Annotated in this window: 72 protein-coding genes, 2 tRNA genes, 2 pseudogenes and 1 riboswitch (1 of these 77 only partly in view); of the genes and pseudogenes, 54 read left to right on the top strand and 22 right to left on the bottom strand. The window is 62.7% G+C overall.

Annotation, left to right across the window (positions count from 1 at the left end; all coding sequences use genetic code 11):
* Positions 1 to 134 precede the first annotated feature (134 nt).
* Positions 135 to 4088 (bottom strand): trifunctional transcriptional regulator/proline dehydrogenase/L-glutamate gamma-semialdehyde dehydrogenase, encoded by a 3954-nt coding sequence (gene putA / locus HU737_RS26050; RefSeq protein ID WP_186555647.1) that lies wholly within the window; start codon positions 4086 to 4088, stop codon positions 135 to 137.
* A 356-nt stretch (positions 4089 to 4444) separates the two neighbouring features.
* On the opposite strand from putA, the gene putP reads away from it, so the two are divergent.
* From putP to HU737_RS26010, 8 genes are all read left to right on the top strand, one after another.
* Entirely contained in the window at positions 4445 to 5920 is a 1476-nt protein-coding gene (putP, locus tag HU737_RS26045) for a sodium/proline symporter PutP (RefSeq protein WP_186555646.1), read from the top strand.
* Positions 5921 to 6117: 197 nt separating this feature from the next.
* Entirely contained in the window at positions 6118 to 6954 is an 837-nt protein-coding gene (locus tag HU737_RS26040) for a 23S rRNA (adenine(2030)-N(6))-methyltransferase RlmJ (protein ID WP_186555645.1), read from the top strand.
* 187 nt (positions 6955 to 7141) lie between these two features.
* Positions 7142 to 8899: a carbamoyltransferase family protein gene (locus HU737_RS26035; RefSeq protein WP_186555644.1), complete on the top strand. Its 1758-nt coding sequence runs from the start codon at positions 7142 to 7144 to the stop codon at positions 8897 to 8899.
* On the top strand, positions 8883 to 10013 hold the full coding sequence (locus HU737_RS26030) for a glycosyltransferase (protein WP_186555643.1): 1131 nt from the start codon (positions 8883 to 8885) through the stop codon (positions 10011 to 10013). The genes HU737_RS26035 and HU737_RS26030 overlap by 17 nt, the downstream gene beginning before the upstream one ends.
* The gene (locus HU737_RS26025) at positions 10013 to 10909 is read left to right on the top strand and encodes an antimicrobial resistance protein Mig-14 (RefSeq protein ID WP_186555642.1); all 897 of its coding nucleotides are present in this window, start codon (positions 10013 to 10015) and stop codon (positions 10907 to 10909) included. Before HU737_RS26030 ends, HU737_RS26025 begins: the two co-directional genes overlap by 1 nt.
* On the top strand, positions 10906 to 12309 hold the full coding sequence (locus tag HU737_RS26020) for a PIG-L deacetylase family protein (protein WP_186555641.1): 1404 nt from the start codon (positions 10906 to 10908) through the stop codon (positions 12307 to 12309). Before HU737_RS26025 ends, HU737_RS26020 begins: the two co-directional genes overlap by 4 nt.
* A 49-nt stretch (positions 12310 to 12358) precedes the next feature.
* Entirely contained in the window at positions 12359 to 13315 is a 957-nt protein-coding gene (locus HU737_RS26015) for a glycosyltransferase family protein (RefSeq protein WP_186555640.1), read from the top strand.
* A 118-nt stretch (positions 13316 to 13433) separates the two neighbouring features.
* Positions 13434 to 14537 carry a glycosyltransferase gene (locus HU737_RS26010; RefSeq protein ID WP_186555639.1) on the top strand — a complete coding sequence of 368 codons (1104 nt, stop codon included), beginning with the start codon at positions 13434 to 13436 and terminating at the stop codon, positions 14535 to 14537.
* Here the strand turns inward: HU737_RS26010 and HU737_RS26005 are convergent.
* On the bottom strand, positions 14526 to 15131 hold the full coding sequence (locus HU737_RS26005; protein WP_186555638.1) for a BUD32 family EKC/KEOPS complex subunit: 606 nt from the start codon (positions 15129 to 15131) through the stop codon (positions 14526 to 14528). The genes HU737_RS26010 and HU737_RS26005 overlap by 12 nt on opposite strands.
* 147 nt (positions 15132 to 15278) lie before the next feature.
* On the opposite strand from HU737_RS26005, the gene msbA reads away from it, so the two are divergent.
* Positions 15279 to 17087: a lipid A export permease/ATP-binding protein MsbA gene (gene msbA / locus HU737_RS26000; RefSeq protein ID WP_186555654.1), complete on the top strand. Its 1809-nt coding sequence runs from the start codon at positions 15279 to 15281 to the stop codon at positions 17085 to 17087.
* 128 nt (positions 17088 to 17215) lie between these two features.
* Positions 17216 to 18637: a bifunctional D-glycero-beta-D-manno-heptose-7-phosphate kinase/D-glycero-beta-D-manno-heptose 1-phosphate adenylyltransferase HldE gene (hldE, locus tag HU737_RS25995; protein ID WP_186555637.1), complete on the top strand. Its 1422-nt coding sequence runs from the start codon at positions 17216 to 17218 to the stop codon at positions 18635 to 18637.
* Between the two features lie 103 nt (positions 18638 to 18740).
* On the opposite strand, the gene HU737_RS25990 is transcribed toward hldE, so the two are convergent.
* The 4 genes from HU737_RS25990 to HU737_RS25975 all read right to left on the bottom strand — a co-directional run bounded on the left by HU737_RS25990 (position 18741) and on the right by HU737_RS25975 (position 22145).
* On the bottom strand, positions 18741 to 19703 hold the full coding sequence (locus HU737_RS25990) for a metal ABC transporter ATPase (RefSeq protein WP_186555636.1): 963 nt from the start codon (positions 19701 to 19703) through the stop codon (positions 18741 to 18743).
* A 37-nt stretch (positions 19704 to 19740) separates the two neighbouring features.
* A complete protein-coding gene (locus HU737_RS25985) occupies positions 19741 to 20553 on the bottom strand; it encodes an aldo/keto reductase (RefSeq protein ID WP_186555635.1) in 813 nt (270 codons plus the stop codon).
* Positions 20550 to 21725 carry an NAD(P)/FAD-dependent oxidoreductase gene (locus HU737_RS25980; protein WP_186555634.1) on the bottom strand — a complete coding sequence of 392 codons (1176 nt, stop codon included), beginning with the start codon at positions 21723 to 21725 and terminating at the stop codon, positions 20550 to 20552. The genes HU737_RS25985 and HU737_RS25980 overlap by 4 nt, the downstream gene beginning before the upstream one ends.
* Positions 21726 to 21812: 87 nt before the next feature.
* Positions 21813 to 22145, bottom strand: a complete 333-nt coding sequence (locus tag HU737_RS25975; RefSeq protein ID WP_010221561.1) for a DMT family transporter — start codon at positions 22143 to 22145, stop codon at positions 21813 to 21815.
* A gap of 86 nt (positions 22146 to 22231) precedes the next feature.
* Here HU737_RS25975 and HU737_RS25970 point away from each other — a divergent pair, with 86 nt between their 5' ends.
* Together HU737_RS25970 and waaA are read left to right on the top strand one after the other, a co-directional pair.
* Complete coding sequence (locus HU737_RS25970; protein WP_186555633.1) at positions 22232 to 23122, top strand: LysR family transcriptional regulator; 891 nt, start codon at positions 22232 to 22234, stop codon at positions 23120 to 23122.
* A 102-nt stretch (positions 23123 to 23224) separates the two neighbouring features.
* The gene (gene waaA / locus HU737_RS25965) at positions 23225 to 24496 is read left to right on the top strand and encodes a lipid IV(A) 3-deoxy-D-manno-octulosonic acid transferase (RefSeq protein WP_186555632.1); all 1272 of its coding nucleotides are present in this window, start codon (positions 23225 to 23227) and stop codon (positions 24494 to 24496) included.
* A 127-nt stretch (positions 24497 to 24623) separates the two neighbouring features.
* On the opposite strand, the gene HU737_RS25960 is transcribed toward waaA, so the two are convergent.
* Entirely contained in the window at positions 24624 to 26060 is a 1437-nt protein-coding gene (locus tag HU737_RS25960; protein WP_186555631.1) for a TolC family outer membrane protein, read from the bottom strand.
* A 161-nt stretch (positions 26061 to 26221) separates the two neighbouring features.
* A riboswitch (TPP riboswitch) is annotated at positions 26222 to 26328 on the top strand.
* Between the two features lie 156 nt (positions 26329 to 26484).
* On the opposite strand from HU737_RS25960, the gene thiC reads away from it, so the two are divergent.
* Both thiC and cytX read left to right on the top strand, forming a co-directional pair.
* Positions 26485 to 28371 (top strand): phosphomethylpyrimidine synthase ThiC, encoded by a 1887-nt coding sequence (gene thiC, locus HU737_RS25955; RefSeq protein WP_186555630.1) that lies wholly within the window; start codon positions 26485 to 26487, stop codon positions 28369 to 28371.
* A gap of 145 nt (positions 28372 to 28516) precedes the next feature.
* Positions 28517 to 29800, top strand: a complete 1284-nt coding sequence (gene cytX, locus HU737_RS25950; protein WP_186555629.1) for a putative hydroxymethylpyrimidine transporter CytX — start codon at positions 28517 to 28519, stop codon at positions 29798 to 29800.
* On the opposite strand, the gene HU737_RS25945 is transcribed toward cytX, so the two are convergent.
* Positions 29769 to 30515: an RsiV family protein gene (locus HU737_RS25945; RefSeq protein ID WP_186555628.1), complete on the bottom strand. Its 747-nt coding sequence runs from the start codon at positions 30513 to 30515 to the stop codon at positions 29769 to 29771. The two genes, cytX and HU737_RS25945, sit on opposite strands and share 32 nt — an antisense overlap.
* Before the next feature lie 184 nt (positions 30516 to 30699).
* Here HU737_RS25945 and HU737_RS25940 point away from each other — a divergent pair, with 184 nt between their 5' ends.
* The 9 genes from HU737_RS25940 (at position 30700) to HU737_RS25900 (ending at position 39997) form a co-directional block, all read left to right on the top strand.
* On the top strand, positions 30700 to 31317 hold the full coding sequence (locus tag HU737_RS25940) for an NUDIX domain-containing protein (RefSeq protein WP_186555627.1): 618 nt from the start codon (positions 30700 to 30702) through the stop codon (positions 31315 to 31317).
* Complete coding sequence (locus HU737_RS25935) at positions 31308 to 31760, top strand: DUF1249 domain-containing protein (protein WP_186555626.1); 453 nt, start codon at positions 31308 to 31310, stop codon at positions 31758 to 31760. Before HU737_RS25940 ends, HU737_RS25935 begins: the two co-directional genes overlap by 10 nt.
* An 86-nt stretch (positions 31761 to 31846) precedes the next feature.
* Positions 31847 to 32647, top strand: a complete 801-nt coding sequence (gene cpdA / locus HU737_RS25930; RefSeq protein WP_186555625.1) for a 3',5'-cyclic-AMP phosphodiesterase — start codon at positions 31847 to 31849, stop codon at positions 32645 to 32647.
* Positions 32648 to 32797: 150 nt separating this feature from the next.
* A complete protein-coding gene (locus HU737_RS25925; RefSeq protein ID WP_186555624.1) occupies positions 32798 to 33406 on the top strand; it encodes a YqiA/YcfP family alpha/beta fold hydrolase in 609 nt (202 codons plus the stop codon).
* A 35-nt stretch (positions 33407 to 33441) separates the two neighbouring features.
* Positions 33442 to 35346 carry a DNA topoisomerase IV subunit B gene (gene parE / locus HU737_RS25920; RefSeq protein WP_186555623.1) on the top strand — a complete coding sequence of 635 codons (1905 nt, stop codon included), beginning with the start codon at positions 33442 to 33444 and terminating at the stop codon, positions 35344 to 35346.
* Positions 35343 to 36329 (top strand): esterase-like activity of phytase family protein, encoded by a 987-nt coding sequence (locus HU737_RS25915; protein ID WP_186555622.1) that lies wholly within the window; start codon positions 35343 to 35345, stop codon positions 36327 to 36329. Before parE ends, HU737_RS25915 begins: the two co-directional genes overlap by 4 nt.
* Positions 36326 to 36844 (top strand): retropepsin-like aspartic protease family protein, encoded by a 519-nt coding sequence (locus HU737_RS25910; protein ID WP_186555621.1) that lies wholly within the window; start codon positions 36326 to 36328, stop codon positions 36842 to 36844. Before HU737_RS25915 ends, HU737_RS25910 begins: the two co-directional genes overlap by 4 nt.
* A gap of 10 nt (positions 36845 to 36854) precedes the next feature.
* Positions 36855 to 39113 carry a DNA topoisomerase IV subunit A gene (gene parC, locus HU737_RS25905; RefSeq protein WP_186555620.1) on the top strand — a complete coding sequence of 753 codons (2259 nt, stop codon included), beginning with the start codon at positions 36855 to 36857 and terminating at the stop codon, positions 39111 to 39113.
* Positions 39114 to 39286: 173 nt separating this feature from the next.
* A complete protein-coding gene (locus HU737_RS25900) occupies positions 39287 to 39997 on the top strand; it encodes a PqiC family protein (RefSeq protein WP_186555619.1) in 711 nt (236 codons plus the stop codon).
* Between the two features lie 73 nt (positions 39998 to 40070).
* Here the strand turns inward: HU737_RS25900 and HU737_RS25895 are convergent, their stop codons facing one another.
* Entirely contained in the window at positions 40071 to 41534 is a 1464-nt protein-coding gene (locus HU737_RS25895; RefSeq protein ID WP_186555618.1) for a histidine kinase, read from the bottom strand.
* A 135-nt stretch (positions 41535 to 41669) separates the two neighbouring features.
* Here HU737_RS25895 and serB point away from each other — a divergent pair, with 135 nt between their 5' ends.
* Positions 41670 to 42884, top strand: coding sequence for a phosphoserine phosphatase SerB (serB, locus tag HU737_RS25890; protein ID WP_186555617.1), 1215 nt, complete (start codon positions 41670 to 41672; stop codon positions 42882 to 42884).
* Positions 42885 to 42976: 92 nt separating this feature from the next.
* Here the strand turns inward: serB and asd are convergent, their stop codons facing one another.
* The 3 genes from asd to HU737_RS25875 are packed head-to-tail and all read right to left on the bottom strand — an operon-like array spanning position 42977 to position 46242.
* Positions 42977 to 43840, bottom strand: coding sequence for an archaetidylserine decarboxylase (gene asd, locus HU737_RS25885; RefSeq protein WP_186555616.1), 864 nt, complete (start codon positions 43838 to 43840; stop codon positions 42977 to 42979).
* 9 nt (positions 43841 to 43849) lie between these two features.
* Complete coding sequence (gene rhdA, locus HU737_RS25880) at positions 43850 to 44659, bottom strand: thiosulfate sulfurtransferase (RefSeq protein WP_186555615.1); 810 nt, start codon at positions 44657 to 44659, stop codon at positions 43850 to 43852.
* 47 nt (positions 44660 to 44706) lie between these two features.
* Positions 44707 to 46242: an HDOD domain-containing protein gene (locus tag HU737_RS25875; RefSeq protein WP_186555614.1), complete on the bottom strand. Its 1536-nt coding sequence runs from the start codon at positions 46240 to 46242 to the stop codon at positions 44707 to 44709.
* A 130-nt stretch (positions 46243 to 46372) separates the two neighbouring features.
* Between HU737_RS25875 and motA the strand changes: the two genes are divergently transcribed.
* Together motA and motB are read left to right on the top strand one after the other, a co-directional pair.
* Positions 46373 to 47224 (top strand): flagellar motor stator protein MotA, encoded by an 852-nt coding sequence (motA, locus tag HU737_RS25870; RefSeq protein ID WP_186555613.1) that lies wholly within the window; start codon positions 46373 to 46375, stop codon positions 47222 to 47224.
* A gap of 3 nt (positions 47225 to 47227) precedes the next feature.
* A complete protein-coding gene (gene motB / locus HU737_RS25865) occupies positions 47228 to 48235 on the top strand; it encodes a flagellar motor protein MotB (protein WP_186555612.1) in 1008 nt (335 codons plus the stop codon).
* A 32-nt stretch (positions 48236 to 48267) separates the two neighbouring features.
* Here motB and HU737_RS25860 read toward each other — a convergent pair whose 3' ends face one another.
* The gene (locus HU737_RS25860) at positions 48268 to 48747 is read right to left on the bottom strand and encodes a molecular chaperone Tir (protein ID WP_186555611.1); all 480 of its coding nucleotides are present in this window, start codon (positions 48745 to 48747) and stop codon (positions 48268 to 48270) included.
* A 182-nt stretch (positions 48748 to 48929) separates the two neighbouring features.
* The gene (gene rsgA / locus HU737_RS25855) at positions 48930 to 49961 is read right to left on the bottom strand and encodes a small ribosomal subunit biogenesis GTPase RsgA (RefSeq protein ID WP_186555610.1); all 1032 of its coding nucleotides are present in this window, start codon (positions 49959 to 49961) and stop codon (positions 48930 to 48932) included.
* A gap of 145 nt (positions 49962 to 50106) precedes the next feature.
* Here rsgA and orn point away from each other — a divergent pair, with 145 nt between their 5' ends.
* Both orn and HU737_RS25845 read left to right on the top strand, forming a co-directional pair.
* A complete protein-coding gene (orn, locus tag HU737_RS25850; protein WP_186555609.1) occupies positions 50107 to 50649 on the top strand; it encodes an oligoribonuclease in 543 nt (180 codons plus the stop codon).
* Positions 50650 to 50741: 92 nt separating this feature from the next.
* On the top strand, positions 50742 to 51353 hold the full coding sequence (locus tag HU737_RS25845; RefSeq protein ID WP_186555608.1) for a trimeric intracellular cation channel family protein: 612 nt from the start codon (positions 50742 to 50744) through the stop codon (positions 51351 to 51353).
* 49 nt (positions 51354 to 51402) lie between these two features.
* Here the strand turns inward: HU737_RS25845 and queG are convergent, their stop codons facing one another.
* The gene (gene queG / locus HU737_RS25840; RefSeq protein ID WP_186555607.1) at positions 51403 to 52479 is read right to left on the bottom strand and encodes a tRNA epoxyqueuosine(34) reductase QueG; all 1077 of its coding nucleotides are present in this window, start codon (positions 52477 to 52479) and stop codon (positions 51403 to 51405) included.
* A gap of 63 nt (positions 52480 to 52542) precedes the next feature.
* On the opposite strand from queG, the gene HU737_RS25835 reads away from it, so the two are divergent.
* The 13 genes and pseudogenes from HU737_RS25835 to HU737_RS26740 form a co-directional block, all read left to right on the top strand.
* Positions 52543 to 53403 carry an NAD(P)H-hydrate dehydratase gene (locus HU737_RS25835; protein WP_186555606.1) on the top strand — a complete coding sequence of 287 codons (861 nt, stop codon included), beginning with the start codon at positions 52543 to 52545 and terminating at the stop codon, positions 53401 to 53403.
* On the top strand, positions 53391 to 53864 hold the full coding sequence (gene tsaE / locus HU737_RS25830) for a tRNA (adenosine(37)-N6)-threonylcarbamoyltransferase complex ATPase subunit type 1 TsaE (protein WP_186555605.1): 474 nt from the start codon (positions 53391 to 53393) through the stop codon (positions 53862 to 53864). The genes HU737_RS25835 and tsaE overlap by 13 nt, the downstream gene beginning before the upstream one ends.
* Complete coding sequence (locus HU737_RS25825) at positions 53865 to 55304, top strand: N-acetylmuramoyl-L-alanine amidase (protein WP_186555604.1); 1440 nt, start codon at positions 53865 to 53867, stop codon at positions 55302 to 55304.
* On the top strand, positions 55301 to 57193 hold the full coding sequence (gene mutL / locus HU737_RS25820; protein WP_186555603.1) for a DNA mismatch repair endonuclease MutL: 1893 nt from the start codon (positions 55301 to 55303) through the stop codon (positions 57191 to 57193). The genes HU737_RS25825 and mutL overlap by 4 nt, the downstream gene beginning before the upstream one ends.
* Position 57194: 1 nt before the next feature.
* Positions 57195 to 58166: a tRNA (adenosine(37)-N6)-dimethylallyltransferase MiaA gene (miaA, locus tag HU737_RS25815; protein ID WP_186555602.1), complete on the top strand. Its 972-nt coding sequence runs from the start codon at positions 57195 to 57197 to the stop codon at positions 58164 to 58166.
* 92 nt (positions 58167 to 58258) lie between these two features.
* Positions 58259 to 58519, top strand: coding sequence for an RNA chaperone Hfq (gene hfq, locus HU737_RS25810; RefSeq protein ID WP_028631835.1), 261 nt, complete (start codon positions 58259 to 58261; stop codon positions 58517 to 58519).
* Positions 58520 to 58531: 12 nt separating this feature from the next.
* Positions 58532 to 59833 (top strand): ribosome rescue GTPase HflX, encoded by a 1302-nt coding sequence (gene hflX, locus HU737_RS25805; RefSeq protein WP_186555601.1) that lies wholly within the window; start codon positions 58532 to 58534, stop codon positions 59831 to 59833.
* A 96-nt stretch (positions 59834 to 59929) separates the two neighbouring features.
* Positions 59930 to 61111 carry an FtsH protease activity modulator HflK gene (gene hflK, locus HU737_RS25800; protein WP_186555600.1) on the top strand — a complete coding sequence of 394 codons (1182 nt, stop codon included), beginning with the start codon at positions 59930 to 59932 and terminating at the stop codon, positions 61109 to 61111.
* Entirely contained in the window at positions 61111 to 61980 is an 870-nt protein-coding gene (gene hflC, locus HU737_RS25795; protein WP_186555599.1) for a protease modulator HflC, read from the top strand. The genes hflK and hflC overlap by 1 nt, the downstream gene beginning before the upstream one ends.
* Positions 61981 to 62252: 272 nt before the next feature.
* On the top strand, positions 62253 to 63440 hold the full coding sequence (locus HU737_RS25790) for an ATP phosphoribosyltransferase regulatory subunit (protein ID WP_186555598.1): 1188 nt from the start codon (positions 62253 to 62255) through the stop codon (positions 63438 to 63440).
* 57 nt (positions 63441 to 63497) lie between these two features.
* On the top strand, positions 63498 to 64790 hold the full coding sequence (locus tag HU737_RS25785) for an adenylosuccinate synthase (RefSeq protein ID WP_012316474.1): 1293 nt from the start codon (positions 63498 to 63500) through the stop codon (positions 64788 to 64790).
* 583 nt (positions 64791 to 65373) lie between these two features.
* A pseudogene (locus HU737_RS26745) lies at positions 65374 to 66066 on the top strand (methyl-accepting chemotaxis protein); the annotation flags it as partial.
* A gap of 390 nt (positions 66067 to 66456) precedes the next feature.
* Positions 66457 to 66972, top strand: a pseudogene (locus HU737_RS26740) (methyl-accepting chemotaxis protein); the annotation flags it as partial.
* Between the two features lie 54 nt (positions 66973 to 67026).
* On the opposite strand, the gene HU737_RS25775 reads toward HU737_RS26740, so the two are convergent.
* From HU737_RS25775 to HU737_RS25760, 4 genes are all read right to left on the bottom strand, one after another.
* The gene (locus HU737_RS25775) at positions 67027 to 68592 is read right to left on the bottom strand and encodes an ABC transporter permease (protein ID WP_186555596.1); all 1566 of its coding nucleotides are present in this window, start codon (positions 68590 to 68592) and stop codon (positions 67027 to 67029) included.
* Positions 68592 to 69605: an extracellular solute-binding protein gene (locus HU737_RS25770; protein WP_186555595.1), complete on the bottom strand. Its 1014-nt coding sequence runs from the start codon at positions 69603 to 69605 to the stop codon at positions 68592 to 68594. Before HU737_RS25770 ends, HU737_RS25775 begins: the two co-directional genes overlap by 1 nt.
* A 201-nt stretch (positions 69606 to 69806) precedes the next feature.
* Positions 69807 to 69893, bottom strand: a tRNA-Leu gene (locus HU737_RS25765).
* Positions 69894 to 69973: 80 nt separating this feature from the next.
* Positions 69974 to 70060, bottom strand: a tRNA-Leu gene (locus HU737_RS25760).
* A 271-nt stretch (positions 70061 to 70331) separates the two neighbouring features.
* Here HU737_RS25760 and rnr point away from each other — a divergent pair.
* The 8 genes from rnr to HU737_RS25720 all read left to right on the top strand — a co-directional run bounded on the left by rnr (position 70332) and on the right by HU737_RS25720 (position 79987).
* On the top strand, positions 70332 to 72929 hold the full coding sequence (rnr, locus tag HU737_RS25755) for a ribonuclease R (protein ID WP_186555594.1): 2598 nt from the start codon (positions 70332 to 70334) through the stop codon (positions 72927 to 72929).
* Positions 72926 to 73672, top strand: a complete 747-nt coding sequence (rlmB, locus tag HU737_RS25750) for a 23S rRNA (guanosine(2251)-2'-O)-methyltransferase RlmB (RefSeq protein WP_186555593.1) — start codon at positions 72926 to 72928, stop codon at positions 73670 to 73672. The genes rnr and rlmB overlap by 4 nt, the downstream gene beginning before the upstream one ends.
* A gap of 232 nt (positions 73673 to 73904) precedes the next feature.
* Positions 73905 to 74330 (top strand): 30S ribosomal protein S6, encoded by a 426-nt coding sequence (gene rpsF, locus HU737_RS25745; RefSeq protein WP_186555592.1) that lies wholly within the window; start codon positions 73905 to 73907, stop codon positions 74328 to 74330.
* Positions 74331 to 74358: 28 nt separating this feature from the next.
* Positions 74359 to 74589: a 30S ribosomal protein S18 gene (rpsR, locus tag HU737_RS25740; RefSeq protein WP_003249563.1), complete on the top strand. Its 231-nt coding sequence runs from the start codon at positions 74359 to 74361 to the stop codon at positions 74587 to 74589.
* A gap of 33 nt (positions 74590 to 74622) precedes the next feature.
* Positions 74623 to 75513: a YybS family protein gene (locus tag HU737_RS25735; protein ID WP_186555591.1), complete on the top strand. Its 891-nt coding sequence runs from the start codon at positions 74623 to 74625 to the stop codon at positions 75511 to 75513.
* Between the two features lie 20 nt (positions 75514 to 75533).
* Positions 75534 to 75980, top strand: coding sequence for a 50S ribosomal protein L9 (gene rplI / locus HU737_RS25730; RefSeq protein ID WP_186555590.1), 447 nt, complete (start codon positions 75534 to 75536; stop codon positions 75978 to 75980).
* Between the two features lie 112 nt (positions 75981 to 76092).
* Positions 76093 to 77490: a replicative DNA helicase gene (gene dnaB, locus HU737_RS25725; RefSeq protein WP_186555589.1), complete on the top strand. Its 1398-nt coding sequence runs from the start codon at positions 76093 to 76095 to the stop codon at positions 77488 to 77490.
* 199 nt (positions 77491 to 77689) lie between these two features.
* The gene (locus tag HU737_RS25720) at positions 77690 to 79987 is read left to right on the top strand and encodes a YgiQ family radical SAM protein (RefSeq protein ID WP_186555588.1); all 2298 of its coding nucleotides are present in this window, start codon (positions 77690 to 77692) and stop codon (positions 79985 to 79987) included.
* A gap of 108 nt (positions 79988 to 80095) precedes the next feature.
* Here HU737_RS25720 and HU737_RS25715 read toward each other — a convergent pair whose 3' ends face one another.
* Positions 80096 to 80683, bottom strand: coding sequence for a cytokinin riboside 5'-monophosphate phosphoribohydrolase (locus HU737_RS25715; protein ID WP_186555587.1), 588 nt, complete (start codon positions 80681 to 80683; stop codon positions 80096 to 80098).
* 348 nt (positions 80684 to 81031) lie between these two features.
* On the opposite strand from HU737_RS25715, the gene azu reads away from it, so the two are divergent.
* Positions 81032 to 81481, top strand: a complete 450-nt coding sequence (gene azu, locus HU737_RS25710; RefSeq protein WP_186555586.1) for an azurin — start codon at positions 81032 to 81034, stop codon at positions 81479 to 81481.
* 120 nt (positions 81482 to 81601) lie between these two features.
* Here the strand turns inward: azu and nadE are convergent, their stop codons facing one another.
* Positions 81602 to 82429, bottom strand: coding sequence for an NAD(+) synthase (gene nadE / locus HU737_RS25705; protein WP_186555585.1), 828 nt, complete (start codon positions 82427 to 82429; stop codon positions 81602 to 81604).
* Between the two features lie 3 nt (positions 82430 to 82432).
* The gene (gene pncB, locus HU737_RS25700; RefSeq protein ID WP_186555584.1) at positions 82433 to 83638 is read right to left on the bottom strand and encodes a nicotinate phosphoribosyltransferase; all 1206 of its coding nucleotides are present in this window, start codon (positions 83636 to 83638) and stop codon (positions 82433 to 82435) included.
* Positions 83639 to 84177: 539 nt separating this feature from the next.
* Between pncB and HU737_RS25695 the strand changes: the two genes are divergently transcribed.
* The 4 genes from HU737_RS25695 to HU737_RS25680 form a co-directional block, all read left to right on the top strand.
* Positions 84178 to 85314: a branched-chain amino acid ABC transporter substrate-binding protein gene (locus HU737_RS25695; protein ID WP_186555583.1), complete on the top strand. Its 1137-nt coding sequence runs from the start codon at positions 84178 to 84180 to the stop codon at positions 85312 to 85314.
* Between the two features lie 153 nt (positions 85315 to 85467).
* Positions 85468 to 86382 carry an ABC transporter permease subunit gene (locus tag HU737_RS25690; protein WP_186555582.1) on the top strand — a complete coding sequence of 305 codons (915 nt, stop codon included), beginning with the start codon at positions 85468 to 85470 and terminating at the stop codon, positions 86380 to 86382.
* A gap of 2 nt (positions 86383 to 86384) precedes the next feature.
* Positions 86385 to 87674, top strand: coding sequence for a high-affinity branched-chain amino acid ABC transporter permease LivM (livM, locus tag HU737_RS25685; protein ID WP_186555581.1), 1290 nt, complete (start codon positions 86385 to 86387; stop codon positions 87672 to 87674).
* Positions 87671 to 88537 carry the 5' portion of an ABC transporter ATP-binding protein gene (locus tag HU737_RS25680; RefSeq protein WP_186555580.1) on the top strand. The gene runs 9 nt beyond the window's last position, so the window shows 867 of its 876 coding nt (coding positions 1-867); it begins with the start codon at positions 87671 to 87673; the stop codon falls past the right edge of the window. The genes livM and HU737_RS25680 overlap by 4 nt, the downstream gene beginning before the upstream one ends.

Here is an 88537-nt window from a genome sequence, read left to right as displayed (position 1 = left end):
TGCTTCCCGATCAAAAGCAGACCGGTCTGATGCTGGCGTGGGAAATTTCTCGCAGAGCGGTAGGAGTTTGGGAGGGGTTTTTTTCTCAAAAAAAAGGAGAGCCGAAGCTCTCCTTTTCATTTACCTCAGCCCTATCAGCCGATGGTCATCAAGCTAGCGTTACCACCCGCCGCAGCGGTGTTGACGCTCACCGCGCGCTCGATCACCAAGCGCTCCAAGGCAATCTGATGATCGCCGCTGGACAGCCCGTGCACACCAACGATGGCGCCTGCGCGCTTGGCTACCTGCTCGCACACCGCGCGCAGTTGATCCGAGTCGCCATGGTGAATGACTGCATCGAACGCAACTTCGTCCTTGTTCCAATCGGCAACCAGCTTGACCTTGGCTTGCAGTTCCTTCGGTAGGCGAGCACGCAGGCTCTTCGCCGGCTCGACGTCCTGGAACACCGCCGAGCTACCCACGGCCAATACCGCGGCCAGCTGAGCGAGCAAGTCTGCCTCGTTGTCAGCCAGGCACAGCACGTGCTCGCGCGGCAGGATGGTGTAGCTGTTGCGCTCGCCGGTCGGGCCTGGCAGCAGGCGGCTGATACCACTCTGCGACTGGGCGGCGAACTGCTCGCACAGGCTCGATAGCTCAGCCAGTTGGTTGCTCTCGGCCCAGGCCTTGAGGGCGTGCAGTGGCTTGATCAGTTGATCGCGCAGGACGCTATCGACCTTGGCTTCGCCATCGGCACGCTGGAAATGACGGGCCACGGCGTCGGCCGGGCGGGTCGACAGCAGGCGGTACAGGTACAGCGGGCCGCCCGCTTTCGGGCCGGTGCCGGACAGCCCTTCACCACCGAATGGCTGCACGCCGACCACCGCGCCGACGATGTTGCGGTTGACGTACATGTTGCCGGCGTTGACGTTATCCACAACCTTGGCGATGGTCTCGTCGATGCGGGTGTGCACGCCGAGGGTCAGGCCGTAGCCGGAAGCGTTGATCTGCTCGATCAGCTGGTCGAGGTTGCGGCGGTTGTAGCGCACCACGTGCAGCACCGGGCCGAAGATCTCGCGCTTGAGCTCGTCGAAGCTTTCCAGCTCGATCAGGGTCGGCATGACGAAGGTGCCGCGCTTGCACTCGGCGGCATCGGCGATGGCCACCTGGTAAACGGTGCGGCCTTTTTCGCGCATGCCTTGGATGTGCTTCTCGATACCTGCCTTGGCTTCAGCATCGATCACCGGGCCGATGTCCACGGACAGGCGCTCTGGGTTGCCTTGGCGGCTCTGCGCCATGGCGCCCTTGAGCATTTCGATCACGCGGTCGGCGGAGTCTTCCTGCAGGCACAGTACGCGCAGCGCCGAGCAACGCTGGCCGGCGCTGTCGAAGGCCGAGGAAACCACGTCGATCACCACCTGTTCGGTCAGCGCCGAGGAGTCGACGATCATCGCGTTCTGGCCACCGGTTTCGGCGATCAGCGGGATCGGCCGACCTTGGGCATCCAGGCGACCGGCGATGTTGCGTTGCAGCAGGCGGGCCACTTCGGTGGAGCCGGTGAACATCACGCCTTTGACCCGCTCATCACCGACCAGGCGGGCACCGACGGTTTCGCCGCGGCCTGGCAGCAGTTGCAGGACGCCTTCCGGGATACCGGCTTCGAGCAGCAGGCGCACGGCCTGGGCGGCGACCAGTGGTGTTTGCTCGGCAGGCTTGGCCAGCACCGGGTTGCCTGCGGCCAGGGCTGCGGCGACTTGGCCACTGAAGATGGCCAGGGGGAAGTTCCACGGGCTGATGCACACCACGGGGCCCAGTGGGCGGTGGGCGTCGTTGCTGAAATCGTTGCGTGCCTGCACCGCGTAGTAGCGCAGGAAGTCGACGGCTTCGCGCACTTCGGCGATGGCGTTGGCGTAGGTCTTGCCCGCTTCGCGGACCAGCAGGCCCATCAGCGGCTGGATCTCGGCTTCCATCAGGTCGGCGCTGCGCTCAAGGATCGCGGCGCGCTCGGCTGGCGGCGTGGCCTGCCAGATCGGTGCGGCATTCAGTGCGCACTGGATGGCATTGTCGACATCAGCGACGGTCGCTTCCTGCACGTGGCCAACCACGTCACGGTGATCGGACGGGTTGAGTACCGGTGCCGCCGCTTCCTGGCTGCTGGCGCAACCCAGCAGAGGGGCCGCTTTCCAGTCGTTGTGAGCGGTCGCCAGCAGGGCGCAGGACAGCGATGCCAGGCGATGCTCGTTGGCCAGGTCGATGCCGGCCGAGTTGGCCCGCTCGCTGCCATACAGGTCACGCGGCAGCGGAATGCGTGGGTGTGGCAGGCCGATGCTACCTTCCTGAGTGGCCATCTGCTCGATGCTGGCGACCGGGTCGGCGACCAGCTCTTGAATCGAGATCGAGTGATCGGCGATGCGGTTGACGAACGACGTGTTGGCGCCGTTTTCCAGCAGGCGGCGGACCAGGTAGGCCAGCAGCGTCTCGTGGGTGCCGACCGGGGCGTAGACGCGGCACGGACGGTTGAGCTTGCCTTCGGAGACTTTGCCTACCACTTGCTCATACAGCGGCTCGCCCATGCCGTGCAGGCACTGGAACTCGTACTGGCCCGGGTAGTAGTTCTGCCCGGCGATATGGTAGATGGCCGACAGGGTGTGGGCGTTGTGGGTGGCGAACTGCGGGTAGATCGCTTCGGGTACCGACAGCAGCTTGCGGGCGCAGGCGATATAGGAGACGTCGGTGTACACCTTGCGGGTGTAAACGGGGTAGCCTTCCAGGCCTTCGACTTGGGCGCGCTTGATCTCGCTGTCCCAGTAGGCACCCTTGACCAGGCGGATCATCAGGCGGTGACGACTGCGCTTGGCCAGGTCGATGACCGAGTCGATGACATACGGGCAGCGCTTCTGGTAAGCCTGGATGACGAAGCCGATGCCGTTCCAGCCCGCCAGCGAAGGCTCGAAGCACAGGCGCTCGAGCAGGTCCAGCGACAGCTCCAGGCGATCGGCCTCTTCGGCGTCGATGTTCAGGCCGATGTCGTATTGCTTGGCCAGCAAGGTCAGCGACAGCAGGCGCGGGTACAGCTCGTCCATCACGCGCTCGTACTGGGCGCGGCTGTAGCGCGGGTGCAGGGCCGAGAGCTTGATCGAGATGCCCGGGCCTTCATAGATGCCGCGACCGTGCGAGGCTTTGCCGATCGAGTGGATCGCTTGCTCGTAGGAGGCCAGGTATTTCTGCGCGTCGTGCTCGGTCAGTGCGGCTTCGCCGAGCATGTCGTAGGAATAACGGAAGCCTTTCGATTCGAAGCGGCTGGCGTTGGCCAGGGCTTCGGCGATGGTCTCGCCGGTGACGAACTGCTCGCCCATCAGGCGCATGGCCATGTCGACGCCCTTGCGGATCATCGGCTCGCCGCTCTTGCCGATGATGCGGGTGAGCGAGGAGGTCAGGCCGGATTCGTTGTGGGTGGAGACCAGCTTGCCGGTCAGCAGCAGGCCCCAGGTGGCGGCGTTGACGAACAGCGACGGGCTGTTGCCCAGGTGCGGTTGCCAGTTGCCGGTGCTGATCTTGTCGCGGATCAGCGCATCACGGGTACCCTTGTCGGGGATGCGCAGCAGGGCTTCGGCCAGGCACATCAGTGCCACGCCTTCCTGGGACGACAGCGAGAACTCTTGCAGTAGGCCCTGGACGATACCGGCACGGCCGCTGGCGCTCTTCTGGTTACGCAGTTTTTCGGCGATGCCGGAGGCCAGTTTGTTGGTGGCTTCGGCTTGAGCGCTGGACAGGCGCGCCTGCTCCAGCAGCATTGGCACCATTTCTTGCTCAGGGCGGCGGTAGGCGGCGGTGATCGCCGAGCGCAGTACCGACTGCGGCAGAATGCTTTCGGCGAACTCGAGGAAGCACTGGTGGCTGTGCTCGGGCTGAACTTCGCCGGCGTCGTCGGAAAGGTTGCTGGCATGACCGTTGAGTTCGGTCAGGGTGGCACCACCCTCGAGCTTCTCCAGGTAATTGAAGATCGCTTGTTTGATCAACCAATGCGGCGTGCGGTCGATGGACTGCGCAGCTGCTTTAAGTCGCTCACGGGTAGGGTCGTCGAGTTTGACCCCCAGGGTGGTCGTCGCCATTTCTTATCCTCATTATTGCCACGGGCGTGGCCTAAGCTGGCGCCAAGATTAGCTGTAGGACAATCTGGGTGCAACCGGGTGCAACCCGATTTTTTGTAGGATCAGGTGCAACTCGTCCGACGACAATTCCTACACAGCAAGAATGGTCATTCGTGGTGCGTTTTCTTCTGAAAAGCGCTGTGTTTGCTCCAAAAAGGAGCAAAAAACACCCTTTAGGCGAAATTGCATTGCTGGGTGCAACTTGCAAATGAAAAATGGTTGCACCCGCTTCATGTTGTTGCATAGGATGCGCCGCCTGGGTGCAACCGCCTTATAGGGTGGTCGCAAGAGATAAAAACAAACGCCAGGGCACAACCATGGGCAATCCAATCACGATCACTTTCGTGATCTACATCGCGGCAATGGTGCTGATCGGCTTCGCGGCCTATCGCTCCACCAACAACCTCTCCGACTACATCCTCGGTGGACGTAGTCTTGGCAGCGTGGTGACCGCGCTCTCAGCTGGCGCTTCGGACATGAGCGGCTGGCTGCTGATGGGCCTGCCGGGCGCCATCTACATGTCGGGCCTTTCCGAGGCCTGGATCGCCATCGGCCTGACCGTCGGTGCCTACCTGAACTGGCTGTTCGTCGCTGGCCGTCTGCGTGTGCAGACCGAGCACAACGGTGACGCGCTGACCCTGCCGGACTACTTCGCCAGCCGCTTCGAAGACAACAGCGGGCTGCTGCGGATCATCTCGGCGATCGTCATCCTGGTGTTCTTCACCATCTATTGCGCCTCCGGCATCGTGGCCGGCGCACGCCTGTTCGAAAGCACCTTCGGCATGTCGTACGAAACCGCCCTGTGGGCCGGTGCTGCGGCAACCATCGCCTACACCTTCGTCGGTGGCTTCCTGGCGGTGAGCTGGACCGACACCGTGCAGGCCTCGCTGATGATCTTCGCGCTGATCCTTACGCCGATCATCGTGCTGATCTCCACCGGCGGCGTCGACACCACTTTCCTCGCCATCGAGGCGCAGAACCCGGCGAACTTCGACATGTTCAAGGGCGCGACCTTCATCGGCATCATCTCGCTGATGGGCTGGGGCCTGGGCTACTTCGGCCAGCCGCACATCCTGGCGCGCTTCATGGCGGCTGATTCGGTCAAGTCGATCGCCAACGCCCGCCGCATCTCCATGACCTGGATGATCCTGTGCCTGGCCGGTACCTGCGCCGTGGGCTTCTTCGGTATCGCGTACTTCTCGGCCAACCCTGAGCTGGCCGGTCCGGTCACCGAGAACCACGAGCGGGTATTCATCGAGCTGGCGAAGATTCTGTTCAACCCGTGGGTTGCCGGTGTGCTGCTGTCGGCCATCCTGGCGGCGGTGATGAGTACCTTGAGCTGCCAGCTGCTGGTGTGCTCCAGCGCCCTGACCGAAGACTTCTACAAGACCTTCCTGCGCAAGAACGCTTCGCAGGTCGAGCTGGTCTGGGTCGGTCGCCTGATGGTGCTGGCTGTGGCGCTGATCGCCATTGCCCTGGCTGCCAACCCGGATAACCGCGTACTTGGCCTGGTGGCTTATGCCTGGGCGGGCTTCGGTGCTGCGTTTGGTCCGGTGGTGCTGATCTCGGTAATGTGGAAAGGCATGACCCGCAACGGCGCCCTGGCCGGTATCGTCATCGGTGCGCTGACCGTGATCTTCTGGAAACAGCTGGATACCGGTCTGTACGAGATCATCCCAGGCTTCCTGTTCGCCACCATCGCAATCTTCGTGGTGAGCAAGCTGGGTAGCCCATCGAGCAGCATGGTTTCGCGCTTCGAGAAGGCCGACCAGGCTTACCATATCGGTAAGTGATGCGGGTTTGATCGCTGTCTGAAAGGCCCGCACCTGTTCCAGGTGCGGGTTTTTTATTGGCTTGGGTTTGGCCTCATCGCGGGGCAGGCCCGCTCCCTGGTAGTTGCTTCATGGCGGCAGCGGGCAGCCGCTGATCACCGTCAGGCCTGACTCCTCAGGCGCGACAAGGTAAACTTGCCGGCCTTGCAGGAGTTGCCATGAACTATCGTCACGCCTTCCACGCCGGCAACCACGCCGACGTCCTCAAACACATCGTGCTGACCCGCCTCATCGCCCTGATGTCGCGCAAGGAGCAGCCGTTCGCCTACATCGATACCCACGCCGGTCTCGGCCTGTACGACTTGCAGGGCGATCAGGCGACGCGCACCGGTGAATACCTGGAAGGTGTCGCGCGCTTGTGGAACCGCGATGATCTGCCGGCGAGCACGGCCGACTACCTGCGTGTCATCAAGCGTCTGAACCAGGATGGCGAGCTGCGCTACTACCCAGGCTCGCCAGAACTGGCTCGCCGGCTGATGCGTCAGCAGGATCGCGCGTTGCTCAATGAGAAGCACCCCGAAGACGGTCCGCTGCTCAAAGAGAACATGAAGAAAGACCCACGGGTCACGGTTCACCTGGGCGAAGGCTGGCATGTGCCGCGGGCGCTGCTGCCGGTCCAGGAAAAGCGCGCGATCATGCTGATCGACCCGCCGTTCGAGCAGGCTGATGAGCTCAAGCGCTGCACCGTGGCCATGAAAGAGGCGATTGGCCGCATGCGCCAGACGGTCGCGGCCATCTGGTACCCGATCAAGGATCAGCGTTCGCTGACCCGCTTCTATCAGGACCTGACCAGCACCGGCGCGCCGAAACTGCTGCGCGTCGAGCTCTATGTCCATCACCAGGACAGCCCGCAGGGCTTGAACGGCTCGGGCCTGGCCATCGCCAACCCGCCGTGGGGCCTGGAAGAAGAGCTCAACGAGCTGCTGCCGTGGCTGGCCAAGGAGCTGGCGCAGACTGCTGGCAGCTTCCGCATGGACTGGCTGATCGCCGAGTAAAGCGCTCTGCATATCCCGTGGGAGCGGGCTTGCCCCGCGATGGTGTCAGCAGATCCACCACCATCGCGGGGCAAGCCCGCTCCCACGCCATCGCGCCGGGCCATCTTTGCGTTATAATCCCGCCCTTTAGCCGTCCTCCGCCCACGAGGCCGATGGCGCATCTCTACCGAATGAAGAGGCTAGACCCTTGGCATTGACGATTCTTGGCCTGTCCGGCGCCCTTAGCCATGACCCTTCCGCGGCCCTGTACATCGACGGCAAGCTGATTGCCGCCGCCGAAGAAGAGCGCTTCGTGCGTGACAAACATGCGAAGAACCGCATGCCCTACGAATCGGCGAAGTTCTGCCTGGAGCAGGCCGGCATCAAGCCGTCGGACGTCGATGTGGTAGCCATTCCCTTCGCCCCGATCAGCCTGTTCGGCAAGGCTCGCTGGCACTACGCCAAGCGCTACTGGTACGCCCCGGACCGCGCCCTCGACGCGATCCTGATGGGCAACCGTCGCTACAAGCGCTACCGCAAGAAGATCGTCTGGTGCCTGGAGCAACTGGGCTTCGATCCGAAGAAGATCAAGATCGAGCCGGTCGAGCACCACCTGGCTCACGCCTCCAGTGCTTACCACTGCTCGGGCTTCAAGGAAAAAACCGCGATCCTCGGCATCGACGGCAAGGGTGAGTACGCCACCACCTTCTTTGGCTATGGCGAAAACGGCAAGATCCACAAGATCAAGGAGTTCTTCGATCCAGACTCGCTGGGCGGCCTGTACGGCGCGATCACCGAGTTCCTCGGTTTCGAAATGCTCGATGGCGAGTTCAAAGTCATGGGCATGGCGCCGTACGGCGATGCCAGCAAGTACGACTTCTCGCGCCTGGCCAGCTTCGAGAACGGCGAACTGGTGATCAACACCGAGTACGCCAACGTCATCGGCCTGCGCCGCTATAAAGAGAAGGGCAAGGGCTTTTACTTCTCGCCGAAACTGATCGAGTGGCTGGGGCCCAAGCGCGAAGGCGATATCGCCGACGAGCCGTACATCCACTACGCGGCCAGCATGCAGGCGCTGTTCGAGAAGCTCGCCCTGCAGATGATCGATCATTATCTGGGCGACACCCTCAAGGAAACCGGCAAGCTGGCCTTCGCGGGCGGCTGCGCGCTGAACGTCAAGCTCAACCAGAAGATCATCGCCCGTTCCGACGTCAAGGAGCTGTTCGTCCAGCCAGCCTCCGGTGACGCCGGTACTGCCGTGGGCGCTGCTGCCTACGTGTCGCATGCCCGTGGTGTGCCGGTCGAGAAGATGGAACACGTCTACCTCGGCCCTGCGTACTCCAACGAGGACGTGATCGCGGCCTGTGCCCGTCACCCGAGCCAGCCGAAATGGCGCAAGCTCGACAACATGCCGCAGCAAATCGCCAAGATCATGGTCGACGGCAACCCGGTGGCCTGGTTCCAGGGCCGTATGGAGTTTGGTCCGCGGGCGCTGGGTGGTCGTTCGATCATCGGCTGTCCGAGTGTGGAAGGCGTGGCCGACCGCATCAACCACCAGATCAAGTTCCGCGAGCGCTGGAGGCCTTTCTGCCCGTCGATGCTCGACACCGTCGCGCCGCAGATGATCAAGGTCGATCACCCGGCGCCGTTCATGACCTTCACCTTCGAAGTGGCTGAAGAGTGGAAAACCCGTGTGCCAGAAGTGGTCCACGAAGACGGCACCTCGCGCGCCCAGGTGCTCAAGCGCGAGTACAACCCGCGCTACTACGACATGATGAAGGCGCTTGAAGACCTGACCGGTAACGGCGTGTCGCTCAACACGTCGCTCAACCGTCGTGGCGAGCCGATGATCTGCTCGCCGACCGATGCCCTGAACATGTTCTTCGGCTCGGACCTGCAGTACCTGATCATGGAAGACATTCTGGTCGTCAAGGATGGCGCCGCGCCTTATGACCAGCCGCTCTGAACCGCGCGTCCTGCAGTTCTGCCATGGCTATGACGGGCCTTTCCTGGATTGTGCCCGTCAGTACGCCAGCCTGTTCCAGGGCAGCGGTTATCAGGTGACCACGGTGTTCCTCACCGGCAAGGCCGACCCGCAGGTGGCGGCCGGCTGTGCGTCGGATGAGGTGCTATTTTTGGAGTTCAGCTCCAAGGCCGTTCGCGGCCTGAAGCTGGGCGCCATTGCTGCTTTGCGCAAAATTGCCGCCGAGCGCAACTTCAGTTTCTGCATCGCCCATCGCTTCAAGCCGATCTACGTCGCCTTGCTCGGCACCAAGCTGCCGGTGATCGGCGTGCACCACGCCTTTGGCGACTACCAGCGCAAAGGCCGCCGACTGTTCGCCAATCTGTTCAGTAAGCGCCTGAGCCTGCTCGGGGTTTCCGATGCAGTGCGCGATGACATGCGCCGCTGCCTGCCGAACTGGCCGGCCGAGCGAATCCAGACCCTGTACAACCGCATCGATGTCGAAGGCCTGCGGGCCAGCCTGGTTGCTCGGGACGCCGCGCGCAGTGCGCTTGGTCTGGACCCGCAGGCGTGGATTGTCGCTAACGTCGGTCGCCTGCACCCGGACAAGGACCAAGCGACCCTGCTCAAAGGCTTCGCCCAGGCGCTACCGGAGCTGCCCGCTGGCGCACGCCTGGCGGTGCTCGGCAGCGGGCGCCTGGAAGATAAGCTCAAGGCCTTGGCCGCCGAGCTTGGCATTGCCGCTCAGGTCGATTTTCTGGGGCAGGTGCCGGACGCTCGGCGCTACTTCCAGGCATTCGACGTGTTTGCCCTGAGCTCCGACCATGAGCCGTTCGGCATGGTCCTGCTCGAAGCGATGGTCGCTGGTGTGCCGCTGCTGGCCACCGCCTGCGGCGGCGCGCGTGAAGTGGTCGAAGGCGTGGGGGTGTTGTTCGCGCTCGGCGATGCCGGGCAGTTGGCCCAGGGCCTGAAGCACATGGCCGGGCTGGATGCCGAGCAGCGCCAGGCGTGTGCCGCGCACATGCTGCAACGCCTGCACGAGCGCTTCAGCGACCAGGCGGTACGCGACACCTTCTGGCAACTGCCGCAGGTGCGGGCGTTGGCGGTGCAGCCGTGATGCTCAATCATATCCGCGCGCTGCGTGAACGCGGTTGGCAGGCCATCGACGCATCGGCCTACGCCGACGCCTGGCAACGCTTCGGCGGCAGCGTGGCGACTCACCCCTTGGTGATCGAACAACTGGCGGACCTGGCGCAGATCCCTGTGCGTTATCTGGGCTGGCAGCACAACGGTGAGCTCAAAGCGGCGATTCCTACCTGGGGGCGGCATCTGGCCTTGTCCAAGGACGTGCTCAAGCGTCAAGGCAAGAAAGGCCTGTTCGACCTGGGTAACGCCGAGCTGATCCTGCCGGCGGCCGCTGATGCCGGCGCGCCGTTGCGCCATGCTGGGCGCTATCTGTCTGAGCTGAACCAGGGCCGCTTTATCGGCCTCAAGGCTCAAGCCGAGCAGTTGGCGATGGCCCGCGCCCATGAAGACTTGTCGAAGAAGTTTCGCTACAACCAGCGCCGTGAGTTGCGTCTGCTGGAAGAGGCGGGCGGCGTGGTGCGGCCGATCAGCGACTTCAGCGCCACTGAAATCGCCGCCATGTACTGCGACCTGTTCCAGCGTCGCTGGGGTTTTCCGGCCACTGGCGCCGAGCGCATGGCCGAAGTGCTGGAGCGGCTGCGCGAGCTGCTGATCGGTTCGGTGCTGCTGCTCGACGGCGCACCGATTGCGATCCAGCTGGTGTACCGCGTCGAAGCGCCAGAATGGATCAGCGTCGAATACGTCAACGGTGGGGTAGACCCCGAAACCAAGGCGTTCAGCCCGGGTAGCGTGCTGAGCTTCCTCAATACCCAGGCCGCTTGGGAAGATGCCCGGGCGCGCAACAAGCCGCTGCGGTTCTCTTTCGGTCGTGCTGACCGCGAGTACAAGGACCGTTGGTGCACCTCTGTGCCGGTCTATCAGGTATGAGCCGCAAGCAGCAGTTGCTCAAACGCCACCGGCGCCTCAAGCGCCTAGGTCTGCTGGCAGGTTTGCTGCTGTTGCTGGTGTTGGGCGTTGTCAGCTGGTGGTGGTTGCCGCTGCTGCTGTTGCCGTTGATCTGGTCGGCCCATGAAGCCTGGTTTGCCGATCACCTGTTCTATTCGCCGGGTGAGGACTACCAGTATCGCTTTGGCGAGCAGACCCGCGAGGCCGCGACGAGCCTGAGCGATGGGCTGCTGGCGACGGATGCGCAATTGGCCGGCGATGAAACCCTGGTCCTGGAAATCCGGGTCAAGAGCGGCTGGCTCGGTCGCTTCGTCGATCCGCGGGTCGAGCTGCTCGATGGCGAGCAGGTCGATCAGCAAACCTTCGAACGTGGCGCCGATGGCCTGCGTTTTCTCAATCTGACCGGCCTGGGCGACGCCTTGAGCGCTGGTCGCCTGCGGCTGCGCGGCCGCTACTGCCGCTTGCTAGGCGCGCCGCGCCTGTGGATAACCCCGCACAGCGAGTTGCGCCGTCGCCGCATCATGGTCATCGCACCGCATGCCGACGATGCCGAGCTGGCCGCCTATGGGCTCTACAGCCAGGCCGATGAAGCCTGGGTGGTGACCCTGACCGCTGGCGAGATCGAAGCCGAACATTATCAGCAGATGGGCCTGGCCAAGGCCGAGGCCGCGCGCCTGAAAGGGCGCCTGCGTGCTTGGGACAGCATTGCCGTGCCGCGTTGGGCTGGGGTGCCGGAGTCGCGCTGCGTGCAGTTGGGTTACTTCTGCCTGCAGTTGCCGACCATGCAAGCCGCGCCAGATCAGCCTGCCGCCTCGCGTGAAGCCGACATGGCCGACATCCGCCCCTTCCGCTGCTTCAACCCTTTCCCGCTGCCGGCCGACGCCGACGGCGAGCCGACTTGGAACAATCTGTTGGCTGACCTGCGGGCGCTGCTGGAAATGGCCAAGCCAGAAATCCTGGTAATGCCGCATCCAACCCTCGACCCCCATCCCGATCACCTCTGCGCCCAGGCCGCGGTACTCGAGGCGTTGCAGGGCATAGCTTGGCAGCCCAGCACGTTGCTGTGCTACGCCAACCACCTGCATGACAACGACCGCTGGCCGATGGGCGACAGCGGCGATGGCGTGGCCTTGCCGCCGCAGTTGAGCGCTGAACAGGCGTGGGCGCCATGTAGCCTGCCGCTTGATCTGCCTACCCAGCGCGACAAGGCAATGGCCCTGGGCATGATGCACGACCTGCAGCCGCCAGCGCCGTTCAAGCGCCGCCTGCGTCGGTTGCTCCAGCGCTATCTGGCCGGGCGCCAGCCATCGCCCTATGGCGAGAACGAGTTTTTCCGTAAGGCGGTGCGCCGTCATGAGCTGTTCTGGCGCCGAGAACTGTAGACCCTGACCTATGATTGATCGCGATGGCGTAGAGAGCCCAAGGAACGCAATGAAAGTCCTATTTCTGGTGCAGAAGGAACAGCGGGCGATCCTTGACCGCCTCTACGACGGTGTTGCCGCCAACTGCGAGTGCGACCTGCGCTGGCTGAGCAGCGACGATCAACGCAACCTGCGCCGCTACTTCAAGCGCGAAGTGGACGTCGAGCGTTACGATCGCATCGTCTTCTTCCTGCGCTTCAAGCAGGAGATCCGCCAGGCCGCTTTCATTCGCACAGTGCCCAACCTGGTCATTCTTGAGCACGACGCCTACCAGAACTACATCCCCTGCAAGTACACCGGCAAGTTCAGCGAGCATTATCGCAAGCTGCCGTGGGCGCGGGTGATCAGTTCGGGCTTCATGGTCAGCGAGCGTCTGCGTCAGGAGGGCTTCGACGCGGTGTTCGTGCCCAAGGGCTATGACGAGCAGTTGCTGGTCGACCAAGGGCGAGCGCGCGATATCGAGTTGGCCTTCGTTGGTAGCACCAAAAGCGTCGCCTACAGTGGCCGCAAGGCGCTGCTCGATCAATTGGGCCAGGTCGAGAACCTGGTGGTCACTCGGACCAATTCGGGCGAGGACTACTGCAACACGCTCAACCGTATTCGTTTCTTCGTCAGTGCCGATGTCGGCATGGGCGAATACATGATCAAGAATTTCGAGGCGATGGCCTGTGGCTGCGTGTTGCTCGCCTTCGATCAAGGCGAAGCCGAGAACCGTGCTCTAGGCTTGCAGGACATGCACAACGTGGTGCTGTACGACAGCATCCCGACGTTGCAGGAAAAGCTCAAGGTGCTGCGTGCCGATCCGGCGCTGGCTGGGCAAATTGCCGTGAACGGACGTGAACTGGCCGTTTCACGCTTCAGTTTCGCCCAAGTTGGACGAGATATCGTCGAGCATATGCGCCCGCCGCTGCGCCCGCGCGCACCTGTGTCGGCCTGGCAGCGACTGCGCTTGAGCCTGGGGTTCTGAGTCGGCAGTGGGTTGTTCACTGGTCGCGCCTCAAGATGTGTTTGAAATGGGAAACACTGTTTTTGTTTATTGATTCCGCTGTAACGGCAGGCTTTCTCGCACGCGCGGAGTCATGCGCATGAATATCGTCAACATGATGTGGGCCGGCGGCTCGCCCTACATGTCGATCCACAAGGTTCACCATCAGGTGCTGAGCCAGGCTGGGGCGCACGCGCATATCAGTAACTGGTTGCTGCTTGGCGGCGAACTGAGCTGCGGTGTGGGTAGCACGCGCCAGTGGAACATGCCGCAGCGCGCGCTCAAGGGCCGTCATGCCTGGCGCTTGCTGGTGCCTTTTTTGCGCCGGCGGCTGCGCCGAGCATTGCTGGCTGCCCAGGCCGATGTGCTGTTGCTCGATGGGGTCGGGGTCGCCCGACTGGTGCTGCCGCTGCTGCAGCAATTGCCGGGCGTGCGGGCGGCGATCCTGTTTCATGGCGAAACTCGCCTGAGCCGCGCCGATGTTCAGCTGTTGCTGAGCGTCCCGCTCGATCGGCTGGATATTGCAGCGGTATCGCAGACCTTGGCCCAGTCGCTTGAGCAGGATCTTGGCCGCCCGGTGCGGACGTTGCGCATGGCCCTGGATCCTGCGGCATTCTCTGCCAGCTTGCTGACCCAGGATCAGGCCCGCCAGGCCCTGGGCTTGCCGCAACAAGGGCAGATTTTCGGCGCGGTGGGTCGCCTGGTAGCCAGCAAAGGCTTCGAGGTACTGCTCGAGGCGTTCGCCAAGGCCCATGCCGGCCAGCCCGATCTGCACCTGGCGATACTGGGCGAGGGCCCACTGCGGGCCAGTCTTCAGGCAAGAATCGAGGCGCTGGGGCTGTCAGCCAATGTTTGGCTGTGCGGCCACCGGGAAAGCCTGCATCAGCTGTATCGCGCCTTTGACTGGCTGCTGGTGCCCTCGCGCGCCGAGGGCTTGGGCCTGGTGGTGCAGGAAGCGGTGATGGCCGATGTGCCGGTAGTGTGCAGCGACCTTGCGGTGTTTCGCGAGCAGTTGGCTGAGGGGGGGTGCTACCTGCCGGTCGGGGATACCCAGGCCTGGGCCCAGGCAATCGCCCGCTGTGCACAGCTCGATGCTGCTGAGGTGGCGCTGCGCCAACGCCAGGCATTGGCGCCGGAGCAGGCCTGGCGGGCTTTCCAGCAAGGCTCGGCCGAGCTGCTGCGTGGCTCGGGCTCAGCCCGGTAGCAGGGCCGCCTCAAGCTCGGCGAGAGGGAAGCGGCTGGCGAGGTTTTCCCGTTCGATGTAACGCGCCATGTGCTGCACATTGCGCCGAACCATGCGTGACGACAGTGGGGCGCGCAGAAAACGCATGTCGGCCACATCGATCAGGCCAAGTTGCTGGTCAGGCGTTTCAACCACATTGCCCAGGTGCAGCGAGCGGAAGTAGATCCCCGAGCGGTGCAGCTGGCGAATCAGCTCGACCAGTCTTGGCAGGTAGCTGTCCCAGCTGAAGCCCGCTTCGCGTGACAACTGCAGCAAGGTGCGCCCTGGCAGCGGACGGTAGAGCACGGCGGTGCGCCCCGGCAGCTCGAGCTTGTGCTGGCTGATCACTTCGAGGGTGGGGATGCCCAATTGCGCCAGGCGCGCGGCATTGTCGACGAAGCGTTGCGAGTACGGCCGCAGCAGCGCAGATGAAATCAATCGCTTGCGACGAAAAACCTTGAGGATATTTCCATCCTCAAGCAGGTAGACTTTGGCGCCGTGGCTATCTGCCTCAAGCACCTGGGCGCCAAGTGTCAGCTGATCGAAGTCGACCTGGGAGAGCCGGGAGCATTGCATGGATAGGGCCTTGTCGTCTGGCAAGCAAAAATGACCGGCCATAATGCCGAAAAACAGGCAGCAGTACCATGATGGTGTTGCCCGATACTTTGGCAAGGAAACGCCTGTGTTAAAATTTGCGGTTCAACCTGAACAGTGAGCTCGATGATGGCCGAAACACCGCTACCTGCGGAGCACACCTCCAGCCTGAAAATCTATTTCCGGCTGTTGAGCTACGTGAAACCCTACATTGGCATTTTCATGCTGAGTATCGTTGGTTTCATAATCTTCGCCTCGACTCAGCCGATGCTGGCGGGGATTCTCAAGTATTTCGTCGATGGGTTGAGCAATCCGCAAGCGGTATTGTTCCCCAATGTCCCCTATCTGCGTGACCTGCAGCTGCTGCAGGCAGTGCCGCTGCTGATCATCCTGATCGCCGCGTGGCAAGGCCTGGGCTCGTTCCTGGGTAACTACTTCCTGGCCAAGGTCTCCTTGGGCCTGGTGCACGACTTGCGCGTTGAGTTGTTCAACAAGCTGCTGGTATTGCCCAACCGCTATTTCGACAACCACAACTCCGGTCACCTGATTTCCCGCATCACCTTCAACGTGACCATGGTCACCGGTGCCGCCACCGATGCGATCAAGGTGGTGATCCGCGAAGGTCTGACCGTGGTCTTCCTGTTCGCCTACTTGCTGTGGATGAACTGGAAACTGACCCTGGTAATGCTCGCCATCCTGCCGATCATCGCCGTGATGGTCAGCACCGCCAGCAAGAAATTCCGTAAGCAGAGCAAGAAGATCCAGGTGGCCATGGGTGACGTGACCCACGTTGCCTCCGAAACCATTCAGGGTTATCGCGTGGTGCGTAGCTTCGGCGGCGAGGCTTACGAGCAGCGCCGTTTTGGCGCCGCCAGCCAGAGCAACACCGACAAGCAGCTGCGCATGACCAAGACCGGCGCGCTGTACACGCCGATGCTGCAGTTGGTGATCTACAGCGCCATGGCTTCGCTGATGTTCCTGGTGCTGTTCCTGCGTGGCGATGCTTCGGCGGGTGACCTGGTCGCCTACATCACCGCCGCAGGCCTGCTGCCCAAGCCGATTCGCCAGCTGTCGGAAGTCAGCTCGACCATCCAGAAGGGCCTGGCCGGCGCCGAGAGCATCTTCGAGCAGTTGGACGAGAAGCCCGAGCAGGACACCGGCACCGTGGAAAAAGAGCGGGTCGACGGTCGTCTGGAAGTGCGCAACCTCAGCTTTACCTACCCAGGTACCGAGCGCGAGGTGCTCAGCGACATCAGCTTCACCGCAGAGCCTGGGCAGATGATTGCCCTGGTCGGTCGCTCCGGTAGCGGCAAGTCGACCCTGGCCGGGTTGATTCCGCGCTTCTACCACCACGACAAAGGGCAGATCCTGCTCGATGGCGTCGAGATCGAAGAGTACAAGCTGCGCAACCTGCGCCGGCACGTCGCCCAGGTGACCCAGCACGTCACCCTGTTCAACGACACCGTGGCCAACAACATCGCCTATGGCGACCTGGCTGGCGCACCGCGTGAGGCCATCGAAGCTGCCGCAGCCGATGCCTATGCCAAGGATTTCGTCGATCAGCTGCCCAAGGGCTTCGATACCCAGGTTGGCGAGAACGGCGTGCTGCTGTCCGGTGGCCAGCGCCAGCGCCTGGCGATCGCCAGGGCATTGCTGAAGAACGCACCTTTGTTGATTCTCGACGAGGCGACTTCGGCGCTTGATACCGAATCCGAGCGGCACATTCAGGCAGCCCTGGATCATGTGATGAAGGGCCGCACCACCCTGGTCATCGCCCACCGCCTGTCGACCATCGAGAAGGCCGACATGATCCTGGTAATGGACCAGGGCAAATTGGTCGAGCGCGGCACTCATGCCCAGTTGTTGCAGGCTAATGGCTATTATGCCCGCCTGCACGCCATGGGCCTGGACGAGCCAGAAAAGGTCGATATCACCTGAAACACTTCAATCGGGGCCATTAGCGGCCCCGATTGTCACTGCGATTGTCTGGTGCAGGTTGGCCGTAAAGCCATCGCCTACCCTGTGCTAATATCCTGCCCCTGTTAATTTTTCCATATGGGTTGCCCATGAAGTTGTCCATGCCGCGTTTCGATCAAGCCCCGGTATTGGTGGTCGGCGATGTCATGCTCGACCGCTACTGGCATGGCGGTACTTCACGTATTTCGCCGGAAGCGCCAGTGCCTGTGGTCAAGGTCGAACAGATCGAGGATCGCCCAGGCGGCGCGGCCAACGTCGCGCTGAACATCGCCGCGCTCGGCGCCCCGGCATCGCTGGTTGGCGTGACCGGCCAGGATGAAGCTGCCGATAGCCTGGCCAACAGCCTGCAAGCGGCGGGTGTGCGCTCGATCTTCCAGCGCATCGCCCACCAGCCGACCATCGTCAAGCTGCGGGTCATGAGCCGTCACCAGCAACTGCTGCGCATTGACTTCGAAGAACCGTTCGCCACCGACCCGCTGTCGCTGGGCGAAGAGGTCGATAACCTGCTCGACGGGGTCAAGGTGCTGGTCCTTTCCGACTACGGCAAAGGCGCCCTGAAGAACCACCAGAGCCTGGTCCAGGCCGCTCGTGCCAAGGGCATTCCGGTGTTGGCCGACCCCAAGGGCAAGGATTTCTCGATTTACCGTGGCGCCAGCTTGATCACGCCGAACCTGAGCGAGTTCGAGACCATCGTCGGCCGCTGCGTCGATGAGGCCGACCTGGTCGCCAAGGGCCTGCAACTGATGCAGGACTTGGAGCTGGGCGCGCTGCTGGTGACCCGTGGCGAGCATGGCATGACCCTCATACGCGCCGATCACCCGGCCCTGCACCTGCCTGCGCGAGCGCGTGAAGTGTTCGACGTTACCGGTGCCGGCGATACCGTCATCTCGACCCTGGCTGCTGCCATCGCCGCTGGCGAGGATCTGCCACATGCGGTGGCTCTGGCCAATCTGGCCGCCGGCATCGTGGTCGGCAAGCTGGGTACTGCGGCGATCAGTGCTCCGGAGCTGCGCCGTGCGATTCAGCGTGAGGAAGGCTCCGAGCGCGGCGTACTGAGTCTTGACCAGCTGTTGCTGGCGATTGACGACGCACGCGCGCACAACGAGAAGATCGTCTTCACCAACGGTTGCTTCGACATTCTCCATGCCGGTCACGTGACCTACCTGGAGCAGGCGCGGGCCCAGGGCGATCGTTTGATCGTGGCGGTCAACGATGATGCCTCGGTCAGCCGCCTGAAAGGGCCGGGTCGGCCGATCAACAGTGTCGACCGGCGCATGGCGGTACTGGCAGGCCTTGGCGCGGTGGACTGGGTGATCAGCTTCCCTGAGGGGACGCCTGAGAACCTGCTGAGCCAGGTCAAGCCGGATGTGCTGGTCAAGGGCGGCGACTATGGTATCGACCAGGTGGTCGGGGCCGATATCGTCAAAGGCTACGGCGGTACGGTGAAGGTGCTTGGCTTGGTGGAGAACAGCTCTACCACCGCCATCGTCGAGAAAATTCGCAAGAATTGAGTTGAGTCCATCGCGGGGCAAGCCCGCTCCCACGCCCCCACTCCACTGCCGAGAAAGACGTGGGGCGCGGGGTGGGAGCGGGCTTGCCCCGCGATGCATCTAGCTACTTTTGCAGGGTTGTCCTGGCTCGCTCCAGCAGCGCGCGCGCCTTACCGGTAAAGCGCTGCATCCGCGAATCCGGCTTGGGCTCCACCAGCCCCTGCTGCCTCACCCATTCCTTCCAGCGAATCCGCTCATCACGCACCACCCAGCCTTCCTGCTGGGCAAAGCTCTCCGCCAGGTACAGGCCACGGGTACTGGCAGGTATCAGCTCATCTTTCTTCAGGGTGTAAAGCTCGGCAGTCGGCTGCCCGTCCTTGAGCGGCATCAGGTACAGATCTGGGCGCTTGCGATTGAGGCGGGCGACCAATTGATCACCTTCGAGCCGTTCATCGACATGAAACAGACTCAGCGACTTGGCTTCCCTCGGCACCTGCAAACGCAGGTCATAGATCAGCTGCAATGACGCCGTCGGCAGGTGCACATAGGCTCGTGGCCGTTCCATCAAGACCAGGTTGGCACAGTGCACCGGTCGCGCTGCGCCCGACTGCGGGGTGAGCACAAAGGGCAGCGCTTCGCGGTAGTGCAGGGCCGCGGCATACGGGGCGGGCAGCCAGGTATCGTTGAAGCGCCCGCCGAGCCAGCCTTCGGGCGTCTCCAGCAGGCACTCTTCGGCAACTTCCTGGATCGCGGTGTGCAGCGGCAGGTTGAGCTCCTGCGCTGGCACGTAGCCGGAAATCAGCTTGAGCACCACATCGCCACGGTCCTGGCGGCGCTGGCGTACCAGCACCCAGTAATCGCGATTCTGCCAGTGCAGGGTCAGGCGTACCGAAACACCCAGGTTGGCCAACTCGACCACGAAACGTTCACTGTCGGCCAACTGCACGGCCTTGCGCCGTTGCAGGGTCTGGGCGAAGTTCAGCGGCATGCCGATGCTCTGGTAACTCAGGCCGTCCGGGGTAGCTTCGACGTGCAGCGGCAGGGTCTTGAAGTTGCTCGGGTTCTTGCGAATCAGCGTACGCGGCACGAGGCTCCTCCTTGCGCAGAACTGCCGACAGGTCGGCTCAATGCTGGCCCAGGATGCGGGCGACGGTGGCCACGTTATGGGCCAGGTGCAGCGGATTGATGGTGCCGACAATAGCACTGCTCACCCCTGGGTGGGCGAACAGCAGCTCAAAGCTGGCCTGCACCGGATCGACCCCGGGCGCCAGGCATACGTGACCGCTGGCCAGGGCCTTCTTCACCAGGATGGCCTTGCCGTGCTCGGCAGCGTAGTCCAGCACCGGGCGTTCGGCTTGCTCGTTGAGGTTGTAGGTGACCATCGCACAGTCGCCTTGCTCCAGCGCCTTGAGCCCGCCCGCAGCGGTCTTGCCGGAGAAGCCAAAGCCGAGGATCTTGCCTTCTTGCTTGAGGGCGGCGAGGGTTTGATAGACCTCTTGCTGCTCAAGGATCGCCAGGTCGTTGCCATCCGAATGCACCAGCACCAGTTCGATGTGGTCGGTCTCCAGGCGCTTGAGGCTGCGCTCAACGGAAAAACGCGTGTGCGCCGCGCTGAAATCGAAGCGCGACTGGCCGTCCTCGAACTCTTCGCCAACCTTGCTGACGATCACCCATTGATCACGCTGGCCGCGCAGCAGCGGGCCGAGGCGTTCTTCACTGCGACCATAGGCCGGGGCGGTGTCGATCAGGTTGATCCCCAGCTCCCGGGCCTGGGCCAGCAGCAGGCGCGCATCGTCGTCGCCAGGGATGGTGAAGCCGTTGGGGTATTTGACGCCCTGGTCGCGGCCGAGTTTGACCGTGCCCAGGCCCAGCGGGGAAACCTTGAGCCCGGTGCTACCCAAGGCGCGGTGCAGGTCATGCAGGGTTGGCAGGGTCATGGCAGCAGTTGCTCCCAGGCCGCAACGCCGAGCGCGGGGCGCGGCAGGTCGGCCAGATCAGGTTGGGCTGCCGGGCGGATGCCGTCACGCTCAAGGCTTGCCAGTACCCGGTCGGAGAAGTCCGGGGCCAAGGCCAGCTTGGTTGGCCAGCCAACCAGCAGGCGCTGTTGTTCGGCGAGGAAGGCGTTGTCCGGGCGGACCAGGCCCGATTGCGCAGGCTCGGCGCGATCGACGCGCAGGGTGGCCCAACGGACCTGGCTCTGGTCTACCCAGGGCAGCAGGTCGGCGACTTCTTTCTGTGCGGCGGCAATTTGTGCAGCCGGCTCGCGGGCCACACCATGGGCTTCGGCAAGATCGCCCCCGAGGTACCAGACCCACTGGCCATCTGCGGCCGGGTGGGTGGTCACGGTAATGCGTGGCTTTGGCCCGCCACCCAGGCAGTGGGCATACAGCGGCTTGAGGTTCGGCCCTTTGGCCAGGACCATGTGCAGTGGTCGGCGCTGCATGGCGGGTTGGCTCAAGCCCAGGGCGTGGAGCAGCTCTTCGGTACCGGCGCCGGCGCTGAGGACGATGCGCTGGGCGCGAATGTCGCGGCCGTCGACGCGCAGGCCGACCAGCTCGTCAGCGTCGTGCAGCGGTTCGATCCGCTCGCCGGCCAGCAGGCTGTCACCGGCCAGCTCGGCCAGGTTGGCCAGCAGGCTGGGCACGTCGATGACCAGTTCGGCCAGGCGATAGACCTTGCCCTTGAAGGCACGGTCTTGTAGGGCTGGCGGCAGTTGCTCGCCCTTGACCTGATCGACTCGGCCACGCATGGCCTTGCTGGCGAAGAAACTGGTGACATTGCCCAGCAGGCTGCCGGGCGACCACAGGTAGTGGGCGTCGGAGAGCAGGCGGACCTTATCCAGGTTCAGCTCACCGCTGCCGTTAAGCGCGTCGCGCCAGCGGCGCGGCATGTCGGCGATGGCTTCGGAAGCGCCGGTCAGGCTGCCGGTCAGGGCATATTTGATGCCGCCGTGAATGATGCCTTGCGATTTGATGGTCTGCTCGCCGCCGAGGCTGGCGCGTTCCACCAGCACGGTCGAGTAGCCCAGGCGCCGCAGGCGGGCATTGAGCCAGAGGCCTGCGACCCCGGCGCCGACGATCAACACGTCAGTGGAAATGGCAGATGGCATGCGGGCACCTCGAATACTGGGACAGTTGAGCAGTATACAGGGTGTTGCGATCGAGGCTGGCGTGAGGGCTTATCAGCGTGCGCTGGATCAGTGTCCAGCGGTCTTGCTGAACACCTGGATCACCACTACGCCACCGACGATCATGGCCATCCCAAGCATGGCCGGGACATCCAGTTTCTGCCCGTAGATCACCAGCGCGGCGATGCTGATCAGGACGATACCCAGGCCCGACCAGATGGCGTAGGCAATGCCCACCGGGATGCTGCGCACCACCAGGGTCAGCATCCAGAACGCGACGGCGTAGCCGCAGACCATCAGCAGCAGTGGCAGGGGAGTGCTCAGGCCCTTGACGGCTTTCATCGAAGCGGTGGCGATGACTTCGGCGCAGATGGCGATGGCCAGGTAGGTGTAGGCGTTCATGCGGTGATCCTCGGTTGCTAGGCAGGCATTTTAGGCGTTCCTGGGATGCGGTAAAGTCATTACCTATCATATAAGGAGATAGGTTGATGGCCGAGCAGTGGAACCTTGAACAGCTGCGTCTGTTCGTCCGGGTGGCTGAGCTGCGCTCGTTTTCTGCGGTTGCCCGCGAACAGCGTAAGGCGCAGTCCGCGGTGAGCAGCGCCATCGCTCTGCTGGAGGCCGACCTTGGCGTGACGCTGTTCGAGCGCAGCAGTGGGCGTCAGCCGCAATTGACCGAACGCGGCGCGGCCTTGCTCGAAGATACCCGCGAATTGCTGCGCCAGTGTGAGCGCCTGGAGGGGCGGGCGTTGGCATTGATGCGCGGCCAGGAGGCACTGCTGCGGGTGGCCCAGGATGAGGCAATGCCTTACCAGCCGGTAATCGACAGCCTGGATGAGCTGGCCAGCCGCTTTCCGTTCCTGGAGGTGCAGTTGGCCAGCGGCGCCCAGGGCGATGTGGCACGCAAGCTGGTCGAGCGCCACTCCGACCTGGGCCTGTTCTTTCACCACGAGCGCATTCCTGCCTCACTGGAGCGGCGCGCCCTGGGCAGCGTGGAAATGGTCACGGTGTGCGCCGTCGATCATCCGCTGGCCCGCGAGGGGCGGGTCAATCGTCAGCAGTTGGCCCGCCATCGGCAGCTGTTGATCACCCCGCAACAGAGTGGTTATCCCGGCGGCGAGGCGATCAGCCCGCAGATCTGGCGGGCCGACAGTTTCTATGCGATGGCCGAGCTGCTCATGCGTGGCCTGGGTTGGGCCTGGTTGCCGCGGCATGTGGTGCAGTACCCGACCTATCAGGCGCAGATGGTCGAGCTCGACAGTGAGTGGCGCCCGCCTGCGTTGGTGGTGGAGCTGGCCTGGCGTCGCGATCAGCCACTGGGGCCGGCAGCACAATGGCTTGCGGAACGTTTCGCCGTGCACCTGCGGGCAATTGGCTAGGGCTGTAGGAAAAGCGGCCGGGCAAGTGATTGTGTGGCGTTTTTTTACCGGACAGGCCTAAGCGCAGGCCTTTTCATACAGTTCCTAGTAAACTGCGCCGCCATGAACAGAACCCTCTATACCTTGCTGTTTCACCTGGGCCTGCCGCTGGTTGCGCTGCGCCTGTTCCTGCGGGCGCGCAAGGCGCCCGCGTATGGCCAACGCATCGGCGAGCGCTTCGCCCTGGGTCTGCCGGCCATGCAGCAGGGTGGCATCTGGGTGCATGCGGTTTCGGTCGGTGAAAGCATCGCTGCCGCGCCAATGGTGCGGGCCTTGCTCAAGGCCTATCCAGACCTGCCCATTACCTTGACCTGCATGACCCCGACCGGCTCGGAACGGATTCGCGCGATGTTCGCCGATGAGCCGCGCGTCCAGCACTGCTACTTGCCCTACGACTTGCCGTGGGCTGCAGGGCGCTTTCTTGATCATGTGCGGCCGCGGCTGGGCATCATCATGGAAACCGAGTTGTGGCCGAACCACATTCATCAGTGCGCCAAGCGCGGCATCCCGGTGGCCTTGGCCAACGCCCGGTTGTCTGAGCGTTCGGCCCGTGGTTATGGGCGCTTCGCCGGCCTGACCCGGCCCATGCTGGCCGAAATGAACCTGATTGCGGTGCAGACCGAGGTCGAAGCCGAGCGCTTTCGCAGCCTGGGCGCGCGGCCCGAATGCGTGCAGGTGACCGGCTCGATCAAGTTCGACCTCAAGCTCGACGCGCAGCTGTTGCCGCGCGCCCGGCAATTGCGTGAGCAGTGGCAGGCCGAGCAGCGTCCGGTATGGATCGCCGCCAGTACCCATGAGGGCGAGGATGCCCTGGTGCTCGAGGCCCATCGGCAGTTGCTGGAAGTGCACGGCGATGCGCTGTTGATCCTGGTGCCGCGCCACCCTGAGCGGTTCAACGCGGTGCATGAGCTGTGTCGTGAGCAGTTCGCCACGGTGCGGCGTTCGAGCGGCGATGCAGTCGATGGCCAGACGCGGGTGCTACTGGGCGACACCATGGGTGAGTTGCTGTTCTTGTATGCGCTGGCCGATATCGCCTTCGTTGGCGGCAGCCTGGTGGCCACTGGCGGGCATAACCCGCTGGAGCCGGCGGCGCTGGCGCTGCCGGTGATCATGGGGCCGCACGTGTTCAACTTCCTGGAGATCAGCGCGATGCTGCGCGATGCCGGGGCCTTGCAGGCGGTGGACGATGCCGAGGGGCTGGCTGCAGCTGTGCGCCGGCTGGTTGAGTTGCCGCAGGATGCGCGGCGCATGGGCGAGGCGGGGCGGGCGGTGATGCAGGCCAATCAAGGCGCGTTGCAGCGGTTGCTAGATGGGCTGGGCGCGCTGATTCGCTGAACGAGGCGGTCCTCTCGGGCCTCATCGCGGGGGGAGCCCGCGCCCACGTTGTGTTGCACGTTCATGAGGGTGCGTCGACAGCGTGGGAGCGGGCTTGCCCCGCGACGAGGCCGGTCTAGCCTGGCCTTCAGGGCCTGCGTTCGAAATTCTTCGCCGCTGCCGCCGCCAGGTCCGGCGGCAGGAAATCCCGGTCCGGATTGTAATCGGCCTTCAGGTAGCGCCCCAGATCCTGCAGATCTTGCGGGCTCAAGGTCCCGGCCGCCTGCTTCAGGCGCAGGTTGTCGAGGATGTAGTCATAGCGGCTGTTGTTGTAGTCGCGCACCGAGGTGTACAGCTGACGCTGCGCATCGAGCACATCGACGATGTTGCGCGTACCTACCTGATAGCCAATTTCGGTCGCTTCCAACGCACTCTGGTTGGAAATGATCGACTGCTTGCGCGCCTGTACCTGCTCGACATCGGTGTTCACTGCTCGGTGCAGGTTACGGGTGTTCTCCACCACCTGGCGGCGCAGGCTTTCGCGCTGTTGCTCGCTCTGGCTCAGGCGCTGATAGGCCTCGCGCACTTGCGAGCTGGTCAAGCCGCCGCTGTAGATCGGGATATTCAACTGCAAGCCAATGCTGGTCTGCTCGACATCGCCGCCATAACGCACCCCGGCTTGCGGCGCGGGGTTGGTGAAGCCAAGGCTGTCGTTGTCACCTTTCTGATAGCGGGCCACCGCATCCACGGTTGGCGCGTGGCCGGCCTTGCGCTGGCGCAGGGTTTCTTCGGCGGCGGTGACGGCGTGGTTGGTCGCCAGCAGGTTGAGGTTCTGCCGGGCTGCCGTTTCGACCCAGGCCTTGGCGTCGTTGGGGGTCGGCACCTGGATTGGCAGGCTGTGAACCACCCCTTGCAGCGAGCCATATTCGCGGTTGGTCAAGGTCACCAGGGCTTCGAAGGCGTCCTGCACCTGGCGCTCGGCGATGATCCGATTGGCCCTTGCAGTGTCGTAGCTGGCCTGCGATTGCAGCACGTCGGTCTTGTCGGAAAGGCCGACGTCGAAGCGTTCATTGGATTGGTCCAGCTGGCGCTTGAAGGCCGCTTCCTCGGCCTTGGTCGAGGCCAGGTTGTCCTGGGCGCGTAGCACGGCAAAGTAGTTTTCCGCGGTTTGCAGGATCAGGTTCTGCTCGGTGGCCGAGAGTTCCAGCGCGGCCTGCTCGTTGACCGCTTCGGCCGCCTGCAACTGGAACCAGCGGTCGGCGCGGAAGATCGGCTGCGACAGGGTCGCACTCCACGAGTTGCCACTGCGATTGGAGGTGATCGAGGGCTCGTCGAGCTTGGTCCGGGTATTCATCATCTCGGCGCCGGCCGAGAGATTCGGCAGCAGGCCTGCCCGGGCTTGCGGCACCACCTCGCGGCGGGCGCCGTAGTCGGCACGGGCGGCGGCGAGGTCGGCGTTGTTGCTGGCGGCCTCCTGATAGACGCTGACCAGGTCGGTCTTGATCGTCATGGGCACATCCGCTGCCCATACCGCTCCGTTGGACGCACAAGACACGGCAATCGCCAGTGAAAGTTTGCGCAGCATAGGGCAATCCTTGTACGAGTTTGAATTACTGAACTGTTGAGTTTCGAGCGATGGGCCAGTGTAGTGCCGCGCGCCGCCGGCAACAATCGGTCAGTTGCGCCTTTCATCATCCGTGTCACAAGCACTCTTGGCTTGAGCTGCCACTCCAGTCTAGACTGCGCATGTTCTTGTCGGGGTGCCTTGAAGCAAAGGCTGAGATCGCATAGGTGCGGATCCCGTTGAACCTGATCAGGTTAACGCCTGCGTAGGGAACAAGATTTCTCGCTTTCCCGGCGAGTCTCTTGTGCCAGGTCCGGGATTTGTCGAGCAGCTCACACGCTCAATGGCACTCCAGGTATCCGGCACTGCACCCCTCTAGGGCTGCGTCCGCGTCATTCAGGTTCTCCCCGACATTCCGCCGCTAGGAAGCCGTCTGGAGCCTGTGATGAGCAAACAAGAAAAAACGATCAACCTCAGCGAATCGGCGCAAGTCGATCAGCAGTCCGTGCAACCCTTCACCCGTTCCCGCAAGGTCTATGTCCAAGGCTCGCGCCCCGACATTCGCGTACCCATGCGTGAAATCAGCCTGGATGACACCCCCACCGATTTCGGCGGCGAAAGCAACGCGCCGGTGCTGGTGTATGACACCTCTGGCCCGTACACCGACCCTGAGGTCATCATCGATGTGCGCAAGGGCCTGGGCGATGTGCGCTCGGCCTGGATCGACGACCGCGGTGACACCGAGCGCCTCGAAGGCCTGAGCTCGAACTTCGGCCAGCAGCGCCTGAACGACGCCGAGCTGACCAAACTGCGCTTTGCCCACGTGCGCAATCCGCGCCGGGCCAAGGCCGGCGCCAACGTCACGCAGATGCACTACGCGCGCCAGGGCATCATCACCGCCGAGATGGAATACGTCGCCCTCCGCGAGAACATGAAACTGCAAGAGGCCCGCGCCGCCGGCCTGCTCAGCCAGCAGCATGCCGGCCACAGCTTCGGGGCCAGCATCCCGAAAGAAATCACCCCTGAGTTCGTCCGTGAAGAAATCGCCCGTGGCCGCGCGATCATTCCGGCCAACATCAACCACACCGAGCTCGAGCCGATGATCATCGGCCGTAACTTCCTGGTGAAGATCAACGGCAACATCGGCAACAGCGCCCTGGGTTCTTCGATCGAGGAAGAAGTCGCCAAGCTGACCTGGGGCATCCGTTGGGGTTCGGACACGGTGATGGACCTGTCCACCGGCAAGCACATTCACGAAACCCGCGAGTGGATCATCCGTAACTCGCCGGTGCCGATCGGTACCGTGCCGATCTACCAGGCCCTGGAAAAAGTCGGCGGGGTGGCCGAGGACCTGACCTGGGAGCTGTTCCGCGACACCCTGATCGAACAGGCCGAGCAGGGCGTGGACTACTTCACCATTCACGCCGGCGTGCTGCTGCGCTACGTGCCGCTGACTGCCAAGCGGGTGACCGGCATCGTCAGCCGCGGCGGCTCGATCATGGCCAAGTGGTGCCTGGCGCATCACCAGGAAAACTTCCTCTATACCCATTTCGATGAAATCTGCCAGATCATGAAGGCCTACGACGTCAGCTTCTCGCTGGGTGATGGCCTGCGTCCGGGTTCGATCGCCGATGCCAACGACGAGGCCCAATTCGGTGAGCTGGAGACGCTCGGCGAGTTGACCAAGATCGCCTGGAAGCACGACGTGCAGTGCATGATCGAAGGCCCAGGGCATGTGCCGATGCAACTGATCAAGGAAAACATGGACAAGCAGCTGGAGTGCTGCGATGAGGCGCCGTTCTATACCCTCGGCCCCCTGACCACCGACATTGCGCCGGGCTACGACCACATCACCTCCGGTATCGGTGCGGCGATGATCGGCTGGTTCGGTTGCGCCATGCTTTGCTACGTGACGCCCAAGGAACACCTGGGCTTGCCGAACAAGGATGACGTCAAGACCGGCATCATCACCTACAAGATCGCCGCGCATGCCGCCGACCTTGCCAAGGGCCATCCGGGCGCACAGATTCGCGACAACGCCTTGTCCAAGGCGCGGTTCGAGTTCCGCTGGGAAGACCAGTTCAACCTTGGCCTGGACCCAGACACCGCGCGCGCGTTCCACGACGAGACCCTGCCCAAGGAATCGGCCAAGGTCGCGCACTTCTGCTCGATGTGCGGGCCGAAGTTCTGCTCCATGAAGATCACCCAGGAAGTGCGCGAGTACGCTGCCAACCAGCGGATCGATGCCGTGGATGTGTCGGTTGAGCAGGGCATGCGCGAGCAGTCCGAGCGGTTCCGCCAGGCAGGTAGCCAGCTGTACCAGAAAGTCTAGAGGCTTTCAGGGCTCGATCAATCGTGGGGGCGGGCTTGCCTCGCGATAGCGTCAGCGCAGGCAACCAGGTTGCACCTGCTGATGCTATCGCGGGGCAAGTCCGCCCCCACGTTCCCCCACTCCAACCTTTGCGGCGAGTCAACGCATGAGCACCCCCAGCCACTTTTCCCCCGATCACCCGATCCCCGCCAGCCAACGCCTGTTCGGCGCTCGCGACCTGTTCGTCCTGTGGTTCTCCCTCGGCACCGGCTTGATGGTGCTGCAAGTCGGCGCCATGCTCGCCCCCGGCCTGGGCCTGGCTGGCGCGGTCCTGGCCATCGTCCTTGGCACGGCGGTAGGCGTGCTGCTGCTGGCGGCCGCCGGGGTGATCGGCAGCGACACCGGCCTGTCGGCGATGGGCACCCTGCGCTTGACGTTGGGTGGACATGGCGCGCGCTTGCCGGCAGTGCTCAACCTGCTGCAACTGATCGGCTGGGGCTCGTTCGAGATCATCGTCATGCGCGACGCCGCCAGCCTGCTTTCGGCACGCGCCTTCGGTGAAGGCAGCGCCTGGACCAGCCCGTTGCTGTGGACCCTGTGCTTCGGCGCCCTGGCCACATTGTTGGCGATCTGCGGACCGCTGACGTTCGTGCGCAAGATCCTGCGCAAGTGGGGCATCTGGCTGTTGCTCGGCGCCTGCCTGTGGCTGACCTGGAACCTGTTCGCCAAGGCCGATCTGGCCCAGATCTGGAACCGTGCCGGCGATGGCTCGATGTCGCTGGCAGTGGGTTTTGACATCGTGATCGCCATGCCGCTGTCGTGGTTGCCGCTGATTGCCGACTACTCGCGCTTCGCCCAGCGCGCCAGCCGGGTGTTCGCCGGCACCGCGCTGGGTTATTTGCTGGGTAACGCCTGGTTGATGAGCCTGGGCGTGGCCTACACCTTGGCGTTCGCCCCAAGTGGCGAAGCCAATGCGTTGTTGCTGGCACTGGCCGGTGCCGGTCTTGGTATCCCGCTGCTGCTGATTCTGCTCGACGAAACCGAAAACGCCTTCGCCGATATCCATTCCGGCGCGGTCTCGAGCGGGTTGCTGGTGCGCCTGAAGGTCGAGCACCTGGCATTGGCCATTGGTGTGCTGTGCACGCTGATCGCCTACCTGGCGCCACTGGCCCAGTACGAGAACTTCCTGCTGCTGATCGGCTCGGTGTTCGCGCCGCTGTTCGGCGTGGTGCTGATGGATCACTTCGTGATTCGCCGTCGGCAGATGCCGCTGCGGGTCGACGGTCTGCACTGGCAGGCGCTGCTGGCCTGGGTGGCGGGAGTGGCGGCCTATCACGTAATGGCCAGCCAGGCGCCAGAGGTGGGCGCGACCCTGCCAGCAGTGCTGTTGGCAGGGGTGCTATACGGGCTGCTAAACCTTAGCCGCGCCCGGGAAACAGCTCAGGCTTGAGCACGCCGTTCAGGCGTGGGTAAGGGATTTTCAGCTCGATGTGGCCCATGGAATAGGGCGCGATGGCATAGACCTCGTACTTCACCACGACCGCACCATAGGTCAGGGCGATGTGCGGGGACTTCTTGAACGGCCAGGTCTTGACGAATTCCGGGTCCTTGTCCATGCCGGTGCTGATCATCCAGGCACGGTGCGACTCTTCGACGGTTTTCCAGAACGTCTCTTCCTGGCCCGGCACCAGCATGTCTTGCAGGGTCAGGACTTTGTCCTGCTTGCGCGAATAGTTGATGAAACCGCGCCCAGGCATGCCATGGGCACCACCACTGTCCAGATAACTGGACAGCTCGATGATCACCAGCCCGTCATGCTGCTCGCGTACCTTGGCTTGCAAGTAGCTGCTGTTGCGCTTGTCGGCGCTGGCCAGGTATTGATCTTCATAGGCCTTGAGCGAGGTCGGCGCGCTGCTGCGCTGGTTGTCCTCGGTCAGTTGCAGCAGGCGGCGCTCGACGATGGCGTCGAGCTTGGGCAGGTCGGGGAAGTGAATGGTGTCGATGTTCACCAGCGGGCAGTCGCTTTCGCTGCAGCCCGGCTTGACGTGCTCCCAGGCGTCGCGCTTGACCTCGAGCGGGGCCCGATAGTTGGGCGTGAACAGGCTCTGGCAGGCGCTCAGCGCCACAGCCAGCACAGCCACGGAAGTCAGTTTGACAAGCGTCATGATGATCCTTGTAGAACAGCAATAGTCGGCCTTGGACCGTCGGCAAAGCCTTCGGTTCGCCACTAAGCTATCAGAGAGATTACTGCCTGTCCCGAACGCATGAACGGTCGCTTGAAAGGGATGAAACCCAGCCGGACGCAGAGTAGGATGGCGCGATGCGGTACACGAGGTCATGAGGATTCCAATGACAGATACGTCAAATTCGCTGCCCCAGGCGGTCGAGATCGTCAAGCGCGAGAACTGCTTCCAAGGCTTTTACCGGCTCGACAAGGTCCACCTGCGCCACGAGCTGTTCGCCGGTGGCATGGGACGCGAGATCAGCCGCGAGCTGTTCGTGCGCCATGATGCGGTCTGCGTGCTGCCCTACGATCCGCAGCACGATGAAGTGGTGCTGATCGAACAATTTCGTGCGGGCGCCATGGGCAAAGTCGCCAACCCTTGGCTGATCGAAATGGTCGCCGGGCTGATCGACAAGGATGAACAGCCGGAAGAGGTCGCCCACCGCGAGGCCGAAGAAGAAGCCGGGTTGACCTTCTCTGCCCTGTGGCCAATGACCAAGTACTTCCCCTCGCCCGGTGGCAGCGATGAGTACGTTCACCTGTTCCTGGGGCGCTGCGTCAGCGAGGGCGCGGGTGGCTTGCATGGGTTGGAAGAAGAGGGCGAGGATATCCGGGTAACGGTCTGGTCGTTCGAAGATGCCTTGCAGGCGGTGCGCGATGGCCGCATCTGTAACGCCGCAGCGATCATCGGCCTGCAATGGCTGGCGCTCAATCGTGACGAAGTACGAGGTATGTGGAAGTGAATCTGTTGCGCGAGCGTTATCGGGTCGATCTGGTCGGGCTGCAATCAGCCTGCGAGGCCAACTATGCCCGGCTGATGCGCTTGCTGCCCGATATGCGCAGCACGCAGAGCTCGCGCCGTATTGGCATGACCCAGGGCGACCAGATGCTTGGCGTGCTGGTGCTCGAAGTGGTGCTGACCTGTCCCTATACCACTACCCTGCGCGTGCGCCAGGAACACAGCCTGCCGTGGCTGCCAGTGCCGCAGCTGGAAGTGCAGGTCTACCACGATGCGCGCATGGCCGAGGTGGTCAGTGCCGAGCACGCGCGGCGTTTGCGCAGCATTTATCCGTACCCCAATACCGGCATGCACCAGCCGGACGAAAAGGCCCAGCTCAACCTGTTCCTCGGTGAATGGTTGAGTCACTGCCTGGCCTGCGGCCACGAGCTGGCAGTCGTACGCTGAAAATGTGAGCTGGGTCGGTTTCGAGTGTTTGCGCGAAACCCTGCACAGGCGATAATCGCGCTGAATCCGCTCGAGGAGACGGCCCGTTGCCGCAGCCCAACCATCCCCCCGCGCCCATCCATGTGGTGCAACTGACCGACGCTCACCTGTTCGCTGACCCGGCGGGCACCTTGCTGGGCCTCAATACGCGCGACAGCCTGAGTCATGTGATCGCCCAGGTGCGCCGGGAGCAGCCGCGTATCGACCTGCTGCTGTGTACGGGCGACCTGTCCCAGGATGGCAGCGTGGCGTCCTATGAGGCGTTCCGCGAACTGACCGCGGTGCTCGACGTGCCGACCCGCTGGTTGCCGGGTAACCACGACGAGGCGCGGGTAATGGCCGAAGTGGCGCCGGCTCTGGTGCGGGCGGTGACCGACATCGGCGCCTGGCGCATCGTCATGCTCGACTCGGCGGTGGCCGGGGCCACCCATGGCTTGCTCGAGCCTGCGCAACTGGCAGCGCTCGATGCCGCATTGGCGGGCGCGGGCGATCGGCATTGCCTGGTGTGCTGCCACCACCAGCCGGTGGACATCGGCTGCGCCTGGATCGCACCGATCGGCCTGCGCAACGCCGATGAGTTGTTCGCCCGCCTGCGCCAGCCTCGAGTGAAGGCCTTGCTCTGGGGGCATATCCATCAGCAATGGGATGAGCAGCGCGACGGCTTGCGCCTGCTGGCCACGCCGTCCACCTGCATCCAGTTCGCGCCGGGTAGCGAGGACTTCAAGGTCAGCGAAGAGCAGCCGGGGTATCGCTGGTTGCGCCTGCACGCCGACGGGCGGCTGGAGACGGGCGTGGAGCGGGCGCGGGATTTCGTCGTGACCCTGGATTTCGACAGCCCTGGCTACTGAACACCGCCGCACATTTGTAGGAGCGGGTGGCGCCCCATTTGAAGAATTTGTTGCGAAAATCCCGATGCTGCGCCAACGCCCGGCGAACGCGCTACACTGCGCGTCCTGCTCCCACACTGACGGGTGCATCGCAATCGCCACGGGGGCAGCATGTCGGGTTCTATCCTTTATATCCACGGTTTCAACAGCTCGCCGCTGTCGACCAAGGCGCGCCAGCTTGAGGCAGTGATGCAGCAGCTGGGCCTGGCCGAGCAACTGCGAGTGCCCGCGCTGCACCATCACCCGCGCCAGGCGATCGCTCAACTGCAAGCCGCTATCGCCGAGCTCGGCGCGCCCTTGCTGGTCGGCAGTTCGCTCGGCGGCTACTATGCCACCCATCTGGCCGAGCAGCATGGCCTCAAGGCCCTGCTGATCAACCCGGCGGTCGCCCCGCACCGGCTGTTCGACGGCTACCTGGGCACCCAGCGCAACCTGTACACCGATGAGGCCTGGGAACTGACCCTGGACCACGTGCAGGCGCTGGCCGAGCTGGAAGTGCCGGCGCCAACTGACGCCGAGCGCTATCAAGTGTGGTTGCAGACGGCCGATGAAACCCTGGACTATCGCCAGGCCGAGCGTTATTACCGGGCCTGCGCCTTGCGTATCGAAGCCGGCGGCGATCACAGCTTCCAGGGCTTCAGCCAGCGCCTGCCGGCCTTGCTGGCCTTCGCCGGTATTGCTCGCGGGCAGTACGCGGCGCTCGATTTTTCTGTATTTTGATTTTTTCGCATTCACCAGACTGACGACGAGAACCCATGGCCAATCCCAGCGCTAGCGCCTATAACGCAGACGCCATCGAAGTCCTCTCCGGCCTCGACCCGGTTCGCAAGCGGCCGGGCATGTACACCGACACCAGCCGGCCGAACCACTTGGCCCAGGAAGTCATCGACAACAGTGTCGACGAAGCCCTGGCCGGGCACGCCCGCTCGATCCAGGTGATCCTGCACGCCGACCACTCGCTGGAAGTCAGCGACGACGGTCGCGGCATGCCGGTGGACATTCACCCCGAAGAGGGCGTCTCTGGCGTCGAATTGATTCTCACCAAACTGCACGCCGGCGGTAAGTTCTCCAACAAGAACTACCAGTTCTCCGGCGGCCTGCACGGTGTCGGTATTTCGGTGGTCAACGCCTTGTCGACCGAGGTCCGCGTGCGGGTCAAGCGCGACGGCAACGAGTACCAGATGACCTTCGCCGATGGCTTCAAGGCCACGGAACTGCAAGTGGTTGGCAGCGTCGGCAAACGTAACACCGGCACCAGCGTCTATTTCAGCCCTGACCCCAAGTACTTCGACTCGCCGAAGTTCTCCATCAGCCGCCTCAAGCATGTGCTCAAGGCCAAGGCCGTGCTTTGCCCGGGCCTGTCGATCAGCTTCGAGGACAAGGCCAGCGGCGAGAAAGTCGAATGGCACTATGAAGACGGCCTGCGCTCCTACCTGGTCGATTCGGTCAGCGAGTTCCAGCGCCTGCCCGACGAGCCGTTCTGCGGCAGCCTGGCCGGCAACAAGGAAGCCGTCGACTGGGCCTTGCTGTGGCTGCCAGAAGGCGGCGACAGCGTTCAGGAAAGCTACGTCAACCTGATCCCCACTGCCCAGGGCGGTACTCACGTCAACGGCCTGCGCCAAGGCCTGCTCGATGCCATGCGTGAGTTCTGCGAATTTCGCAACCTGCTGCCGCGTGGGGTCAAGCTGGCTCCAGAAGATGTCTGGGAACGCATCAGCTTCGTGCTGTCGATGAAGATGCAGGAGGCGCAGTTCTCCGGCCAGACCAAAGAACGCCTGTCCTCGCGCGAGGCGGCTGCGTTCGTCTCCGGCGTGGTCAAGGACGCCTTCAGCCTGTGGCTCAATGCCCACCCAGAGCTGGGCATGCAATTGGCCGAACTGGCCATCAGCAACGCCGGCCGGCGCCTCAAGGCGAGCAAGAAGGTCGAGCGCAAGCGCATCACTCAAGGCCCGGCCCTGCCCGGCAAGCTGGCCGACTGCGCCGGGCAAGACCCGATGCGCTCCGAACTGTTCCTGGTCGAGGGTGACTCGGCCGGTGGCTCGGCCAAGCAGGCGCGGGATAAAGAGTTCCAGGCGATCCTGCCGCTGCGCGGCAAGATCCTCAACACCTGGGAAGTCGATGGCGGTGAAGTCCTGGCCAGCCAGGAAGTGCATAACATTGCCGTGGCCATTGGCGTCGATCCAGGTGCCACCGACCTGACCCAGCTGCGCTACGGCAAGATCTGCATTCTTGCCGACGCCGACTCCGACGGCCTGCACATCGCGACCCTGCTGTGCGCGCTGTTCGTCCAGCACTTCCGCCCGCTGGTCGAGGCCGGGCATGTCTACGTCGCGATGCCGCCGCTGTACCGCATCGACCTGGGCAAAGAGATCTACTACGCCCTCGACGAACCTGAGCGTGACGGCATCCTCGACCGCCTGGTGGCCGAGAAGAAGCGCGGCAAGCCACAGGTCACCCGCTTCAAAGGCCTGGGTGAGATGAACCCGCCGCAGCTGCGCGAGACCACCATGGACCCGAACACCCGCCGCCTGGTCCAGTTGACCCTGGATGACGTCGAAGCCACGTGCGAGCTGATGGACAAGCTACTGGCGAAAAAACGTGCAGGTGATCGCAAGAGCTGGCTGGAAACCAAAGGTAACCTGGCTGAGGTCATGGTTTGATCCGTCTGCTCCTGACAGCGGTGCTGGCGCTGGTTGCGCTTCCAAGCTTCGCGGGCAACTGGCCAGAGCTGAAATTGACTGCCGAGCATCCGATCGACGGCATGCGCGGCGGCAACTTGTCTGGCCTGGCCTGGTGCCGCGGCGCGCTGTGGGGCGTCTCGGATCGCGACGACGACCGCATTTATCGCATGGACCGGCACAACGGCGTCTGGCGTGCCCAGGCGCTGACCTTCACGCCGCCGCCAGTGCCGGAAAGTGGCTTGCCCTGGGGCTTGAAATCGCGCAACTGGGCGGTTTCCTACATTCGTGGCGGCGAGCTCGATTACGAGGGCATCACCTGCGATCAGGCGGGCAACTTCTATCTGGTCAGCGAAGCCCACGCGGCGGTGCTGCAAGTGCCGGTCGAGGGCGAACCTGACTGGTTGAAGATCGACCCGGCCATGGTCCGCCAGGCGCGGGCCAGCGGCATGCTGCTGCACTTCAATGCGCTGTTCGAGGGCCTGGCGATCAATCCGGCGGGCGACCGACTGTGGCTGGCTGCCGAGCGCGAGCGGCGTGGTCTGGTGGCGATCCAACGCCAGCAGTCGGTGTGGACCTGCGGGCGCAGTTGCGTGCTGCTCAGCGAGGCCGGGGTTGAAATGCAGCCGCCGCAGATGCCCAATCCCCGGGCGCTGTCACGTGACTTCGCCGATCTCGCCTGGTACGACGGCAAGCTGTTTACCCTGGAGCGTAACGCCTTCCGCGTCTGTCGCCGGGATGCCGATACGGGCAAGGTCGAGCGTTGTTGGTCGTTCGCGGTCGAGGCGCTGGAAGATTCGCGCCGCTACGATCAACCGTTCGGTCTCGCCGAAGCCCTGGTGATCGATGCCAAGGGCGCCTGGATCGGCTTGGACAACAACAACGGCGACCGCGCCGATGGTGAAACTCGCCCGATCGTCTGGCGCTTCGCGGCGCCTGAAGGCGGCTGGAGCGCCAAGCCATGAGCCAGCCGGCCGGCAAGCGCGCAGGCAAGGTGCTGATGGTGGTCGCCTGGGCGGCGGCCATGTTCCTGGCAACGCGCTTTTTCGGCCAGTGGGAAGACCACCAGCAAAACCCCAATGCCCAGCCGCAGTCCGAGCACGGCGAAGGTTTTATCGAAGTACGGCTGTTGAGCAACGGCCAGGGCCATTTCGTCGCCGATGGCGCGATCAACGGCAAGGGTGTGCGGTTCATGCTCGATACCGGCGCCACCGATGTGGCGATTCCCGAGTCGTTGGCCAAGGACTTGCAACTACAGCGCGGCGCGCCAGTGATCCTCAGTACCGCCAACGGCCGCACCGAAGGCTATCGGACCCGGCTGGACAGCCTGCAACTGGGCGATATCCGCCTGCAGGGCGTGCGCGCCCTGGTGGTCCCAGGCCTGGACGGCGAGACCGTGCTGCTGGGCATGAGCGCCCTCAAACAACTTGAATTTACCCAGCGCGGCGGCAGCATGCTGTTGCGCCAGAACCTGAAATGACGAGGCCCGCATGAGCGACTCACTGGAACTCAGTCTCGACGGCGTCGAACGCCGCTCCCTGGCTGACTTCACCGAACAGGCCTACCTCAACTACTCCATGTACGTGATCATGGACCGCGCCCTGCCGCACATCGGCGACGGCCTCAAGCCGGTCCAGCGGCGCATCGTCTATGCCATGAGCGAGTTGGGGCTGGATGCCGATTCCAAGCACAAGAAATCGGCGCGTACCGTCGGTGACGTGCTCGGTAAGTTCCACCCACACGGCGACTCGGCCTGCTATGAAGCCATGGTGCTGATGGCCCAGCCGTTCAGCTACCGCTATACCCTGGTCGATGGCCAGGGCAACTGGGGTGCGCCGGACGATCCGAAGTCGTTCGCAGCAATGCGTTACACCGAGGCACGGCTGTCACGTTATTCCGAAGTACTGCTCAGTGAAGTAGGCCAAGGCACCGTCGATTGGGTGCCGAACTTCGACGGCACCTTGCAGGAGCCGTCCGTGCTGCCTGCGCGCCTGCCGAACATTCTGCTCAACGGCACCACCGGCATCGCCGTGGGCATGGCCACCGACGTGCCGCCGCACAACCTGCGCGAAGTGGCCAGCGCCTGCGTACGTTTGCTCGATGAGCCCAAGGCCACTGTCGAGCAGCTGTGCGAGCACATCCAGGGTCCGGACTATCCGACTGAAGCCGAGATCATCACGCCGCGCGCCGATCTTCTCAAGATCTACGAGAGCGGCCGTGGTTCGATCCGCATGCGCGCCGTCTACCGCGTCGAGGATGGCGACATCGTCGTTACCGCGCTGCCGCACCAGGTCTCCGGGGCCAAGGTGCTGGAGCAGATCGCCGCGCAGATGCAGGCCAAGAAGCTGCCGATGGTCGCTGACCTGCGTGACGAGTCGGACCACGAGAACCCGTGCCGTATCGTCATCATCCCGCGTTCCAATCGGGTGGATGCCGACGAGCTGATGCAGCATCTGTTCGCCACCACAGACCTTGAGAGCAGCTACCGGGTCAACGTCAATATCATTGGCCTGGACGGCCGCCCGCAGTTGAAGAACCTGCGTGTGCTGCTGCAAGAATGGCTGCAGTTCCGTATTGGCACCGTGCGTCGCCGGCTGCAGCACCGCTTGGACAAGGTCGAGAAACGTCTGCACCTGTTGGACGGTTTGCTCACAGCGTTCCTCAACCTCGATGAAGTGATCCACATCATCCGCACCGAGGAGCACCCCAAGCAGTCGCTGATTGCCCGCTTCGACCTGACCGAAATCCAGGCCGACTACATCCTCGAGACTCGCCTGCGTCAGTTGGCACGTCTGGAAGAGATGAAGATCCGTGGCGAGCAGGACGAACTGCTCAAGGAGCAAGCCAAGTTGCAGGCCCTGCTGGGCAGCGACGCCAAACTGCGCAAACTGGTGCGCAGCGAGCTGATCAAGGACGCCGAAACCTATGGCGACGAGCGCCGTTCGCCGATTGTCGAGCGCGCCGAAGCCAAGGCGCTTTCGGAAAACGAGCTGATGCCGACCGAGCCGGTCACTGTGGTGCTGTCGGAAAAAGGCTGGGTGCGTTGCGCCAAGGGCCACGATATCGACGCCACCGGTCTCTCTTACAAGGCCGGCGATGGCTTCAAGGCCGCTGCCGCTGGGCGTTCCAACCAGTTTGCCGTGCTCATCGACTCGACCGGGCGCAGCTACTCGGTGGCGGCCCATACCCTGCCATCGGCACGGGGGCAGGGCGAGCCGCTGACTGGCCGGCTGACGCCACCGCCTGGGGCCACGTTCGAATGCGTATTGCTGCCCGAGGATGATGCACTGTACGTGGTCGCCTCCGACGCCGGTTACGGCTTCGTGGTCAAGGGCGAGGATTTGCAGGCCAAGAACAAGGCCGGCAAGGGCCTGCTCAGCCTACCCAATGGCGCCAAGGTGATGACCCCACGTCCGGTGGCTAACCGCGAGCAGGACTGGCTGGCAGCGGTGACCACCGAAGGCCGGCTGTTGGTGTTCAAGGTCGCCGACCTACCGCAACTGGGCAAGGGCAAGGGCAACAAGATCATTGGTGTGCCAGGCGATCGGGTGGCCAGTCGGGAAGAATACGTTACCGATCTGGCCGTGATCGCCGAGGGCTCGACCCTTGTATTGCAGGCTGGCAAGCGTACCCTGTCTCTGAAACCTGACGATCTGGAGCACTATAAAGGTGAGCGCGGTCGACGCGGCAGCAAGCTGCCACGCGGCTTCCAGCGGGTCGACGGGTTGCTGGTAGAAGCTTCGAGCTAGCCGTGCCAATTGTCTGAAATGGCAATTTCGGCGTTGTTACCGGCGGAAACACTGGAGTCGGACGGCTATTTCGCGGATGATAGTGCCCCTGTGGCGCCGGCGTGGCCGTGCGCCCAGAAGAATCTACATGTGTATCACTGCGGTGTGCCGAGGGCGGCCGCTTGGATGGGATGATGAAAGTTCTGCGCCTTCCATTTGCGCTGTTGATGACTGGCCTGTTGGGCCTGAGCGGGTGCAGCATGCACCAGCCGGTTGCCCTGTATCAGCTCGACAGCGGTGATCCTGGCCAGCCTTCGCAAAGCGCGGGCATGGCTGTGGTGCTCGGCCCGGTATCGGTTGCCGACTACCTGCAACGTGAAACCTTCTTGCAGCGTCAAGCTGATGGCAGCCTGACTTCTGCGACGGACGGTCGTTGGGCGGGCAGCCTTTCGTCGGATATCGACCAGCTGCTGGTGCGTCAGTTGGCCTGGCGTCTGGATAGCCAACGAGTCGTGCTGGCACCGGCGAGCACGGGCTTTGCGCCTGACGTGCAGGTATTGCTGTCGATTACCCGGCTTGATTCAGGCAAGAACCAGCCGGCGATCCTCGATGCCCAGTGGCGTCTGCTCGATCGCCGCGGCAACGTGCGTGACAACCGCATCGTCCACCTTGAGCAGCAGCATGAGGGCACGGAGTCTTCCCAGGTGCAGGCCCAGGGCCAGTTGCTGCAGAAGCTCGCCGAACAGCTGAGCAGCGCCGTCAAGCCGTTGGCCAACCAGCCGGCGATTGCTGAAGAGGCGCCGAGGAAGCCTGCCGCACCGGTTCAAGTGAAGAAAGAGCGGGAGAAGTCGAAGATTCCAATGGCTTCGCCAATTCGCACCGATATGGAAGTCTATCGGTTCTGATCTTCCAGCCACAAAAAAGCCCGCAGAGATGCGGGCTTTTTTGTGGCCGGCCGATTGGGATGTTTAGCTGGCCTCAGGCGCGCCGCTCGTGCATCCGCGCCAACTGCCGCTCCAGCATCGACGGATATGGCTCCATCAGGCGCTCCACGCAGCAAGCCCCTTCAGGGCTGGCAATCGGGCGGATACGCGCGCGCTGACGAACCAGGGCGTCATCACTGATCTGGCGCTCTACCAGCAGCAGGTTGCGGCTGTGCTGCGACAGCGCCAAGGCGTCCTGGGCTTTCTCCGCCATCAGCAAATCGACCTGCTCCAGGCCTTGCAGGTCATCGGCCAACACCAGGCCCAATTGCAGCTGCAGGGTAATCCCGCTGTCCGCCACTTCAATTTGCAGGGCATGGCCCAGGGCGCGCAGCAGCTCGCCGCAGCAGATAGCGTTGGTCAGGTAGTCCTCGCCGCTGTCGCGGCTGTGGAACAGCAGCAAGGTGCTGCCATCGTTGAGGGTGTGGGTTTCGCCCTCATACAGCGATGCCGCCTGTTCCAGGCAGTCGGTGTAGCGTTCCAGCAGCTCGGTCAGGCGGGTGCGTGGCAGGCGCCGCAGTTGCTCCTGCGAGCCCAGCTGCACGGCGAGCACGGCGGTGTATTGCGGCTCGTCAGACTCGACCGGCGCAGGTTTGGCGCGCGGCTCTTCGATGTCGATCAGGCCCGCAAAGGCTTCATCGTCTTCGTCGTCATCATGCGCTGCCACTTTTGCCCGTGGCGCAGCTTTGGCGACGACAGGGGTATCGTGCAAATCGTCGAACGCTTCGTCGTCGTCTTCCTCTTCCTCCTCCGGTTCTGGTGGAGGAGGAGGGGCAAGGCGGGCATGCAATTGACGGGCGATATCGCCGATTTCGTCCTGGCGATCGATCGCCGGGGTATAGGGGTGCGGATCACGTAGCCAGACCCGCAGTTGCAACAGCGGAGTGGAGATGAAGCGGCCCAGGCGCAGGCTCAAGGTCAGCGCCAGCGCCAGCAGGATTGCCGCCAGAATGCCCATGCTTTGCAGGCTGATCAGCATGGGCTGCTGGAATTGGCTCATGTCCAGGCTGATGCGCAGTTGCCCGGCAGTGACATCCTGGAAGGTGATCTTGGTCTGATAGAGGCCTTCGGCCTCACCCAGCAGGCTGTTTTTCGGCCGTTGGCCGGCCTCGGCGAGGATGCGGTTGTCGACGCTGTAGATCGCCGCGTGGGCCACCAGTGGGTTCTTCACCAGGTTGCCCAGCAGCACGTTGAGGCTGAGGATGTCGTTGGACACCAGCAGCTCGGTAGCCGAGGTAGCGGTCTGGATGGTCAGGCTCTGGCCGAGCGCATCGGCCTGCTCGTGCATGGCCTGCTTGAACTGCAGGCCCATCACGCAGGCATAGATCACCAGCGCCAGCGCCACCAGGAAAATGTTGGTGCTGGCGATACGCAGTGCCAGGGGAACGCGACGCTGGCGCAGGGCACGGAAGATCATCAGGAAGAAGTTATCGGGTTTAACTGGCGTGGGCCGGTTCACAGAGCGCGGCTCTTTATGGCGAGAAAGTGCTGCGCAGTATAGCGAGCCGGGATTTGTCGGCAAAGTATCAGCGGCGCCCGATAGTCATGGAAAATCGGTAGAATGCGCATTTTTCATCGAAGTCGGAGCCAGGTTGTGCGCGAAATCGTCCTGATCAACATCACCGGTGAGGACCGTCCCGGTCTCACTGCCGCCATCACCGGCGTCCTGCTCCAGGGCGGTGTGAACATCCTCGACATCGGCCTGGCGGTCATGCACGGCACCTTGTCGTTCGGCATTCTGGTCGACATTCCTGACAACGAAGTGGCCACTCAGCTGCTGCAGAGCGTGCAAGCCAAGGCCCACGAGCTCAACCTGCAAGCGCGTTACACGCCGATTTCCGAGGCCGATTACCAGCATTGGGCCGACAGCCAGGGCGAGGCCCGGCAGATTGTCACCCTGCTCAGCCGCAAGGTCACCCCCGAGCAACTGCAGCGGGTCAGTGCGGTGATCAGCCAGTATGGCCTGACCATCGAGCGGATCGAGCGCCTGTCCGCCCGGGTGGTGCTGGATGCGCCAACAGAGAAGGGCAAGGCTTGCCTGGAAATTTCCGTACGCGGTGAGCCGAGCGATGCCCAGGCCCTGCGTGCTGAGTTCTTCGCCCTGTCGCAAGAGCTGGCGGTGGATATCGCCTTCCAGAAGGACGACCTGTTCCGTCGCAACCGTCGCCTGGCAGTGTTCGACATGGACTCGACCCTGATCGAGGCCGAAGTGATCGACGAGTTGGCCAAGGCTGCCGGCGTCGGCGAGCAAGTGGCCGCGATCACCGAGCGGGCGATGCGCGGCGAGTTGGATTTCCGCGCCAGCTTCAAAGAGCGGATGGCGCTGCTCAAGGGCCTCGACGTGGGCGTGCTGGATGAGATCGGCGCCTCGCTGCGGCTGACTGAAGGTGCTGAGAACCTGTTCGCCGAGCTCAAGCGTCTGGGCTATAAGACAGCGATTCTGTCGGGCGGCTTCACCTATTTTGCCAAGCAAGTGCAGGCGCGCCTGGGTATCGACTATGTGTTTGCCAACGAGCTGGAAGTGGTCGATGGCAAGGTGACTGGCGTGGCCATCGAGCCGATCGTCGACGCGCAGCGCAAGGCTGATCTGCTGCAGGAGCTGGCGAGCAAGGAAGGCCTGCAACTGGCACAGACTATTGCCGTGGGCGACGGCGCCAATGATTTGCCGATGCTGTCGCTGGCGGGGCTGGGGGTTGCCTTCCGCGCCAAGCCGCTGGTGCGTCAGTCGGCCAAACAGGCGATTTCTACCCTCGGCTTGGATGGCGTGCTGTATCTGCTTGGCTTGCGCGATCGCGACGCTCGCGGCTGATCCGATACTGTAATGGGGCCGCTTTGCGGCCCTAAAAATGAAAAAGGCCCCGCATGACTGATGTCATGCGGGGCCTTTTCTTTGCGCTACGGTCAGGCTTGGCTAGGCACAGCCAATTGCTGGCCCATGCGCACTGCCGACCCAGCACCCAAGCTCTCGGCCCACTTCACCTGCTCTGGCCCGAACAGCACGATCGCCGTCGAACCCAGCTTGAAGCGGCCCAATTCAGCACCTTTCTCCAAATGAATCGGTGCCCGGCTGGCTTCGTCATAACGGAAGGTCTTCAGCTCACGCTTCGGTGGCGTGACCAGGCCCGCCCAGACGGTTTCGATCGAGGCCACGATCATCGCCCCTACCAGCACAACGGCCATTGGCCCGCGCTCGGTGTCGAACAGGCAGACCACACGCTCATTACGAGCGAACAACTCTGGAACGTTTTCCGCGGTGGTCTGGTTGACCGAGAACAGGCGACCCGGCACATAGACCATCTCGCGCAAGGTACCGGCCAGCGGCATGTGCACGCGGTGGTAGTCTTTGGGCGACAGGTAGATGGTGGCGAACTCACCGCCCATGAACGGCGCGGCCAGGGCCGGGTCACCGCCCAGCAGCTCCAGCGCGCTGTAGCCGTGGCCCTTGGCCTGGAAGATGCGGCCATGCTCAATCGGGCCGAGCTGGCTCACTGCACCGTCTGCCGGACACAGGATGGCGCCTGGCGTTTCATCCAACGGGCGGGCACCGGGCTTGAGGGCGCGGGTGAAGAAGGCGTTGAAGTGCTCGTAGGCGCTCAGGTCTTCGACCAGCGCTTCGGACATGTCGACCTGATAGCGCTTGGCGAACCAGGCGGTGAAGGCATTCTTGAACCAGCGCGCACGGCACTCGGCAATGCAACCGGCCAGCCGCGACAGCAAATGGTGCGGCAGCAGGTACTGGCTGATGATGAACAAGCGGGATTTCATTGAATTTCCTTAAACGTCTACAGGCGTGTCCGGATGGTTACCCCATTCGCCCCAGGAGCCGGCGTAGGCCTTGACCCGTGGGTAGCCGAGGGATTTAGCCACCAGGTAGGTAAAACCGGAGCGGTGATGGGTCTGGCAGTGGGTGATCACTTCCTTGTCCGGGGTGATGCCCAGGTTCTGGAGGATCTCGGCCATGTCCTTGCGAATGCGCAGATGGTCATTCATGTCCATGCCGGCGGTCCACTCGAAGTTGACCGCGCCAGGGATATGTCCGCCTTTGGCCGCCAAGACCTTCTCGCCGCGGTATTCGCTGGGCGCGCGGGCGTCCCAGATGGCCAGGTCGGCAGCGCCCAGGCGGCTTTGCAGGTATTCGCGGGTGGCGGTGGGTTCGGCATGCAAGGTCAGGCTCAGCGGGCCGCCAGCGCTGGCCGGCACGTCGGTGGACAACTTGTCAGCCGGCCATGCCTGGATACCACCATTGAGGTAGTGATACTTGCTATGGCCAATGACATCCAGCAGCCAGATGAAGCGCCCAGCCCAGCCGCCGCCCTCGTCGTCGTACACCACGTAAACGGCGTCATCGCGGTGGCCGAGTTCGCCGAACAGTTTTTCCAGGTCGGCACGTGCCGGCAGCAGGCCGGGGGCCGGCGGCTGGCCAAGCTGAGTGCGCTTGGGGTCGACGAAGCGAGCGCCGGGAATGTGCCCGCTGCCATAACGGTTGGCACTGGTCAGATCGACCAGGATCAGCTGTGGCGAATCCAGGCGCGACAGCAAGTCAGCCGGTTCGATCACCAGCGGCAAGCCGGAAAAGTCAGTCATCCACAGTCTCCAGGGTGGAACGTGAGGGGGCGATTGTAGCGTAAGGCTTAACGATTGGGCTTGCTGAAGGTGGCCAGGGCACGCTCTACGCACTGCGCGGTTTTGCCAAAGGCTTGCACACCGACATCAGCCAGCGGCTTACCGCCCTGGTCGGCAATCATCAGCATCAGTACCTGGCCATCGACGGCCAGCGAGCGCAGCAGTAGGTGCTCGCTGCGGAACAACGCGCGTAGTGCTGCGGGCAGCAGGGCAGAAAACTGCGCATGGTTGTCCGGGGTCAGGCGCAGCTGTCCGGCCTGACTGGTCAAGCGCTGTAACAGTTTGTTTTGGGCTACTGGCAAGTTCAGGGCTGCGGCTTCACTGGGCAAACCAGCCGCTTGTTGCACGAGCAAAGCGTCATTGGGCTTATCGTGCATCAGTAGCATGATCCGCTGCATGCCGCAGGCCAACAGCGCTTCGCAGGCCTGGCTAGCCAGGTGCACGGCGTTGCTGAAAGGGCTTGGCTGGGCCAACAGTTCACTGCACAGCTTACGCCAGCGGACCAGGTCTTCACTGGGCGGCGGCGGCGGGGTGAGCATGTCGGGGTGCGGCCGGCGTTGCTGCCACGGCCAGATCAGCGCTTCGGCTGGGTGGAACAGGGCGTGGCGCGCATGGTGGCGGGCGCTGGCCGCCGCTTGTTGGTGGACCTGCTGCTGCACGTCATCGAGGCTGGTTTGCAAATACAGCGCAGTCAGCAATTGCCAGCGCAGCAGGTGCGGGTTGTCCCAGCCAACCTGGGCGGCCAGGGCCAGGCCGTTGGCCAGTAGCACGGTGTTGGCCGGCTGGTTGAACCAGCGGCGCAGGCCGGGCTCTTCATCCAGCCGGTGTTGCTGGGTGAGGCTGTCGGGTTCGCGGGCGATGTTCAGTACTTGGGCGAGCAACTCGCGTTCGCTGGTCAGCAAGCGATAGCCCTGGGTCACCCACTCGGGCAGGCGCCAGTGACTGGCAACGGCTTGGCACAACTCCATGATGCGGACCCCGAACAGCTCCTGTTCGACTTCGGTGGCATCTTCACCCTTGTGGATCACCCGCAGCTCCCAGGCGTCCAGCAGCTTGGGGTGGCTCAGGGCCAATGGCCACAGCGGCGACAGGAACAACAGGCTACCCCAGTGGATTTCCTGCCACAGTCGAGCCAGGCGGCTGGCGAACAGGCCGCTGGCCTGCTGCGAGGCGTGTTGGCTGATCAGTAGAAATTGGCGCAGCACTGGTGGGATGTCGTCGCCCGGCAGCGCGGGCAGGCGCGTCAGCAACTGGGCGGTACGCTCCAGGCCCAGGCGGTTGACGGCCACCTCAAGGCTTTCGGCGGGCTCGGCCTGGCTGGCATTGGCTGGATGATTGGCCTCACGCATCACGCAAAGCACCAGGGCCGGGCTGTCCTGCATCAGTTCGGCGATTTCGCGCAGGGACCTACGGCTGTCATTGATTGCGGCTAAAACACGGTCGTGGCTTTCTTTCGGCACCGGCAGGCGGACGCTGTCGAGCAGCTTTATCCAGCCATCGAGGGTGCGCGGAATCTGACCTGGTACCTTGGCTTCAATTGGCATTTTGACATCAGTCCAAACTGGCTTTTCGCTTTGAGTGGCTATAGTCTGGCGCAGTTCTGCCGATAAGTAGAAGAAGAGTTTTAAAGCTCCCGTCCCCGACCCTGACCACGACAGCAAGTGCTTTGAACCTATGGCTAAAATTATCGGCATCATCGTCGTATTCGCGAGCGTGCTCGGCGGCTACGTACTCTCCCACGGCAAGATCGCGGCGCTGATCCAGCCGTTCGAAGTGCTGATCATCGGCGGTGCGGCCTTTGGCGCGTTCCTGCAGGCCAACCCTGGTTACATGACCATGCATGTGATCAAGAAGTCGATGAAGATGTTCGGCTCGCGCTTCTCCCACACCTTCTATCTGGAGGTGCTTGGCCTGGTTTACGAGATCCTCAACAAGAGCCGTCGTGAAGGCATGATGGCAATCGAGAGCGATATCGAAGACGCTGCGGCCAGCCCGATCTTCGCTAAATACCCTGCAGTGCTGGGTGATGAGCGCATGACCGCGTTCATCTGCGATTACCTGCGCATCATGTCCACCGGCAACATGGCCCCGCACGAGCTCGAAGGCTTGTTCGACATGGAGCTGCTGAGCATGAAGGAAGAACTCGATCACCCCTCCCATGCGGTGACCGGCATCGCCGACGGCATGCCTGGTTTCGGTATCGTCGCCGCGGTACTGGGTATCGTCGTGACCATGGCCTCGCTGGGTGAAGGCGACCAGGCCTCGATCGGCCTGCACGTGGGTGCGGCACTGGTCGGTACCTTCTTCGGTATTCTGGCTGCCTACGGCTTCTTCGGCCCCCTGGCCACCTGCCTGGCGCACGACGCCAAGGAAGAGGTCAACCTGTACGAGGCGATCAAGGCTTCGCTGGTTGCTTCGGCCTCTGGCATGCCGCCATCGCTGGCCGTCGAATTCGGGCGCAAGGTGCTCTATCCCAAGCACCGTCCGAGCTTCGCCGAGCTGGAACAAGCGGTTCGCGGTCGCTGAGTCATGGAAAACAATCAGCCGATAATCATCAAGCGCGTCAAGCGCTTTGGTGGCGGGCACCACGGCGGCGCCTGGAAGATCGCCTTCGCCGACTTCGCCACGGCGATGATGGCGTTCTTCCTGGTGCTGTGGTTGCTGTCGACCGCCACACCTGAGCAGAAGATCGCCATTGCCGGCTACTTCAAGGATCCGATTGGCTTCTCTGAAAGCGGCACGCCCTACGTCATCGACCTGGGCGGCTCGCCGCAGCTGGCGCCAGAAAAGACCATCAACCCAGAAGAAAAGTCCGAGCCGACCCCTGACACCAGCATTCAGTTGGACAAGGACCAGGTCGAGACCATGGCCGAGCAGGTCGAGAAGGAGCGTTTGAACCTGCTCCTGCAAGAGTTGCAGAACAAGGTCGAGGAAAACCCGCAGCTGCAGAAGTTCAAGGACCAGATCCTGTTCGAGATCACCCAGGACGGCCTGCGCATCCAGATCATGGATGCCGAGAACCGGCCGATGTTCGATATCGGCAGCGCACGCTTGCAGCCGTACTTCGAAGACATCCTGCTGGCCATGGCCGACACCATCAAGGCGGTGCCGAACAAGATCAGCGTCAGCGGCCACACCGATGCCAAACCGTATGCCGGCGCTGGGGAGTTCGGTAACTGGGAGCTGTCGGCCAACCGTGCCAACGCTGCGCGGCGGGCACTGGTGGCGGGTGGTTATCCGGATGATCAGGTGGCGCGCGTGGTCGGTTATGCCTCGTCGTCGCTGTTCGATCGCAAGGATCCGTTCAACCCGGTCAACCGGCGCATCGATATCATCGTCTTGACCAAGAAGGCCCAGCGTAACATCGAAGGCGAGCAGGGTACGCCTGAGGCACCACCGGCAGCGCCAGCCGCCCCTGGCGCTGCGGCGCCAGCAGCGCCTGGAGCAGCCGCCGAGCTGATGCAGCCTCGCGAGTTGCGCCAGAAGCTGAACATCTTCGAAGATGGCACATTGAAGATGGATGAGCCCAAGGAATAAGGGCAAGTGGGGCGCTAAGCGCCCCACTTCATTCAAAAGCCCCGCCGAATCTTGGCCTTGAGATCGGCATGAAAGAAATCCGCATTACTCCGGTCGACACTGTGCAAACGCACCGGTGGCAGCGACATCGCCCGCTCAAAGGTCCGTTCATCATGGTAGGCGCGCACAAACAGCTCGATGTGCTCACGGCTGCGCATAACCGGCCACTTACCTAGATGTTCTGGCAATGACTGCGCGCCACTCTGGTACAGGCTGACCCGCCGACTGGCCATGACCGCTGCGCCCATCAACCATGCCGTCCACCATTGCTGCGCGCCCTCGCTGGAGAGCACGCCAATCAGATGGGTGGCATCACTGAGTTGCTGGCAAAGGCCGCCGCAAAGGTCTTCGGTGGTTTGCCCGATACTGTCGAATTGCACCAGTTGAGTTGGAACATCCTCAAGCAGCAAGCGCTCATTGAGAATGAAGGCGTCGAGCCGTTCATTGTGGCGGTAGCAGATGACGACGGGCATCAGCTAGGCCCTCCTTGATGGAGGGCGGGGCGCTTTGCGAATGTTGCGGGTGTGGAGGTCATAGTCGGCTCTTCCCTGATGAGGCTTGAGCCATGACCATCAAGGAAAGACCGGGGCGGAACAATAGCTGACGATTAAACGAGAGCCGTCCTACTTGCGTCGGTAGTTTTTCCTACGGAAATCTAGTAGGTATCTTCACTCAAGCTGGCGATGATCGAGCGATAGCTGTGCATCCGCTGCGGCTTGATCCGCCCTTCGTCCAACGCCTTGAGCAGTGCGCAGCCAGGCTCGCGGTCGTGTTTGCAGTCGCGGAAGCGGCAGTTGCCGAGCAGGTCGCTGAATTCGATGAAGCCTGCTTCGACATCATCGCGGCTGACGTGCACTAGGCCGAACTCACGGATGCCCGGTGAGTCGATCAGGTCGCCGCCATTGGGAAAGTGATAGAGGCGGGCGGTGGTGGTGGTGTGCGTGCCTTGTCCGGACCACTCGGAAAGATCGCCCACGCGGGTTTGGGCGGCGGGCAACAGGCTGTTGACCAGCGAGGACTTACCCACGCCAGACTGGCCGACGAACACACTGGTGTGGCCATCGAGCAGCTCTTGCAGGCGCTGCATGCCATCGCCTTGATGCGCGGAAACTTCTAGCAGTGGATAACCCAGGTCGCGATAGACCTCAAGCAGGGCGTTCAGCCCTGGGCCGTTTTCCTCGTTGACCAGGTCGGCCTTGTTCAGCAGCAGCAAGGGGCGGATGCCGGCATGCTCGGCGGCTACCAAGTAGCGGTCGATCAGGTTGGCGTGGGGCTCGGGGGCCGGGGCGAAGACGATTACGATCAGGTCGACGTTGGCCGCCACCGGCTTGAGCTGGCCGTGGTTGTTTGGCCGACACAGCTCGGTGCTGCGCGGCAACTGCGCGACGATGACGCCAATTCCTTGGTTGCCCGCGCGCCAAACCACTCGGTCACCGGTGACCAGTGCCGGCAGGTTGGCCCGCAGGTGGCAGCGGAAGATCTGCCCGGCGACTTCGCCGTCCTGCGCCTCGACCTCGACCTGTACGCCAAAGTGGGCGATTACCAGGCCAAATTGCTCGGGCCCCAGGTCGCCACCCTCCAGTTCCTGCAAGGCATGTTGCTCGCGTTTGGCTGCGCGTGCGGCGCGCTCGCCCTGGATTTTTTCGATGCGCCAGTTCTGGCGGCGATTGAGCTGGCGTTTGGCCATGAAGGTTCCGTGTTGGCGGGGCAGAAAGAAAACGGCTGGCAGTTTAGCACGCTCCACCTGTGTGCCATCCGGTTACCTTTTTGCTCGCGACTGCATCGACATTGGCCGCTAGGGTAAGATGATGGCCTATTCGAGGAGCGCCTTCATGGACAACACACAGAACCTGATCTGGATCGATCTGGAAATGACCGGTCTGGATCCGGACAACGACGTCATCATCGAGATGGCCACCATCGTCACCGACAGCAACCTCAATACCTTGGCCGAAGGCCCGGTGATCGCCATCCACCACAGCGATGAAGTGCTGGCGCGCATGGATGAGTGGAACACCCGCACCCACGGCGCCTCCGGTCTGACCCAGCGCGTGCGCGAAAGCCGCATCAGCATGGCCGAGGCCGAGGCTGTAACCGTCAAGTTCCTCGAACAATGGGTGCCTAAGGGCAAGTCGCCGATCTGTGGCAACAGCATCTGCCAGGACCGGCGCTTCCTGTATCGCCACATGAAAACCCTGGAAAGCTATTTCCACTACCGCAACCTCGACGTCTCCACACTCAAGGAGCTCGCCGCGCGCTGGGCGCCGGATGTGCGTGACAGCTTCAAGAAGGGCAGCACGCACCTGGCCCTGGACGATATTCGCGAGTCGATCGCCGAGCTGCGTCACTACCGCGAGCACTTCATCAAGGTCTGAGCATCGCGTGCGCCGATCAGACTCGGCGCGCCCTCTTTTGGTGCTCCGAACAACTGGGTAGACTGCGCGCCTTTCCTGCACGGACAGCCACCATGTTGTTGATGCTCTACCTCATCGCCATTACCGCCGAAGCCATGACCGGTGCCTTGTCTGCCGGTCGTCGCGGGATGGACTGGTTTGGAGTGGTGCTAATCGCGTGCGTGACTGCCCTGGGTGGCGGTTCGGTGCGCGATGTGCTGCTCGGGCACTACCCGTTGACCTGGGTGAAGCACCCCGAGTACCTGGTACTGACCAGCTTCGCCGCGCTGCTGACCATCTTCATCGCGCCGTTGATGCGCCACCTGCGTTCGCTGTTCCTGGTACTCGATGCGCTGGGGCTGGTGGCCTTTACCCTGATTGGCTGCATGACCGCGCTGGAAATGGGTCAGGGCATGCTGGTGGCCTCGATCAGCGGGGTGATCACTGGGGTGTTTGGCGGCATCCTGCGGGATATCTTCTGTAACGACATTCCCTTGGTGTTCCGCCGAGAGCTGTATGCCAGCGTGTCGTTTGCCGCTGCGTGGTTCTACCTGGGCTGCGTGCACTTCCAGGTGCCAGCGGAGCAGGCGATGCTGCTGACCTTGTTTGGCGGGTTTCTGGTGCGTTTGCTGGCGATTCGTTTCCATTGGGAAATGCCCAAGTTCCACTACAACGACCAGCAGTGATTTCGTCAGTGCCGATTCTATCGCGGGGCGAGCCCGCTCCCGCGTGAGTTCAGAGCGGGGCTGTGCGCGCCTCATGCTGGGCCAGCGCCCACTCCACATGCTCCCTGACCAGCTCCGACGGATACTCGCGGCGCGCCTGTAAGGCTTCCAGCACCGGGATCGTCGAAGGCGCATTGCCCAGCCCCACCGCGAGGTTGCGCAACCAGCGCTCATAACCGGCCCGGCGCAGCGGCGAGCCCTCGGTGTTGCCCAGGAAGGTCGCCTCGTCCCAGAGAAACAGCGCAGCCAACTCAGCATTATCCAGGCCATGACGCGGCTTGAAGTCGTTCTCCTGGGTTGGCCGGGCAAAGCGATTCCACGGGCAGACGATCTGGCAATCATCGCAGCCAAACACCCGATTACCGATCAGTGGTCGCAGCTCGACCGGTATCGCCTGCTTCAATTCGATGGTCAGGTACGAGATGCAGCGCCGCGCATCGAGCACGTAGGGCCCGACAAACGCCTGGGTCGGGCACACGTCCAGACATGCCTGGCAACGCCCACAGTGCTCACTGACCTGCGCGTCATCTACCGGCAGTGGCAGGTCGACGAACAGTTCGGCAAGAAAGAAGTAGCTGCCCGCCTTGCGGTTGAGCAGCAGGGTGTTCTTGCCGATCCAGCCTAGCCCGGCTTGCTCGGCAATGGCTTTCTCCAGCACCGGGGCACTGTCGACAAAGGCGCGAAAGCCAAACGGGCCAATGGCTTGCTGCACCCGATCGGCCAGATGCTGCACGCGCTTGCGCACCAGCTTGTGGTAGTCGCGACCCAGGGCATAGCGCGATATATAGGCTTTGTCTGGTTGCGCCAGCAACTGCGCCATGCGCGTGTCGCCGGGCAGGTAGTCCATGCGCAGCGAGACCACACGCAAGGTTCCGGGCACCAGTTGGTCGGGATGGGCGCGTTTGCTGCCGTGCGCAGCCATGTAGTCCATCTCGCCCTGATAGCCCGCGTCGAGCCAGCGTTGCAGGTGCAGCTCATGCTCGCCAAGGTCTACACCAGCGATACCGACATGGGCGAAGCCGAGTTCACGGCCCCAATCCTTGATCGATTGGGCCAGCGCGGCGAGGTCAGGAGTACAAGCGGACATGGATGACAGGCATTACAGGCTCAGGTGCGTATAATTCTGCCAGACATCGGAGCCTTTGACCCCATGCCCCAGACCAAACACCCTGCCAACCCGGTAAAACTGCTCAGCCGTGCCAGCTTGGCCAGCCTGCCGCCGCGCCGTCCAGACGCCCAAAAAGGTGACTTTGGCCACGTGCTGGTGGTCGGAGGCGACCTGGGTACCGGCGGTGCGGTGTTGCTCAGTAGCGAAGCAGCGCTGCGTTGTGGGGCTGGCCTGGTGAGCATTGCCACGCGGCCCGAACACGTGCCCGCAGCCCTGGCTCGTCTACCTGAAACCATGTGCTTGGGCGTGAGTTCGGCCAATCAGCTGATGACCGTATTGGAACGGGCATCGGTGCTGGTGGTAGGCCCTGGCCTGGGTCAGGCGGCTTGGGGGCGCAGCTTGTTGTCGGCAGTTGCCAATGCCGAGCGCCCCCAAGTGTGGGACGCCGATGCCCTTAACCTGCTGGCCCGCACGCCCTTGGCCCTGCCCAGCGCTAGCATTCTTACCCCGCACCCGGGCGAGGCGGCGCGGTTGCTTGGGGTGTCGACCGAAGCCGTGCAGGCCGACCGGCCGGGCGCTGCGCGTAAGCTGGCGCGCAGATACGCCAGCATCTGCGTACTCAAGGGCGCTGGCACCCTGGTCGCTGACCCGGCGGGGCAGGTGGCGCTGTGCGGGCGGGGTCATCCTGCGATGGCCGGCGCAGGCCTTGGCGATGTGCTTACCGGGGTGCTGGCGGCGCTGCTGGCGCAGGGCCTGGACGCCTGGTCGGCGGCTTGCCTGGGCGTCTGGCTGCATGCCTGCGCGGGCGAGCGCTTGGGGGTAAAAGGCAGAGGCCTGGCAGCCAGTGATCTGCTGCCGGTCATTCGTGAATTATTGGAGGAGCATTCAGCGTGTCAGGTGTAACCCTGTTTCTGGCCGACGAAGAGGCCACCGTAGCCTTCGGCGGGCAATTGGCCCAGGTGACCGGCGGTCATGGCGTGATTTTTCTCGAGGGCGACCTGGGGGCTGGCAAAACCACATTGTCGCGCGGCCTGATTCGCGGTTTGGGCCATGTTGGCCCGGTCAAGAGTCCGACCTTCACCGTGGTTGAACCCTACGAGATTGGCGCGGTGCGCGCTTTCCACTTCGACCTGTATCGGCTGGTCGATCCGGAAGAATTGGAGTTCATGGGGATCCGCGATTACTTCGAGGATGATGCCTTGTGCCTGTTCGAATGGCCCCAGAAAGGTGCGGGCGTTTTGCCAAAGCCTGACCTGACCATTACCATAAGCCCGCAAGCGGGCGGACGCTCGCTGTATCTGTCGCCGCAGGGGCCTCGCGGCGAAGCCTGGTGCACCGCGCTGGCCGAACAATTCAAACAGTAAATGGGGATAGGTATGCGCATACGCGCACTGGTCGCCGTTGTCGGTCTGCTGCTCACAGCGGTCACCGTCAACACTCTGGCCGCCACGCAAGTCAAGAGCATGCGTCTGTGGCGCGCGCCAGATAACACACGGCTGGTCTTCGACCTGTCCGGCCCGGTGCAGCACAGTGTGTTCACCCTGAGCGCGCCGGATCGGCTGGTCATCGATATCAACGGTGCGACCTTGGCCGCGCCGCTCAACGTCTCCACATCCAATACACCGATCAGCAGTGTGCGTTCGGCCCAGCGTACGCCTACCGATCTGCGCGTGGTGGTCGACCTGAAAAAAGCGGTCACGCCGAAAAGCTTCACCCTGGCTCCCAATGCCCAATACGGCAACCGCCTGGTGGTCGATTTGTACGACCAGGAAGCCGATGCCATTGCGGCCAGCACGCCGACGCCGCCACCGGCACAAACCCCGGCTACCACTCCGGCTGTCCCGGTAACGCCGACCCAGCCTGCGATCAAGCTGCCACCGGCGCCAAGCGGCAAGCGCGATATCGTGGTCGCCATCGACGCCGGGCACGGCGGTGAAGACCCGGGCGCCTCGGGTTCGCGTGGCCAGCACGAGAAAGACATCGTGTTGCAGATCGCCAAGGAGCTGCAACGCCAGATCAACAGTGAGAAGGGCTATCGGGCCGAACTGACGCGCACCGGTGACTACTTCATTCCGCTGCGCAAGCGCACCGAGATCGCCCGCAAGAAGGGCGCCGACCTGTTCGTCTCGATCCACGCCGACGCCGCACCCTCCAAGGCTGCTTTCGGCGCCTCGGTGTTCGCCCTGTCTGACCGGGGTGCTACGTCCGAGACTGCGCGCTGGCTGGCAGACACCGAAAACCGTTCCGACCTGATCGGTGGCGCGGGCAACGTCAGCCTGGACGACAAGGACCGTATGCTCGCGGGCGTGCTGCTCGACCTGTCGATGACCGCCACCCTCAGCTCCAGCCTCGATGTGGGGCAGAAGGTGCTGGGCAACATGGGGCGCATCACTTCGCTGCACAAGCGACGCGTGGAGCAGGCAGGCTTCATGGTGTTGAAGTCGCCGGATATTCCCTCGATCCTGGTCGAGACCGGCTTCATTTCCAACGCCAACGAAGCCGCCAAGCTGGCGACCAGGAGCCATCAGCAGGCCTTGGCCCGCTCGATCCATACCGGCGTACGCCAGTACTTCCAGCAAAGCCCGCCACCTGGCACCTACATTGCCTGGTTGCGTGACAGCGGCAAGATCGCCCAAGGCCCGCGCGACCACACTGTGCGTCCAGGCGAAACCCTGGCGATGATCGCCGTGCGTTACCAGGTCAGCGTGGCCAGCCTGCGCAGCAGCAACAGCCTCAAGACTGATGAGCTGAAGGTGGGCCAGCACCTGGATATTCCGGGCACGACCCTGGCGTCGCAACAATGAGTGGTGGTTCGCGCATCCAGTTGCTCAGCCCGCGACTGGCCAACCAGATCGCCGCCGGCGAAGTGGTCGAACGGCCCGCCTCGGTGGCCAAGGAGCTGCTGGAAAACAGCCTCGACTCTGGCGCCAAGCGCATTGAGGTCGAGGTCGAGCAGGGCGGCGTCAAGCTGCTGCGCGTGCGTGACAACGGCAGCGGCATCTCGCCTGATGACTTGCCGCTGGCCCTGGCACGCCATGCCACCAGCAAGATCCGCGAGCTGGAAGACCTCGAAGGGGTGTTGAGCCTGGGCTTTCGGGGTGAGGCGCTGGCGTCGATCAGCTCGGTGGCGCGCCTGACCCTGACCTCGCGCACGGCCGATGCCAGCGAGGCCTGGCAGGTCGAGACCGAAGGCCGCGACATGACCCCGCGGGTGCAGCCTGCGGCGCACCCGGTGGGCACCTCGGTCGAGGTTCGCGACCTGTTCTTCAATACGCCGGCTCGACGCAAGTTCCTCAAGGCCGAGAAGACCGAGTTCGACCATCTTCAGGAAGTTATCCGGCGTCTGGCCCTGGCTCGATTCGATGTCGGCTTCCACCTGCGCCACAACGGCAAGACCATTCTCAGCCTGCACGATGCCCCCGACGAGATTGCGCGGGCGCGGCGGGTCGGTGCGATCTGTGGCCCGGGCTTTCTTGAGCAGGCGCTGCCGATCGATGTCGAGCGCAATGGCTTGCGCTTGTGGGGTTGGGTTGGCCTGCCGACGTTCTCGCGCAGCCAGGCCGACTTGCAGTACTTCTTCGTCAACGGCCGCGCCGTGCGCGACAAGCTGGTCGCCCACGCGGTGCGCCAGGCCTACCGCGATGTGCTGTTCAATGGCCGCCACCCGACCTTCGTGTTGTTCCTTGAGCTTGAGCCCAACGGCGTCGACGTCAACGTTCACCCGACCAAGCATGAGGTGCGCTTTCGCGAAGGCCGCACAGTGCACGATTTCCTCTACGGCACCTTGCACCGGGCTTTGGCCGATGTACGGCCGGAAGACCAGCTGGCGGCCCCGGCGGCGGCCAGTGAGATGGTCCGGCCCAGTGGTCAGCAGGCTGGCGAATTTGGCCCGCAAGGTGAAATGCGCCTGGCCTCACCGGTATTGGAACAGCCGCAGGCACAACCGCAGCAGTTTTCCAGCTCCGGTGCTGGCGCCGGGTATCAGTATCAGTACACGCCGCGCCCATCGCAGCCGTTGCCCGTTGCCGAAGCCCAGGCAGCCTACCGCGAGTTCTTCGCGCCACTGCCTGGCGGTGCACCGTCATCCTTGCCCGAAAGCCAGGGTGATGTACCGCCACTGGGCTATGCCCTGGCTCAGCTCAAAGGCATCTACATCCTGGCCGAAAACGCCGTCGGTCTGGTGCTGGTGGACATGCATGCCGCCCACGAGCGGATCATGTACGAGCGGCTCAAGGTGGCCATGGCCAGCGAAGGCTTGAGCGGCCAGCCACTGTTGGTGCCGGAGTCTCTGGCACTGAGCCAGCGCGAGGCCGATTGCGCCGAAGAGCATGCGCAGTGGTTCCAGCGCTTGGGCTTCGAGTTGCAGCGCCTGGGGCCGGAAAGCGTGGCTATCCGCCAGATTCCGGCACTGCTCAAGCAGGCCGAAGCCAATCGCCTGGTCCAGGACGTATTGGCAGACCTGATGGAATACGGCACCAGCGACCGCATCCAGGCGCACCTCAACGAGCTGCTCGGCACCATGGCCTGTCACGGCGCCGTGCGCGCCAACCGGCGCTTGGCCATTCCCGAGATGAATGCGCTGCTGCGTGACATGGAAAACACCGAACGCAGCGGCCAGTGCAACCATGGTCGACCGACCTGGACCCAGATGGGCCTGGACGATCTGGACAAACTCTTCCTGCGCGGTCGATGAAATGAGCGGTAAACCCCCAGCAATATTCCTCATGGGCCCGACAGCGGCCGGCAAGACCGACCTTGCTATCGAACTGACCAAGGTCTTGCCGTGCGAGTTGATCAGTGTCGACTCGGCGCTGGTCTACCGCGACATGGATATCGGCACCGCCAAGCCTTCCAAGGCGCTATTGGCCGCCTATCCGCACCGCTTGATCGACATCATCGACCCGGCCCAGAGCTACTCCGCCGCACAATTTTGCACCGATGCCCTGGCCGCCATGGCCGAGATCACCGCGCGCGGCAAGATCCCGCTATTGGTCGGCGGCACCATGCTTTATTACAAGGCGTTGATCGATGGCTTGGCTGACATGCCTGCTGCCGACCCTGCAGTACGCGCCGAGCTTGAGGCCCAGGCCAGTGCGTTGGGCCTGGCTGAGCTGCACCGGCAGTTGGCTGAGGTCGACCCCGAGTCGGCTGCACGCATCCACCCCAATGACCCGCAACGGCTGATCCGAGCGCTGGAAGTGTATCGGGTCAGCGGCGAGAGCATGACGGCCCATCGCCAGCGGCAATTGGCCGAAAGTAGCGGCGCAGACGCAGGCGCGGGCGGACATTTGCCCTATACTGTCGCCAGCCTGGCGATTGCTCCTACAGATCGTCACATTTTGCATCAGCGAATTGCGCTACGATTTTCGCAGATGCTGGAACAGGGCTTCGTCGACGAGGTCCGAAAGCTGCGCGCCAGAAGTGACTTGCACGCGGGGCTGCCGTCTATACGGGCAGTGGGGTATCGGCAGGTCTGGGATTACCTGGATGGCAAGCTAGATGAGAATGAGATGCGCGAACGCGGTATCATTGCCACTCGCCAGCTGGCCAAACGGCAGTTCACCTGGTTGCGCGGCTGGTCCGACGTACACTGGCTGGATAGCCTGGCCTGCGACAATCTGTCCCGCACCTTGAAATACCTTGGGTCCGTCTCCATATTGAGCTGAGTCCCTGCAATTGCCGTCTACTCTTGCGAATGGGCGGCGTAATTATCGAATTTTCGTGTTTTTTACTATTGATCCTTACAGGAGTGCGGCATATGTCAAAAGGGCATTCGCTACAAGACCCTTACTTGAACACCTTGAGAAAAGAAAAGGTCCCGGTTTCGATCTATCTGGTCAACGGGATCAAGCTGCAGGGCTCGATCGAATCTTTCGACCAGTTCGTGGTACTGCTGAAGAACACCGTCAGCCAGATGGTCTACAAGCACGCTATCTCGACCGTGGTCCCAGCTCGTCCGGTTCGCCTGCCAAGCCCGTCCGATTCCGAGAGCGGCGACAGCGAGCCAGGCAACGCCTGATAGGAGCCTGCATTGTTCTTTGAGCGCCACGGTGGTGGTGAGCGAGCGCTGCTCGTTCACTTGGAAGGTCAGAACCCTGAGGCGCGCGAAGACCCGCAGGAGTTTCAGGAACTGGCACTGTCGGCCGGAGCTGAGATCGTTTCGCTGTCTACAGTGACGCGGCACCAGCCTACCGCCAAATACCTGATTGGCAGCGGCAAGGTCGAAGAGTTACGCGACCTGGTCAAAGCCGAACAGGTAGATCTGGTGATTTTCAATCACACCCTCACGCCCAGTCAGGAGCGCAACCTCGAACGAGTCTTCGAGTGTCGCGTGCTCGACCGTACCGGGCTGATTCTCGACATCTTCGCCCAACGGGCGCGTACCCATGAAGGCAAGCTGCAGGTCGAACTGGCCCAGTTGGAGCACATGAGCACGCGGCTGGTGCGCGGCTGGACCCACCTTGAGCGGCAGAAGGGTGGTATCGGCCTGCGCGGTCCGGGTGAAACCCAGCTTGAGACTGACCGGCGCTTGCTGCGGGTACGCCTGCGGCAGATCAAGGCACGCCTGGAGAAGGTTCGCAGTCAGCGTGAGCAGGCGCGGCGCGGGCGTAAGCGCGCGGATATCCCGTCGGTGTCGCTGGTGGGCTATACCAACGCCGGCAAGTCGACCTTGTTCAACGCCCTCACCGAATCCGACGTCTACGCCGCCGACCAACTGTTCGCCACCCTCGATCCGACCCTGCGCCGTTTGCAGCTCGATGACCTGGGGCCGATCGTGCTGGCCGACACTGTGGGCTTCATTCGCCACTTGCCGCACAAGCTGGTCGAGGCATTTCGGGCTACGCTCGAAGAGTCGAGCAACTCCGACCTGCTGCTGCATGTGATCGACGCCCATGAGCCTGAGCGCATGGAGCAGATCGAGCAGGTGTTGGCAGTATTGGGCGAGATCGGTGCTGAAGGCTTGCCGATCCTTGAGGTCTATAACAAACTCGACCTGCTCGAAGATGTCGAGCCGCAGATCCAGCGCGATGCCGATGGCAAGCCGGAGCGGGTCTGGGTATCGGCACGTGATGGACGTGGCCTGGAGTTGGTAGGCCAGGCGATTGCCGAATTGCTGGGGGATGATCTGTTTGTCGGAACCCTGCGCCTCGAACAGCGTTTTGCTCGCCTGCGCGCGCAATTCTTTGAACTGGGGGCAGTGCAAGGCGAGGAACACGACGATGAAGGCAGCAGCTTGTTGAGCGTGCGCCTGCCCATGGTCGAGCTCAATCGCCTGGTCAGCCGCGAAGGCATGGAGGCGCAAGCGTTCATTGCGCAACACACTTTGCAATAAATGCCCGTCGAGGTCGCCGGGCAGCCGTGACAGGCATTCTGTAGCATTGGACGGCGCGCCGTGGGCGCGTCTTTGCTTTATCAGATGGAGAGCGCTATGGCTTGGAACGAGCCGGGTGGCAACTCGAACAATCAGGATCCCTGGGGCGGCCGCCGTGGCGGCGGCGGTGGTGGCGACAAGAAAGGACCACCGGATCTCGACGAGGCCTTCCGCAAGCTGCAGGACAGCCTGAACGGCATGTTCGGCGGCAGCAAAAAACGCGGCGGTGGTGACCGCAATATCGGCAAGGGTGGCGGCTACGGCCTGCTGGGCATAGGCCTGGCGGTGTTGGCTGCGATCTGGCTGTACAGTGCCGTGTACGTGGTCGACGAGCAGGAGCAGGCCGTCGTGCTGCGCTTCGGCAAGTACTATGAGACCGTGGGTCCAGGCCTGAACATCTATTTCCCGCCGATCGACCGCAAGTACATGGAGAACGTCACGCGTGAGCGTGCGTACACCAAGCAGGGGCAGATGCTCACCGAAGACGAGAACATCGTCGAGGTGCCGCTGACCGTGCAGTACAAGATCACCAACCTGCAGGACTTCGTGCTTAACGTCGACCAGCCGGAAGTGAGCTTGCAGCATGCGACCGACAGCGCCCTGCGCCACGTGGTGGGTTCCACCTCGATGGATCAGGTGCTGACCGAAGGCCGTGAGCAGATGGCCGTGGATATCCGCGAACGCCTGCAACGCTTCCTCGACACCTACCGTACCGGTATCACCGTCACCCAGGTCAACGTACAGAGCGCGGCAGCCCCGCGTGAAGTGCAGGAAGCCTTCGACGACGTGATCCGTGCCCGGGAAGACGAGCAACGTGCCCGCAACCAGGCTGAGTCCTACGCCAATGGCGTGGTGCCGGAAGCCCGTGGTCAGGCCCAGCGCATCATCGAGGATGCCAACGGCTACCGCGATGAAGTGATTGCCCGCGCCAAGGGTGAGGCCGACCGCTTCACCAAGCTGGTCAGCGAGTACCGCAAGGCGCCGGACGTCACCCGTCAGCGTCTGTACCTGGAGACCATGCAAGAGGTCTACAGCAACTCGAGCAAGGTCATGGTGGCAACCAAGGACGGGCAGAACAACCTGCTCTACCTGCCACTGGACAAGATGGTCGAAGGCAGCCGCAACACGTCGGCCGCGGCCGGCAGCAGCGCGTCGCCATCGGTCAACGATGCGGCCGTGCGTGCAGCGCAGGACCTGCAACAGCAACAACAGTCGCTGCGTACTAGGGAGAGCCGCTGATGAGCAATAAATCGCTGATCGCCCTGATCGCCGCAGTTGTGCTGGCTATCGTGGCCTGGAACAGCTTCTACATCGTGGCCCAGACCGAGCGTGCGGTATTGCTGCAATTCGGTCGTGTGGTTCAGGCCGATGTTCAGCCTGGTCTGCATGTGAAGATCCCGTACGTCAACCAGGTGCGCAAGTTCGACGCCCGCCTGATGACCCTGGATGCTCCGACCCAGCGCTTCCTGACCCTTGAGAAGAAAGCGGTAATGGTCGACGCCTACGCCAAATGGCGCGTGAAGGACTCCGATCGCTTCTACACCGCGACTTCGGGCCTCAAGCAGATCGCTGATGAGCGTCTGTCGCGTCGTCTGGAAAGCGGCCTGCGTGACCAGTTCGGTAAACGCACCCTGCACGAGGTGGTTTCCGGTGAACGTGACGCGCTGATGGCTGACATCACCGCTTCGCTGAACCGCATGGCTAACAAAGAGCTGGGTATCGAGGTGGTCGACGTGCGCGTCAAGGCCATCGACCTGCCGAAGGAAGTTAACCGCAGCGTGTTCGATCGTATGAGCACTGAGCGTGAGCGTGAAGCGCGTGAGCATCGCGCCAAGGGTAACGAGCTGGCTGAAGGTATCCGCGCCGATGCCGACCGTCAGCGTCGCGTACTGCTCGCCGAAGCGTATCGTGAGTCCGAAGAAACCCGCGGTGATGGTGACGCCCAGGCGGCTGCCATCTATGCCAAGGCCTACAGCCAGGACGCTGATTTCTATGCGTTCCACCGTAGTCTGCAGGCCTACCGCGCAAGCTTCTCGAACAAGAGCGATGTGCTGGTCCTGGATCCGAAGAACGAGTTCTTCCGCTACCTGGACAAGAGCAAGCCCTGACTCGGGTAAACCCCGCCTGGCAGCTAAAACTGCCGGCGGGGTGCATCCTGACAGAAAAGGGGTGTATGATGAGTCAGCCGGGAAATTTCCCGGCTTTTTTGCGTCTGCAAGGTTGATTGCCCATTAGGGATCAGCCAGCGCGCTAGTAATTCGAGGGTAATTGGCACGGCGGTAGCGCTGGGATTAGTGCTGCCTGCTGCTGTGGGCCAATGCCTGCTTCACTGACGGCTCGCCCATTGGCAGGCCGCCCGGACCAGAGGGGAAATGGCGTAATGGCAACGGTAGACCGCTGGCTGCTGCCAGATGGCATCGAGGAAGTACTGCCACCTGAAGCCGCGCGCATCGAGATCGCGCGTCGCCAGGTGTTGGACCTGTTCCAGAGTTGGGGTTACGAACTGGTCGTTACCCCGCATATCGAGTACCTGGAATCGCTGCTCACCGGTGCCAGCCAGGACCTGGACCTGCATACCTTCAAGGTGGTCGACCCGCAGTCTGGCCGCCTGATGGGCTTCCGTGCCGACTTCACTCCACAGGTCGCGCGCATCGATGCGCACACCCTGCGCCGTGAAGGCCCGAGCCGCCTGTGCTATGCCGGTAGCGTGCTGCACGCCCAGCCACGCCAGTTGTCCACCTCGCGCAGCCCGATCCAGTTGGGCGCCGAGCTGTACGGCGATGCAAGCCCAACCAGCGACGTCGAGGTCATCAGCCTGATGTTGGCGATGCTGCAGCTGGCCGACGTGCCGGATGTGCACATGGACCTGGGCCACGTCGGTATCTACCGCGGCCTGTCGCGCGCCGCCAACCTGTCGGGCGATGCCGAGCAGCAGCTGTTCGATGCCCTGCAGCGCAAGGCGGTCGATGAAGTCAACGCGTTGACTGCCGACCTGCCCAAGGACGTCGGCAATATGCTGCGCGCCCTCACCGAGCTGTGCGGTGGTCGCGAAGTGCTGGCCGAGGCCCGTGTACGCCTGGGCCGTGCGCCGGCCAGTGTGCTGGCTGCCCTGGATGACCTGCTGGCGATCGCTGATCGCCTGGCAGCGCGTTATCCGGACCTGCCGCTGTACTTCGACCTTGGCGAGCTACGCGGTTACAACTATCACACCGGCGTGGTGTTCGCCGTGTTCGTACCGGGGGTCGGTCAGTCGATCGCCCAGGGCGGACGCTACGATGACATCGGCGCCGACTTTGGCCGGGCACGCCCGGCCACCGGTTTCTCCACGGATTTGAAGACCCTGGTCACACTGGGGCGAGCGGAGGTCGTATTGCCGTCTGGCGGGATCTGGATGCCCGACAGCGGTGACGCGGCCCTCTGGCAGATGGTCTGCCAGTTGCGCAACGAGGGCCAGCGTGTGGTCCAGGCTCTGCCTGGGCAACCGCTGAGTGCTGCCCTTGAGGCGGATTGTGATCGGCAATTGATTCAGCAAGACGGGCGCTGGCAGGTTCTGCCGCTGACCCATTGAGATTTTTCGGTCGGCAGTAGGCCGGCAACCAAGTTTGCGTGAATGAGGACAAGTGTTATGGGTAAGAATGTCGTCGTCCTGGGCACCCAATGGGGTGATGAGGGCAAAGGCAAGATCGTTGATCTGCTGACCGAACATGCTGCCGCCGTAGTGCGCTACCAGGGCGGTCACAACGCGGGCCACACCCTGGTGATCAACGGTGAGAAAACCGTTCTGCACCTGATTCCTTCCGGCATCCTGCGTGAAGGCGTGCAGTGCCTGATCGGCAACGGCGTAGTCGTTGCTCCCGATGCCTTGATGCGTGAAATCACCAAGCTCGAAGAGAAGGGTGTACCGGTACGTGAGCGCCTGCGCATCAGCCCGGCTGCGCCGCTGATCCTGTCCTACCACGTAGCACTGGACCAGGCCCGTGAAAAGGCCCGTGGCGAAGCCAAGATCGGCACCACCGGTCGTGGTATCGGCCCAGCTTACGAAGACAAAGTGGCCCGTCGCGGCCTGCGCGTGGGCGACCTGTTCCACCGCGAGCGTTTCGCTGCCAAGCTCGGTGAGCTGCTGGACTACCACAACTTCCAGCTGGTCAATTACTACAAAGAGCCGGCCATCGACTTCCAGCAGACCCTGGACGAGTGCATGGCCTACGCCGAGCAGCTCAAGCCGATGATGCTCGACGTCACCGCCGAGTTGCACAACCTGCGTCGCGCCGGCAAGGACATCATGTTCGAAGGTGCCCAGGGCTCGCTGCTGGATATCGACCACGGTACCTACCCGTACGTCACCAGCTCCAACACCACTGCTGGTGGCATTTCCACCGGTTCCGGCGTTGGCCCGATGTACCTGGACTACATCCTCGGTATTACCAAGGCCTACACCACTCGTGTCGGTTCCGGTCCGTTCCCGACCGAGCTGTTCGACGAGACTGGCGCCACCCTGGCCAAGCGCGGCCATGAGTTCGGCTCCACCACCGGTCGTGCCCGTCGTTGCGGCTGGTTCGATGCCGTCATCCTGCGTCGCGCCATCGACGTCAACAGCATCTCGGGCATCTGCCTGACCAAGCTGGACGTACTCGACGGCCTGGAAACCATCAACATCTGTGTTGGCTACAAGAACGAGAATGGTGCAGTGATCGATGCGCCTTCCGATGCTGACAGCTACATCGGCCTGGAGCCAGTGTACGAAGAGATGCCAGGCTGGAGCGAGTCGACCCTCGGTGCCAAGACCCTGGAAGAGCTGCCAGCCGCTGCTCGCGCCTACATCAAGCGCATCGAAGAGCTGACCGGCGCGCCGATCGACATCATTTCGACCGGCCCGGATCGCAACGAGACTATCGTTCTGCGTCATCCGTTCGCCTGATTCGCCGTCTAGGCTGATCGAACGCCGCGTTCCCGCAAGGGGCGCGGCGTTTTTTTTGATCTTCACGTAATCCGTGTAGTAGCTGGCTTGCCTGCGATAGAGCGCGCAGCGCTCCCAAAAAGCGCAGCGCCAATTAGACCAGCATAAACTTGGCGTTTATGCCTGCTGCCTCCGGCACAACCCTTGCTGTAAAAACGCTCTGTAGATGCCATCAAAATAATGGCGCCAGAAGCACGAGGGTTTCACCGTGTCTGCCATCCTCTCACTGTTACGAAGCCGCCTTTTGCGGCCTGTGTTTGTTGCCTTGGGTATCGCTCTTTTGGTGCAGGTGCTGGTCGCCGTTGCGCTGACCCGGAGCACGGTCACCGCCTTGGAAGCCGATCTTGGCGAGCGCCTGGGTGCCGACAGCCGCAAGCTGGCCAACGAGCTGGAGCTGGCTGGCCAGGATGTGCGCAGTGGGCTCGACAACCTCTCCTCCAGCACCCGTCAGCGCCTGAGCAGTGGCCTGTCCACGCGCTTGGAAAGCGAGCAGCAACAACTGCGCGCGACCTTGGAGAAAAACCTCAAGGACTCGGCCAACGACATGGCCGAGCTGCTTGCCTCGGTCGCCCCGCGGGCGATTTGGGACAACGACGTGCCAGTGCTCTCCGACTTCGCTCGGCGTGCCCAGCGCAATCCCAACGTGTTGTTCGTGATCTATGACGACGCTCAGGGCCAGCACCTGACGCGCTATCTGAACCGGCAAAACCCGATCAACCAGGCGCTGATGGACAAAGGGCAGGGCGAGCGGGCGCTGGACAAAGTGCTGGACGCTGCGCGTAAAGACCCGTCGGTGTACTACGTCGAGGCCTCGATCAACCCTAACGGGGCAGAGATTGGCAAGGTCTTGATGGGTGTTTCCACTGCGGGTGTCGAGCAGGAGCTCAAGGCGCTGGATGAGCGTTTCGCAGCGCTGATCGGCAGTGGTGAGCAACTGGTCGGCGATAGCCTGGGCGCTGCGGCGGCAGACAGCGGCAAGGCCCTGCGCGCACGTCTGGAGACAGCGCAGAACAGCGCTACTGCCATGCAGGCCAATACTGCGCAGACCGTACGGGATGCTGCGGGTGAGTTGCGTTGGCGCATTGGCCTTGGCCTGGTGCTGGTCGGCCTCGGTGTGTTGCTGGTGGTGGCCGTGGTGCTCGGCAGGCGTGTAGTCAACAAGCTGCGCCTGCTGATCGCTGCCTTGAATGATCTGGCTGCCGGCGAAGGCGACCTGACCAAGCGGGTAACCCTCGACAGCCGGGACGAGATTGGTGACATGGCTTCGGCAGTCAACCGCTTTGTCGACAAGCTCCAGCCGATCGTGCGAGAAGCAGGCGAAGTGGCCCAGCGTACCGGCGTGGAAATCGGCGCCATGACCCAGCGCAGCGCAGGTGCTGACGCTGCCGCCGCGCTGCAACGCGATGAGGTGGCGGCGAGCCTGCGCGATCTATCGAGCATGGCCGATGAGGCTCAAGCCGAAAGCCATGCGATGCAGGCGGCCTTGCAGCAGGTGGTTGACATCCGCCAGGCCACTGACGAAAACAGTCGGACCTCGACCCAGCTGGCCGGCCTGATCGAGAACCTCGCCGGCCAGGTCGATGCGGGCTCGCAGGTGATCGAGCGGCTGGCCAAGCAGAGCGAGCAGATCGAGGTGGTGCTGACCGTGATCCATGGCATCGCCGAGCAGACCAACCTGCTGGCCCTCAATGCCGCTATCGAGGCGGCGCGTGCGGGTGAGACTGGCCGCGGTTTTGCCGTGGTGGCCGATGAGGTACGGGCGCTGGCAAGCAAGACCCAGAGCTCGACGGGCGATATTCAGGCGCATATCGTAGCCCTGCAGCAGGGGGCCAAGGAGGCCGTGGCGACCATTAGCCAGGCGGGACGCCAAGCCAGCGAAGGGCTGCTGGTGCTGCGCGATAACGAGCGTCGACAGCAGTCGGTGCAGGCGGCGGTCGAGCAGGTGCACGCGGCGATTGGCCTGGCTACGCGCGCGGCCGAGCAGCAGGCGCATGGCGCGCAGGCGGTCAGGGGAAGGGTCGAGACCATTCATGCGCAGGCGGAGCAGTCGGCGCAGGTAGTGATGCAGACCACCGCCAGCGGTAAGGTCTTGGATGACTTGGCTGCGCAGTTGCGCGCGAGCCTTGGGCAGTTCAGGGCCTGAGCGAATTTGGGGCTGCGCAGCGGCCCCAAACGCTCAAGCGCAAGATATACCTGGTTATGCCTTGTTCAAATACATCCGTGTAGTCAGCAAATAAACCGGCAATCCCGAAACCACAATCAGCAATGCCGCATAAGGCGCGGCCGCCGCGAACTCGACATTGGCGGTATGCGCCCACACCTCGGTCGCCAAGGTGGTCATCCCGGTCGGGCTAAGCAGCAGGGTCGCTGTCAGCTCCTTCATCGCATCCAGGAATACCAACGCAAACGCCGCCGCCAGCGCCGGGAAGATAATCGGCAAGGTCACCCGGCAGAACGCGCTGAAGCTGCTCGCGCCCAGCGTGCGAGCGGCTTCTTCCAGGGTCGGCGACGCCTTGTTCAGCGCCGTGCGCACCGGTGCCTGGGCCAGCGGCAGGAACAACAGCGCATACGCCAGGATCAGCAATGCGGTGGTCTGGTACAGCGCCGGCACATAATGCAGGGCGAAGAACACCAGGGTCAGGGCAATCACCAGTCCGGGCAGGGCATGCAGCAGGTAGGGCAGGCGTTCGGCCCAGATCGCCAGGCGACCTTTATAACGCACCACCAGGAAGCTGATCGGCAACGCCAGCAGCACGCAGAAACCAGCGCCGCCCAATGACACCGACAGGGACGTGAACAGCGCTTTGCTGATCTCACCCACCGGGAACGCCGCCGATGAGCCGACACTCAGCCAGTAACCGAGCATGGCCAGGGGAATCCCGCTGCCTAGAATCGCCAGAGCCAGGCAAAACACCTGCGCCAGCGGCATCCAGCCACGCAGCTTCACCGGCTGCGCACGACGCGCAACGCCCTGGCCGATCCGCACATGCCGCGCCTTGCCGCGTACGCGCAGCTCCAGGGTCAGCATCACCAGGCACAGCGCCAGCAACACCGCCGATAGCATGGCGGCGTTGGCGTTGCTGAACTCCAGCTCGAACTGCTGATAGATCGCCGTGGTGAACGTCTGCAAGCCAAGGATCGACAGGGCGCCGAACTCCACCAGCATGTGCAGGGCGATCAGCAGGGCGCCGCCGAGCATCGACGGCCACAGCAGCGGTAAAGTGACCTTGAAGAACACCCCCCAACGGCTGCAGCCCAGGGTGCGCGCCGACTCCTCCAGGGAGGTGTCGACATTGCGCAGGGTGGCCGCCACTGGCAGGAATACCAGCGGGTACTTGGACAGCGCCATGACCAGGATCGCCCCCGCCAGCCCTTCGAAGCCCGAGCTCAGCGACACCCAGGTGAAGCTGCTGACGAACGACGGCACGGCAAATGGCAGGCACAGCACCACGCCCCACAAGCGCCGCCCTGGCAGGTCGCTGCGCTCGAGCAGCCAGGCCAAAGCCAGGCCGACCACCATGCACACCAAGGTGACACCCACCATCAACAGCATCGTGTTGCGCATCAGCCCCCAGACGAAGGGTCGCCAGAGCAGATGCAATGCTTCCCGCCAGCCGGCCTCCCAGGCCTTGAGCGCGACGTACAGCAACGGCAGCAAGCTCATTGTCACCAGGAACAGGACAGGCAGCACCACCCAGATCGAGGGGCGCTTGCGGCGTGGCACGAAACGCGCCTGGGCTGAGAGGGGCAGGGCGGCAGTCATTAGAGCAGGCCGACCTCGCGCTCAAGCTCCAGGGCTTCCTCGGCGTTACCAAGGTCGGCTGGGGTGATCTGCGGCGGACGCAGCTCTTCGAACGGCTTCAGGCCCTGGTCAGAGACCATGCCTTTATGCAGCGGGTATTCGGCGGTGGTCTGGGTGATTACGCGCTGGCCTTCCTCGCTGGCCATCCAGTTGAGCAGGGCCTGGGCTTCTTTCGGGTGCTTGCTGGCCTTGACTGCAGCGGCGCCGGAGATAGTCACCAGGCCGCCGGCGTCGCCGTCTGCCAGGTAGTACAGCTGCGAATCCAGCTGGCCGCGCTCACGCTTGAGGGCATACCAGTAGTAGTTGTTGACCAGCACGGCATCGACTTCGCCTTTTTCCACGGCCTTCAGGGCGACCATGTTGTTGGTGTAGGTCTTGCCGAAGGCTTTCAGGCCAGTCAGCCACTCTTCGGCAGCATCGCGACCGTGCATCTTGAGGATGGCCACGGCTTGCTCCTGGAAGGCGCCGCTTGTCGGCACGAAGCCCACGCGGCCATCCCATTCAGGGTTGGCGAAGTCCATCACCGATTGCGGCAGGTCTTTCTGGTCGATCTTCTTCGGGTTGAACACCACCACGCGGGTGCGCGCGGTCACGCCCATCCAGCTGCCGTTGGCGGCAACGTATTCCTTGGGCAGCATGTTCAGGGTGGCGTCGTCGATCTTGGCCAGCAGGCCCAGCTCGCCGAGGTTGTTCAGCGGCGGCGACTCTTCGGTATAGATGACGTCGGCAGGCGAGCGCTCGCCTTCTTCGATGATCTGGCTGGCCAGCTGGTTGCTGCTGCCTTTGCGGATATTGATATGAATGCCGGTCTTGGCCTCGTAGGCCTTGGCGATGGCCTCGCCGATTTCCTTGTGCTGACCGTTGTACAAAGTCAGGCTGACCGGGTCGTCTGCCATGGCGGCCGGAGCGCCGATCACCAGGCTCAGAACAGCGGCGGCCAGGGTGCGCATCAGCGGTTGCGGACGGATCGTCATGCGGGTACTTCCTCGCTTACGGCTACATATTTGGAAACAATGGTAAACGAAATTGTTTCTCAAGTGGCCGGGTGACGAGAAATTCATGAGCAGACTATCGTTCAATTTCCCCCCAGATGCTTGCGCATAGGCAGGTAGCAGGGTGGGGGACAAAAAACGCAGGCAAGAAAAAACCCACTAGCAAGCTAGTGGGTTTTTATATGGTGCCCAGGAGAAGACTCGAACTTCCACGATCTTGCGATCACTGATACCTGAAACCAGCGCGTCTACCAATTCCGCCACCTGGGCAAATCTTTACATCTACAGCGTACTGCGATGAATCTCTTGCTGACTGACAGATAAGCCTGTTATCTATCACTCGAAATATTTGGTGCCCAGGAGAAGACTCGAACTTCCACGACCTTGCGGTCACTGATACCTGAAACCAGCGCGTCTACCAATTCCGCCACCTGGGCACACTCGTTGAAATCACATGATGCTTTACAACATCGTTCATCTCAACTACAACGTCGGGTGTCCGTCGTTGTGGTGCGCACTATACGGACGCCCTATGAGGCTGTAAACCCCCCGAATCAAAAAAAATTCAAAAAATTCAACTTGTTGATTCCATAGGCCTTACCCAGCGCACAAGACCCTCAGACGGGGGCTGTCCAAGGCCGACATTTCCGGTTTCAATACGCCTATGCCAAACTTCTACTCTATATACCCCAAGGTGAACCCCTTCTGATGGCCGATTGGCAATCCCTCGATCCCGAGGCCGCCCGCGAAGCGGATAAATACGAGAATCCTATTCCCAGCCGTGAGCTGATCCTGCAACACCTTGCCGACCGCGGCGAACCGGCTGCGCGAGAGCAGTTGGCGGCGGAATTCGGTCTGCACGAGGAAGACCAGATCGAAGCCCTGCGCCGCCGTCTGCGTGCCATGGAGCGTGACGGTCAGCTGATCTATACCCGGCGCGGCACCTATGCCCCGGTAGACAAGCTGGACCTGATCTGCGGACGCATCTCTGGCCACCGCGATGGTTTCGGCTTCCTCATCCCTGACGATGGCAGTGACGATCTGTTCCTCAGCCCGTCGCAGATGCGCCTGGCGTTCGACGGTGACCGTGGCCTTGCCCGTGTCTCCGGTACCGACCGCCGTGGCCGCCGTGAAGGCGTGCTGGTCGAAATCATCTCCCGCGCCCACGAAAGCGTGGTCGGCCGTTACTTCGAAGAAGGCGGCATCGGCTACGTGACCCCGGATAACCCGAAGATCCAGCAGGAAGTGCTGGTGACTGCCGGGCGTAACGGCGGCGCCAAGATCGGTCAGTTCGTCGAAATCAAGATTACCCACTGGCCCACCCCGCGCTTCCAGGCGCAAGGTGATGTGGTCGAGGTTATCGGCAACTACATGGCTCCAGGGATGGAAATCGACGTTGCCCTGCGCAGCTACGACATCCCGCATGTCTGGCCGCAAGAGGTGATCAAGGAAGCGCGCAAGTTCCGCTCCGAAGTCGAAGAGAAGGACAAAGAGAAGCGCATCGACCTGCGCCATCTGCCGTTCGTCACCATCGACGGCGAAGATGCCCGCGACTTCGACGACGCGGTCTACTGCGAGCCACAGGGCAAGCTGCGCCTGTTCTCCGGCGGCTGGCGCCTGTATGTCGCGATCGCTGACGTTTCCAGCTACGTACGCCTGGGCTCGGCCCTGGACATCGAAGCGCAGCAGCGCGGTAATTCGGTGTACTTCCCTGAGCGGGTAGTGCCGATGCTTCCTGAAGAGCTGTCCAACGGCCTGTGCTCGCTGAACCCGCACGTCGATCGCCTGGCGATGGTCTGTGAAATGACCATCAACAAGTCTGGCCAGATGGTCGACTACCAGTTCTACGAAGCGGTGATCCACTCGCACGCGCGCCTGACCTACAACAAGGTCAGCAGCATGCTCGAGCACGCCCGTACCCGCGAAGGCAAGGCTCTGCGCGAGGAATACAAAGAGGTTGTCCCGGATCTGAAGCACCTGTATGCCCTGTACAAGGCATTGCTGGCGGCGCGCCATACCCGTGGCGCGATCGACTTCGAGACCCAGGAAACCCGGATCATCTTCGGTGATAACCGCAAGATCGACGAAATTCGTCCGACCGTGCGTAACGAAGCCCACAAGCTGATCGAGGAATGCATGCTGGCGGCCAACGTTGCCACCGCCGAATTCCTGCAAAAGCATGGCGTGCCTTCGCTGTACCGCGTGCACGATGGTCCGCCACCGGAGCGTCTGGAAAAACTGCGCGCCTTCCTCGGTGAGCTTGGCCTGTCCCTGCACAAGGGCAAAGAGCCTTCGCCGAAGGACTATCAGGCGCTGCTGGCGAGCATCGCCGGCCGGCCGGATTTCCACCTGATCCAGACCGTCATGCTGCGCTCGCTGAGCCAGGCGGTGTACAGCACCGAGAACAACGGCCACTTCGGCCTGAACTACGAGGCGTATACCCACTTCACCTCGCCGATCCGTCGTTACCCCGACCTGCTGGTGCACCGCGCCATTCGCAGCGTGATCCGTTCCAAGGTCGATACCCCGCACGTCAAGCGTGCCGGTGCGATGAGCATCCCCAAGGCGCGCATCTACCCGTACGACGAGCCGACCCTGGAACAGATGGGCGAGCAGTGCTCGATGACCGAGCGCCGTGCCGACGAGGCCACTCGCGACGTGGTCAACTGGCTCAAGTGCGAGTACATGAAAGACCGCGTGGGCGAGATCTTCCCGGGCGTGATCACTGCCGTTACCGGCTTTGGCCTGTTCGTCGAGCTGACTGATATCTACGTCGAAGGCCTGGTGCACGTCAGTGCCCTGCCAGGCGACTACTACCACTTCGATGCGGTGCATCACCGCCTGTCGGGTGAGCGCAGCGGTCGCAGCTTCCGCCTGGGCGACACCATCGAGGTCAAGGTCATGCGCGTCGACCTCGACGAGCGCAAGATCGATTTCGAAGTCTCTCAGGCAAGCGCCAGTGCAGCCGTTGGCCGCAAGCGTGCTGCTGCTGATGGCGCAGCGCCTGCCAGCAAGGCCAAGCCGGGCGAGCAGCGTGAGGCCAAGGTCGAAGCGAAAATCGATCCGGCGCCACGTCGTCGCAAGAGCGAAGCCGCTGATGCCTATTTCCCCAAGGACGCGGTGCAGCGCAACGCCGAGGTGCGCAAGAGTCGCGAGATGAAGAAGGCGCTGATGGGCGAGGCGCGCAACGCCCCGTCCTCGAGCAAGTCGGACAAGGGCGGCAAGTCGGCCTCCGGCAAGCCCACCAAGCACCGCAAGGGGCCGCCAAAATCGGGCGCGCCACGTAAGAGCAAGAGCAAGTCATGAGTCAGCTGGAAAAAATCTACGGCGTTCATGCCGTGCAGGCGCTGTTGCAGCACCACCCCAAGCGGGTCAAGCAGATCTGGCTGTCCGAAGGCCGTAGCGAGCCGCGCGTTCAAGCGCTGCTCGCCCTGGCTGCAGAAAACCGCGTGCCGGTTGGCCAGGCCGAGCGCCGCGAGATGGACACCTGGGTCGATGGCGTGCACCAAGGTGTGGTTGCCGAGGTGAGCCCGAGCCAGGTGTGGGGCGAGCTGATGCTCGAAGAGTTGCTAGAGCGTACCGAGACGCCGCCGCTGATTCTGGTGCTCGACGGCGTCACCGATCCGCACAACCTTGGCGCCTGCCTGCGTACTGCCGATGCTGCCGGCGCTACGGCGGTTGTGGTGCCCAAGGACAAGTCGGCGACCTTGACCCCGGTCGTGCGTAAAGTGGCCTGCGGCGCCGCCGAGGTGATTCCGCTGGTGGCTGTGACCAACCTGGCGCGCACCCTGGAAAAACTGCAGAAGCGTGGCCTGTGGGTAGTTGGCACGGCGGGGGAGGCTGAGCAGGAGATCTATCAGCAGGACCTGACCGGTCCGCTGGTGATGATCATGGGCGCTGAAGGCAAAGGCATGCGCCGGCTGACCCGCGACCATTGCGATTTTCTGGTGAAGCTGCCGATGAGCGGCAGTGTCAGCAGCCTGAACGTTTCTGTCGCGACAGGCGTTTGCCTGTTCGAGGCCGTGCGCCAGCGCCAGATCAAGCGCTGATCGAGAGGGGGCGCGCATGCGCGCCCCAGTGGTTGATGGCACTTGGGTATGTTTGCGGTTGTTCAAATAATCGCCAATTACCTTGCTTGTGCGTCCGGCCTTCTCTACAATTGCGCCCCTTGCCCAGCAGGCAGGCGCGCATGTGCCTACTGTCCACGGCAAGACATACAGTGTCATTCACTCCTTGTCTGACCAGATTCGCTGGCAGACTACTAACCCGTAAGGAGCATTCATGCGTCATTACGAAATCATCTTCCTGGTCCACCCGGATCAGAGCGAGCAAGTCGGCGGCATGGTTGAGCGTTACACCAAGCTGATCGAAGAAGATGGTGGCAAGATCCACCGCCTGGAAGACTGGGGCCGTCGTCAACTGGCCTACGCAATCAACAATGTTCACAAGGCTCACTACGTGATGCTGAACGTTGAGTGCACCGGCAAGGCCCTGGCCGAGCTGGAAGACAACTTCCGCTACAACGATGCCGTGATCCGTAACCTGGTCATCCGTCGTGACGAAGCCGTTACTGGCCCGTCCGAGATGCTCAAGGCCGAAGAGAACCGCAGCGAGCGCCGTGAGCGTCGTGAACGTCCTGAATCTGCTGATGGCGCCGAAGGCGACGACAGCAATGACAGCGACAACAGCGATAACGCTGACGAGTAATCCACGGACCTTTTGAGGAGCCTATTACATGGCACGTTTCTTCCGTCGTCGTAAATTCTGCCGCTTCACTGCTGAAGACGTGAAAGAGATCGACTTCAAAGATCTCAACACCCTGAAAGCTTACGTATCCGAAACCGGCAAGATCGTTCCAAGCCGTATCACCGGTACCAAAGCTCGTTATCAGCGTCAGCTGGCTACCGCTATCAAGCGCGCCCGCTTCCTGGCCCTGCTGCCCTACACCGACAGCCACGGCCGCTGAGACCGGGTTTTCGACAAGTAGCAAGGGATAAGCATGCGAGCGTTAGCTGATTTCATCATGCGCGGTCGCGTGCAGGCCACTGTAGTGGTGGCCGGTAGTGCGGCATTGCCGCTGTTGTTCTGGTTGTGTGCCGCCGCTGGGAGCCTGGTGTTCCTGCGGCGCGGTTTCAAGGACGCTTCCTCGGTCATCGTCTGGGGCATTTTGCCGGCGTTGGCCTGGTGGGTCTTCGGCGAGCCGCGCACCTTGATGGTGCTGCTGGGGACGCTGGGGCTGGCTGCGCTGTTGCGCGCTGGGCATTCCTGGAACCGGGTGCTGTTATCCAGCATCGCCTTGGGCCTGTTGTACGGTGTCATTCTGGGTTCAGCGTTCCGTGAACCGATTGAAGCTCTGGCGCGAGCGCTTGAAAAAGCCCTGCCGCAGATGCTCGACGGTCTCTACCAGCAGTTATCGGTGGAGGAGCAGGCGCAACTTGGGAAGCTCATCGTACCGGTGCTTAACGGCCTGATGGCGGCTGGGCTGCAGGTTGTCAGTGTGTTGGCCCTGATGTTGGGTCGCTACTGGCAGGCCGCGTTGTACAACCCGGGAGGTTTTGGCCGCGAGTTTCAAGCGGTGCGAATTCCCCTGGTGCCGGCGCTGGTGCTGTTGGGGTGCATGCTGTTCGGGCCGAACCTCGGTTCTGCCTTGGCATTGCTCACGCCGCTGTGCAGCGTGCCGCTCATGTTTGCCGGGCTTGCCCTGCTGCATGGGTTGGTGGCGCAGAAACGTCTGGCCAAGTTTTGGCTGGTCGGGTTGTACGTGACGCTGGTCCTGTTCATGCAACTGACTTATCCGTTGCTCGTGGTTTTGGCCATTGTCGATAGCCTGATTGATTTTCGCGGTCGCAAGTCACCTCAGGGTGATGATTCCGCGAACGGTGAAGGTTAAAAGTTAAGAGGTTTTACCAAATGGAACTGATCCTGCTGGAAAAAGTCGCCAACCTGGGCAACCTGGGCGACAAAGTTAAAGTTAAAGCCGGTTACGGCCGTAACTTCCTGCTGCCATTCGGCAAGGCCACCGTTGCCAACGCCGCCAACCTGGCTGCGTTCGAAGAACGTCGCGCCGAGCTGGAAAAGGCTGCTGCTGACAAGAAAGCTTCGGCTGAAAGCCGCGCTGCCCAACTGGCAGAGCTGGAAGTCACCATCACCGCCACCGCTGGCGATGAAGGCAAGCTGTTCGGTTCGATCGGCACCCACGACATCGCTGACGCCCTGACCGCCTCCGGCGTTGAAGTGGCTAAAGCTGAAGTTCGTCTGCCGAACGGCACCATCCGTCACGTTGGCGAATACGACGTAGCCGTGCACCTGCACAGCGACGTTGAAGCCACCGTACGCGTGGTCGTCGTTGCAGCCTAAGCTGTAGCAACTGGCTGGCTCCTCGTGAGCTAGCCGGTTAACATCGGGCACGGCTCTGCCTTCGCAGACCGTGCCCTTTGTTTTTCTCCTCACCCAGAATTCTTTCGTGGCCATGAACGAGATCACCAACCCCGAACAACTCGACCTGCAGACCGCAGCCCTGAAGGTGCCGCCGCATTCCATCGAAGCCGAACAGGCTGTGATCGGTGGTCTGATGCTGGACAACAACGCCTGGGAAAAGGTACTGGACCAAGTTTCGGACGGTGACTTCTATCGGCATGACCACCGCCTGATCTTCCGCGCCATCCACAAGCTGGTCGACCTCAACCAGCCGTTCGACGTGGTCACCCTGCACGAGCAGCTGGACAAGGAAGGCGTGTCCAGCCAGGTCGGCGGCTTGGCCTACCTGGCCGAGCTGGCCAAGAACACCCCGTCGGTCGCCAACATCAAGGCGTATGCGGCGATCATCCGCGAGCGCGCCACGCTGCGCCAGCTGATCAGCATCAGCACCGATATCGCTGACAACGCCTTCAATCCGCAGGGGCGCAATGCCGAGGAAATCCTCGACGATGCCGAACGGCAGATTTTCCAGATCGCCGAGGCGCGGCCCAAGACCGGCGGCCCGGTGGGCGTCAACGAGCTGTTGACCAAGGCCATCGACCGCATCGACACGCTGTTCAACTCCGACAGCGACATCACCGGTATCTCCACCGGCTATACCGACCTGGACGAGAAAACCAGCGGCCTGCAAGCGGCTGACTTGATCATCGTCGCCGGCCGTCCGTCGATGGGTAAGACCACCTTCGCCATGAACCTGGTCGAGAACGCAGTGCTGCGCAGCGACAAGGCGGTGCTGGTGTTCTCCCTCGAGATGCCAGGCGAATCGCTGATCATGCGGATGCTCTCCTCGCTTGGCCGGATCGACCAGACCAAGGTCCGTTCCGGTCAACTGGACGATGACGACTGGCCGCGCCTGACGTCGGCGGTCAACTTGCTCAACGATCGCAAGCTGTTCATCGACGACACCGCCGGCATCAGCCCTTCGGAGATGCGTGCGCGGACCCGGCGTCTGGCCCGTGAGCATGGCGAGATCGCCATGATCATGGTCGACTACCTGCAGCTGATGCAGATCCCAGGCTCGGCCGGTGATAACCGGACCAACGAAATCTCCGAGATTTCCCGATCGCTCAAGGCCCTGGCCAAAGAGTTCAACTGCCCGGTGATCGCCCTGTCCCAGCTCAACCGCTCTCTTGAGCAGCGGCCGAACAAGCGTCCGGTCAACTCCGACTTGCGTGAGTCCGGTGCAATCGAGCAGGACGCCGACGTGATCATGTTCGTTTACCGGGATGAGGTATATCACCCCGAGACCGAGCACAAGGGCGTTGCCGAGATCATCATCGGTAAGCAGCGGAACGGCCCTATTGGCTTCATTCGTCTGGCGTTCATCGGCAAATACACCCGCTTCGAGAACCTCGCGCCGGGCATGTACAACTTCGACGACGACGAGTAATCGTATCCCGTCCCCTTGTGGAAGCGGGATCACCGGCCAGGGCGATGCTGGAAGTCAGGCTGCGCTCGCGGGTCCCTGAGGGGATGGCCAGGTATTGCACGGCATATCATGAATCCGACCATTATCGTCGGACTTGATCAAAATTTGTGCTATATTCCGCGCCCGCGATTTCCCTGCACACCAAGAACCGGTCACTGACATGCAAGCAGCCAAACCACTCTACGACTATCCCAAGTACTGGGCCGAATGCTTCGGGCCAGCGCCTTTCCTGCCGATGAGCAGGGAGGAGATGGATCAGCTCGGCTGGGATTCCTGCGACATCATCATCGTGACCGGTGATGCCTACGTCGACCATCCGTCGTTTGGCATGGCGATCATCGGCCGTTTGCTCGAAGCCCAGGGTTTCCGCGTGGGCATCATCGCCCAGCCGAACTGGCAGTCCAAAGACGACTTCATGAAGCTCGGCGAGCCAAACCTGTTCTTTGGCGTTGCCGCAGGCAACATGGACTCGATGATCAACCGCTACACCGCCGACAAGAAGATTCGCTCCGACGACGCCTACACCCCCGGCGGCATGGCCGGCAAGCGCCCAGACCGTGCCAGCCTGGTCTATAGCCAGCGTTGCAAGGAAGCCTACAAGCACGTGCCGATCGTGCTGGGCGGCATCGAGGCCTCGCTGCGGCGTATCGCTCACTACGACTACTGGCAGGACAAGGTGCGCCACTCGATCCTGATCGATGCCTGCGCCGATATCCTGCTGTTCGGTAACGCCGAGCGCGCCGTGGTCGAGGTGGCCCAGCGCCTGTCCAATGGCGAGACCATCGAGAACATCACCGACGTGCGTGGCACCGCGTTCGTGCGCCGTGACACGCCCAAGGGCTGGTTCGAAATCGACTCCACCCGGATCGACCGTCCGGGCAAGGTCGACAAGATCATCAACCCCTACGTCAACACCCAGGACACCCAGGCCTGCGCGATCGAACAGGCCAAGGGCGAGGTCGAAGACCCCAACGAAGCCAAGGTGGTGCAGATTCTCGACAGCCCGGGCATGACCCGCGACAAGACGGTGATCCGCCTGCCGTCGTTCGAGAAGGTGCGTAACGACTCGGTGCTGTACGCCCACGCCAACCGTGTGCTGCACCTGGAGACCAACCCAGGCAACGCTCGCGCCTTGGTGCAGAAGCATGGTGAAGTAGATGTGTGGTTCAACCCGCCGCCCATTCCGATGAGTACTGAGGAAATGGACTACGTGTTCGGCATGCCCTACGCACGTGTCCCGCACCCTGCCTATGGCAAGGAGCGCATCCCGGCCTACGAGATGATCCGCTTCTCGGTCAACATCATGCGTGGCTGCTTTGGTGGCTGCACCTTCTGCTCGATCACCGAGCACGAAGGGCGGATCATCCAGAACCGTTCGCACGAGTCGATCCTGCACGAGATCGAGGAGATGCGCGACAAGGTGCCGGGCTTCACCGGCGTGGTTTCCGACCTGGGCGGGCCGACCGCCAACATGTACCGCATCGCCTGCAAGAGCCCCGACATCGAGAAGCACTGCCGCAAGCCGTCCTGCGTATTCCCAGGCATCTGCGAGAACCTCAACACCGACCACAGCTCGTTGATCGAGCTGTACCGCAAGGCCCGTGCCTTGCCGGGGGTGAAGAAGATCCTGATCGCCTCGGGTCTGCGCTACGACCTGGCGGTAGAGTCGCCGGAGTACGTCAAGGAGCTGGTCACCCACCACGTCGGCGGCTACCTGAAGATTGCCCCCGAGCACACCGAGCGTGGCCCGCTGGACAAGATGATGAAGCCGGGCATCGGCAGCTATGACCGCTTCAAGCGCATGTTCGAGAAGTACTCCAAAGAGGCAGGTAAAGAGCAGTACCTGATTCCGTACTTCATCGCTGCCCACCCCGGTACTACCGACGAAGACATGATGAACCTTGCCCTGTGGCTCAAGGGCAATGGCTTCCGCGCTGACCAGGTGCAGGCGTTCTACCCATCGCCGATGGCCTCGGCCACGGCCATGTACCACTCGGGCAAGAACCCACTGCGCAAGGTCACCTACAAGAGTGAAGGGGTCGATATCGTCAAGAGCGATGAGCAGCGCCGCTTGCACAAGGCGTTCTTGCGCTATCACGACCCCAAAGGCTGGCCGATGCTGCGTGAAGCGCTGGAGCGCATGGGCCGTGCCGACCTGATTGGCCCGGGCAAGCACCAGTTGATCCCGCTGCATCAGCCGCAGACCGACAGCTACCAGAGCGCTCGGCGCAAGAACTCGACGCCGACCGGCAGCCACAAGGTGGGCAAGGATCAGAAGATCCTCACCCAGCACACCGGCCTGCCGCCGCGTGCCAGCGATGGCAGCAAGCCGTGGGATAAACGTGAGAAGGCCAAGGCCGAGGCGTTTGCGCGTAACCAGCAGGCAGCTAAAGAGCGTAAGGAAGCGGCCAAGGGCGGCGGCAAGAAGAAGCCGCGTCAGCCAGTCCTGCCGCGCTGAACGGGTAACATCTAAACTCGTGGGGGCGGGCTTGCCCCGCGATAGCGATGGTCAATCCACCAACGCTATCGCGGGGCAAGCCCACATTTTTCGTCAAGCGTCATAGGATCAATCAGGCTTCTTGTCGACCCACTTGGGCAACACCGGCGCCTCGAACTCATCCATCCCATCGAGCAGCTCATCCGGCTGCTTGCCCAGCAGCAACATCGCCCGATGCTGCGGCCGCACGAAGCCTTCCTCGACGATATGGTCGAGGAACCCGCCGAGTTTTTCATAGAAACCGTTGACGTCCAGCAGGCCCAGCGGCTTGGCGTGATAGCCCAACTGCCCCCAGGTCCATACCTCGAACAACTCCTCAAGCGTACCCAGGCCACCCGGCAGGGCGATGAAGGCATCGCTCAACTCGGCCATGCGCGCTTTACGCGCGTGCATGCCGTCGACGACCTCCAGGCGGGTCAGGCCCTTGTGGCCGATTTCAGCGTCCATCAGGCTTTGCGGGATGATCCCGACCACTTCACCACCCGCAGCCATGGCCGCATCGGCCACGGTGCCCATCAGGCCCACGGCGCCGCCGCCATACACCAGGGTCAGGCCGCGGCCAGCGATGGCCTTGCCAAGGGCAACCGCCGCTTCGCGGTAGGCCGGGTTGCTGCCGATGCTGGCACCACAGAAGACACATACGGAACGTACAGGCATTGCTTCTCTCCCTTCAAATGCGTGCACAGGGTAAGGCGCAAGCCGCTCGCTTCCAAGGCGCGATTCACTCCGGACGGGAGAATTCGCAGGCGGCGCCAGCGGCGCCTTGGGCGTAGGCTGCCAGCAGGCTGTTCATGAAACTACCAAGGGACATGTCATTTGCTCCTAAATGAGAGGTTGTCCCATCGTCTACTTAGAGGGCATGATGTGCACTTAGATTGGTTGTATACAATCCATAGAACAAATCAACTGGCTGGCCATTGGACACCCCCTTGATGCACATCAGGGACGTTCGTTCCGGGTTCAGGCAGTCTCGCAATTGATAAACCCCTGCCAAGGAGATTCACGATGTTTGCGAAAGCTGTAGCGGTATCCCTGCTGACCCTCGCCAGCGCTTCTGTGTTCGCGGCCGAGTGCTCTGTGACGGTCGAGTCGACTGACCAGATGTCCTACACCAGCAAGGAATTCACCGTCGACAAGAGCTGCAAAGAGTTCACCGTCAAGCTGACCCACTCGGGCAAGCTGCCAAAGAACGTCATGGGCCACAACCTGGTGATCAGCAAGACCGCTGACATGCAGGCCATCGCCTCTGAAGGCATGACCCAGGGCATCGACAAGGGTTACCTGAAGGAAGACAACGCCAATATCATCGCCCACACCGCGATGATTGGTGCGCCGGAGAAGGAAACCGAAGTCAAGTTCGACACTTCCAAGCTGGAAGCTGGCGGCGACTACAGCTTCTTCTGCACCTTCCCAGGCCATATCTCGATGATGAAAGGCAAAGTCATCGTCAAGTAAGCCTGATGCTTGCTGCGTGACCTAATGGGGGAGCGGGCTTGCCCCGCGATAGTGTGGGTGAATCCACCCTCGCTAACGCGGGACAAGCCCGCTCTCACGTCAGGAATTGCAGTTCGCGTGTTACGGCGCGAACGGCAACTCGCGCTTGTGCTGGGTCTTGCGGTAGGTGTTGACGATGATGTCGAACGCCTCCTGGCTGACCGGCTCGCCATGCAGGAACGCATCGATCTGCTGGTAGGTCACGCCATGTGACGCCTCATCCGGCTTGCCCGGTTCGAGGTCTTCCAGATCCGCCGTCGGCACTTTCTCTACCAACGATTCCGGCGCCCCGAAGCTACGGGCGATGGCGCGTACCTGGTTTTTCACCAGGCCGCTCAACGGCGCCAGGTCGCAGGCGCCATCACCGAACTTGGTGAAGAAGCCCATCACCGCTTCGGCTGCGTGATCGGTGCCGATCACCAGGCCCGCGCGTGCGCCGGCGATGGTGTACTGGGCGACCATGCGCATCCGCGCCTTGGTGTTGCCGACGACGAAGTCGACCAGGGTCGGCGAGCCGCCTTCCAGCGCTTTGACTTCCAGCGCCAAGGCCCGCACCGCAGGGGCGATGTCGACGGTATGCACCTCATCGGCCTTGATCACGTCCAGGCACGCTTGGGCATCGTGCTCGTCATGCTGCACCTGATACGGCAGGCGTACGGCGATGAAGCGATAGCCTTGATCGCCAGTTTCGGCGCGCAGTTCGGTGACAGTGCGCTGGGCGAGCAGGGCAGCGGTCAGCGAGTCGACCCCACCACTGATGCCCAGGACCAGGGTCTTGAGCCGGGCATTGGCCAGGCAATCCTTGATGAAGGCCACGCGCCGGGCAACTTCGGCCTCGAGCGCGGCGGCGTCGGCGAACGGCGGCTGCACCTTGAGCTGCTGGGCAATCTCTCGCTGGACGGCTTGCATGGATTACTCCTTGTGGGGGACTTTGAAAACGTGGCGCATGTAGGCGACGAAGTTCTCGTCACGGCATTGGGTCTTGGCGGCTTCGTCGGAGATCTTCGCCACCGGCGAGCCATTGCAGTCGGTCATTTTAAGCACGATGTTCATCGGCGCCACTCCAGGTAGGTCGCAGGTCAGGTTGGTGCCGATACCAAAACTGACGTTGATGCGCCCGCGCAAGGCGCGGAAGATCTCCAGCGAGCGGGTCAGGTTGAGGCCATCGGAGAACACCAGGGTCTTGGTCATCGGGTCGATACCCAGTTGCTGGTAATGGGCGATGGCTTTTTCCGCCCAGGCCACGGGTTCACCCGAGTCGTGGCGCAGGCCATCGAACAGCTTGGCAAAGTACAGGTCGAAATCGCGCAGGAAGGCATCCATGGTGATGCAATCGGTCAGGGCGATGCCGAGCAATCCGCGGTACTCGCGAACCCAGCAGTCCAGCGCGGCGATCTGGCTGTCGATCAGCCGTGGGCCGAGCTGCTGGTGGGCCATGATCCACTCGTGGGCCATGGTGCCCAACGGCTTGATATCCAGTTTCCATGCCAGGTTGACGTTGCTGGTGCCGACGAAGCGTGCCGGGAAATCATCGCGCAGCACCCGTACCACCTCTTCCTGGACGCGGCTGGAGAAGCGCCGGCGGGTGCCGAAATCGGCTACCTGCAGCTCGGCCAGTTCATCGGCGCTGGCATGCGCTTGCAGCCAGTCGAACTTGCGATAGAGCTGATCGCGGGCATCGCTCAGGCGCATGCGTGGGTGCAGGTGGCGGTTGCGCACCTCGCTGATGATCGCCAGGAGCGGCACTTCGAACAGCATCACATGCAGCCAAGGGCCGCGCAGGCGCAGGCTCAGCTGGTCGTTCTCGATGCCCAGGCGCAGGTAGCGCAGGTTGAAGCGGAACAGCCGCAGAAAGCGCAAAAAATCCGGTTTGAGGAAGCTGATGCGCTCAAGAAACTCGGCCTGGCCATCATCCAGGGTCATCTCGCTGAGCAGCTCGATCTGATTGCGGATCTCATCCAGATAGGGGCGCAGGTCTTCGCCGTTGCGGCAGCGAAACTCCCATTCGACGTCGGCATCCGGATAGTTGTGCAGCACCGCCTGCATCATCGTCAGCTTGTAGAAGTCGGTGTCGAGCAGGTTGTGCACGATGCGCTCGGCGAATGCGCTCTCGCTCATGGAAGGCTCCAGGTCGGCGGCGCTCGCTGAAAACGGCGCAAGCGCGCGGGAATGGCGGCCATTGTGCCAGCCTTTGCGCGCAAAGTGAGTAACCGCAGCCCTATCGCGGAGCAAGCCCGCACCCGGCAATAGGCCAAAAAGCATTGCGCGTGGGAGCGGGCTGGCCCCGCGATAGGGCTGTAAATGCCAAAAGCCGGATGATTCTGCCAGCACCAGCTAGCCTTGAAACAGTGCCCCCCGTAGCAGTCGCGCACCAGCTGTGTGCACTTCGGTGACGTCTGCTGTTACAGGCTGGTTGCACGTTAACACTTGTCGAGGTTGCAATGATGGCACTCGATGGTTGCTCCTTTCGTGATCGCGTGGTGGCGCCTTACCTATGCCAGACGGTTGCACGCTCAATAACGAAAGCCCGCCGGTCGCCTCTAACCAGCCTGCCCAGTGTGTTTGCTCGAAATCCAAAACCAATGGCACGGCCCTTGCTCGGAGCAAGGCGCTGAAAGTTGTAGTGCCAACTAAAAAAACTCTAGGAGCACCACCTCATGTCGCAGACGTTTTACAAGAAAGGTTTCCTGGCTCTGGCCGTAGCTACGGCACTGGGTGTTTCTTCGTATGTTCAGGCCGACATCAAGATCGGCGTCGCAGGCCCAATGACTGGTGCCAACGCAGCGTTTGGCGAGCAATACATGAAAGGTGCGCAAGCAGCGGCTGACAAGATCAACGCCGCAGGTGGCGTCAATGGCGAGAAAATCCAACTGGTAAAAGGCGACGACGCCTGCGAGCCGAAACAGGCCGTGGCCGTGGCCAACCGCCTGGTCGACCAGGACAAGGTGGTCGGTGTGGTCGGACACTTCTGCTCGTCCAACACCATTCCGGCATCGGAGGTGTATGACGAAGCCGGTGTCATCGCCATCACCCCAGGTTCGACCAACCCGCAGGTCACCGAGCGCGGCCTGTCGGCGATGTTCCGCATGTGTGGCCGTGACGACCAGCAGGGTATCGTTGCCGGTGACTACATCGTCGACGTGCTCAAGGGCAAGAAAGTCGTAGTCCTGCACGACAAGGACACCTACGGCCAAGGCCTGGCCGACGCAACCAAGGCGCAGCTGGAGAAGCGTGGCGTCAAGCCGGTGCTGTACGAAGGCCTGACCCGTGGCGAGAAAGACTTCAGCGCAGTGGTCACCAAGATCCGCGGCGCTGGCGCCGATGTCGTCTACTTCGGTGGCCTGCACCCGGAAGCCGGTCCACTGGTGCGCCAACTGCGTGAAGCAGGCCTGAAGGATGTGGCGTTCATGTCCGATGACGGCATCGTCACCGACGAACTGGTGTCCACCGCAGGTGGCGCTCAATACACCAATGGCGTGTACATGACCTTCGGCGCCGACCCGCGTCTGCTGCCAGACAGCAAGGCGGTGGTGGAAGAGTTCCGCAAAGCCGGCACCGAGCCTGAAGGCTACACCCTGTACGCCTACGCCTCGGTCCAGGCGCTCGCCGCCGCGTTCAACGGCGCCAAGTCAAACAAGGGTGAAGACGCTGCCAAGTGGCTCAAGGCCAACCCGGTGCAGACCGTCATGGGCGAGAAGAAGTGGGACAGCAAGGGTGACCTGACCGTCTCTGACTACGTGGTCTACCAGTGGGATGCCAACGGCAAGTACCAACAGCTGGATAAACAAAAATAATAAAGGCCCAAGGCCCGGACAGCCGTCCGGGCCGACGCCCCGCGGTACCTGTCTTTATCCGTAGATGTGCACCAGTTCTGCGCTGCGAGGGCCGCTGTATGCCAGGCCCGCCGTGGTCGGCGCTCGTGCAATCTCACTCAGCGAGATTGCGTTATGGATGGTATTTTCCTGCAGCAACTGGTCAATGGTCTGACCCTCGGGTCGGTCTATGGCCTGATCGCCATCGGCTACACAATGGTCTATGGCATTATCGGCATGATCAACTTCGCGCACGGCGAGGTGTACATGATCTCCGCGTACCTCGCGGCGATCAGCCTGGCATTGCTGGCTTATTTCGGTATCGAGTCCTTCCCGCTGCTGATGCTCGGCACGCTGTTGTTCACCGTGGTGGTCACCGGCGTCTACGGCTTCACCATCGAGCGCATCGCCTACAAACCCCTGCGTAACTCCACCCGCCTGGCGCCGCTGATCAGCGCCATCGGGATCTCGCTGATTCTGCAGAACTACGCGCAGATCAGCCAGGGCGCTCGCCAGCAAGGCGTGCCAACCCTGCTTGAAGGCGCCTGGCGCGTCGAAGTCGGCACCGGCTTCGTGCAGCTGACCTACACCAAGATCTTCATCCTCATCGCCGCCTTCGCCGGCATGGCCCTGCTGACCTACGTGATCAAGTACACCAAGCTTGGGCGTATGTGCCGCGCCACTCAGCAAGACCGCAAGATGGCGTCGATCCTGGGCATCAACACCGACCGGGTGATCTCCTATGTGTTCGTCATCGGTGCGGTGATGGCCGCCCTGGCCGGCGTGCTGATCACCATGAACTACGGCACCTTCGACTTCTATGCCGGCTTCATCATCGGCATCAAGGCCTTCACCGCCGCCGTACTCGGTGGGATCGGCTCGCTGCCCGGCGCCATGCTCGGCGGGATCATCCTGGGGATCTCCGAGTCGCTGTTCTCCGGCCTGATCAACTCCGACTACAAGGACGTGTTCAGCTTCTCGCTGCTGGTGCTGATCCTCATCTTCCGTCCCCAAGGCCTGCTGGGTCGCCCGCTCGTGGCTAAGGTGTGAACATGTCCACTGCCAATACTGCTTCTTCCGGTTTCGATATCAAACGCAGCCTGCTGGAGACCATCGTCGCGGGCTTGCTGGCACTGATCGTGTTCGGCCCGGTGGTCGGCGTGGTGCTCGATGGCTACACCTTCAATGCCGAGCCAAGCCGCGTGGCCTGGCTGGTCGGCGGGGTGATGGCGGGGCGCTTCCTGCTTAGCGTGTTCTTCCAGAGCGGCACCGGCCAGCGCATGCTGCAAGGCTTTGAAAGTGGCGGCTCGGGCGTGCATGTGCTGGCGCCCGACTACAAGTCGCGGCTGCGCTACGTCATCCCGGCGCTGATCGTGATCGCGATCGTGTTCCCGATCTTCGCCAACAAATATCTGCTGACGGTGGTCATCCTCGGCCTGATCTACGTGTTGCTGGGTTTGGGCTTGAACATCGTGGTCGGTCTGGCCGGTCTGCTCGACCTGGGCTATGTGGCGTTCTATGCCATCGGCGCTTATGGCCTGGCGCTGGGCTACCAGTACCTGGGCCTGGGCTTCTGGAGCGTGCTGCCGCTGGCGGCCATCGCAGCGGCGCTCGCCGGCTGCATATTGGGCTTCCCGGTGCTGCGCATGCACGGTGACTACCTGGCCATCGTGACCCTGGGCTTTGGCGAGATCATCCGGCTGGTGCTGAACAACTGGCTGTCATTCACCGGTGGGCCGAACGGCATGCCGGCGCCGTCGCCAACGTTCCTGGGCCTTGAGTTCGGTCGCCGGGCCAAGGACGGCGGGGTGCCGTTTCACGAGTTCTTCGGGATCGACTACAACCCCAACATCAAATTCCTGTTCATCTACATCGTGCTGTTCCTGGTGGTGCTGGCGGTGCTGTACATCAAGCATCGACTGACCCGCATGCCGGTCGGGCGCGCCTGGGAGGCGCTGCGCGAAGACGAGATCGCCTGCCGCTCGATGGGGCTGAACCACGTGCTGGTCAAGCTTTCGGCGTTCACCATCGGTGCGTCCACGGCTGGCCTTGCCGGGGTGTTCTTCGCCACCTACCAAGGCTTCGTCAACCCGTCCTCGTTCACCTTCTTCGAGTCGGCGCTGATCCTGGCGATCGTCGTACTCGGCGGCATGGGTTCGACCGTTGGCGTGGTCATCGCCGCATTCGTGCTGACCGTGGCACCTGAGCTGCTGCGCAGTTTCTCCGAATACCGGGTACTGCTGTTCGGCGTGCTGATGGTGCTGATGATGATCTGGCGACCGCGTGGGCTGATCCGCATCAGCCGCACCGGGGTAGTCCCGCGTAAAGGAGTGGCGCCATGAGCGACGAAATCATTCTTTCGGTCGAACACCTGATGATGCAGTTCGGCGGCATCAAGGCGCTCAGCGATGTCAGCCTGCAGGTCAAGCGCAACCAGATCTTCGCCTTGATCGGCCCCAACGGCGCTGGCAAGACTACCGTGTTCAACTGCCTGACCGGCTTCTACAAGGCCAGTGGCGGACGCATCGAGCTGAATGTGCGGGGTAACCGCACCGACGTGATCCAGCTGCTCGGCGAGCGCTTCCAACCAACCGACTTCGTCTCGCCTGCGCGCTTTGCCAACCGCCTGTACTACAAGATGTTCGGCGGCACCCATCTGGTCAATCGCGCAGGCTTGGCGCGGACCTTCCAGAACATTCGCCTGTTCAAGGAAATGTCGGTGGTGGAGAACCTGTTGGTGGCCCAGCACATGTGGGTCAACCGCAATCTGCTGGCCGGGGTGCTCAACACCAAGAGTTATCGCAAGGCCGAAAGCGATGCTCTGGATCACGCCTTCTACTGGCTGGAAGTGGTCGATCTGGTCGACTGCGCCAACCGCCTGGCGGGCGAACTGTCCTACGGTCAACAACGCCGCCTGGAGATCGCCCGGGCCATGTGCACGCGGCCGAAGATCATCTGCCTGGACGAACCCGCCGCCGGCCTCAACCCGCAGGAGACCGAGGCGCTCAGCCGCATGATCCGCGTGCTGCGTGATGAGCACGATATTACCGTGGTGCTGATCGAGCATGACATGGGCATGGTCATGAGTATCTCCGACCACATCGTGGTACTCGACCACGGCAACGTCATTGCCGAAGGCGCCCCGCAGGAAATCCGCCACAACCCGACTGTGATCGCCGCCTACCTGGGTGCAGACGAAGAGGAA

It is taken from the genome of Pseudomonas urmiensis, assembly GCF_014268815.2.
In the GTDB taxonomy this organism is placed as follows: domain Bacteria; phylum Pseudomonadota; class Gammaproteobacteria; order Pseudomonadales; family Pseudomonadaceae; genus Aquipseudomonas; species Aquipseudomonas urmiensis.
This window is presented reverse-complemented; position numbering and strand designations above follow the sequence as displayed.

What these genes read in the sequence shown, in the direction of transcription:
- putA (WP_186555647.1), bottom strand. Translation starts at nt 4,088, where the DNA reads ATGGCGACGACCACCCTGGGGGTCAAACTCGACGACCCTACCCGTGAG.
- putP (WP_186555646.1), top strand. Translation starts at nt 4,445, where the DNA reads ATGGGCAATCCAATCACGATCACTTTCGTGATCTACATCGCGGCAATG.
- HU737_RS26040 (WP_186555645.1), top strand. Translation starts at nt 6,118, where the DNA reads ATGAACTATCGTCACGCCTTCCACGCCGGCAACCACGCCGACGTCCTC.
- HU737_RS26030 (WP_186555643.1), top strand. Translation starts at nt 8,883, where the DNA reads ATGACCAGCCGCTCTGAACCGCGCGTCCTGCAGTTCTGCCATGGCTAT.
- HU737_RS26025 (WP_186555642.1), top strand. Translation starts at nt 10,013, where the DNA reads ATGCTCAATCATATCCGCGCGCTGCGTGAACGCGGTTGGCAGGCCATC.
- HU737_RS26020 (WP_186555641.1), top strand. Translation starts at nt 10,906, where the DNA reads ATGAGCCGCAAGCAGCAGTTGCTCAAACGCCACCGGCGCCTCAAGCGC.
- HU737_RS26015 (WP_186555640.1), top strand. Translation starts at nt 12,359, where the DNA reads ATGAAAGTCCTATTTCTGGTGCAGAAGGAACAGCGGGCGATCCTTGAC.
- HU737_RS26010 (WP_186555639.1), top strand. Translation starts at nt 13,434, where the DNA reads ATGAATATCGTCAACATGATGTGGGCCGGCGGCTCGCCCTACATGTCG.
- HU737_RS26005 (WP_186555638.1), bottom strand. Translation starts at nt 15,131, where the DNA reads ATGCAATGCTCCCGGCTCTCCCAGGTCGACTTCGATCAGCTGACACTT.
- msbA (WP_186555654.1), top strand. Translation starts at nt 15,279, where the DNA reads ATGGCCGAAACACCGCTACCTGCGGAGCACACCTCCAGCCTGAAAATC.
- hldE (WP_186555637.1), top strand. Translation starts at nt 17,216, where the DNA reads ATGAAGTTGTCCATGCCGCGTTTCGATCAAGCCCCGGTATTGGTGGTC.
- HU737_RS25985 (WP_186555635.1), bottom strand. Translation starts at nt 20,553, where the DNA reads ATGACCCTGCCAACCCTGCATGACCTGCACCGCGCCTTGGGTAGCACC.
- HU737_RS25980 (WP_186555634.1), bottom strand. Translation starts at nt 21,725, where the DNA reads ATGCCATCTGCCATTTCCACTGACGTGTTGATCGTCGGCGCCGGGGTC.
- HU737_RS25975 (WP_010221561.1), bottom strand. Translation starts at nt 22,145, where the DNA reads ATGAACGCCTACACCTACCTGGCCATCGCCATCTGCGCCGAAGTCATC.
- HU737_RS25970 (WP_186555633.1), top strand. Translation starts at nt 22,232, where the DNA reads ATGGCCGAGCAGTGGAACCTTGAACAGCTGCGTCTGTTCGTCCGGGTG.
- waaA (WP_186555632.1), top strand. Translation starts at nt 23,225, where the DNA reads ATGAACAGAACCCTCTATACCTTGCTGTTTCACCTGGGCCTGCCGCTG.
- HU737_RS25960 (WP_186555631.1), bottom strand. Translation starts at nt 26,060, where the DNA reads ATGCTGCGCAAACTTTCACTGGCGATTGCCGTGTCTTGTGCGTCCAAC.
- thiC (WP_186555630.1), top strand. Translation starts at nt 26,485, where the DNA reads ATGAGCAAACAAGAAAAAACGATCAACCTCAGCGAATCGGCGCAAGTC.
- cytX (WP_186555629.1), top strand. Translation starts at nt 28,517, where the DNA reads ATGAGCACCCCCAGCCACTTTTCCCCCGATCACCCGATCCCCGCCAGC.
- HU737_RS25945 (WP_186555628.1), bottom strand. Translation starts at nt 30,515, where the DNA reads ATGACGCTTGTCAAACTGACTTCCGTGGCTGTGCTGGCTGTGGCGCTG.
- HU737_RS25940 (WP_186555627.1), top strand. Translation starts at nt 30,700, where the DNA reads ATGACAGATACGTCAAATTCGCTGCCCCAGGCGGTCGAGATCGTCAAG.
- HU737_RS25925 (WP_186555624.1), top strand. Translation starts at nt 32,798, where the DNA reads ATGTCGGGTTCTATCCTTTATATCCACGGTTTCAACAGCTCGCCGCTG.
- parE (WP_186555623.1), top strand. Translation starts at nt 33,442, where the DNA reads ATGGCCAATCCCAGCGCTAGCGCCTATAACGCAGACGCCATCGAAGTC.
- HU737_RS25910 (WP_186555621.1), top strand. Translation starts at nt 36,326, where the DNA reads ATGAGCCAGCCGGCCGGCAAGCGCGCAGGCAAGGTGCTGATGGTGGTC.
- parC (WP_186555620.1), top strand. Translation starts at nt 36,855, where the DNA reads ATGAGCGACTCACTGGAACTCAGTCTCGACGGCGTCGAACGCCGCTCC.
- HU737_RS25900 (WP_186555619.1), top strand. Translation starts at nt 39,287, where the DNA reads ATGAAAGTTCTGCGCCTTCCATTTGCGCTGTTGATGACTGGCCTGTTG.
- asd (WP_186555616.1), bottom strand. Translation starts at nt 43,840, where the DNA reads ATGAAATCCCGCTTGTTCATCATCAGCCAGTACCTGCTGCCGCACCAT.
- rhdA (WP_186555615.1), bottom strand. Translation starts at nt 44,659, where the DNA reads ATGACTGACTTTTCCGGCTTGCCGCTGGTGATCGAACCGGCTGACTTG.
- HU737_RS25875 (WP_186555614.1), bottom strand. Translation starts at nt 46,242, where the DNA reads ATGCCAATTGAAGCCAAGGTACCAGGTCAGATTCCGCGCACCCTCGAT.
- motA (WP_186555613.1), top strand. Translation starts at nt 46,373, where the DNA reads ATGGCTAAAATTATCGGCATCATCGTCGTATTCGCGAGCGTGCTCGGC.
- motB (WP_186555612.1), top strand. Translation starts at nt 47,228, where the DNA reads ATGGAAAACAATCAGCCGATAATCATCAAGCGCGTCAAGCGCTTTGGT.
- HU737_RS25860 (WP_186555611.1), bottom strand. Translation starts at nt 48,747, where the DNA reads ATGCCCGTCGTCATCTGCTACCGCCACAATGAACGGCTCGACGCCTTC.
- rsgA (WP_186555610.1), bottom strand. Translation starts at nt 49,961, where the DNA reads ATGGCCAAACGCCAGCTCAATCGCCGCCAGAACTGGCGCATCGAAAAA.
- orn (WP_186555609.1), top strand. Translation starts at nt 50,107, where the DNA reads ATGGACAACACACAGAACCTGATCTGGATCGATCTGGAAATGACCGGT.
- HU737_RS25845 (WP_186555608.1), top strand. Translation starts at nt 50,742, where the DNA reads ATGTTGTTGATGCTCTACCTCATCGCCATTACCGCCGAAGCCATGACC.
- queG (WP_186555607.1), bottom strand. Translation starts at nt 52,479, where the DNA reads ATGTCCGCTTGTACTCCTGACCTCGCCGCGCTGGCCCAATCGATCAAG.
- HU737_RS25835 (WP_186555606.1), top strand. Translation starts at nt 52,543, where the DNA reads ATGCCCCAGACCAAACACCCTGCCAACCCGGTAAAACTGCTCAGCCGT.
- HU737_RS25825 (WP_186555604.1), top strand. Translation starts at nt 53,865, where the DNA reads ATGGGGATAGGTATGCGCATACGCGCACTGGTCGCCGTTGTCGGTCTG.
- mutL (WP_186555603.1), top strand. Translation starts at nt 55,301, where the DNA reads ATGAGTGGTGGTTCGCGCATCCAGTTGCTCAGCCCGCGACTGGCCAAC.
- miaA (WP_186555602.1), top strand. Translation starts at nt 57,195, where the DNA reads ATGAGCGGTAAACCCCCAGCAATATTCCTCATGGGCCCGACAGCGGCC.
- hfq (WP_028631835.1), top strand. Translation starts at nt 58,259, where the DNA reads ATGTCAAAAGGGCATTCGCTACAAGACCCTTACTTGAACACCTTGAGA.
- hflK (WP_186555600.1), top strand. Translation starts at nt 59,930, where the DNA reads ATGGCTTGGAACGAGCCGGGTGGCAACTCGAACAATCAGGATCCCTGG.
- hflC (WP_186555599.1), top strand. Translation starts at nt 61,111, where the DNA reads ATGAGCAATAAATCGCTGATCGCCCTGATCGCCGCAGTTGTGCTGGCT.
- HU737_RS25790 (WP_186555598.1), top strand. Translation starts at nt 62,253, where the DNA reads ATGGCAACGGTAGACCGCTGGCTGCTGCCAGATGGCATCGAGGAAGTA.
- HU737_RS25785 (WP_012316474.1), top strand. Translation starts at nt 63,498, where the DNA reads ATGGGTAAGAATGTCGTCGTCCTGGGCACCCAATGGGGTGATGAGGGC.
- HU737_RS25775 (WP_186555596.1), bottom strand. Translation starts at nt 68,592, where the DNA reads ATGACTGCCGCCCTGCCCCTCTCAGCCCAGGCGCGTTTCGTGCCACGC.
- HU737_RS25770 (WP_186555595.1), bottom strand. Translation starts at nt 69,605, where the DNA reads ATGACGATCCGTCCGCAACCGCTGATGCGCACCCTGGCCGCCGCTGTT.
- rnr (WP_186555594.1), top strand. Translation starts at nt 70,332, where the DNA reads ATGGCCGATTGGCAATCCCTCGATCCCGAGGCCGCCCGCGAAGCGGAT.
- rlmB (WP_186555593.1), top strand. Translation starts at nt 72,926, where the DNA reads ATGAGTCAGCTGGAAAAAATCTACGGCGTTCATGCCGTGCAGGCGCTG.
- rpsF (WP_186555592.1), top strand. Translation starts at nt 73,905, where the DNA reads ATGCGTCATTACGAAATCATCTTCCTGGTCCACCCGGATCAGAGCGAG.
- rpsR (WP_003249563.1), top strand. Translation starts at nt 74,359, where the DNA reads ATGGCACGTTTCTTCCGTCGTCGTAAATTCTGCCGCTTCACTGCTGAA.
- HU737_RS25735 (WP_186555591.1), top strand. Translation starts at nt 74,623, where the DNA reads ATGCGAGCGTTAGCTGATTTCATCATGCGCGGTCGCGTGCAGGCCACT.
- rplI (WP_186555590.1), top strand. Translation starts at nt 75,534, where the DNA reads ATGGAACTGATCCTGCTGGAAAAAGTCGCCAACCTGGGCAACCTGGGC.
- dnaB (WP_186555589.1), top strand. Translation starts at nt 76,093, where the DNA reads ATGAACGAGATCACCAACCCCGAACAACTCGACCTGCAGACCGCAGCC.
- HU737_RS25720 (WP_186555588.1), top strand. Translation starts at nt 77,690, where the DNA reads ATGCAAGCAGCCAAACCACTCTACGACTATCCCAAGTACTGGGCCGAA.
- HU737_RS25715 (WP_186555587.1), bottom strand. Translation starts at nt 80,683, where the DNA reads ATGCCTGTACGTTCCGTATGTGTCTTCTGTGGTGCCAGCATCGGCAGC.
- azu (WP_186555586.1), top strand. Translation starts at nt 81,032, where the DNA reads ATGTTTGCGAAAGCTGTAGCGGTATCCCTGCTGACCCTCGCCAGCGCT.
- nadE (WP_186555585.1), bottom strand. Translation starts at nt 82,429, where the DNA reads ATGCAAGCCGTCCAGCGAGAGATTGCCCAGCAGCTCAAGGTGCAGCCG.
- pncB (WP_186555584.1), bottom strand. Translation starts at nt 83,638, where the DNA reads ATGAGCGAGAGCGCATTCGCCGAGCGCATCGTGCACAACCTGCTCGAC.
- HU737_RS25695 (WP_186555583.1), top strand. Translation starts at nt 84,178, where the DNA reads ATGTCGCAGACGTTTTACAAGAAAGGTTTCCTGGCTCTGGCCGTAGCT.
- HU737_RS25690 (WP_186555582.1), top strand. Translation starts at nt 85,468, where the DNA reads ATGGATGGTATTTTCCTGCAGCAACTGGTCAATGGTCTGACCCTCGGG.
- livM (WP_186555581.1), top strand. Translation starts at nt 86,385, where the DNA reads ATGTCCACTGCCAATACTGCTTCTTCCGGTTTCGATATCAAACGCAGC.